Origin of the sequence: Desulfolithobacter dissulfuricans (genome assembly GCF_025998535.1) — a bacterium.
In the GTDB taxonomy this organism is placed as follows: domain Bacteria; phylum Desulfobacterota; class Desulfobulbia; order Desulfobulbales; family Desulfobulbaceae; genus Desulfolithobacter; species Desulfolithobacter dissulfuricans.
On sequence record NZ_AP024233.1, the window covers coordinates 2,918,439 to 3,033,781 of the forward strand.

At 58.1% G+C, this 115,343-nt stretch carries 100 protein-coding genes, 4 tRNA genes, 1 other RNA gene and 2 pseudogenes (2 of these 107 cut by a window edge); 52 read left to right on the plus strand and 55 right to left on the minus strand.

Going from position 1 to position 115,343, the window contains the following annotated elements; translation table 11 throughout:
• Positions 1-1,746 carry the 5' portion of a M48 family metallopeptidase gene (locus tag GF1_RS13035; RefSeq protein ID WP_267926986.1) on the minus strand. The gene continues 69 nt to the left of window position 1, outside the view, so only the first 1,746 of its 1,815 coding nucleotides appear in the window; its start codon is at positions 1,744-1,746; its stop codon lies off the left edge, out of view.
• Positions 1,747-2,055: 309 nt separating this feature from the next.
• Here GF1_RS13035 and GF1_RS13040 point away from each other — a divergent pair.
• From GF1_RS13040 to GF1_RS13070, 7 genes are all read left to right on the plus strand, one after another.
• Positions 2,056-2,132: transfer RNA gene (locus GF1_RS13040), tRNA-Ile, on the plus strand.
• A 197-nt stretch (positions 2,133-2,329) separates the two neighbouring features.
• Entirely contained in the window at positions 2,330-3,142 is an 813-nt protein-coding gene (locus GF1_RS13045) for a Nif3-like dinuclear metal center hexameric protein (protein WP_267926987.1), read from the plus strand.
• Between the two features lie 51 nt (positions 3,143-3,193).
• Positions 3,194-3,922 carry a zinc ribbon domain-containing protein gene (locus GF1_RS13050; RefSeq protein ID WP_267926988.1) on the plus strand — a complete coding sequence of 243 codons (729 nt, stop codon included), beginning with the start codon at positions 3,194-3,196 and terminating at the stop codon, positions 3,920-3,922.
• The gene (locus tag GF1_RS13055) at positions 3,915-4,556 is read left to right on the plus strand and encodes a ribonuclease HI family protein (RefSeq protein ID WP_267926989.1); all 642 of its coding nucleotides are present in this window, start codon (positions 3,915-3,917) and stop codon (positions 4,554-4,556) included. Before GF1_RS13050 ends, GF1_RS13055 begins: the two co-directional genes overlap by 8 nt.
• Before the next feature lie 54 nt (positions 4,557-4,610).
• Positions 4,611-4,986, plus strand: an RNA gene (gene rnpB / locus GF1_RS13060) — RNase P RNA component class A.
• A gap of 265 nt (positions 4,987-5,251) precedes the next feature.
• A complete protein-coding gene (ispD, locus tag GF1_RS13065) occupies positions 5,252-6,499 on the plus strand; it encodes a 2-C-methyl-D-erythritol 4-phosphate cytidylyltransferase (RefSeq protein ID WP_267926990.1) in 1,248 nt (415 codons plus the stop codon).
• 5 nt (positions 6,500-6,504) lie between these two features.
• Positions 6,505-7,647: a M20/M25/M40 family metallo-hydrolase gene (locus GF1_RS13070; protein WP_267926991.1), complete on the plus strand. Its 1,143-nt coding sequence runs from the start codon at positions 6,505-6,507 to the stop codon at positions 7,645-7,647.
• Here the strand turns inward: GF1_RS13070 and GF1_RS13075 are convergent.
• The 3 genes and pseudogenes from GF1_RS13075 to selD form a co-directional block, all read right to left on the minus strand.
• Complete coding sequence (locus GF1_RS13075) at positions 7,634-10,354, minus strand: ATP-binding protein (protein ID WP_267926992.1); 2,721 nt, start codon at positions 10,352-10,354, stop codon at positions 7,634-7,636. The two genes, GF1_RS13070 and GF1_RS13075, sit on opposite strands and share 14 nt — an antisense overlap.
• A gap of 14 nt (positions 10,355-10,368) precedes the next feature.
• A complete protein-coding gene (locus tag GF1_RS13080) occupies positions 10,369-12,393 on the minus strand; it encodes an ABC transporter substrate-binding protein (RefSeq protein WP_267926993.1) in 2,025 nt (674 codons plus the stop codon).
• Positions 12,394-12,581: 188 nt separating this feature from the next.
• Positions 12,582-13,666: pseudogene (selD, locus tag GF1_RS13085) on the minus strand (selenide, water dikinase SelD).
• A 435-nt stretch (positions 13,667-14,101) separates the two neighbouring features.
• On the opposite strand from selD, the gene purF reads away from it, so the two are divergent.
• The 6 genes from purF (at position 14,102) to GF1_RS13115 (ending at position 20,699) form a co-directional block, all read left to right on the plus strand.
• Positions 14,102-15,532 (plus strand): amidophosphoribosyltransferase, encoded by a 1,431-nt coding sequence (gene purF, locus GF1_RS13090; RefSeq protein ID WP_267926994.1) that lies wholly within the window; start codon positions 14,102-14,104, stop codon positions 15,530-15,532.
• A gap of 364 nt (positions 15,533-15,896) precedes the next feature.
• On the plus strand, positions 15,897-16,088 hold the full coding sequence (locus GF1_RS13095) for a ferredoxin (RefSeq protein ID WP_267926995.1): 192 nt from the start codon (positions 15,897-15,899) through the stop codon (positions 16,086-16,088).
• Positions 16,089-16,240: 152 nt separating this feature from the next.
• A complete protein-coding gene (locus GF1_RS13100; protein ID WP_267926996.1) occupies positions 16,241-17,338 on the plus strand; it encodes a hypothetical protein in 1,098 nt (365 codons plus the stop codon).
• The gene (locus GF1_RS13105) at positions 17,335-18,153 is read left to right on the plus strand and encodes a cytochrome ubiquinol oxidase subunit I (RefSeq protein ID WP_267926997.1); all 819 of its coding nucleotides are present in this window, start codon (positions 17,335-17,337) and stop codon (positions 18,151-18,153) included. The genes GF1_RS13100 and GF1_RS13105 overlap by 4 nt, the downstream gene beginning before the upstream one ends.
• A complete protein-coding gene (locus tag GF1_RS13110; RefSeq protein ID WP_267926998.1) occupies positions 18,153-19,991 on the plus strand; it encodes a multiheme c-type cytochrome in 1,839 nt (612 codons plus the stop codon). Before GF1_RS13105 ends, GF1_RS13110 begins: the two co-directional genes overlap by 1 nt.
• A 66-nt stretch (positions 19,992-20,057) precedes the next feature.
• Positions 20,058-20,699 carry a methyltransferase family protein gene (locus GF1_RS13115; protein WP_267926999.1) on the plus strand — a complete coding sequence of 214 codons (642 nt, stop codon included), beginning with the start codon at positions 20,058-20,060 and terminating at the stop codon, positions 20,697-20,699.
• Positions 20,700-20,712: 13 nt separating this feature from the next.
• Here the strand turns inward: GF1_RS13115 and GF1_RS13120 are convergent, their stop codons facing one another.
• The 5 genes from GF1_RS13120 to GF1_RS13140 all read right to left on the minus strand — a co-directional run bounded on the left by GF1_RS13120 (position 20,713) and on the right by GF1_RS13140 (position 25,418).
• A complete protein-coding gene (locus GF1_RS13120) occupies positions 20,713-21,297 on the minus strand; it encodes a hypothetical protein (protein ID WP_267927001.1) in 585 nt (194 codons plus the stop codon).
• Between the two features lies 1 nt (position 21,298).
• Complete coding sequence (locus GF1_RS13125) at positions 21,299-21,940, minus strand: response regulator transcription factor (protein ID WP_267927002.1); 642 nt, start codon at positions 21,938-21,940, stop codon at positions 21,299-21,301.
• The gene (locus GF1_RS13130; protein WP_267927003.1) at positions 21,940-23,460 is read right to left on the minus strand and encodes a sensor histidine kinase; all 1,521 of its coding nucleotides are present in this window, start codon (positions 23,458-23,460) and stop codon (positions 21,940-21,942) included. Before GF1_RS13130 ends, GF1_RS13125 begins: the two co-directional genes overlap by 1 nt.
• The gene (locus GF1_RS13135) at positions 23,424-24,002 is read right to left on the minus strand and encodes a CHASE4 domain-containing protein (RefSeq protein WP_267927004.1); all 579 of its coding nucleotides are present in this window, start codon (positions 24,000-24,002) and stop codon (positions 23,424-23,426) included. The genes GF1_RS13130 and GF1_RS13135 overlap by 37 nt, the downstream gene beginning before the upstream one ends.
• Before the next feature lie 276 nt (positions 24,003-24,278).
• Positions 24,279-25,418 (minus strand): cytochrome c3 family protein, encoded by a 1,140-nt coding sequence (locus GF1_RS13140; protein WP_267927005.1) that lies wholly within the window; start codon positions 25,416-25,418, stop codon positions 24,279-24,281.
• Positions 25,419-26,192: 774 nt separating this feature from the next.
• Between GF1_RS13140 and GF1_RS13145 the strand changes: the two genes are divergently transcribed.
• From GF1_RS13145 to GF1_RS13240, 21 genes and pseudogenes are all read left to right on the plus strand, one after another.
• On the plus strand, positions 26,193-27,275 hold the full coding sequence (locus GF1_RS13145) for a cytochrome c3 family protein (RefSeq protein ID WP_267927006.1): 1,083 nt from the start codon (positions 26,193-26,195) through the stop codon (positions 27,273-27,275).
• 365 nt (positions 27,276-27,640) lie between these two features.
• Positions 27,641-29,710, plus strand: a complete 2,070-nt coding sequence (locus GF1_RS13150; RefSeq protein WP_267927007.1) for a hypothetical protein — start codon at positions 27,641-27,643, stop codon at positions 29,708-29,710.
• Between the two features lie 2 nt (positions 29,711-29,712).
• Positions 29,713-30,294, plus strand: coding sequence for an LpoB-related protein (locus GF1_RS13155; protein ID WP_267927008.1), 582 nt, complete (start codon positions 29,713-29,715; stop codon positions 30,292-30,294).
• Between the two features lie 145 nt (positions 30,295-30,439).
• Complete coding sequence (locus GF1_RS13160; protein ID WP_267927009.1) at positions 30,440-31,930, plus strand: hypothetical protein; 1,491 nt, start codon at positions 30,440-30,442, stop codon at positions 31,928-31,930.
• A 3-nt stretch (positions 31,931-31,933) separates the two neighbouring features.
• On the plus strand, positions 31,934-32,524 hold the full coding sequence (locus GF1_RS13165; RefSeq protein ID WP_267927010.1) for a hypothetical protein: 591 nt from the start codon (positions 31,934-31,936) through the stop codon (positions 32,522-32,524).
• The gene (locus GF1_RS13170) at positions 32,521-34,143 is read left to right on the plus strand and encodes a peptidyl-prolyl cis-trans isomerase (protein ID WP_267927011.1); all 1,623 of its coding nucleotides are present in this window, start codon (positions 32,521-32,523) and stop codon (positions 34,141-34,143) included. Before GF1_RS13165 ends, GF1_RS13170 begins: the two co-directional genes overlap by 4 nt.
• Positions 34,133-36,136: a cytochrome c3 family protein gene (locus tag GF1_RS13175; RefSeq protein WP_267927012.1), complete on the plus strand. Its 2,004-nt coding sequence runs from the start codon at positions 34,133-34,135 to the stop codon at positions 36,134-36,136. The genes GF1_RS13170 and GF1_RS13175 overlap by 11 nt, the downstream gene beginning before the upstream one ends.
• Positions 36,133-36,891 carry a cytochrome c3 family protein gene (locus GF1_RS13180; RefSeq protein ID WP_267927013.1) on the plus strand — a complete coding sequence of 253 codons (759 nt, stop codon included), beginning with the start codon at positions 36,133-36,135 and terminating at the stop codon, positions 36,889-36,891. The genes GF1_RS13175 and GF1_RS13180 overlap by 4 nt, the downstream gene beginning before the upstream one ends.
• Before the next feature lie 2 nt (positions 36,892-36,893).
• Positions 36,894-37,094 (plus strand): annotated as a pseudogene (locus GF1_RS16530) (cytochrome c3 family protein); the annotation flags it as partial.
• Entirely contained in the window at positions 37,095-37,307 is a 213-nt protein-coding gene (locus GF1_RS13190; protein ID WP_267927015.1) for a cytochrome c3 family protein, read from the plus strand. It abuts the pseudogene before it with no gap.
• 239 nt (positions 37,308-37,546) lie between these two features.
• Positions 37,547-38,299 carry an NHL repeat-containing protein gene (locus GF1_RS13195; RefSeq protein ID WP_267927016.1) on the plus strand — a complete coding sequence of 251 codons (753 nt, stop codon included), beginning with the start codon at positions 37,547-37,549 and terminating at the stop codon, positions 38,297-38,299.
• Positions 38,300-38,311: 12 nt separating this feature from the next.
• Entirely contained in the window at positions 38,312-38,992 is a 681-nt protein-coding gene (locus tag GF1_RS13200; protein WP_267927017.1) for a hypothetical protein, read from the plus strand.
• A 50-nt stretch (positions 38,993-39,042) separates the two neighbouring features.
• Entirely contained in the window at positions 39,043-39,378 is a 336-nt protein-coding gene (locus GF1_RS13205) for a cytochrome c3 family protein (RefSeq protein WP_267927018.1), read from the plus strand.
• Positions 39,379-39,383: 5 nt separating this feature from the next.
• A complete protein-coding gene (locus tag GF1_RS13210; protein WP_267927019.1) occupies positions 39,384-40,748 on the plus strand; it encodes a hypothetical protein in 1,365 nt (454 codons plus the stop codon).
• A 6-nt stretch (positions 40,749-40,754) separates the two neighbouring features.
• Positions 40,755-42,008 (plus strand): DUF4382 domain-containing protein, encoded by a 1,254-nt coding sequence (locus GF1_RS13215; protein WP_267927020.1) that lies wholly within the window; start codon positions 40,755-40,757, stop codon positions 42,006-42,008.
• Entirely contained in the window at positions 42,005-42,187 is a 183-nt protein-coding gene (locus tag GF1_RS13220) for a YncE family protein (protein ID WP_267927021.1), read from the plus strand. The genes GF1_RS13215 and GF1_RS13220 overlap by 4 nt, the downstream gene beginning before the upstream one ends.
• Before the next feature lie 56 nt (positions 42,188-42,243).
• On the plus strand, positions 42,244-43,467 hold the full coding sequence (locus GF1_RS13225; RefSeq protein WP_267927022.1) for a cytochrome c3 family protein: 1,224 nt from the start codon (positions 42,244-42,246) through the stop codon (positions 43,465-43,467).
• A 69-nt stretch (positions 43,468-43,536) separates the two neighbouring features.
• A complete protein-coding gene (locus GF1_RS13230; RefSeq protein ID WP_267927023.1) occupies positions 43,537-44,076 on the plus strand; it encodes a methyl-accepting chemotaxis protein in 540 nt (179 codons plus the stop codon).
• A gap of 527 nt (positions 44,077-44,603) precedes the next feature.
• Positions 44,604-45,653, plus strand: coding sequence for a cytochrome c3 family protein (locus GF1_RS13235; RefSeq protein ID WP_267927024.1), 1,050 nt, complete (start codon positions 44,604-44,606; stop codon positions 45,651-45,653).
• Positions 45,635-45,790: a cytochrome c3 family protein gene (locus tag GF1_RS16535; RefSeq protein ID WP_353740414.1), complete on the plus strand. Its 156-nt coding sequence runs from the start codon at positions 45,635-45,637 to the stop codon at positions 45,788-45,790. The genes GF1_RS13235 and GF1_RS16535 overlap by 19 nt, the downstream gene beginning before the upstream one ends.
• Positions 45,765-47,093: an NHL repeat-containing protein gene (locus GF1_RS13240; RefSeq protein WP_267927025.1), complete on the plus strand. Its 1,329-nt coding sequence runs from the start codon at positions 45,765-45,767 to the stop codon at positions 47,091-47,093. The genes GF1_RS16535 and GF1_RS13240 overlap by 26 nt, the downstream gene beginning before the upstream one ends.
• Positions 47,094-47,573: 480 nt before the next feature.
• Here GF1_RS13240 and GF1_RS13245 read toward each other — a convergent pair whose 3' ends face one another.
• From GF1_RS13245 to GF1_RS13300, 12 genes are all read right to left on the minus strand, one after another.
• Positions 47,574-48,626, minus strand: a complete 1,053-nt coding sequence (locus tag GF1_RS13245; RefSeq protein WP_267927026.1) for a tetratricopeptide repeat protein — start codon at positions 48,624-48,626, stop codon at positions 47,574-47,576.
• A gap of 189 nt (positions 48,627-48,815) precedes the next feature.
• Complete coding sequence (locus GF1_RS13250; protein WP_267927027.1) at positions 48,816-50,594, minus strand: cytochrome c3 family protein; 1,779 nt, start codon at positions 50,592-50,594, stop codon at positions 48,816-48,818.
• Positions 50,595-50,974: 380 nt separating this feature from the next.
• Complete coding sequence (locus GF1_RS13255; RefSeq protein WP_267927029.1) at positions 50,975-51,196, minus strand: hypothetical protein; 222 nt, start codon at positions 51,194-51,196, stop codon at positions 50,975-50,977.
• Positions 51,197-51,198: 2 nt separating this feature from the next.
• The gene (locus tag GF1_RS13260; protein WP_267927030.1) at positions 51,199-53,205 is read right to left on the minus strand and encodes a cytochrome c3 family protein; all 2,007 of its coding nucleotides are present in this window, start codon (positions 53,203-53,205) and stop codon (positions 51,199-51,201) included.
• Between the two features lie 28 nt (positions 53,206-53,233).
• Entirely contained in the window at positions 53,234-54,145 is a 912-nt protein-coding gene (locus tag GF1_RS13265; protein ID WP_267927032.1) for an NHL repeat-containing protein, read from the minus strand.
• A gap of 93 nt (positions 54,146-54,238) precedes the next feature.
• Positions 54,239-55,162 carry a hypothetical protein gene (locus tag GF1_RS13270; protein ID WP_267927033.1) on the minus strand — a complete coding sequence of 308 codons (924 nt, stop codon included), beginning with the start codon at positions 55,160-55,162 and terminating at the stop codon, positions 54,239-54,241.
• Positions 55,159-56,064, minus strand: coding sequence for a formate dehydrogenase subunit gamma (locus GF1_RS13275; RefSeq protein WP_267927034.1), 906 nt, complete (start codon positions 56,062-56,064; stop codon positions 55,159-55,161). The genes GF1_RS13270 and GF1_RS13275 overlap by 4 nt, the downstream gene beginning before the upstream one ends.
• A gap of 5 nt (positions 56,065-56,069) precedes the next feature.
• Positions 56,070-57,032 (minus strand): hypothetical protein, encoded by a 963-nt coding sequence (locus tag GF1_RS13280; RefSeq protein WP_267927035.1) that lies wholly within the window; start codon positions 57,030-57,032, stop codon positions 56,070-56,072.
• A 106-nt stretch (positions 57,033-57,138) separates the two neighbouring features.
• Positions 57,139-57,588 carry a hypothetical protein gene (locus GF1_RS13285; RefSeq protein ID WP_267927036.1) on the minus strand — a complete coding sequence of 150 codons (450 nt, stop codon included), beginning with the start codon at positions 57,586-57,588 and terminating at the stop codon, positions 57,139-57,141.
• Between the two features lie 886 nt (positions 57,589-58,474).
• Positions 58,475-58,551 (minus strand) — tRNA-Arg (locus GF1_RS13290).
• A 92-nt stretch (positions 58,552-58,643) separates the two neighbouring features.
• The gene (locus GF1_RS13295; RefSeq protein WP_267927037.1) at positions 58,644-60,830 is read right to left on the minus strand and encodes an Rne/Rng family ribonuclease; all 2,187 of its coding nucleotides are present in this window, start codon (positions 60,828-60,830) and stop codon (positions 58,644-58,646) included.
• A gap of 216 nt (positions 60,831-61,046) precedes the next feature.
• Positions 61,047-62,036, minus strand: coding sequence for a radical SAM protein (locus tag GF1_RS13300; RefSeq protein WP_267927038.1), 990 nt, complete (start codon positions 62,034-62,036; stop codon positions 61,047-61,049).
• 485 nt (positions 62,037-62,521) lie between these two features.
• On the opposite strand from GF1_RS13300, the gene GF1_RS13305 reads away from it, so the two are divergent.
• The 7 genes from GF1_RS13305 (at position 62,522) to GF1_RS13335 (ending at position 71,821) form a co-directional block, all read left to right on the plus strand.
• Positions 62,522-64,822, plus strand: a complete 2,301-nt coding sequence (locus GF1_RS13305) for an LPS-assembly protein LptD (protein WP_267927039.1) — start codon at positions 62,522-62,524, stop codon at positions 64,820-64,822.
• 17 nt (positions 64,823-64,839) lie between these two features.
• Positions 64,840-65,847: an acetyltransferase gene (locus tag GF1_RS13310; protein WP_267927040.1), complete on the plus strand. Its 1,008-nt coding sequence runs from the start codon at positions 64,840-64,842 to the stop codon at positions 65,845-65,847.
• Positions 65,844-66,941, plus strand: a complete 1,098-nt coding sequence (locus GF1_RS13315; protein WP_267927041.1) for a lytic murein transglycosylase — start codon at positions 65,844-65,846, stop codon at positions 66,939-66,941. Before GF1_RS13310 ends, GF1_RS13315 begins: the two co-directional genes overlap by 4 nt.
• A gap of 12 nt (positions 66,942-66,953) precedes the next feature.
• Positions 66,954-68,126 (plus strand): murein transglycosylase A, encoded by a 1,173-nt coding sequence (mltA, locus tag GF1_RS13320; protein WP_267927042.1) that lies wholly within the window; start codon positions 66,954-66,956, stop codon positions 68,124-68,126.
• Positions 68,127-68,190: 64 nt separating this feature from the next.
• Positions 68,191-68,859: a class I SAM-dependent methyltransferase gene (locus GF1_RS13325; protein WP_267927044.1), complete on the plus strand. Its 669-nt coding sequence runs from the start codon at positions 68,191-68,193 to the stop codon at positions 68,857-68,859.
• A gap of 101 nt (positions 68,860-68,960) precedes the next feature.
• Positions 68,961-69,764, plus strand: a complete 804-nt coding sequence (locus GF1_RS13330) for an SAM hydrolase/SAM-dependent halogenase family protein (RefSeq protein ID WP_267927045.1) — start codon at positions 68,961-68,963, stop codon at positions 69,762-69,764.
• A 281-nt stretch (positions 69,765-70,045) separates the two neighbouring features.
• Positions 70,046-71,821, plus strand: a complete 1,776-nt coding sequence (locus GF1_RS13335; protein ID WP_267927046.1) for a DEAD/DEAH box helicase — start codon at positions 70,046-70,048, stop codon at positions 71,819-71,821.
• Between the two features lie 322 nt (positions 71,822-72,143).
• Here the strand turns inward: GF1_RS13335 and GF1_RS13340 are convergent, their stop codons facing one another.
• The 6 genes from GF1_RS13340 to GF1_RS13365 form a co-directional block, all read right to left on the minus strand.
• Positions 72,144-72,725: a LysE family translocator gene (locus GF1_RS13340; protein ID WP_267927047.1), complete on the minus strand. Its 582-nt coding sequence runs from the start codon at positions 72,723-72,725 to the stop codon at positions 72,144-72,146.
• A 99-nt stretch (positions 72,726-72,824) separates the two neighbouring features.
• Entirely contained in the window at positions 72,825-74,126 is a 1,302-nt protein-coding gene (aroA, locus tag GF1_RS13345; protein ID WP_267927048.1) for a 3-phosphoshikimate 1-carboxyvinyltransferase, read from the minus strand.
• Positions 74,119-74,973 carry a shikimate dehydrogenase gene (locus GF1_RS13350; protein ID WP_267927049.1) on the minus strand — a complete coding sequence of 285 codons (855 nt, stop codon included), beginning with the start codon at positions 74,971-74,973 and terminating at the stop codon, positions 74,119-74,121. The genes aroA and GF1_RS13350 overlap by 8 nt, the downstream gene beginning before the upstream one ends.
• Positions 74,963-75,664: a type I 3-dehydroquinate dehydratase gene (gene aroD / locus GF1_RS13355; RefSeq protein WP_267927050.1), complete on the minus strand. Its 702-nt coding sequence runs from the start codon at positions 75,662-75,664 to the stop codon at positions 74,963-74,965. The genes GF1_RS13350 and aroD overlap by 11 nt, the downstream gene beginning before the upstream one ends.
• A complete protein-coding gene (locus GF1_RS13360) occupies positions 75,664-76,608 on the minus strand; it encodes a dihydroorotate dehydrogenase (RefSeq protein WP_267927051.1) in 945 nt (314 codons plus the stop codon). Before GF1_RS13360 ends, aroD begins: the two co-directional genes overlap by 1 nt.
• Entirely contained in the window at positions 76,596-77,378 is a 783-nt protein-coding gene (locus GF1_RS13365; RefSeq protein WP_267927052.1) for a dihydroorotate dehydrogenase electron transfer subunit, read from the minus strand. The genes GF1_RS13360 and GF1_RS13365 overlap by 13 nt, the downstream gene beginning before the upstream one ends.
• Positions 77,379-77,527: 149 nt before the next feature.
• On the opposite strand from GF1_RS13365, the gene GF1_RS13370 reads away from it, so the two are divergent.
• Positions 77,528-78,319 (plus strand): prepilin peptidase, encoded by a 792-nt coding sequence (locus tag GF1_RS13370; protein ID WP_267927053.1) that lies wholly within the window; start codon positions 77,528-77,530, stop codon positions 78,317-78,319.
• 3 nt (positions 78,320-78,322) lie between these two features.
• Here GF1_RS13370 and GF1_RS13375 read toward each other — a convergent pair whose 3' ends face one another.
• The 18 genes from GF1_RS13375 to GF1_RS13460 form a co-directional block, all read right to left on the minus strand.
• Positions 78,323-79,003, minus strand: coding sequence for a flavodoxin family protein (locus GF1_RS13375; RefSeq protein ID WP_267927054.1), 681 nt, complete (start codon positions 79,001-79,003; stop codon positions 78,323-78,325).
• Between the two features lie 175 nt (positions 79,004-79,178).
• A complete protein-coding gene (dsrP, locus tag GF1_RS13380; protein ID WP_267927055.1) occupies positions 79,179-80,351 on the minus strand; it encodes a sulfate reduction electron transfer complex DsrMKJOP subunit DsrP in 1,173 nt (390 codons plus the stop codon).
• A 7-nt stretch (positions 80,352-80,358) separates the two neighbouring features.
• Positions 80,359-81,222: a sulfate reduction electron transfer complex DsrMKJOP subunit DsrO gene (dsrO, locus tag GF1_RS13385; protein WP_267927057.1), complete on the minus strand. Its 864-nt coding sequence runs from the start codon at positions 81,220-81,222 to the stop codon at positions 80,359-80,361.
• 23 nt (positions 81,223-81,245) lie between these two features.
• On the minus strand, positions 81,246-81,620 hold the full coding sequence (dsrJ, locus tag GF1_RS13390) for a sulfate reduction electron transfer complex DsrMKJOP subunit DsrJ (protein WP_267927058.1): 375 nt from the start codon (positions 81,618-81,620) through the stop codon (positions 81,246-81,248).
• 27 nt (positions 81,621-81,647) lie between these two features.
• Entirely contained in the window at positions 81,648-83,222 is a 1,575-nt protein-coding gene (gene dsrK, locus GF1_RS13395; protein ID WP_267927059.1) for a sulfate reduction electron transfer complex DsrMKJOP subunit DsrK, read from the minus strand.
• A 93-nt stretch (positions 83,223-83,315) separates the two neighbouring features.
• Positions 83,316-84,335 (minus strand): sulfate reduction electron transfer complex DsrMKJOP subunit DsrM, encoded by a 1,020-nt coding sequence (gene dsrM, locus GF1_RS13400; RefSeq protein ID WP_267927060.1) that lies wholly within the window; start codon positions 84,333-84,335, stop codon positions 83,316-83,318.
• A 120-nt stretch (positions 84,336-84,455) separates the two neighbouring features.
• Positions 84,456-84,989 carry an RsbRD N-terminal domain-containing protein gene (locus GF1_RS13405; protein ID WP_267927061.1) on the minus strand — a complete coding sequence of 178 codons (534 nt, stop codon included), beginning with the start codon at positions 84,987-84,989 and terminating at the stop codon, positions 84,456-84,458.
• A gap of 99 nt (positions 84,990-85,088) precedes the next feature.
• Complete coding sequence (locus GF1_RS13410) at positions 85,089-87,278, minus strand: carboxy terminal-processing peptidase (RefSeq protein ID WP_267927062.1); 2,190 nt, start codon at positions 87,276-87,278, stop codon at positions 85,089-85,091.
• Positions 87,271-87,924 carry a sulfurtransferase-like selenium metabolism protein YedF gene (yedF, locus tag GF1_RS13415; RefSeq protein ID WP_267927063.1) on the minus strand — a complete coding sequence of 218 codons (654 nt, stop codon included), beginning with the start codon at positions 87,922-87,924 and terminating at the stop codon, positions 87,271-87,273. The genes GF1_RS13410 and yedF overlap by 8 nt, the downstream gene beginning before the upstream one ends.
• A gap of 172 nt (positions 87,925-88,096) precedes the next feature.
• A complete protein-coding gene (locus GF1_RS13420; RefSeq protein ID WP_267927064.1) occupies positions 88,097-89,020 on the minus strand; it encodes an MBL fold metallo-hydrolase in 924 nt (307 codons plus the stop codon).
• 13 nt (positions 89,021-89,033) lie between these two features.
• Complete coding sequence (locus tag GF1_RS13425) at positions 89,034-89,891, minus strand: HDOD domain-containing protein (protein WP_267927065.1); 858 nt, start codon at positions 89,889-89,891, stop codon at positions 89,034-89,036.
• Positions 89,892-90,214: 323 nt separating this feature from the next.
• Positions 90,215-90,418, minus strand: coding sequence for a hypothetical protein (locus GF1_RS13430; RefSeq protein WP_267927066.1), 204 nt, complete (start codon positions 90,416-90,418; stop codon positions 90,215-90,217).
• Positions 90,408-91,190, minus strand: coding sequence for a phosphoribosylformimino-5-aminoimidazole carboxamide ribotide isomerase (hisA, locus tag GF1_RS13435; protein ID WP_267927067.1), 783 nt, complete (start codon positions 91,188-91,190; stop codon positions 90,408-90,410). Before hisA ends, GF1_RS13430 begins: the two co-directional genes overlap by 11 nt.
• 75 nt (positions 91,191-91,265) lie before the next feature.
• Positions 91,266-91,958 (minus strand): hypothetical protein, encoded by a 693-nt coding sequence (locus tag GF1_RS13440; RefSeq protein ID WP_267927068.1) that lies wholly within the window; start codon positions 91,956-91,958, stop codon positions 91,266-91,268.
• 128 nt (positions 91,959-92,086) lie between these two features.
• Positions 92,087-94,174, minus strand: a complete 2,088-nt coding sequence (gene fusA / locus GF1_RS13445) for an elongation factor G (RefSeq protein ID WP_267927069.1) — start codon at positions 94,172-94,174, stop codon at positions 92,087-92,089.
• Between the two features lie 229 nt (positions 94,175-94,403).
• Positions 94,404-94,479, minus strand: a tRNA-Phe gene (locus GF1_RS13450).
• Between the two features lie 58 nt (positions 94,480-94,537).
• On the minus strand, positions 94,538-95,317 hold the full coding sequence (locus GF1_RS13455) for a hypothetical protein (protein ID WP_267927070.1): 780 nt from the start codon (positions 95,315-95,317) through the stop codon (positions 94,538-94,540).
• A 167-nt stretch (positions 95,318-95,484) separates the two neighbouring features.
• Complete coding sequence (locus GF1_RS13460; RefSeq protein ID WP_267927071.1) at positions 95,485-96,381, minus strand: polyprenyl synthetase family protein; 897 nt, start codon at positions 96,379-96,381, stop codon at positions 95,485-95,487.
• Between the two features lie 211 nt (positions 96,382-96,592).
• On the opposite strand from GF1_RS13460, the gene ispH reads away from it, so the two are divergent.
• Complete coding sequence (ispH, locus tag GF1_RS13465; RefSeq protein ID WP_267927072.1) at positions 96,593-97,540, plus strand: 4-hydroxy-3-methylbut-2-enyl diphosphate reductase; 948 nt, start codon at positions 96,593-96,595, stop codon at positions 97,538-97,540.
• Here the strand turns inward: ispH and GF1_RS13470 are convergent.
• The 7 genes from GF1_RS13470 to GF1_RS13500 all read right to left on the minus strand — a co-directional run bounded on the left by GF1_RS13470 (position 97,489) and on the right by GF1_RS13500 (position 103,246).
• On the minus strand, positions 97,489-98,655 hold the full coding sequence (locus tag GF1_RS13470) for a glycerate kinase (protein ID WP_267927073.1): 1,167 nt from the start codon (positions 98,653-98,655) through the stop codon (positions 97,489-97,491). The genes ispH and GF1_RS13470 overlap by 52 nt on opposite strands.
• Positions 98,656-98,903: 248 nt before the next feature.
• Positions 98,904-98,989, minus strand: a tRNA-Leu gene (locus tag GF1_RS13475).
• A gap of 25 nt (positions 98,990-99,014) precedes the next feature.
• Positions 99,015-99,422, minus strand: coding sequence for a preprotein translocase subunit SecG (gene secG / locus GF1_RS13480; RefSeq protein WP_267927074.1), 408 nt, complete (start codon positions 99,420-99,422; stop codon positions 99,015-99,017).
• The gene (tpiA, locus tag GF1_RS13485; protein WP_267927076.1) at positions 99,419-100,174 is read right to left on the minus strand and encodes a triose-phosphate isomerase; all 756 of its coding nucleotides are present in this window, start codon (positions 100,172-100,174) and stop codon (positions 99,419-99,421) included. The genes secG and tpiA overlap by 4 nt, the downstream gene beginning before the upstream one ends.
• Before the next feature lie 10 nt (positions 100,175-100,184).
• A complete protein-coding gene (locus GF1_RS13490; protein ID WP_267927077.1) occupies positions 100,185-101,375 on the minus strand; it encodes a phosphoglycerate kinase in 1,191 nt (396 codons plus the stop codon).
• Between the two features lie 210 nt (positions 101,376-101,585).
• On the minus strand, positions 101,586-102,029 hold the full coding sequence (gene rimI / locus GF1_RS13495; protein WP_267927078.1) for a ribosomal protein S18-alanine N-acetyltransferase: 444 nt from the start codon (positions 102,027-102,029) through the stop codon (positions 101,586-101,588).
• The gene (locus tag GF1_RS13500; protein WP_267927079.1) at positions 102,026-103,246 is read right to left on the minus strand and encodes a type I glyceraldehyde-3-phosphate dehydrogenase; all 1,221 of its coding nucleotides are present in this window, start codon (positions 103,244-103,246) and stop codon (positions 102,026-102,028) included. Before GF1_RS13500 ends, rimI begins: the two co-directional genes overlap by 4 nt.
• A 250-nt stretch (positions 103,247-103,496) precedes the next feature.
• Here GF1_RS13500 and sfsA point away from each other — a divergent pair, with 250 nt between their 5' ends.
• Complete coding sequence (sfsA, locus tag GF1_RS13505; protein ID WP_267927080.1) at positions 103,497-104,216, plus strand: DNA/RNA nuclease SfsA; 720 nt, start codon at positions 103,497-103,499, stop codon at positions 104,214-104,216.
• A 37-nt stretch (positions 104,217-104,253) separates the two neighbouring features.
• Here sfsA and GF1_RS13510 read toward each other — a convergent pair whose 3' ends face one another.
• From GF1_RS13510 to lepB, 3 genes are all read right to left on the minus strand, one after another.
• Entirely contained in the window at positions 104,254-105,537 is a 1,284-nt protein-coding gene (locus GF1_RS13510; protein WP_267927081.1) for a dihydroorotase, read from the minus strand.
• 276 nt (positions 105,538-105,813) lie between these two features.
• On the minus strand, positions 105,814-106,746 hold the full coding sequence (locus tag GF1_RS13515; protein ID WP_267927082.1) for an aspartate carbamoyltransferase catalytic subunit: 933 nt from the start codon (positions 106,744-106,746) through the stop codon (positions 105,814-105,816).
• Between the two features lie 24 nt (positions 106,747-106,770).
• Complete coding sequence (lepB, locus tag GF1_RS13520) at positions 106,771-107,412, minus strand: signal peptidase I (protein ID WP_267929150.1); 642 nt, start codon at positions 107,410-107,412, stop codon at positions 106,771-106,773.
• Between the two features lie 369 nt (positions 107,413-107,781).
• Here lepB and pilM point away from each other — a divergent pair, with 369 nt between their 5' ends.
• From pilM to GF1_RS13560, 8 genes are all read left to right on the plus strand, one after another.
• Complete coding sequence (pilM, locus tag GF1_RS13525; protein ID WP_267927083.1) at positions 107,782-108,828, plus strand: type IV pilus assembly protein PilM; 1,047 nt, start codon at positions 107,782-107,784, stop codon at positions 108,826-108,828.
• A gap of 11 nt (positions 108,829-108,839) precedes the next feature.
• Positions 108,840-109,421 (plus strand): PilN domain-containing protein, encoded by a 582-nt coding sequence (locus tag GF1_RS13530; protein WP_267927084.1) that lies wholly within the window; start codon positions 108,840-108,842, stop codon positions 109,419-109,421.
• A 13-nt stretch (positions 109,422-109,434) separates the two neighbouring features.
• On the plus strand, positions 109,435-110,082 hold the full coding sequence (locus GF1_RS13535; RefSeq protein ID WP_267927085.1) for a type IV pilus inner membrane component PilO: 648 nt from the start codon (positions 109,435-109,437) through the stop codon (positions 110,080-110,082).
• Between the two features lie 171 nt (positions 110,083-110,253).
• Positions 110,254-110,751: a pilus assembly protein PilP gene (locus GF1_RS13540; RefSeq protein WP_267927086.1), complete on the plus strand. Its 498-nt coding sequence runs from the start codon at positions 110,254-110,256 to the stop codon at positions 110,749-110,751.
• 3 nt (positions 110,752-110,754) lie between these two features.
• Positions 110,755-112,632 (plus strand): type IV pilus secretin family protein, encoded by a 1,878-nt coding sequence (locus GF1_RS13545; RefSeq protein WP_267927087.1) that lies wholly within the window; start codon positions 110,755-110,757, stop codon positions 112,630-112,632.
• Between the two features lie 34 nt (positions 112,633-112,666).
• Entirely contained in the window at positions 112,667-114,316 is a 1,650-nt protein-coding gene (gene mshL / locus GF1_RS13550; RefSeq protein ID WP_267927088.1) for a pilus (MSHA type) biogenesis protein MshL, read from the plus strand.
• Between the two features lie 20 nt (positions 114,317-114,336).
• Complete coding sequence (locus GF1_RS13555) at positions 114,337-115,122, plus strand: hypothetical protein (protein ID WP_267927089.1); 786 nt, start codon at positions 114,337-114,339, stop codon at positions 115,120-115,122.
• Positions 115,119-115,343, plus strand: the 5' portion of a protein-coding gene (locus GF1_RS13560) for a hypothetical protein (RefSeq protein ID WP_267927090.1). 18 nt of this gene lie beyond the right edge of the window; the window shows 225 of its 243 coding nt (coding positions 1-225); it begins with the start codon at positions 115,119-115,121; its stop codon lies off the right edge, out of view. Before GF1_RS13555 ends, GF1_RS13560 begins: the two co-directional genes overlap by 4 nt.

Sequence of the window (115,343 nt, forward strand, 5' to 3'; positions counted from 1 at the left end):
TTCCGGATCCAGTTTCAGGGCCTTGAGTTCGGTCAGGATGGCCTCTTCCTTCAGGTTGTTGGCCCAGTAGGCCGTAGCCAGGGTGTCTAAAATGTACCCCTGCTGCTTGAGAGTGGCGGCGGTCCGGGCCAGGGTCAGGGCGCGGATTGGATCGCGGAGTGCGGGATCACTGGCCGTGAGCAGCAGCCAGGCCAGGTTGTTGGCCACGTCACCATTGAGCGGATCGAGTTTCAGGGCCCGCTCATAGGCGTTGATGGCCTTGCGTTCCATCTTCTTTTCCTGCATCAGATCGCCAAGGAGCAGGAGCCAGACCGAGTTTTTCGGTTCCTGCCGAAGTTTCTGCTCCAGCACGGCCTCCATGTACCTTGTCTCGTTACCGGCGGCCAGTTTGTCCAGATCCACCTGCCGCACAGCCACCACGCAGCTGAGCACGATCAGGGTATAGGCCGCCATCCCAAGCCAGACCTTGCGGTCATGGCGATGGATGAGAGAGCGGTCCTGTTCGCAGCGCTGGAGAAAATCGATCCGTTCGCCGATGCCGAAATGGTGCCACGATTTTTCATCGCGGATATTGCCCGACAGGGTGGCTATCTTTTCAAAGGAACGGATAAGAGGCCAACTGGTACCCTGGGCCCGGAACACGTACAGATCGGCCTGCCGTTCAAAGTTGCGGATAAAAAAGCCAAAGATGAAACGGAAATAGACGATCATCAGCAGAAGGATCAGCCCGCCGCTGAACAGGGCCAGCAGGGTGTCGGGCGAGACATGCAGCCGCTCCACCGTCAAGTAGAAAAAGTCCCAACCCAGGACCAGGTAGGGCAGCACCCGGGCAAGGGCGCCGGCCAGGAGGCTGAACCCGAGGAAAAGATAGATATAGAGCACCAGGTGCATCCGCTTGACATGACCTATCTCGTGGGCCAGCACCGATTCCAGCTCTTCCGGATCCAGGGCGGCCAGCAGAGCCGGGGTTACCAGTAGATAGCGGAAACGGGGAACGATACCCATGATCCCGGCGGTCAGGACCTGGCCTTCGAACAGCGGCCAGTAGAGGATTTCCGCCTTGAAATCCTGCTGCCGACAGAACCGTTCTATCTCCCGGCGCAGGGGGGAATCCGGCATGGGCCGGCAGTTCCACAGCCAGCGGACCAGAGGCGGAAAGAAGACGGCCAGGAAAACGACAAAGGCCGTAAAAAGAATCAGGTCGCCCCAGGGTGAGGTCAGGACCTGCTGAAAACGGGGCAGGGGCAGGGACGAGAGCAGATCAAAGACCAGAGACAGAACCAGCCAGGGCAGAACAATGGGCAGATTGGCCTTGATATTGGATACCACGAACCCGGCCGGGGTATAGCGTCGCTGAAATACGGCCTCGTAAGCGGGTCGGGCCTTAAGCCACATCAGGGACAGGAAAACGAAGAAAACCGCCAGCCCGCCCAGGTTCTCCAGGACCGGCAGCCGGCCGCCCAGGGAAAGAAAACGGAGGTAATACTTAAGATCAACCACATAGACGGCGACCAGGAAGAACAGAACCGCCAGGATGGAAAGCCGCCTTTCGGCGGAAAAATAGGCCGAGGCCGAGCCGAAACGGGCCCGCCGATACAGCCGGCCTGCTATCTGCGAAAAGAGGACCAGCAGGCCACCCAGGACCATGGTTCCGTAGGCGGGCGCCAGCAGAGGCTCCTTGGGAGCGGTGTCGGTGGAAAAGACAAAGATGACCACCAGAAAATAGATAAGATTATTATAGATCATCCCGGAACCACTGCTGACAAGGAGTTATATACGATAGGGACCAGATGTCCCGCTCTCTTAACCCGCATATTTCACAAAGATCGTCGCGAAAGGACGGAAAACGCCATCCCTGCAGGCGGGGAGCACCCCACCGTGGCAGCCGGAGCGTCCGGGGGCCGGACTCGGCACGCGGCCTGGAGAGCTGGAAATTCAAAGACCAAGACTACCACAGGACCAGGACAACAGAAAATATTTTTTTCTGCACACCTGAAAAAAGATATTGACCCCTGCCCGGATCCTGGTAATATTATCTGTTTCTCTATCAGAGATGGGCCTATAGCTCAGCTGGCTAGAGCCACCGGCTCATAACCGGTCGGTCCCTGGTTCGAGTCCAGGTAGGCCCACCACGGACAATACGGCATGGCGGGGTACCCACCATGCATAACACTACGCAGGATCTTGAACAAAATCATCAGCTTTCGACAATCTGTTTTTTCAGAAACAGACTACAGCAACACCAAGCTCGAGATGAAGAGGTACATCCCCGGAGGATGTGCCTCTTTTTCTTTGGCATCATTCCTGCGCCACAGCCACAATCGCTACCATGACGGCAACCGTCCAGCATATTCTTGACATTCTAGAGCGTATAGCCCCGGCAGAGCTGGCCCAGTCATGGGACAATGTCGGTCTCCTGATCGGTGATCCCGGACAACCGGTGCATGGTATCATGCTGGCCCTCGATCCCACCTCCCAGGTGCTGGACCAAGCCACGCGACTCCATGCCGACCTGCTCATCACCCACCACCCCCTGATCTTCCACCCGACCAAATCCATTCGTACCGAACAGCCAGGCGGCCGGCTCATCAGCACAGCCATCCGTCACAACATATGCGTCATAGGCTGTCACACCAATCTCGATGCCGCCAGCGGCGGAGTCAGCGATATCCTGGCCCGAAGACTTGGTCTTGAAAAAACACGACCCCTTGACCCCACGTCCAGTGAAAGCGCGGCCGATTCCTGTGGCCTCGGTCGGATCGGGGAATACCCGGTCCCCCTGACTCCCGATGATTTCATCGGCCGCCTCAGGGAGGCCATTGAGCCACCCTGGTTGCTCGAGGCCGGCCCGCGACCCGAGACTATCCGCAGGGTGGCGGTCTGCGGCGGCTCATGCTTTGACTATGCCGGAAAAACTCTGGACCTGGGGGCCGATGTCTTTGTCAGCTCGGAGCTCAAGCACGCCACGGCCCGCTGGGCCGAGGAGGCCGGACTCTGGCTGGTGGACGGCGGACATTTTGCAACAGAACAGATCGTCATCGCATCGCTCCACCAGGCGCTTACAAAGGAACTTGAGGCGGCCGGCCTGGAACTGCCCCTGCATACGGCAGCCCAGCGCAGTCCGCTTGCACGAATATTTTAACTGCCGGCGGTTTTTGCCGGCCTGAAACCGTGTTGCATAAGGAGTACACCATTGAACGAAGAAATCAGCAAACTCATTGCCCTGCAGGAAATTGACACTGAAATCGCCGGATTTGACAAGCAGATCAGCGAAAAACAGCAGGAAATCACCGACCGGCAGCAGAGTATTGCCGACAAGCAGGAGCAGATAAACCAGTGCCGGGAAAAGGTCAGTGCCCTGGAGCAGCGGCAGCGGGAAGTCAAGGCGGAACACGAGGATGCCGCCGCCAGGATCAAGGACCGGCAGAACAAGATGATGCAGGTCCAGACCAGCCGCGAACACCAGGCCCTGCTCAAGGAAATCGAGGACGCCAAGCGGCTGATCAAGGAAAGCCAGGAACAGCTGACCTTGATCATGGAACAGGCCGAACAGCTGGAAAACCAGGCCGCCGAACTGGAAAATCTGTGCAAGGGTGAAGAGGAACTGCTGGCCGAGGAAACCACCAAGGTCAACAATGCGGTCAAGAAAATCACCACCCGCAAGAAAAGCGTGGCCAAAAAACGGGAAAAACTGGCCGCCGAGCTGAGCCCTTCTCTGCTCAAGCGCTACAACCTGCTGCTCAGCAAACGGCACGGCATGGCTGTGGTCGCCACCCGGGATGGCGTCTGTCAGGGATGCTTCATGGCCATTCCACCCCAGCAGTTCAACGAGGTCCGCAAGGGCGACAAGATGAGCATCTGCCCCACCTGCCACCGGATCCTCTACTTCCAGGAAGAAGAGAGCGAGACCGCGGATGCGTAACCGACCGGGAAACGAAGAACTGCTGCAGACTCTGGCCGCCAGGCTATCTGACACCACCCTTTCCGCCCTCTTTCCCGACTACCGGGCCGAGGCGGTCCGGGCGGCGTTGATTGGCCTGGCAGAAGAACAGAAGAAGCGGTCCGCGGATGCGGTGCAGCCTTCCAACTCCTTTCCGGCTCTGGAAACAGAGCCTCCCCCGGAACGCCACCGCACCCCGGGCACCTGCCGGCTCTATACCGACGGTGCCTCCCGGGGCAATCCCGGCCGGGCCGGGGCCGGCATTGTCCTGCTTGACGACAGCGACCGTGAGCTGACCACCAGGGCAGTGTACCTGGGCACCTGCACCAACAACGTGGCCGAGTACCGGGCCCTGCTCATAGGTCTGCAGGCAGCCAGGGACGAGGGATGTTGCAGGGTGGAGATCTTTATGGACTCCGAACTCATTGTCCGCCAGCTCCAGGGGCGCTACCAGGTCAAGAGCGCGGCCCTCAAACCGCTCTTTACAGAAGTTCGCCAGCTGCTCCGCTCCTTTGAGGGCTGGAAGGTGCACCATGTGCCAAGGGCGCAGAACCGGAGGGCCGACGAGTTGGCCAACCAGGGCATCGACAACCACCGGCAGCTTCAAGGCGCCTGACCCGGCCTTGACAATATTCCGGACCAGCACCATAATAAATACGGCTATACAGTTTGGGACGGGCGCATGATCGCTCTGGATTTCACCTGAGATCCAGAGAGGAAAGTCCGAACACCACAGGGCACGGTGGTTCGTAACGCGAACTTCGGGTAACCGGAGGAAAGTGCCACAGAAAACACACCGCCGATGGCCCGCCACCGCGGGCACAGGTAAGGTTGAAATGGCGAGGTAAGAGCTCACCGCTTTCGTGGCGACACGGAAGGCAGGGTAAACCCCACCGGGTGCAAGACCAAATAGGGAAGCGTTTGAGGGCGGCCCGTCCAAGGCTTCCGGGTAGGTTGCACGAGATGCCGGGCGACCGGTATCCCAGAGAAATGATCATGCTCCGCCTCGGCGGAGACAGAATTCGGCTTACAGCCCGTCCCGATTTTTTTTTCTGATTACCATCAATCTTCAGCATTGAAACCGGTGTCGGTCTCACTTGTTTCACGGGACGCCATGAACCCGTCCCTGGGGGCTTGACTGTGGCCATCCAGGCCACAGACACCCGTGCAACAAGTGAGGCCGACACCTTCATCCATCGAAGGCTGAATTTCAGTGGTAATCACATTTTTTTGAGTGCAGGATAAATGAGGTCTGCGCGGCCGAGCTTGTCCTGCACTCTTTTTTTCACCTCTTTTTTATTCGCCATCGCCATGAGTACCGCAGGTACCGGAAAGAGAGAAACATCGGCCCGGGCCGGGGCCATCATTCCGGCCGCCGGGTTCGGCACCCGGATGGGAGCGGACCGGCCCAAGCAGTTTCTTGAGCTGGCCGGGGCGCCGGTCCTGATCCGCACCATCAGAATTTTCCTGGATCACCCGGCCATCTCCGCCGTGGTGGTCGCCCTTCCCCCTTCCCATTACCAGCAGAGCCTGGAACTGTTCACCAGATATCTTGCCAGTCCGCTGCCGGCAAAGCTCATACTGACCAGGGGCGGGGCCTCCAGGCAGAAATCGGTCTCCCACGGCCTTGCCGCCCTGCCACCACAAATCGACACCGTCCTCGTTCACGACGGGGCCAGGCCACTGGTCAGCGACCGGGTCATCGGCCGCTGCCTGACCGGAGTTGCCAGCCACGGGGCAGTGATCGCCGCAGTTCCGGCCAAGGATACCCTCAAGGAGGTTGATCCGGAGAGTGGCCGGATCATCACAACCATTGACCGGAGCCGGGTCTGGCTGGCCCAGACCCCCCAGGCCATGCGCCGGGAACTGCTCGAACAGGCCTTCCGGCAGGCCGCGGAGGACGGCTTCACCGGCACCGACGAGGCCTCGTTACTTGAACATGGCAACATACCGGTTTATGTTGTGGCCGGAGACGAACAGAATATCAAACTGACCCGGCCCGGCGACCTGACCCTGGCCTCCTCTCTGCTTGGAGAGAGTGGGAAGCAAAAAAACCGGCGAGCTGACCGGGACCAGGAGAAAACAATGCGTATCGGCAGCGGATTTGACGCCCACCGGCTGGTGGAAGGAAGAAAACTTATCCTTGGCGGAGTGGATATACCCCATCCGCTGGGCCTCCTGGGCCATTCCGATGCCGATGTCCTGATCCACGCCCTGATGGATGCCCTCCTCGGGGCCCTGGGAGAGGGCGATATAGGCCGCCATTTTCCCGACAGTGACAAGCGGTTCCGGAACATCAGCAGCCTCAAACTCCTGGAGCAGGTCATGAGCCTGCTCGAGGCGCGGCAGATGGTCCTGGTCAATGCTGATCTCACCATCATCTGCCAGCAGCCCAGGCTGGCCCCTTTTCTTGACCAAATGCTCAACAACCTGCAGACGGCCTGTCACTGCGATGCCATCAACATCAAAGCCACCACCACGGAAAAAATGGGCTTCACCGGCCGGAGGGAAGGCATCGCCGCCCAGGCCGTGGTCCTGCTCAGCCATAAGGATACCTGATTACCATGCCTGCCAGCATCAACCGCCAGCGACTGGCCAACACCTTTGTAACCCTCTGTGAAACCGACAGTCCCTCCCGCCGGGAAGGCCGGATGGCCGCCCTGCTCCGCGACATATTCACCCGCCTCGGAGCCGATGAAATCTTTGAAGACGACTCTGGAGCCGTTACCGGTTCGGAGTGCGGCAACCTGTTTGTCCGCTTCAGGGGAGAGACGGACCAGGAACCGATTTTTTTCAACTGCCACATGGATACGGTCGAACCCGGCACCGGGGTCAAGGTCGTGCGTCAGGGGAATATCTTCAGGAGCGAGGGGAAAACCATTCTCGGCAGCGACGACAAATCGGGCATCGCGGCCCTGATCGAGGCCGTGGAAACCGTCCGCGAGCACAACCTGCCCGTTGGCCCGCTGGAGCTGGTCTTCACCACCTGCGAGGAGATCGGCCTTCTGGGAGCCAAGGCCCTGAACCCGGACAATATCAGAGCCAGGATGGGATATGCCCTGGATTCCAGCGGTTTTGGCCGGGTTATCATCGGCGCTCCGGCCGCGAACCGTCTCCGGATCAGGCTTCGGGGAGTGGCCGCCCATGCCGGGCTGCACCCGGAAATGGGAATCAACGCCATCATCCTGGCGGCCAATGCTCTGGCCAAGGCTCCCTGCGGCCGGATTGACCGGGAGTCAACGGTCAATTTCGGCACCATCCGTGGCGGAACCGCCTCCAACATTGTCCCGGAGGAGGTCTGCATAGAAGGGGAAGTCCGCAGCCATGCCCAGGACAAGCTGGACCGGCTGACCACGGAAGTGGAAAAAGCGTTTTACGAGGTGATCGGTTCCTGGCAGGACCCGGAGGGGTACGCCACCGGCAAACCGCAGGTGGATATCAGCACCACCCTGGATTTCCCGGTCATGCGGCTTGACAGGGACGACCCGGTCATCAGAAGGATCTCCCGGGCAGCGGACATCATCGGCCTCAAGCTGGAATTCAGGACCGCCGGCGGCGGCAGCGACGCCAATATCTTCAACGGCTACGGCCTGCAGACCGCCATTGTCGCCACCGGCATGACCCATGTCCACTCCACCGACGAACAGGTGGACCTGGAGGACATGGTCGAGCTGACCCGGCTGGTGCTGGCGCTCATGCGCGGCTGAGCACCTCCCGCAGAACCCGGCCCAGCTCACCCATCTGATACGGCTTGACCACCACCCCGGCAAAACCGTAGGTCTTGTACCTGGACATGATCGGGTGACTGGAGTAGCCACTGGAAACGATGCCCTTTACCTCCGGATCTATCTGCCGCAGGATGCGGATGGTCTCTTCCCCACCCATACCTCCCGGAATGGTCAGATCCACCAGCAGAGCATCGAACCGGTTGCCACTCTCCATGGCCTCCCGGTACACCCGCACCGCCTCCTCTCCATCTGCCACGCATTCCACACTGTAGCCCAGGGCCGTGAGGATGGAGCGCACCACGGAACGGACCATATCCTCATCATCCATGACCAGGATCCGGCCACTGCCCTCCGCCGGACTACCCTGCCTGTCCCCATCGCTGCAAATCCGGTCCTCTTCCAGGCGGGCGGGCAGGTACACATAGAAGATGGTACCGCTGCCCTGGACGGAATCCACCAGGATATAGCCGCCATGCTTATTGACAATGGCGTACGAGATGGCAAGCCCCAGGCCGTTGCCTGCCTCCTTGGTGGTGAAGTAGGGATCAAAGATCCGGTCCAGGTGCTCGGGCGGGATGCCCATGCCTTGGTCTTCAACGGTGATCTGCACATACCGTCCCGCCCGCAGGGGCAGGGAGGTCTCCTCCGCCACCGTGTAATTACAGGCCGAAATACGAATCGTGCCGCCGTCGGGCATGGCCTGCATGGAGTTGATCAGCAGATTGGACAGCACCTGGTTGATCTGGCCGCCGTCGGCATGGACAGGCCAGAGATTGTCGGCCAGGTGCAGATCCGGCTGCACCGGCGAGCCGCGCAGAATAAAACCGGCCACCTCCTCGATCAGTTTGCCCAGGTGCAGTTTGCATTTCACCGGTGCGCCGCCGCGGGAGAACGTCAGGAGCTGCTGCGTCAGGTCCCTGGCCCGCAGGCTGGCCAGCTCGGCATCTTCCAGGTTGCGGTACTGCTGCTCGCCTGGATCGACCTCCAGTTTGGCCAGGGAAATATTGCCAAGGATCGCCGTCAACAGGTTGTTGAAGTCATGGGCAATACCACCGGCAAGCACCCCGATGGATTCCAGTTTCTGGGCCTTGGTCAGCTCCTCTTCCATCCTCCGACGCTGGGTAACGTCACGAAAAACCAGCACCGCGCCGACAATGTTACCCTCCCTGTCTTTCAGCGGCGCGCAGCTTTCGGTAATCAGGAACTCTTCACCGGAGCTTGCGCGCAGGACAAGATCACCGCTGGTCAGAGCCTGCTGGCCGGTCTCCATGATACGGGCCACCGGGTTACCCAGAACATGGCCGGTCAGTTCATCGACCACGGGACAGACCTCGTTCACCGGCCGACCCGAGGCCTCCTCCCGGCCCCAGCCGGTCAGCTGTTCCGCCACCCGGTTCATGATGACCACCCTGCCCTCGGTGTCGGTGGCGATGACCCCGTCGGCTATGGATTCCAGGGTGACCCGCAGCCGTTCCGATTCCGCTGCCAGCTCTTTTTCCGCCTCCTTCCGGCAGAGAACCTCGTGGTGCAGATCCTGGATCCGCTGTTCAAGACGTCCGGCCATGCGGTTGAAACCCGATATCAAATCACCGATCTCATCATCGCGGCGCACGGGAACCGGCTCGAAGACTCCGCCCTTACGTACGTTGCGCATGGCGGTGGTCAGCCGATGGAGCGGCGTGGCAATGAAACGGGACATAACCAGAGTCAGGACCAGGGCCAGAACCAGAGCGGCGAAGAAGATGGATATCATCAGGCGCCACATCCTGGTGAGCAGGGGCTGAAAATGGGACACATCGCGGAAACAGACCAGGGCGGCCAGGGACTCTTCCGGCATCTCCAGCGGATGATAGGCATAGATCTGTTCTTCCATGTCCAGGGGAGAGAAAATCCGGGTCCCGAACACCGCGTCGCTCGCCACCTCATAGTCAAGGCGCTCGGGAAAACGGAATCCCCACCTTCCCGCGCGGCCGTCGGGGTCCAGGCTTGATCCGGCCACCCGGTTGCCGGCGATCAGCTCCACCCGGTCACAGCCGGCCACGGTGCGGACCTGCTCCAGGAACGACTCGTTACCACTCACCATCCGGCCGCCGAAGACAATGCCGACAAACTTGTCCCGCACCACGATGGGACTGGCCGCTTCCATTACCAGGACCGGCATGTTGTCGACATTTCTGCCCTTGAGTTCCAGGAAATGAAGCAGAGTGGCATTTTCCTCCAGCATGGTGGCCGAATAGTCGCTCATGAAAGCGGCCTCGGCGATGACCGGATGCTCGTAGAAATCATGTCCCATTTCCCGGCCGGGATAGGGGGAGACCGCCAACCGGCCAAGGGGGGTGACGATGAGGAGAAAATCCAGATTGTACTGGGCGCCCAGGGTTTCGAGATGTTTCTTGAGCTGCCCCTTGATTCCGAGATAAAAGGTTGTCTTGACGGTGTTGTCCAGAGATATGGAATGAACGGCATCCTGTACCCGGCCCAGCTCCTTCTGGTAAAACAGGCTAGCGGCGGAGACGTCGGAATAGAGCTGCCGGGCTATGTCTTCGTCCAGGTGCTGCTTGAGAACATGGACCACGGCAACGGTCACCACCACCATGGGCAGCAGCACCACCACCAGGGTCATCACCTGGAGCTTTGTCCGCAGGGAATAGAGAAAGCGGTGTCGTCTGGCCGGAGTATCAGTCATTAAGAATAATCCGCCTACCTGGCAAGGCCTGGAGTCATGGTTACAAACACCTTCCTGGCGGCCTCGAGAAATTCCAGTGGAATCTGCAGGCCCAGTTGCCGGGCCCGGGCCTGGTTGACAGCCAGATAGTATTCTTCCGGCGTCTCGATACTGATTTCACCGGGATCACTACCGGAAAGTACCCGGATCAGCTGGCGCCCCAGCTGCCGACCACAACCCTTCAGATCCATACCAACAGCCATGAGATAGCCATAGGCCACCCAGTCCACGGCAAAGGTGAAGCCGGGTTTGTGCTGGTTGGCAAAGAGCCAGCTCAGGGTATCGGCCAGGGGGTTGACCGTGCCGTCCTCGCGCAGCAGCCCAACCGGGGTGGGCACGGCCAGGAGATCCACCGACGGATCGGCGGAATACTTCAGGACCAGGCGCTGGAACTCCTGCAGGGAGGATACCTGCTCCAGCTGAAAGGAGCCCGGAAATTCGCACTGGCTGTCGCAGGACTCGGCGTGCCGCTGCATCCGCTCACCCAGATCACGCAGCCACGGCTCGGTATCGGGCATGATGGCCACCATCTTTCTGGCCTCGGGCAGCATCACATGGACCATCTCCATGATCTTGTCGAAAAACACCTCACTGGTTACCCCGGTGACGTTGAAACCGGGTTCCTGGAGCGTGTTCATGAAATGTTTTCGACTGTTGTAACGCTGGATATCCATATTCATGCCGCCAAACAGAACCGGATAATCCGTGCCGACCAGCGGCAGCATCACCTCGGCGATGGCATTGTCCCCCAGGACCACGACGACATCCGGATCCGTGGCCTTGATCTCCTGCAGGGCCGCCTGGCCGCGGGCATGAACGAGGTCCGGGGTGGTATGGCTGTAGCGGGTATCCATGAAAAAACGTTTGACGGTCACATCCCTGTCCACATGCATCCCCGCCAAGGCCAAGGCCTCCACCAGTCCCCGCTCAAGGACAGCACCGCACCCTGTGCCCTTCTCATAGCTCTGAATGATAAAGATGGTCGGATTCTCCAGTTCCGTCCGGAGCCCCAGGGAGTCATAGACCGCATCGGCGGCACTGAGCACCTCCACCGGAATGGTGATGCCCAGCTGCCGGGCCCGGGCCACATTGAAGACAATGGCATACTCGCTGGAGTCCTCAATCGGCAGCATCCCGGCCGGGGTCCCATCCAGGATCTGGGCCACTTTCCGGGCCGTATGGCGGCCCATGGCCAGAAAATCCACTGACACCCCGCCGAAATACCCCTGCTGGGCCATGAAATAACTGAACGCCATGGCAGGTTTGCGGCACTTGCGCAGGGTCCAGCGGGTGACCTCCGGCAGGGGAACCACACTGCCGTCGGCCCGGACCAGCCGGGTGACCAGCGGATAATAGGCCTGGATTTCCGGATCGTTGTTGATTTTATGGATGAACTGCCGGTATCTGGCCAGGTTGTCCGCCTTCCAGATGGAGTAGAGGAGTCCGCCATTATCGGTCCCGAGGGCAAGCTCCACCTGTTTCTGCAGGGCCTCGCCGGTGGGCGTGTTGTCGACGATGAACACTATCTTGCCAAGCTCGGGCAGGACCTCCTTCATCACCCGGACCGACTTGGAGATGTAGAGTTTTTCCAGCACCCCGGTCACATTATGGCCCGGCCGGGCCCGGGAGTTCATGAAATGACGTATCTTGTCATAGTCCTCGACCTGACCGTTCATGCCGGCAAACACCACCGGGATATCACTGTCCACCAGGGGGAGCATCACGGTCCGGGCGGCGTTGTCATCAATGGTCAGAACCAGGTCCGGCTTGAGATCATGGATCAGGGCCAGGGCCTCGCGGCCGCGCTCCTCAATCTGCTCGGGAGAGATAAAGACCTTCTTGGTCTGCATGTAGAAGTGCTGGATATCAATGGATTCACCCTCCAGATACCCCTGCCGGGCAAGCCCGGAGAGCAATCCCCTTGTCTGCTCCAGATCGGTCATCTGGTCCGGCTCATAACTGTGCACCACCAGCAGCCTGGGCATGGCTGCGACAGCCACGGAGGTCCCCGCACAACCAAGAGCCAGCACCAGGACCAAAAGACAGAGAATCCAGGAGCAAATTTTCCCTGTGCTTCCGGAGAGCCACGCAACACGACGCTCTGGCGCCGACGACAACCGGGTCGGGCGCAAGCCTGCCCGAAGGGCCTGGAGGGTAATACAGGGTGAAAACAGGGTGGGCAGCGTCATCAACCTCCTCTCTGCTCAAGAATAATCCGCCCGGCGGGTTCCGGGTGCACGTTGCCGATGATCCCGCAGGCAAGGGGATAGCCCTCCTCTTCCAGGTGGGTGAGCAGAGCCCGGGCCCCGGCCTCCGGCAAAGCGATGAGCAGCCCCCCGAGGTCTGGGGATCGCAGCAGATGAGTTCCAGGGAGGAGGCAGGCTCGCAGGCGCCATTCACCTGGGACAGGTAAAACTTCCGGTTGGTATGGGCCCCCTCCGGGATAATGCCCATATCGGCAAAGGCCAGGGTCTCCGGCAGGATCGGCAGGGTCTCGGTATGGATATGGATGGAAACCCGGGAGGCCTGGGCCATCTCATGCAGATGGCCGATGAGGCCAAAACCGGTGATATCGGTGCAGGCATGGGGCCGCAGAGATGGATCATCTATAAATTCAGGACGTTGAAGAATCTCCGCCGGCAGCCGGTTCAGGGTGGCCATCACCTCTATGATCCGCTTCTCCAGCCCGGATTCACCAAGCCCGCCCTTGATAGCCGTTGAGAGAATACCTGTTCCCAGAGGCTTGGTCAGGACCAGGACATCGTCCGGCCGGGCTCCGCTGTTCTTCAGCACCCGGTCCGGATGGACCAGTCCGGTGACCGAAAGGCCGTATTTCAGCTCCGTATCCTCGATGGAGTGCCCACCCACCAGCAAGGCACCCGCCTCCCTGATCTTTTCCAGGCCACCCTCTACCACCTGACGAAAGACGGTCTCGGGCATGGTCTTCACCGGACAGGCAAGGATGTTCATACAGAGCAGAGGCCGACCGCCCATTGCATAGACATCGGACAGGGCATTGGCCGCCGTGATCTGCCCGAAGGCATAGGGATCGTCGACAATGGGCGTGAAAAAGTCCACGGTCTGTATCAGGGCCGTGGTATCGTTTAAACGGTACACCCCGGCATCGTCGCAGGTCTCCGATCCCACGATCAGGTTGGGGTCACGTGGCAGGTCAAGTCCGCAGAGAATCCGGCCCAGGTCCCCCGGGCCCAGCTTGGCAGCTCAGCCTGCGGCCTTGACGGTCTGTGTCAGACGGGGAGAGGAACTCTTCATCAAGTAATCCAGTTGTTGTCTTGCAGTATCTTTTCGGAAATGATGCCGTCAGCCGGATATGGACTGAACAAATCAGGAAAACGAAGCATCCATACCGACCATTCTATCAAATATCAGCATATATTTGTTGAAAAAAATAGTGTAATCTGGTTTGAAGGAAATATTCGTAAGTATATATGGATGACACTGCCGGGCACAAAGAGATCATTCTTTGTGCCTTTCAAGTTTATCGGATTCATAATGCACGGGCACGCAGGGCCGGACACCTCACATTTTTCTTACTATTTTGTCTCTTGAATAAAAGTTCTGTCCCTCCCTGGACCGTCAGCAGACCTTCACGAAGTTAACCTGAAACAACCCTGAGCCTATCCCGCTCCACCACGAGGTATCTCTCCTGATGGGGCGGCATATTTCTGACAGCAATGGAACGTAGACATGCAACAGTATATTCCTGATTTCAACAGCTGGGGCAAGCCCAAGCACGAATGTGGTATCTGCGGTATTTTCGGCCACGAGGACGCGGCCAAGCTGACATATTTCGGCCTCTATGCTCTCCAGCACCGCGGCCAGGAAAGCGCCGGTATTGTCGCCGGCAATGGCGAGCGGATCGCCATCCACAAGGATATGGGACTGGTGCCCGAAGTCTTCAGTGAACGGATACTGCAGCGGTTGTCCGGTCACCTGGCGGTTGGCCATGTCCGCTACTCCACCACCGGCGAATCCAACATCATCAACACCCAGCCTTTCATGGTCACCCACAAGGGCGAGCCCCTGGTGGTGGCCCATAACGGCAACCTGGTCAACTCCATTGACCTGCGCCGGCATCTCGAGGCCAAGGGATCTATTTTTCAGACCACCATGGACTCGGAAATCGTCCTTCACCTCCTGGCCCGGACCATGGAAATGGGGATCGAACGGGCCATCAAGGAGTCGTTTGCCTGCATCAGAGGCGCCTACTCGCTGCTGCTCATGACCAGGGACACCATGATCGCGGTCCGCGATCCCAACGGCTTCCGGCCCCTGTGCCTGGGGCGGCTGGACAACGGCGGCTGGGTGGTGGCCTCGGAGACCTGCGCCCTGGACCTGATCGAGGCACGCTACGAACGGGATATCGAACCGGGCGAGGTGGTCGTTATCGATAAGGACGGCCCGCGGTCCATCTTCCCCTGGCCGCCGCATCGCAAGAGTTTCTGCATCTTTGAACATGTCTACTTTGCCCGGCCAGACTCGGACGTGTTTGGTATCAATGTCTATCAAACCCGGAAACGAATGGGTGAAATCCTGGCCAGGGAGGCGAAAATCGAGGCCGACTTCGTCATGCCCTTTCCGGACTCCGGCAACTACGCAGCCATCGGCTACTCCCAGGCATCAGGCATTCCGCTGGAAATGGGCATGATCCGCAACCATTACGTCGGCCGGACCTTTATCCAGCCCACCCAGTCCATGCGGGACTTCTCGGTCCGGGTCAAACTCAACCCGGTCCGTCATCTGCTCAAGGACAAACGGGTCATCATCGTCGAGGACTCGATCATCCGTGGCACCACCGGCCGCAGCCGGATCCGTTCCCTGCGCAACGTTGGAGCCCGGGAAATCCACATGCTGGTCTCCTGCCCGCCCACAGCGCACGCCTGCTATTACGGCATCGACTTCCCCTCCAGCTCCGAGCTCATTGCCGCCACCCATTCCATTGAGGGTATCCGGGATTACCTTGGCCTGGACTCGCTGAGCTACCTCAGCCTGGATGGCATGGTGGAGGCCACTGGCTTGGACCGGAACTCCTTCTGCCTGGCCTGCTTTGATGGAAAATACCCCATCAGCCCGGACAAAAGTTTCAACAAGGACGCGCTTGGCGGTTGTGGCTGCTGATTTTTTTCATCATATCACCTCCCCGATTTCCCCTGGCGGGCAAGACAAAAGAGATATTTTATCCAATAAATCTGCCCGGATGTCTTGCCCGCGGTCAGACTGAGCCCTTCTTTTCTTTTGGTTACCGCCCGGTTGTATGATACCATTACTCTATCAGACAGCTTGCGGAGCTTTTATTTCCCCATACCAATACTCCCTGTAGGGTGCTTTGAAAAATTAGAATTTTTGCCCGAGAACAAGGAGCGTCAAAATTAAAAAGCGCAGCATATTAAGTATATGTGAGCATTTTTCATTTTGCCAGTGACGCAGTTATCGGGCAAAAAGGCAACTTTTCAAGGTGCCCTGTAATCACACTCTTTCTTTTATGGCTGAAATACTCATCGATACCTATTTCTGCAGCAACTGCATGACCTGCGTGGAACTCTGCCCCGAGGTCTTTTACTTCAACGAGGACACGGAAAAGATCGAGCTGACCTCCATCAACCCGGAAATAACCGAAGATGTGCGTCAGGCCGTGGCCTATTGTCCGGAAAAATGCATCGAGATCAAGAACTGAAAGTCCGGGTTCAGATTTCCCGACTGCAGCATGAAAAATATTTCTGAGCCTGAAGTCTGCGAAAAGGAGACCTGGCGTAACAACGGCAGCATCCCTGCCCGCCGCGTCCCCCAGAACCCTGTATCCTCTTGCCATGTCAACAAGGAGGTACCATGGATCCTGCCACCCTGATCCCCACCCCTGACCCCCTGCAGGTTCCCTGGGGCTGGTTCCAGCTGTTGCTGACCATCACCATTTTCCTGCATATCCTGCTCATGAACATGATGCTGGGCGGTGCCTTCATTGCCTTTGCCCGCCATCTCACCCATCCCGAAGACCCTGGTCCCCTGACCAGGATGATCTCCAGGCGGCTGCCCTTCACCATTGCCTTTACGGTCAATTTCGGCGTCGCGCCCCTTCTCTTTGTCCAGGTCCTCTACGGGCACTTCATGTACACCAGCTCCATCCTCATGGCCAGTTTCTGGCTCCTGATCATCGCCCTGCTCATCGCGGCCTACTACCTGGCCTATATCTACAGCTACCGCTACGAGAGCATGCAGATGGGCCGTACCGTCACCGTGGGCCTGAGCCTTCTACTGCTGCTGCTCATCGGTTTTTTCATCACCAGCAACTTTGTCATGATGATGCTGCCGGACTCCTGGGTTCGCTATTTTGACCAGCCCGGTGGCACCCTCCTGATTTTCAGCGACCCCACCATCGTGCCGCGTTATCTCCATTTCGTCATCTCGTCCGTGGCCGTGGGCGGCCTGGCCATCGCCTTTTACTATACCCTGCGTCCCGGAAAGGACAGGGAGCAGGCCTCGACCTGGATCCGTTATGGTTGCACCTGGTTCGGCGGGGCCTCCATCCTGAACTTCGGCATCGGCTTCTGGTTCTTCGGCAGCCTGCCACCGGGAACCGTTGATCTCTCGAGCACAACAGGTATCCTGATCACGGTGTGCCTCCTGGCCGGCATGGTGCTGGCAGGTCTGGCCATCATCCAGGCCTTCCGGATCAAGGTCCTGCCGGCGACCTGGCTGATACTGGGATCGATTTTTACCATGCTCCTGGCCCGGGACCTGCTCCGCGCCGCCTACCTCAAGCCCTGGTTCTCGGTCGGTGATCTTCCGGTGACACCCCAGTATTCACCCATGATCGTTTTTCTGCTCTTCTTCGTCGCCGGGCTGGCCCTGCTGGCCTGGATGGCCCATCTGGCCTGCCGGGGATCTGGACAAGTGGTTGCAACCGGAGATAAGGAGGAACGCTCATGAACTATCCTGTGTGGGAACTCGATGTTTTCGGCGGTGGCCTGTTCATTGCCCTGATCGCGGTCTTTCACGTCTATATCTCCCATTTCGCCGTGGGCGGCGGGCTCTTTCTGGTCCTGACGGAGATCAAGGGGCTGCGAGCCCGGGACGAGGGTATTCTGGAATATGTACGCCGGCACACCAGGTTCTTTCTTCTGCTCACCATGGTGGCCGGCGGCATCACCGGGGTCGGCATATGGTTCACCATCGCCCTCCTGAACCCGGCCGCCACCTCCTCCCTGATCCATACCTATGTCTTTGGCTGGGCCACGGAATGGGTCTTCTTCACCATCGAGATCCTGTCGCTCTTCATCTACTATTACACCTTTGACCGGTTGAACAGCCGGGACCACCTGATCATCGGCTGGATCTATTTCGGGGCAGCCTGGATGTCGCTGTTCATCATCAACGGCATTATCGATTTCATGCTCACCCCCGGCAGCTGGCTGGAAAACAACAACTTCTGGGCCGGGTTCTTCAACCCGACCTTCTGGCCGGCCCTCTTTTTCCGTTCCTTCCTGGCCTTCATGATCGCCGGCATGTTCGGCCTGCTGACCTCCACCTGGATCCGGGAAGAAAAACTGCGGACCACCATGGTCCGTTACTGCGCCCTGTGGCTCCTGCTGCCCTTTGGCGGCTTTCTGGCCTCGGCCTGGTGGTACCGCAGAGCCCTGCCCCCGGAACTGGAGCAGCTGATTTTCCAGGCCATGCCGGAGATGCGCCCGTTCATCACCGGCTTTGTCCTGTTCTCCCCGCTTCTGATCCTGGGGGACTGCTGATGGCCGCCCGGATTCCCACTCTACTCTCCAGGCCCCTGGCCGCCATGATCCTGATCATCGGCCTCATGTACATGGGCACCTTTGAATTCCTGCGTGAAGGCGGACGGCGACCCTATATCATTCGCGACTACATGTATTCCACCTCTATCCTCAAGCGCGACCTGGACATGGTGAAGCAGAAAGGAGTGCTCCAGGAGGCGAAATGGGTGAGCCACAGGAACATCACCGAGGAAAACCGGCTGGAAGCGGGCCGGCAGCTCTACAACATTCTCTGCCTGCCATGCCACGCCATCGGTGGTCCCTTAAACGACATCAAGCCTCTGGCCGCGCCGTTTTCCCCCTCTGGCCTGCAGTCCATGATTCTTAGCATGGACAAAATACACCCCTACATGCCCCCTTTTGCCGGTACCCGGGAGGAGGCCGGAGCGCTGGCCTGGTATATCGCCCATGGCCTCAATGGCCGCACCGACCGGACCCGGCCGGTTGAGCTGCCTGCAGCCGCTGCCCGAGTCCCGGAGTTTGACCGGGAGAACGCAGGCTACGTGCTGCTTGCCTGGAGCGATTTCGGCATGCGCTCGCTCACCGATGCCAGCGCGACCTGGTTCATGCTGCCACCGGGAGTCAACCTGGAGGCCCAGCTGATCCGCCGCGGCGAGACCCCGGAAGTGGTCACGGAAGGCGTGACCCTGCACTATGAGGTAGACCGTCCCTTCAGCCACCCCTCGACCCAGATCGATTTCTGGGACAGCCTTGAAAAACTTCCCGGGATGGAGACTATCCCGCCGCCGGACACCGGCCTGGCCGGGAAAGGGCTGGAGGGAACCATGACAGCGGAGGGTATCGTCTTTCGCGCCGACCTGCTGCCCGTGGTACCCTATACCGACAGCGGATACATGCCCTATCCCCAGGTCACGGTCCGGGCCGTGGACGAACAGGGCCGGGTCCTGGCCCGGACCCGGGCCGTACTGCCGGTGGCAACGGAGATGAATTGCCGAACCTGCCATGGCGGTCCCTGGAAAAAAGAGGACCGGGCCGGAATTTCCACCGCCACGGCCATGTCCGTTCTTGCCGCCCATGATCGACTCTCCGGCACCCGGCTGCAGGAACAGGCCGCCTCGGGTCAGCCGGTGCTGTGCCAGCAATGCCACCATGATCCGCTACTGGCGGGCAAAGGCCTGCCCCAGGCCGGTCCGGACAGTGGCCAGCTCAACCTGTCCGCCGCCATCCACGGCTTCCATGCCATCTTCCTGGCCGACCTGGGCGCCAAAGCCTGCACCCAGTGCCATCCGGCCGGGAATGAGGGCGCCACCCGGGCGTTACGCGGTATCCATCACAATCTGGAGATGGACTGCACCAACTGCCACGGCTCCCTCTCCGACCATGCACTGGCCCTGCTCAGGGGAGAACAGGAGCAGGGCAAAGCCCATGCTGACGAGCTTATGCACTACCTTGCACCCGAAGCCGTGGCAGGGATCGACGAGATCAGACCCAGACAGCCGTGGATCAATGAACCCGACTGCCTGAACTGCCACCAGGACTTTCAGCCGCCGGAAACCGAAGAAACCTTTAACACCTGGACCGCCGACCGGGACGCTCTCTTTCGCAACCGGACCGATGAATCGGGCCAGCTGCGCTGCATCGGCTGCCACAACAGCGCCCATGCCCTCTACCCGGCCCAAAATCCCTACAACGACCAACTTGACGTGCTCCAGCCCCTGCAGTACCAGTCCACTCCATTTCCCATCGGCTCCGACGGCAGCTGCGATGTCTGTCACACCGTGGAGATGGAAGACGAGATGCATCACCCCAACATGCTCCGGCCCTTCCGCAACCAGTAACCGGCAGGCCACCCGGACCGGAACCATGCTCCGGCCGGGTGACCACCATTCCTGAGGATGCTGGCCATGCCCGCCAATCTGTCACTCTGCCTGGTCTGGATAGCCTGGTGCACCCTGCACAGCTTCCTGGTCAGCCGGCGGATCACCGCGTATCTTAGCCGGCGCGGGGGCATCTGGCGGGGAGGAGCCCGCCTGTTCTATATCTCTTTCTCCCTGCTCTCCCTCCTGCCGGTCATCTGGTATCAATACCAGCTCCCCAAGCAGGTTCTTTTCCGCTACCACGGCCCCTGGCGCCTTCTTCAGGCCCTCCTGCTGCTGTATGCGCTCATCATGTTCCATGGCGGCAAAAAAGTATATGATATGGAGTACTTCCTCGGCCTCAAGCAGTGGCGGGAGTACCGGGCCGGGTCCCAGCACAGCCGGGAGATACCCTTTCGCTGCAGCGGTATTCTGCGCCATGTCCGTCACCCCTGGTATTCGGGCGGCCTGGCTCTGCTCTGGGCAGCGGGGCCGGTAACCGATGTCAACCTGATCAGCCGGATGGTCCTCAGCCTGTATCTGGGCATCGGCACCATGCTGGAAGAACGGAAGTTGAAAGAGGAACTCGGCCACCGGTATATCGAGTACTGCCGACAGGTACCCATGCTGGTACCGTGGAAGACAGGGCCCGGCGGCGACGCCACGGACACAGAGAACCAGAAAAAATAACGGAGAGCAAAAATCAGAGGAAGCGTTCTGGTGCGTTTCTGAAAAACCGGGCAGGGTCGATCAGGAGGGAGACACCTGGATCGCCCAGCAGCTTCCAGGAGAGTTTTTTCGGCGCAAAGGATTGCCTGATCCAGGCCAGGGAGACGTGCAGGTGCAGGGGAACGGCCGACCCGGGTACCGGTTCGGGCAGCGAGGCCACGGGAGTGGTGGGGAAGACCGGTTGCCCGGCCTCTGGATCCATCTCCGGGCAGACGTGGCCATACACCGTGTAGAGCACCCGATCGTCCCACCGTATGTCCGGATGCATGATATAGAGAGAATGGGCCAGAAAATCCGGATGGGTATGAACAACGAACCCGGCGGCCGGCGCAGTGACAAGCCAGCCCGGCTCAACGAACTTCAGGTCCCCGGTTACGGTCCGGTAGCAGTGGAGATCGACCCCCTCGTGCCGTCCAGGACGCCGAGCGGGTGGCTGGTCCCCCTGCGGAGCCGGCAGCCTGGACCACCAGAAATCCCGGGCCCCGAACTCCATGCCCGGCCACAGGTGCCAGCAGACAAAACCGGCCAGATCACCAAAGGGCTCCAGCAGCATGGCCACGTTACAGCTCGGTCAATCCCTCGCGGATGGCGTACTTCACCAGACCGGCCACCGACGAGATACCCAGCTTGTCCATGATATTGCGGCGCCGGGCCTCAATGGTTTTGACACTGACATTGAGCTTGGAGGCAATCTCCCTGGTGGAATATCCCTCGGCCAGGAGCTGGAGCACCGCCCGTTCACGGGTGGTCAGTTTTTCTTCCTTATTGGCACTGAGCAGGTGCTGGCGGTAATCATTGATCACCGTATGCGCGACCTGGGGGCTCAGATAAGTCTGGTTGTTACAGACCGCCTGGACCGCATTATTGAGTTCCTTGAAGGCGCACTCCTTGAGCAGGAAACCGGAAACGCCGGCCTGCAGGGCGCCGTTGACAAACCGCTTGTCGGCGTGCATGGAGAGAATGATCACCTTGCAGCGGGGATTTTCCTCCACAATCTCGCTGGCCGCGTCTATGCCGTTCATCTCCGGCATAGACAGGTCCATGATCACCACATCCGGCTGCTTTTCCCGCACCAGTTCCACAGCCTTGCGGCCGTTCTCCGCCTGCCCGACCAGCTCCAGGCCATGCTGTCTCTCGATGAGCAGCGACAGGCCGTCACGAACGATCTTGTGATCATCGGCAATGACTATTCTGATTGGCATCACTCTTCCTCTTTGTCTTGTTGGTCCGAACCTGGAAGCGGGACAATCAAGGTGATTGTCGTGCCACTCCCCTCGGACGAGTCGATACGCATGCTGCCCCCGATATTCTTGATCCGCTCCTGAATGGAAAAAAGGCCAAAACCACCCGGCCCCTCATCGTCCTGGGCCTCCTTGGCCGCCGGATCAAAGCCCACCCCGCGGTCCCTGACCTCCACCTGCAGGGAAGTACCCACCCGGTACACCTTGACCCAGGCCCGATCGGTAAGGGCATGTTTGACCACGTTCATCAGCAGCTCGCGGATGGCCCGGAAGGTCAGGGTGAGGACCGGAGAATCGGTGTATTCGGTCAAGGGATCGCACTCCGACTCCACCTGGAGTCCATACCGTTCCTCCATGATCTCCACCAGCCATTCCATGGCCGCGCCCATGCCCAGTTCATGCAGAACGGGCGGACAGAGTTCAAAGGTCAGGGTCCGGGTATCTTCCAGGGTCTGGCGCAGGATCTCGGAAACCTGAAGCAGCTGATCCTGGATCTCGTCGATATTCTCAAGCTCCATGATCGAATCGAGAAACATCCGCGAGACCGACAGGGACTGGCCGATCCGGTCATGGAGATCAACAGCGATCTGCCGCCGCTGCCGCTCTTCCACGGCCAGCAGTTCCGACGACAGCGAGCGCAGCCGCTGCTGATACTTTTCCAGTTTTTTCTCGTACTGGCGGCGCTCACTGATCTCTTCCTGGAGAAGCGAGTTGATTTCCAGCAGCTCCATGGTCCGGTTACGGACCAGTTTCTCCAGCCGGGTGGTGATCTTGCGCAGGGAGGCCTCGGCCTTGCCCCGCTGTTTGACTTCCTCGGCCAGCCAGACGCTGACCTCCCAGAGATCCGAGGTGTTCTCCTTATCCAGCGAGGCGCCCTTGAGCAGCCCCTTGCGCTTGTTCTTCTCCATCGCCACCAGCAAACTGTCCTCACGGCTCCGGTCGACCCAGCGGCCCAGGGATCCTCCATTTTCCGACTTGCGGCTGTCCGACTTGGCCATCAGGGTGGCAAGATGAAACACCCGGGATATGGAGCGAACCATCCGTTTATGAAACAGGAGGATCAGAAACAGGGCCAGGGTGCCAGTGGCGATGTTTGAGAAGAGAACGTAGTTGAAGAGCATCTTGGTCTGGGGCGAGATAAGGCGATTGACCCTGGCCTCCAGAACCACAGCCGGCCGCCCCAGGTAATCGGGAAACACGGTATAAATCTCAAAGTGACCATTCTGCTCATGAAAGGCATAGGGAACACCATGCAGCAGCGCGGCGACAATCTCGCTCATGTAGGGCCGTTCCCGGAGCTTTGAGAGCAGCTTTATGTGCAGATCCACCTTGGTCTGGTCTCTAAGCCGCCGCTCGGTCTTCCGGTCAATAAATCGACCAAATATCAAGGTCCCGACAATGGCTCCCTGCTGGTTGCTGGTGATCACCGGACGCGAAGCCACTATCATCGGCCCCCGCTCGACCACCATGATACCGGCCACGGAACTGGATACATCCTGATGGAGGAGCAGAGGATGGTTCGGCGGAAGCCCTTTCGGGGAAATTCGGGCAGCTGAAGTTCTTCCATGGTATCCAGGTCGACAATCCGCGACCAGACCACATTACCCCGGATATCGTAGAAGATAATCAAATTGAGCTGGTTGTCCCTGAAGGTGTAATCGCCGAGGTTCGATTCGATATACTCCTGATTGCGATCAGTGATGAAACGGTAGGTGTCATCCCAGGCCGCCCAGTCAAAGGCAAAGGAATCAAGGAACTCAATCTCGCGCTGCAGAGTGGAGACCACCCGTTCCATATCCTTGCGGGCGATTTCCTGCTCAAGACGCTCGTTGTTGGGGACCACCACATCCTGAACAATAAAGAAATTGGCCAGGGAGAAACAGATCACCAGGAGCAGCAGCCCGATAATGAACTGGATGCGCAGTTTCCTGACCTGTTCATTGATCTTGCGATGGACAAAGGCAAAGGAAGAATGGTTGCGGTGTCGGCCTGGAACTGCCTGTTTTTTTTCAAGCGAAAGCATCACCGGCGCTGGATCAGGGTATACGGGGGGATTGATGCCCGGAGAGTGTTCCGGAATCCGATATCATGAGTGTATCATGAATGGTATCTCCTTGACCAGTGGTATCTGCGCTCTTCAAGGAGATGGAAAAGAGTGGACAGACTGCCCCGGTGATAATCAGGAAGAGACGCTGACGCCATGGTACTGGTGGAGGCTCATCCGGACCAGAAAGCGACCGGCCCCGGGGCCAGCCGGGCAGAAGGCCGGGGAACAGAGAACCCCGGCCCGAGGCTGTTGTTAATCCTTGGTGGTATGGCAGGCGAAACACCCCGCCGTGGCGGTCTGCCCGCCGCCGGCGACCATCTGGCTGTAATCCCAGCGCAGCATGGAGCTGTAATTACTGGCATGGGCCACATGGCAGGAGAGACACATGACCGCGTCACTGCCGGGTGACACGGTCCCGCTGGGGGCCGCGGGCACCGAGCCGGTCCGGGCAACCGGCGAGGCGGGATCGTAGACCGTGTACTGGGCATACTCACCGGTCGCAGGCAGGGCCAGGTCGGTGGGATGGCGGATAAAAGGTGACATGGTGTCGGTGCCGATGCCGTCGGAGGAGTCTGTGGCCACGGTGTGAAAATTACCGTGACAGGTGGCGCAGAACTGGCTCATGGTCCCGTCCGGCGGCGCCACCCCGGCACCGTCACTGGTATGACAGGATGTGGCATTGCTGCAGCCCAGGGCCACCGGTGCGGTGAGTCCGAAATACTCATTATGGCTGGACGAAGAGACCGTCTCTTCCCAGTCACCACTCTCGTATCCCTTGACCCCCATGAGAAACCGGTAACTGTCGGCAGGCTCGGTGGGGTTGGCTATCTGTCCATCCACATTCCTGTGGTGGGAACCGCCAATCCCCTCACCCCTGCTGGAATACCGGTAGCCGTGGCAACCGTTGGTGCCGGCACAGCTCAGATTGTTCGTATTGACATTGAGCCCGTCATCGTGGCCAAACTGGACGATACCGCCCGGAGGGGCGTAAAGCACGGCGTCGGTTCCGGTCAGCGGACCGATGTTGTGCCCCTTGCGATCCGAGGCCCCACTGCCCTTGAGACCGGTGATGTAGGCGAAATTACCGCCGGCCAGGTCAACCCCGCCGGTATGCATGACCTGGGGCATGTTGTCGGTGCCCAGGTTCACGGTGGCCGAAGAGCCGCCCTGGGCATGACATCCCAGGCAGGTCCCCCGAAGCAGGTTATTATTCGGCGCAGCGTCCGTATCGAAAGTCATGGGACTGCCACCCTGGCTGTTATGCATGGTATGGCAGTCGCCGCAGTTACCCTGAATCCGCGCTGATGCCGGTCCGTTCCAGAAAACCCCGGCCAGCATCACCGAGGCCATGGCCACGACCATGCGGTACCGGCTTTGTCCACTCCCCAACATAACCTTCCTCCTCACACACTCTGGTGCGTGACCCATGGCGCCCTCCCTCACCGGATCGAATCCGGAGCAGGGAAAGCCATGCGCCACAAAGATTTGGTGTAAATCTTCTGTCTCCTCTCCCTGGTATTGTTACGGTATTGTACCAGATTTCAATGAAAAAACAATCTGCTCGACCCGGCAACCAGACACCCTCTACCAGGGGGCAACCGGGGAACTCCTGCCCGGGTAACGGTGATCCCGCTCCACTGACCAGCCACCCGTCGGTCCCTGGACTCCGGACGTTCTTTACCGGGCACCATGTTGTTAACCATCTAAAATTACGCTAATTTGACAAAAAACTCTGTCAGGCGTCGGCAAACATGCAGGGATTCCAGGCTCCATCGCCGACAACCAGGTGGATGGCAAAACAACGGTCTGCAGGGAACAGAACCACGAAAATGAGCTTTTGCATACAGGGTTCCCCCAGGCCAGATTCAGGGATTTCGAATAGTAAAATTAGGGTAAAAGAAAGCCCTTTTTTTCCTTTTGCTTACCATTCCGGAAAAAACCACATCGTGATAGCAAAAGTGTTGTTTTTTTTCTTGTCAAACAGCCACGAGATTCCTAAGATGAAAGTAAGGAAGAGGAGCGAGGTAGTTACAGCACGACAGTCATCTGCCCCTGACCTTTAATTCAGCGCACCGGTTGCGCACCTTGGTTTTCAGGCAACAGAACAAAGGTTGTAATTAAGTAATGGGGAAGAAACTGAGTATCTGTTAAACAAGGAGGAACATCATGAAAGGTATCGCACAGAATGGCAGGATCCATCTACTGGTGCTGGCAGGAGCAGGGCTTCTCTGCCTGCCAACACTTTCCATGGCCAAGGTAACAGGGCAGTGTGCCCAGTGCCACACCATGCATAACAGCCAGGGTGGCAGCCCCATGGCCGTTGATGCGAGCGGCGCGGCGCAGTCAGCACCCAACAACGTCCTGCTGGTCAAAGGCTGCGTAGCCTGCCATACCGGCACCAACGACGGCACCAACAATATCCCGTTTGTCAACTCCACCACCGCACCGACCTATGGTACGGACGGCACCACGGGTAACACCCTGGCCGGTGGTAACTTCTACTGGGTCGCATCGAGCGGCGGCGCTACCGACGCCGCTGGCCATAACGTGGCCACCGACAGCCTGGCCGGAGCCGATGCTGCGCTGGGCAACACCCCGCCCGGCGGCACCGCGCTTACCAGCCAGCTGACCTGCGCCGGCGTCACCGGCTGTCACGGTGACCGGACGGCAACCAGCGACTTCGCCGCTATCTCCGGAGCCCATCACGGAAACGACGGCACCCTCGACGGCACCAGTGTTGCCACCAGCTTCCGCTTCCTGGACGGCATCGTCGGCCTGGAAGACAGTGACTGGGAATACCAGCCCACCACAACGGCCCATAACCAGTACTACGGCGTGGACCGGACCGACGAAACCGATCCCACCGGCACCATCAGCAGTCTCTGCGCCGAGTGCCACAACGATTTCCATAACGGCACCGGCAACGTGGCCGGATCCACCTGGGGCAGCCCCTGGGTCCGCCATCCCACCGACTTTGACATGGGCAACACCGCAGCCGGCTCCGAGTACCGTAATTACGGTGGCGCCGGCGTCAACGCCTACGTGGTTTCCGCCCCTGTGGCCAGCACCGACTACAGTGCTGTAAAATCCTCGGTCACCTTTGCCGACGACACCATCGTCACCTGCATATCCTGTCACCGGGCCCATGGTACTCCCAATGCGGACCTGCTCCGCTGGGATTACAGCCTTGTCGATGCCGGCAGCGGCAACACAGGCGGCTGTTTCGAGTGCCACACCACCAAGAACTAAGCGTGTAGTGTAATACGCTGCAAAGAACTCCGGCAAAAACAAGCCACCTCTTCCTGCTGTCATGCTGGAGGGGGTGGCTTTTTTAGGATACGATTCCCGAGATTCTCTGCCCATAAACCTGGTCTGCAGCATCTGGCGGACACCAGCTACTGTCCGCCTGGCACCTTCGGGCGGCAAACGATACGGGGCGACATGGGCACCAGACTTTGCCTGCCGGAGAAACCCTCCCACGCTCTGCAACCGTGACCAGGATACCGACTGATATCCATGCTGGACGCCCCTGTTCAGGAGGCGACAGGACAGGTGCCTGCGCGCCTGTTTCGCATCTTCGGATATTTCCGGCCCACTTCTTCCACCCGGTCCTGGTGTTTCTCGCTCTCCAGTGCGGTCTGCTCTCCCAGCCGCTGCCGGTCCTGGCCAGCCTCGTCGGCCTGGATGCTTCCTGGAGAATCAGTGAGACCGGCCAGGATAGCGGTCTGGACAACATCAGCTCGTTTGGCCAGCGTTACCATGCCCAGTGGAATCCCCGGGTCACCCAGGCCATTTCCCTGGACACCAACATGAACTACTCCCGGACCTGGACCAGTGGTACCGGTGTTCACGAGACCCTTTCCCCCACGGCCAACTTCCTGGTCCGCAACGACCTCTTTCAGGCCGAGCTGAGCGGCCTGGTCAATCAGACAACCAACACTGAGTCCCAGAAACAGACCGACCAGACCTGGGAGGCCTCACTGAGCTCCACCTGGCAGTATGACTGGTGGCCGACCCTGTCCATAACCTTTGGCCAGAACTGGCTCAGTGACGATGAGACCGTACACCTTGTCGACAACGATCGAGTCTGGACCGAACTGACCGCCGGCTGGGGCCGTAACGGCTTTGACTCCTACTATAGCTATTATCAGCAGGAGCGAAACGACTCGGTCGAGCACTCGACCTATAACGAAAAAAAGCATTTCGGTCGCCTGGAATATCAGCGCATGCTCTTTAACGATCGGGGCCAGTTCGCCATTTCTCAACAGATAACCCAGTCGACCACCGACTTCTCCGCCGCAGTGTCCGCCGGGCAGACCGTCAACATCTCGCTGACCCTGTCCCAGGGACTGGCCGGGGTGGACGACACTCCCGGTGACGGCAGTCTGCCGGCAAACCCCGGCCTGATCGACGGCAACATCAACACGACCTCCTTTACCATTCTCCCCGGCGAAGTGGCCAACCTGGGACTTGGAACCGATTACCAGAGGGTGGATCTGCTCCATGTCTACACCACGGAGCTGGATGCCACGACAGTGGCCCAGGCATCCGACCTGCGCTGGGACCTTTACACCAGCGATGACGGCACGACCTGGCAACGGGTCCTGATCAATCCGACGACCAGCTATAATCAGACCGAAAACCGCTACGAGGTGGAAACAGGCGGTGTCCAGGCCATCTATATCAAGCTGGTGGTCACGGCCTGGCCGGCCTTCGCCAATATTCCGATCACCGAAATCCATGCTTTCAGGACCGTGACCTCCACCGGCAACGAAGTTGTAGACTCCCAGCGCCAGACCAAGTACCTGACCGATCTGAACTTCCGCTTTGACCCGACCAGTGATACCCGGCTCACCTACTCCCTGGTCTGGGACAACTCTGATTTCAATATCGGTAATGACCGGACCCGGCTCTTTCAGTCGGCCAGTTTCAGCTGGCAGTACAGTAAATATTTCACCCCCACTCTGACCATCAACAACACCGACACCATCAATTCGGAGACCATCGATACCACTACCCGGTCCTACGGGCTCAACATTCGTTCCGCGCCCCTGGAAACCCTGGACACAAGCCTCAGCATCACACGCAATGAAAACTACCAGGAAGGCTCCCGGCTCTCCAGCAATCACACCATCACCCTGCTGACCTCGGCCATCCTCTATCCCGACCTGGAATCCACACTGGATATCAACCTCTCCTTCAACAAGAACGAAGAGGCCGGGACCAGCACCGAGGAAAATTTCAGTGTCCGCTGGAGCCTGACTGCCAGGCTGCGGTCGACCCTGACCGCGGACCTGGTCGCCGATTACAGCGGAGACTCCCTTTCCTGGACTGACGTGACGGATAACACCGCCTCCGGAGGCAAGGCCACTCTCAACATCAACTGGCGTCCCTCTGATCTGGTCTCCTTTCAGATCAACGGGGCCCAGGGCTACGGCAACCAGGAGACCGACAGCCAGAGCCTGCTCTTTGACTCCAAGTTCTCCCTTGTCCGGACCAGGAAGACCCAGGTCACCGTGGGCTACCGGACCAGCTGGAACCAGGAGGACACGCAGCACAGTTTCAACTCCAATCTCAGCTGGAATATAAGCCGTTACCTGACCCTGCAATCCATTGCCTACTACAGGCTTACAGACGAAGAAAACAGCTGGGCCGTCAACGCCCGCCTTACAGCCAGGTTTTAGCCATGAAAAAGACCATTTTCTACGCCGTGATATCAGCTCTGTTCCTTCTTCTCCACGGATGTGCCACCATGGAGACAAAGAGTACCTCGACCTTTGTCCGTGAAGGGGTTGACCTGGGATATGTCACCAGGGTCGCTGTTCTGCCCTTTGAAAACAACACCCAGGATGACTTCGCCGCTCAGCGAATCCGTGATATAACCGCCACCCAGATCCTGGCCATGGGCATCTTCGACGTGGTGGACAAGGGCATCGTCGACAGTGCGCTGCGGGAAATGGCCATCGACCAGGATACCCCGATGGACGCGCCCCTGGTGAAACGGCTTGGTCAGCGTCTGGGGGTCCAGGGCTTTATCCTCGGTACGGTCAACGGTCTCGGTGAACGGCGCCAGGGATCGTTCAGCTATCCGGAGATATCCCTGACCCTGGAACTGCTCGACGCCCAGTCGGCCCTGGTACTCTGGCGGACCAGCGATACCATGAGCGGCTACTCGCTGTCCGACCGGCTCTTCGGCTTAAGTCCGCTGGACAGTTTTCAGCTCACCGTCAACCTGCTGCAGAACATGCTGGCCACCATACCCAAGTAAAGACGAGGTTACCGGGTGCAAAAAGCTGAGGGACACATGGAGATACCATCACCGGCAATCCCGGTGCAGCGGTACGGGGGCCGAACGCCAGGACTCAACTCAGGTTCACGGGCAGGAATAATGCAAGGCAAGCGGCTTTAACATCATGCACAACCACCGAGCACTCATACTGGCCCTGCTGCTCTGGATATCATGGCCTCTTGCAGCCCAGGGCCAGACCATTGCCCTGTTCCCGCTGCTGGACCTGACCATCGGCGCCAACGGAGTCAACCTGGAACTGACCTCGCAGCTGCGCAGGCAGCTGGAGGAGCGGAATTTTGAACTGGTCGATGAAGATACGATAATGCGTTTTCTCGTCCGCCACCGGATCCGTACCCTGGGCCGGCTGACCAGTTACGAAATCTCCATGGTCAAAAAGGAACTGGACGCCGAGTTCACCATGGTGGGGACGGTCTGCGAACTGAAAGACAAGCCCGGACCTGCCATCAGCCTCAGCCTCCAGCTGATCCGTACCACGGACAGGGTCATCATCTGGTCCAATGCCTGGGAACTTTATTTCGCCGACAGGATTACCCTGCTGGGACTGCATGATCCCCGGGTCCTCGACGACATGTATCAGGACTTTTTCTCCCGGCTGCTCGATTCAATGCCCAGGGAAACCCTGCCGGTGGCCGAGGCAAAAAAGGAGCTCAATATCGACTCGGTGGTCCTGACCCCACAGTATGCCCGGCCTGGAGAAGAGATTTCCTGCAAGGTCAAGCTGTACCGCCAGCAGCTGGAAAACCCGATTCAGCCGGACCTAGTCGCCAGGATCGGTAACCAGGAGTACCCCCTGAGCCTGGACCGGGAGGGATACTATTTCATCGCTACCTGGCCGGCCCAGGAGGCCGCCGGTCGATATACCGTCACCCTGCACGCCAGGTGGCCCGACAACTCCGAACAGGAACTGGTGATCGGCTCGTACGGGGTGGACACCGAACCTCCGGAGGTTACGCTCAACCTGGTGGCCAGAGAAATCGATGGTGAACTCTATTTCAGCGATAAACTGATCATTATCCCCAAGCTGCTTAATCCCGAACCGGTGGTCCGCTGGGAGGTCATGGTCCTGGATGACCAGGATGAAACTATCGTCCTCCAGAGCGCGGCCCAGCATGTGCCCAGACGGCTGACCTGGCGTGGCAAGACCAGCCTGGGAGCCACGGCACCCGATGGCGACTACCGGATTGTTTTCAAGGTCTGGGACCGGGCCGGACGGGAGTCCTCGGCCGAGGCCTGGGTCGTGTACAGACACCAGCCGCCGGACATTGTCCTGGAAGTCACGGAAGAGACGGGACAGCTGCTGGTGGATGTGGATAACCTGGAGTTGACGCCCATCTCGTACTGGTGGATGAAGTTCTTTGCCCCGGACGGCCATCTGCTCAAACTGGCTGAAGGGGAAGAGCTTCCGGCCACCGTGACCCTGGAGCTGACCAGGAAAGAAGAGCGCACAGGCCCCATTGAATGTATCCTGGTGGCCCAGGACGAGCTTGGCAACAAGACTTGGCGTCGGATTCGCAACCTGCTCCAGCTGCGCCGGATGGAAGAACCCGAGGATGAAGATATCGAAGTGGAAACCGAATGGGTGGAGGAATTCTGAACCGTGACCCTGCACCATCGCCTGCTCATACTCTGTGGTGTGGTTCTTCTTGCCGGTTGCGCCCGTTCCGGGCCAACGCTCGATGTGTTCGGGCCGCTGCCGGAAAACGCGTCCTGCCGGGTGGCCCTGCTGCCGCTGGCCGACAGGAGCAACTATCCCCAGGGCGGGGCGATCTTCTACAAGATCTTTCTTTCCGAGCTGGTTGCTTCGGGCCGATACCAGGTTGTCCCGGAAGGGGACATCCTGGAAATCTACCAGCAGCTGATGATCTATCCCAGTCAGCTGCCCAGCCAGGAACAACTGGAAATCATCGGTGGCCGACTCGGGGTGTCGCTGTTTATCAGCGGCGAGATTCTCTCCATGCGCGAACCCCGAAGCGGGGTCTACATGCAGCCGGAACTGACCCTGATCCTGCGGTTGCATGACGGCCGGACCGGCGCCGTTCTCTGGTCCACCTATCACCGGCGCCTGGGCACGGATTACCATGAAGTACTGCATTTTGGCCGAATCAACACCATTGCCGGGCTTGCCAGGCGCATGACCCGGGAAATAATAACCCTATGGCACCAGAAAGGACTTGCACCATGCCCATGACGTTGACCCGAACCATCCTTTTCAGTCTCATCATCCTGCTGGCACCGATCTCTCCCGGCCAGGCAGGCTGGTTCTGGGACGACGACACGCTCGTTACCATTGACGGGCAGAAATACACCACCGAGGACTTTCGCACCTGGTGGGAGAACTGGCGGGAAAAGGACCAGCCCCTCCCGGAGACCCCGGACCCCTTTATCGACTGGACCCTGCTCTACCGGGAAGCGGAACGGATGAAGCTCTACGAGGATCCGACCTACCGCAAAAAGGTGCTCACCTTTCTCAAGGCCAGGACCCTGATGATGCTCAAGGCCGAAGAGGTCGACCGGAAAATCGATATCAGCGACGAGGCGATGTGGCAGCGTTACCAGGAGCAGTACGCGCCCATGTACCAGCTTAACATCCTCTTCTTCCACACCAGGGAAGCGGCCGAAAAGACGGTGGAGAGATTTGGAGACCGCCGGGCCGATGATGAGCAGTTTTCGACCCTGCAAATCGGCAAGGATGGCTTGGTGTCCCTGCAGACCAGGTGGTATCGGCCGGTGGGGGTCAATCCGGAATGGCTTGATATTATCCGCGGTCTCAAGCCGGGCGACTTCACCGAGCCCATCCCGTGGCAGAAGGGTTTTGTCGTCCTGCGGCTGCAAAATATCCAGGAGGGCGACAGGGAGGATTTCGCCACGGTCCGCAAATCGATCCGGGATGCCCTCTGGAAGGAACAGGAAACGGTTCGCACCCGGGAGCTTCTCGAGAAGCTGCGGGAAAAATACAAAGTGGTCGTAGACGAAAAGCGGTTGGCGGCCCTGGATATCGAGGCCCCGGATGACTCATTTGGCGACGAGCCGGTCATCACCACGGACCGGGGTTCGGTAACCGAAAAACAATTCATGGCCCAGGTTCGCAGGCTGCAGCGGTTCAGACAGCAGAACGGCTTCAACCAGGACAGTGATTATGATTTCAAGAAACAGGTCTTAAGCGGCATTATCGACCAGACCCTGACCACCTGGGAAGGGTTGGCCCGGGGCTATGAGAAAAAGGCTCCCCTCAAGGGGGTCTATACCTTTTACTGCCAGCACCGGTTGATCAGGAACCTGGAAGAACGGCTCTTCATCCCCGAGGCCCAGGTCACGGACGAGGAAATTGAGAAGTACTATCGGGAACACATCGACGAATTCACCCAGCCGGAAATCATCCGAATGGCCATTGTCGAAGGTACCCGGGAGTCCCTCGATGCCCTGTGGACCGAGGTGGCCATGGGCGGCAACTTCATGGACGTGGCCAGGGAGCGGCTTGGCCACCCGGTGCCGGTGCGGGAGATCCCGTACAATCACCTGGAAGCGGAGGTCAAGGCTGTGGTGGACAAGCTGACCAACGGCGAAATAAGCCCGGTCTTCACGGTCAAGGAGCATGTGACCATGCTCCAGCTGGTGGAGAGAAAACCGGCCAAGGCCATGGAGCTTGACCGGGTCAGGAAACATATCCACGACAAACTCTACCAGGAAAAGGTCAAGGCAGCCAGGGAGGCCTTTCTCGCGCGACTGCGGGCGCAGTCCACCATAGAGATCAATGACAAGGTCTGGCAGAAACTAAGAGATGAGATGGAACCAACAGATGAAAAATAAAATATCCGGCAAAGAGTTGTGGTTGCTGCTGGGAGTGGCAGTGGGTATCCTGCTGATCTCCTGTGTACAGACCAGCAAACAGCCCACCAAGGCCCAGGCCAAGACCTGCCTGGACTGCCACCCGGAAATGGGAGAAAAGTTCAAGCAGGGGTACGTCCATAAACCGGTGGCGGAAAACCAGTGCAACTCCTGCCACCTGCCGCACGGACTCATCGGCGGGCTCTTTCTGCGCGAAAAAGAGCCATCCCTCTGTTATTCCTGCCACGACAACCTGAGGCTGGCTCCCGATCAGAAATCCGCCCATGACCCTGCCGGGCCGGGAAAATGTTCCAACTGCCATAAGCCCCATAACAGCCAGAATCCGGCCCTGCTCAAGACTCCGGCGCCGGAGAACTGTTATTCCTGCCACGAGCAGAAGAACTTTGAGAAAAAAGTGGTCCACGCACCTCTGGCCAAAGGATGCCAGACCTGCCACAATCCGCATAAATCGGATAACATCGCCCTGCTCAACCAGGAGCCCGATGCCCAGTGCATGAGCTGTCATGAGGTGGACAGGAAATCGTTCATCACGGCCCACAGCAACTATCCCGTTACCACCGGCTGCCTGCGTTGTCATACGCCCCACTCCGCGGACCAGCCTTTCCTGCTGCGGAAAAATATCCACCAGCCGGTGAAAAAGGGGGAATGCAGCAGTTGTCACCAGGTTCAGAAGAACAAAATCCTGACCAGGGATACACCGAACAATCTCTGTCTGAAATGCCATACCTCCCCAGACCCGGGCAGTACGGGCAGCAGCCATAAACCCCATGTGGACCGGAAGTGCACCTCCTGCCACGCGATCCATGCCAGCGATGCCCCTCTACTGCTGAAAGAGGCACCGGAAAAGATATGTCTCACCTGTCACCGGGTAGAAGACATTCCCATGGCCGAGTCCGGGGAAACCGATAACACCGGGGCAAAAAAAGTAAAAATCATCAAGAGTGTGCATGAACCGGTGGCCGGCGGCAACTGCCTGGACTGTCATAATGGCCATGCCTCGGCCCAGAAGAACCTGCTCAAAACGGACAAAAAGGGTCTGTGCCTCTCCTGCCATGACGCCCGGCAATATGAAGAGAGCCCGGGTTCGCACCCGCCGGAGAACGGTAAGGCGTGCAACACCTGTCATCAGCCCCACAAGTCCTACAATCCCTCTCTGCTTGTGCAGAGCCAGAAGAAGCTCTGTTTTTCCTGTCACCGGAAAGAGTCGGACGAACAGGGACGGTTCAGTCTCCATCGGCCCTTTGCCACCGGAAACTGTGTGGGCTGTCACAGTCTGCATGGCGCAAAAGAAGAGAAATATCTCAAGGCATCCCGAGAAAACGGCGCTCTCTGCCTTTCCTGCCATGAAAACATCCAGCAACCCGGCGAATCGATCCGGCCCCATGAACCGGTGGCCAAAGGCCGGTGCGAGCAGTGTCATGCCCCGCACGCCGCCGACTACGCCAACGTCATTCGGCAAAAACCAGGCAGGATATGCCTCACCTGTCACGAAGACGTAAAAAGCACCATTAACAACGCCGCGGTGGTGCATCAGCCGGCCGTGGACGAAAACTGCATCAGCTGTCATGCGGCCCATGGCTCTCCCCACGAACATATCCTCAAAAAGGGCCAGCCTATGCTTTGTCTCACCTGTCATACCGAAGTGGCCAGGGACTGGCGCAAGGGCGTGATTCACAAGCCGGCCATGCAGAACTGCATGGAGTGTCACCGGGCCCATGGCTCGGATGAACCGGCTATGATCAACTCCAGACCCGAAGCGCTCTGCGTCCGATGTCATGAAAGCGGAACCACCGACTTTCTTGCGGCCCACTCCAATATCAGACCAGGAGCGGATTCCTGCATCAGCTGCCATGATGCCCACGGCAGTCCGGACAAGGGGTTGCTTTACCCGGTCGGCCATGCACCGTTTCTCGAGGGAACCTGCAAACCCTGTCATGACGGGAGGGCCAAATGATAGTACGCCAACTCTTTTTCAGTCTGGTTCTTGTCCTTGGCTTTTCGGGGCTGGCTCCGGTTCCGGCCCTGAGCGCCGAGGTCTGTTTCCAGTGTCACGATGCCAAACAGTTCCAGGCCCGCTATGTGCACGAACCGGTGACCGCCTCCCAGTGTGCCACCTGCCATAACCCCCATGTGGCCCGCTACCCTGGCCTGCTGCGCAGCCGGGAAGATATCCTCTGCTACAGCTGTCATAAGAAACAGAAAACCGACTTCAAGCAGGGAATTATCCATGAACCGGTGTCGAGGGGCCAGTGCAGCGTCTGCCATGCCCCCCATGCCTCGAATCGCCAGGCTCTGGTGCGTGACAATCTGGCAGAGGACTGCTTTAGCTGTCACAAGACCCTGCCCAGGGAATTCAAAAACACCCATAAACCCTTTGCCGAGGGTCAGTGTATCTCCTGCCACCGGCCGCACCGGGCCGACAACCTGGAGTTGCTGAACCGGGAACCAGACGGTCTGTGTCGTTCCTGTCACGAAGCGCCACAGCTGGCCGAGAGCCACAAGAACTATCCCGGCAAAATCACCAACTGTCTTTCCTGCCACAACCCCCATGGCAGCGAACGGCCGGCCCTGGTGCGCGATGTTCTGCACAAGCCTTACGAGGAAGGCTGCGCCTCCTGCCACAACACCCCGGGCGGCAACACCATGGCGGCCTGTCTGACCTGTCATGAACATGTCAAGAGCCAGATGTATGCCCCCACAACCACCTGACCCTGCACGAAGGCAACTCCTGCCTCAACTGTCATTCACCCCATGCCGGCAATGACAAGGCCCTGCTCAAGGGTCCGGAACGGCTGCTCTGTGCGGCCTGCCATGAGGAGACCCTGGCCGGTTACAAGAAGAGCAAATCCAAGCATCCGCCGGTCAAGAAATGCAGCCAGTGTCACCAGTCCCACGGGGCCACGAACCTGGCCATGCTCAGGGGCAATGGCAACGATGTCTGTGTCCAGTGCCATGAGGACCAGGGCAAGTTCACCCATCCGGTCGGACCCGAGGTTCTGGACTCACATACCGGCCAGATGGTGACCTGTGTTTCCTGCCATAATCCCATGGGCACGGAGTACAAGTATCACCTGATAGAGGAAGGGAAGAAGGCGCTGTGCGTACTTTGCCACAAGACCTACTAAGCCAGACCCGGGGCGGAACGTGCAGGCCTGTCGGCTGCCCCGCTACCCTGCCGGCCGTGGACTCCGCAGCTGCGGAACAACGATGAGGTAATCGTGCGATGAAGATCAGAGTGTCAGCCTGGCTGACAGGGTCATTTTTGACTCTGTCGCTGCTTTTGACGTATAATACAGTAACGGTAACAGCCGGTTCGCCCTGGCGCTGGAGCCTTGTTCTCAAACAAAATGTACCAAAAGATGCCATGATCATGCCCACTGCCATGTATGTCGATGCAGAAAAGGGGCATTACTACGTGGTGGACTCCGGCCGCAACCGGCTGCTCTCCTTTGACCGTCGGGGCGAACTTCTGCACATCTTCAATGCCGGCAAGGCCCTTGATATCCCCTACGACATCATCCGTACCGGCCGGGGCGGTATCTGGGTGGTGGAAAAGGGCAAGAACTCGCTCAGCTACATCGACCTCAAGGCCCGAAAAGTTGTTCCCCATACCCTGAGATATCAGGGCAGGCTCATCTATCCTGACCGGATAGAACCCCTGGAGGACAATATCCTTGTTCTCGACAAGGCCACCGGAAACATCATCGAGTATTCCGCCGACCTGATCCCCCGTAGACTCTTTTCCTGCGACAACTGCCCCTGGGGCTTTGTCGACTTCAAGATCCATGATGGAAAACTGTGGGCCCTGGACCAGCGCAACAAGTCCATCCAGCGCTTTAACCTGGACGGACAGGTGGAACAGGTGCTGGAGCTTGGCAATGATGTCAACTTTCCCGTCTCCCTGGCCGTGGGACCGTCCGGGTATATCTATGTCCTGGACCGACACCGGCGCGATATCGCCGTGTATGACAGGGACGGTTCATTCAAATATCGTTTTCTGCGCGGTGGTATTGCCCAGGGACAGCTCTATTATCCCATAGAACTCCGGTTTGACCCGTGGGGCGGGCTCTGTGTGGTGGACGAGGGAAATGCCAGGGTCGAGGTTTTCCGCAGATAGGGAGGGGGCCAAATGATGCGCCATACGATATGCTGTACTGTTTTAGTGCTGCTGGCCATACCGGTCGCGGGCAGCGCCAGGGTAACGGGCCCCTGTGTCAACTGCCATACCATGCATAACTCCCAGAACAATTTTCCGGTCACCGACAGTGGTAGCCCCAACAATGCCCTGCTGGTCTCTGACTGCGTCGGCTGTCATACCGGGACCAACAACGGGGTTAATGACACCCCATATGTCTTTGACACCAGTCCGCCCATGTACGGCGACACCGGCACCGAAACCACCGCCAATACCCTGGCCGGGGGCAACTTCTACTGGGTCGCCGCCGGCGGCACCCTGATCGACGATCGGTTCGGCCATAATGTGGCCGGCATCGCCGCCCCGGACGCCTCCCTTTCCCTGCCGCCCGGCGGTGACGGCACCTTCAATACCCAGCTCCGTTGCGCCGGCACCTCGGGCTGCCATGGCCGCCAGGGTGTCAGTGAACAGATATCTGCCATGAAAGGGACCCATCACTACAAGGACCACACCATCTGGCAGGATGGAACCACCCTGGCAAAGAGCTACCGTTTCCTCGATACCATCCAGGGGCTCGGGATCCGGCGTATGAATTCCACCCGGATTATCTGCAGCACAACAAGTACTACGGCCGGGACCGGACCTCCGAAACCGACCAGGCACCAGGCACCATAAGCTCTCAATGCGCCCGCTGCCACCAGAACTTCCACGACGGCTCCGGCTCCGTGGCCTCGTCAACCACCTTCGGCACCGGGGTCTGGCTCCGGCATCCCACGGACTTCGACATGTCGGGCGCCCTGTCCTCCTCTGAATATCGTCAGTATAACGGCGGTTCGGGGACAAACAACACCTACAGCGTCATCTCGCCGGTGGCCACCGAGGACACCTCCACCACCCTCAACACCACGGTCTTCACGGTGCAGAACGACGCAGTGGTGATGTGCCTCTCCTGTCACCGGGCCCATGGCACGCCCTATGCCGGTATACTCCGCTGGAACTACAAGGCATGGCCCGCCGCAGGTTTCAACGGCTGCGCCGTCTGCCATACAGCCAAGGATTGAAAAAAATGGATCGCATGGACACACTCTTTACAGGATCAGCCTGCCGACAGCGCCCGCCGGGCCGTCCGGCCGGGAGCCCATGGTCGCGTCTGCGGACCGGGCTGCTCGTCACCACCCTGTGCAGCCTCGGCTTCTTCATTCCCTGGTCAACCCAGGCCGGCCCCTACATGGATTCAGCCCACGGTTCAGCCACCGACGGGGTATACCGGGCCACCATAGGCGATCCGCCTCCGGCGGGGGCCGGCTACTCCCGGGGCAACTGCGCCCACTGCCATGAACAGCATGCCAGCATCGAGGGAGCCGAACCCTTCCCGGCCAATGGTCCGGCCGCCTTTGAAATCTTTACCCCCAATTTCAACACCGCGGCCCAGACCACACCTTACAGTGAAGCAGACAACTTCTGTTTCTCCTGCCACAACTCCACAGCCTCGGTCCAGCAGGTGCTGAACCGGGATTACAGCGAGACCTTTGGCTGCGACAGCGCGGGTAGTGGTCCCACCTCCATCATGGATGCCATGAACCAGATATCCTATCACAATCTCTATGATATCTGGTCGTTTTCCCGGAGCCAGTTCAGCTGGTTCCGCGATGATTCCAATCCCTGCGGCGCCTGCCACAATCCGCACCTGGCCCGGAGGAACCTGGCCAACACCAGGGACCCGGCGTTCTCCGCCATTTCCAAACCAACGGACCATTTTTCCCTCTGGGGCCCGACCCAGACCATGGGGAGTGCGTATAACACCAGCTATGAACCGCCCTTCTGCAACGACACCGCCACCAACCGGGAGCCGGATGGCAGCGCCGATGCAATAAGCGGCCGGGCCAACACTCCGGATTATGTCGGATTCTGTACCGACTGCCACAACACCTCCACCACCATCAGTTCCACCCTGCTGGGTACGGTCATCCAGATCGACTGGTCCTCAAGCGGAGACAAACACGGCACGGCCGGTGACAGTCCCGGCGACACCATCAAAGGACCTTACAATGCAACAGGCACCTATGTTCTCTCCTGTGCAGACTGCCATGAACCCCATGGTGCCCCCAATATCAGACTGCTGCGCAGACGGGTCAACAGCAGTACTCTTTCCGACGCCAGCGACCAACCTGCCAACATCACCAATCCTGACTCGGTTCAATGGGGTTATCTGTGCAGAAAATGTCACATGGATGATTACGACGCCGTGCAGGCAGGACTGAATAACTCCAGCTACAGTACAGGAGAAAAAAATAAATGGGAATATGTGCACCATCTCGCCAGTGATCGCCCCTACGTCCAGAAACAGTGTGGCTGGTGCCATCCTGGAGGCGGATCTAATCCCCCTCCCATCAACTGCAACCAATGCCACCTTCACGGCAAGACGTTCTGAGCCGTCATGAAGCATCAAGCCAGGTCAGCATATCAGCTCCTTGCCCTTTTCCGGATCCCACTGGCACTGCTCCTCCTGCTGGTATCCTGTGGTCCACCGGAAGCAGGCTATGACAGCAATCACCCGGCCCGGTTTCAGAGCGGCGGCCAGCTCTCGCTCTTTCTCAACCTCCGGCAGAGCGAAGGGCCGGCGGTGGAGCTGACCATCCAGGCCATGGAGGTGCTGGCGGATAACGGGAGCTGGAACCTGGTCAGCGACCGGCCTGTCACCATATCCACCCGCAAGCTGAGAGGCGGCCAACGCTTTCTGGCCAGAAATTACCTGCCCCAGGGACGCTATTCCCGTCTCAGACTGACCCTGGACCAGGCCCGGCTCGGCAGTACCACCCTTTCCCTGGCCTCGCCCTCCATGGAACTGCCCCTGCGCGGGCCGCTCTACGTGGGCCCCGGTGATTCGCGATCCCTGTTTCTGACCTGGGACGTGAGACGTTCCATCCAGAACGACACCACCTTCCAGCCGATTCTGCAGGTGGCACCCAGACTCAAACATCTCATGGCCGACGTGGCCTACGTGGCCTGTCCGGATATCGACACCGTGTTCATGATCCGCACCGACAAGAACTGGGTCTACGATTCCCTCGGCGTACGGGGCGAGCCGACCTATCTGGCTCCGGCACCCCTTACTCCCCGGGAGAACCTCTATGTCCTGACCCAACGGGATCAGGACATAAAAAAGGTGGCCCCCTCGGCCAACCGGGTGGTGGAGACCTACTCCCTGCCCATGACCGGAGATCCGGTGCACATGGCGCTCAGTCCCGACGGCAGGTGGGGCTATATCGTCGACCGGCAGCGGGGTAATATTCTGCGGATGGACATGCTCTCCGGCCATATCGATCAGCGGGTCCGGCTCGGCTACGGCCCCTGTTTCGTCCTCTACCTGGAGAAAACAAACCTGGTTGCCGTGAGCCTTGGCATGGCCCAGACCGTGGTTTTGCTCGATCCGGAAACCCTGTCCACAGTCCGGACCATCTCCACCGGCAGCCGACCCGAGGGTTGGCCCTGTGGAACGACACCCTGCTCTACATTGCCGAATCCGGAGCCAATTCAGTGCTCATCTATGACCTGGAAAACAACAGGGAACGCAGTCGCATTCCGGTGGGATTTTCACCCCGCCGCCTTATTGCCACCAGCGGCTTTATCTACGTTGCCAACCATGGTTCCAGATCCCTGTCACTGCTCAGCCCGGGACAGCTGGGAGTGACACGCTCCATCTCCCTGTCCGGTCGGCCGCTGGAACTGGCGGAGGTGGTACGCAGCCGTTGGATCTACGTGGGAAACGAGGACCGAAAGGAGCTGACCATCATCGATCCGGTAACCAGCAGGGTAGCGGGACACATCGAGCTCGGTGGTCGTCCCCGGGGTATTGCCATCATCGACTGAGAACCTGATATTTCAGACAGGAGACCAACCAGGCTCCCTCGAAAGCACAGAGAACCATGCATATTTCATCAGCAAAGAAAAAACTCCTTATCCTGCTGCTGGCCATGCTGCCGGCAGCAGCTCTTTTCGTCCAGGGCAATGGATATGCCGAGGAAGTGGATCCGCAGGACTGCCTGCACTGCCACGCCGAGAGCATCAGCCGGGCCATGGGTCTGTCCCATATCCATGCCCCGGTGCTTGAACAGAACTGTACAGTCTGCCATGTGACCGCCGCAGCGCCGGCCACCGCCACCCCGCTGTCCGCGAAAGACGACAGCCGGAACACCGGCAACCGGGCCCCCAAGACCAGAAAAATCCGCTGGCTGAAACGTCATGACCATCCGGCCCGGGACCACTGGTTCCTCATTCCGGCCAAAAACGTCGACGACACCATCTTTGTCCGGAAAATCGGCCCGGAAGGGCGCCCCGAGGTAATCACCCTTTCCCTGCCTCCTCTGGAGACCCTGCCCAGCTGGGAAAATGACAGACAGCCGCCGGCCATCAGCGACATCCGGTTTCTCGGGGTAGAGCGCGGGGTACTCCACAGCGCCGTGGTAACCTGGAAGACAGACAAACCTGCCGGCTCAAAGATCATGTATGGTATCCGCCGCGTGGATGAACACTCCACTTCCTACGAGGCCGTGCTTGCCACCGAACACACGATGGCCATTTCCCCGGTCAAACGGAACAAAACCTATCAATATGTGATCACGGCCAGAGACATGTTCGGTAACGTGGCAAAAACCACTGTCCTCCAGTTTTCCACCGGAACCGTCAGCGCCACCCCCCTGCTTGCTGAGGATCCCCTCCCCACCCGGTCTGTTCGCCTTGACCATCGTTTTTTTGCCCTAGGCAGGAAGTACCTGCTCCAGTTCACCGCCGATCAGCCAACCTATCTCGCCGTGGGCACCCATCGCCAGTTGCAGAAAAGGCCGGTGGTGATGAGAGCGGACGAAAGCGGGGCAACATCGTCTTTCCAGCATGTACCGCTCAAAAGCCGCTACGAAACCAGCGTGACGGTCTGCCGGACATGTCACGAAGACTACTGGCAGGGAACTTCCCATCCGGTCAACATCAGACCCTCGAAGAGGGTGCAGATTCCAGACAGCTATCCCGTACTCTCCGATGGCCGGATTACCTGTATAAGCTGTCACGAACCCCATGCATCGAACAATGATGCCAGGATACGTCAGGCCAGCAAGCGGGATCTGTGTATTGACTGTCATCGCAATTATGGCTAAACCGACATGAAGGGGACACAGACCATGAGCATGAATACAAAAGTACAACAGATACGCTCTGAACAACCGATGACAAGAATAAAAAGAAAGAAACTCAACCTGGCGGTCAAAAAAGAACTGCAGAAGTGGCTGCTTATCCGCATAACCGGTATAGTATTGCTCTGTTCCCTGGTGGCTGCGCTCATACTCTATTTTTATGCCAGGAGCGAAATCACCTCATCGTTCTTCGATGCCCATCTCAAGATCCGCCGGGTCAGTGATCTCCTGCTGCCGGTGCTGCTCACCGGTTCGGCTGTGAGCATGGTGGCAGGGCTTTTGCTGGCCATGTTCCTGCCCCAGAAGATCGCCGGTCCGGTCTACAGGATAGAAAAAGACCTGGAGCAGGTACAGGAGGGAGAACTGACCAAGGAGATCCGTCTGCGCAAAGGCGACCTGCTCATGGACCTTGCCGATGAGGTCAACAAGGCCACGGCCAGTGTCCGCCAGCGGATTCAGGAGATCAAGGACAATTACCGGGCAGCGGAAAAAGCCGTGCGCGCTGGAAACGATTCCCAGGTGGAGGAGGCCCTGCACCGGCTGGAAGAAAGTCTTTCCCGGCTCAAGACCTGACCCGGGAATATTTTATGTGATTACCACTGAAATTCAACCGATACCTGAAGGTGTCGGCCTCACCTGTTTCACGGGTGTCTGTGGCCTGGATGGCCACAGTCAAGCCCCCAGGGACGGGTTTATGGCGTCCCGTGAAACGGGTGAGGACGACACCGGTTTCAATGCCAAAGATTGATGGTAATCAGAATATTTTAACTGAAGTGAGTGCCTTGAAAAATAAGGAGTTTCGTTCATGATCAGATAAGCGAGTGAGCGAGACTCCGAAATACAATTTTGCAAGGTAGTGTCTGTCCAGAAATGAGGATTTTCGTTCGAGATCAAGGAATGCGAAAAAAATAAGCGCAGGCATATGCGTAATATTCCGAGCATTATTTTTTGAGCATGACGCAGAGATCGGGCGAAAATACCATTTCTGGACAGGCACAAGGTAACCTCAAGACCTGTTTACTGAGTATTGTTGACCGGCTGGCGCTTCCAGCCATGTTCATTGCCCCAGGGATCCAACCACACAAGGTAAAATAACTGTCATGTCCTGTCTGAAAAAACTCTGTCACCTTCAACTGGTCCGGCTCTGCGGCCTGCTCTTCCTTCTCATGCCCATGCTGCCGTATCCGGCCCACGCCTACACCATCCTGACACCCCAAACCGGCAATGGCAAGCTGATGATCCAGGCCAGAAGATCGACCACCTCGCTGGTACTCAAGGTCACCAACCAGCAGGACCTGGCCTATCTTCGGGTGGAACAGGTCATCAACCGCAAGGGAGACACCCAGGTCATCGATGCCCTGGGACACTGGAAGGATGACGGGGTGGATTATGTCCACTACACCCTGCCCATGAAAAGAGGGTCCAACACCTACATCATCTACCCGGATGAACGGGAACTGAAGATTCGGTACCGACCTGTACGGACCCTGCTCAATGTGGATTTCGAAGACCCGGCCGCCCATCTCTTTCATCGCAACGCCGTGGTACCCAGGGACTGCGCCAAATGCCACACGGAGAAGCTGCCAAAAGATGCCAACTTGGACGTCAAGCGACTGCGGAAAAATGAGGATTTTTCTCCAGTCTGCTTCTCCTGTCACCGGCAGCTGATCAGCCAGTCCATGTGGCTCCACAGTCCCTCGGCCAATGTCTACTGCATGAGCTGTCACCGCAAGGGCAAGGGGAACACCAAAATCACCGTGCTGACGGGACGGGTGGATGAAATCTGTTTCGAGTGTCATGTCAATAAACAGAAATTCCGCGATCAGCAACACGTCCACGGCCCGGTGGGCACCGGAGACTGTACGGTGTGCCATGATCCCCATGGTGACAAGTACAAGTTTCAACTCTGGGCCGACGGTCTGAGCGACCTCTGTGTGGGCTGCCATGCCGACAAGAAGGACGCGGCGAAAAAAAGCATCGGATTCTACTCGCACGGCATTATCCAGGGTGGAGGCTGCGTGGCCTGCCACAGCCCCCATGCCAGCGCTGTTCGCTTTCAGCTCCATAAGCCCATAAACGAACTCTGTACCAGCTGTCACATCGAACTGCAGGGGTTGAGCAGGGCCATCCGGTGGGCAACCATCCCCTGAAAAGCAAACCGGATCCGCGCCGGAAAGGACGCGAACTTTCCTGCTCCAGCTGTCATAATCCCCATGGTTCCAGTTACCGGTATATGCTCATAGGTGATCTGCTTGGTGGACATGTCTGCAGTAAATGTCATCGTTGACCGGTATGGCCGCTTGCTGCGGCCTTTCCTGCTGGCTCTGACCCTTCTTGTCCTGTTTTTGCCGGCAAGGGCGCAGAGCGCCGAAGGAGAGGAGAACAGCGTTGCCGTCCAGGTAATTGCCCTGCTGAGCTTTGACGAGCTCGGTGAACCGCTGCGCTATCCCTCCTTTGTCACCTACGACCACGACATGGATGAGATCTACGTGGTCGGCGGGGGCAAGAGCAAGATCGTTGTCTACGGCTCCAACTTCTTTCCCATCGTCTCACTTGGCCCCGGCCGCGGGGTGGATGCCCCCCGGGGCGTGTACATCCACCGGGATGGCACCATCTATGTCTGCCAGGGAAAAACATCGGACAAACCGGGGCGGATCACCCTGTTCAACCCGGCCTTTTTCAAGGAAGACGAAATTGCCCTGGACCAGATTCCCGAAGCCGAGGACTTCTCCCCGCGCAACATGGTTATCGGCCTGACTGGAAAGATGTATGTTGCCGGGCAGAACACCAGGGGCCTGCTCGTCCTGGACAGCGAGGGCAACTTCTCCCACTGGCTCCGGCCCATGGACCGTATCTACGATCCAGAGGCCTTCAAAGAGGCAACGCTTGCGAACATGTTCGCCGACGAGACAGGTGGTGCCGGGACTGACGAGGCAACGGCCGAGGATTTAGAGGAAGAGGAAGACACCCTGGACATGACAGAGTTGCTGCCGCCCGGTCTCCTGCCCGGCAAGGCCCAGGATTACAAGAAAGAGCGTAAAGCCGGGCACGGACCGGTCAAGGTCACCGATGTGGCCACCGACAGGGAAGGCCACATCTATATTCTCAGCGAGGAGACCAGCAAGGTCTATGTCTATTCCCACAGCGAGGAATTCCTGTTCTCCTTTGGCCAGAAAGGTGGCTCCACCGGCAAAATGAGCCGTCCCAGGGGACTGGTGGTCGATGAGGAGAAAAAGGCGGTCTACGTGGTGGACTACATGCGCCACACAGTGCTTATCTTCGACATGGGCGGCACCTTCATGCATGAATTCGGCGGTATGGGCGGCGCAGCCGGCTGGTTCCAGTACCCCTCCTCCCTGGCCCTGACCAGGGATGGATATCTCCTGGTTGCCGACCTCTTCAACCAGCGCGTCCAGGTGCTGGATATTGCCTTTGAATACAAGTTCCCGCTCTTCCAGAACCCGCAAAACGGCCAGCAGCGGCCAGAGGTGAAAACTCCGGAAGAGGTGGAAGAGGAGCTGAAAAAGGAACGGGAGCAACCGGGGGAACAGGGACCAGACATCCTCCAGCCTGCCCCTCTTGGACAGTGAATCCTGCATAGCCTATATCCTTTTGCCTGCCGGGGCAGGGCGGCCTCCGGCCAAGGTTTTGCCTGTCCCATTTTCCGTCGCACCACTCAATGCCCGCCCCTCGTCTGGCAACCGCCCGGCCAGGATAACCTTCCCTCCGCATCCCACCCCATTCGCCACTCCCGGCGGCGTGCCGCATGGCGGAGCAAGGCAGGTTCGGGAAATTTGCGCCGGCTCCGCAACGTCCCCTCAGCCTGTGGCCATGCCCCGGGAGTCATCCGGACGGATCTATTGTCGCACCGCAAACCAGTTCCGGGCGCATGAAAAAAACATATCTGTCCAGGGTTAACAGGTCCGGTGAGGGTGGAGATTCCTGGCCAAGCCGTTCATCCCTGATGAAGGGCCATGGGAAGAGAATTTTCCGGTAACAACAAAAAAGGCCCGGGGACAAATGAAAAGCCCCCGGGCCGGTTCGACGCAAGCCATGGCGTATGAAAATAACTACTCGTGCAGCATCATCTTGCGCTGCAGCAGTTCATAGGCCTTTTTATACTCCCTGGCAGCTTCTTCGGGCGCGCCCAGTTTCTCCTGGAGGGTGCCGATCAGGAAATGGAGATCCGGATCACGGCCGTGGCGAAACAGCAGCGCCTGCATGTCGGCCAGCGCTTCCTCAAGTTCACCCATCTTCATGCTGACCCTGGCCAGGCATATCTCCGCCTTGAGGGAATCGGGCTCCTGGTCAAGTCCGGCTTCCAGTTCCTTGATCGCCTCGTCGAGCTTGTCCTGGTCCACGTAAAGACAACCCAGTTCGACCCGGGCCTCGGTAAGCTGCGGATCCAGTTCCAGAGCTTTCTTCATTTCCCGGACAGCGGCTTCCAGCATGCCCTTGTGCTTCATGGTCATGCCCATGTGCATGTGGCGCCGGGCCAGTTTCTGCTCCTTGGGCATTTCCTTCATCTCGGGATTCAACTCCGCCTCGAGCTGTTCCCGGGTCTTCTCACCGAGCATGACATCGACCTCACCCCGGAGACGCTCGGCGATATCCTTGGAATATCCCACCCCTCCGGCAACATTGCCTTTGGCATCGATGAGCAGCACCGAGGGCAGGACATAGAGGCCGAACTTTCCGTACGCGGTCCGATTGGGATCCACATAGAGCGGAACGGACAGCCCGGTCTTTTCCATGACCTCATTGACCACACCATCACCATCGTTCTGGACATTGACCACCAGCAGCGTCACCCCTTTTTCCTTGAGATAGGGCTGCAGGTCCTTGACCACCTTGAGTACTTTGATGGACCGTTTCTTCTTCGCTTCAAGATCACCGCCCCAGAACACAAGCAGGATGGGTTTCCCGGCATGGGCATGAATGGAGGTACCGGGTTCGGTCCTAAAGCCGGCAAACTCCACATCCGGAGCCGGCTTGCCGATCTTCAGGGAGCGAAAGGGAAAGGATTCTGCCCGGCCGGTTCCATTGATGACAAAAAAACCGGCGATAAACAACGAGAGCAGAAAAAAATTGATTCTTCGATAGGTACTGATTGTTCTCACCATCTTATGAGCACTCCGTCAGACTATGACTTAGATTTTCCACTCCGCTAAACCAGCCTGCGGATCCCGGTTCAGCTATCAGGGGCAAGGGTGTCCCGAAACGGAGCGGCCCTGTTGCTGCCACTCCGCTCAAGGATCCACCTTTTGTGCGGTCCTGCGCTTTCCCGGGCTTACGAGAGTGAATAATGGATGTTATTTGCCATGCTTTTCCACAGGTTTGTTCCTGTCATATTTCTTCGGAGCATGACAGCCGACCACACAGCCACCACCGGTCTTGGTCGAAGTGAACTCGATGGGATACGACCAGCGGCCAAAGGGTACCTCGTAGCGGATATGCTTGGCCTGGCTACTGGCATGGGGGTTATGACAGGCGATACAGCTCCGTCCCTTTTTCCGGTTGACATGGAAAAAGTGGAGATTGTAGCTGCCATCGCGGAAGTTGGTCAACTTGGTGGTGTTTTTCTTCTTGGCAACGTCCTTGTTATGGCAGCCAAAACAGAGATCATACTTCTGCGGCTGGTATTCGGTGTAGAATTCCTCGGGAAAATAGCGCACCAGAAGGCGGCTGAACTCGGAGCCATGGATGTTATGGCACTCGTTACAGCTGCCTGTCTTGACCGGGCCATGGAGATTCTTGCTCTCGGCAATCTCGTCGCCAAGATCCTCATGGCAGGTACCGCACAGTTTGATGCCCTTGCCCTTGAGCAGAGAGCTCACATCGGAACCGTGCGGCATATGGCACTTGGTGCATTCGCCCTTGGAGACCGGCTCATGCTTATACTTGGCCGTATCGATGGCCTCGTAGATTTCCGGGGACACATCCCGATGGCAGCTGGCACAGAGATCTTTGGGTGGAGCCACCAGCTGGTAGCGGGTATCCGAGCTATGCGGATCGTGGCAGGTGCTGCAGTCCTCTTCCACGGGCTCGTGGGTATTTTTTCTGGTAAGCTGCTCCCGTACATTTTCATGACATTCAAAGCAGAGCTGGCCCTTGTCCGGCGGGGCGATCAGCAGCTTTTCATTGGCAGAACTGTGCGGGTAATGACAGGCGATACAGTCACCGGTGCCCACGGGACCGTGCTGGTGCTTCCTGGAAAACATCTCCTTTTCGTGGCAGTTGAAGCAGAGGCTTGCGACCATCTTGCCATCACCACGGAGCTGGAAACGCATGGGGGACTGATGCGGATCATGGCAGTCCACACACCCTTCTTCCACCGGCGGATGCACAACATTGGCCTCGAGATCCTTTCTCTTGCCCTCATGGCAGACGAGACAGAGATCCTGGCCGGTCCGCTCAAGCTGCAGCGGCTCGAACGATCCATGGGGATTATGACAGGAGATACAGACCCCGGCGCCTACAGGACCATGGACATGGGCTGCCTTGCCCATGGTCGAATGACACTTGCCGGTGGTACAGTTGGAACGGGCCGGCACAAGACGGGTGAAATTATACTTGCCGCGCCGCTTGCGATGGCATTCCTTGCAGCTCAGCTCTCCGGCCTTGGCGTGAACGTAGAATCTTTTGAAGCCCTTGGGCGGTTTGGCGCCCTTTTTCACGCTCTCCTTGGGGGCATAGTAGACCTTGATCTGTTTTTTGGCCCCGGCCCCGGAAACTGTGATGATATTCTGTCCCTTCTTGAAGGTAATCAGGGTCCCGAAGGTCCCGTCCGTGACCGGAACAATTCCCTTGGCCACCTTGGTGGCCACTCCGGTTATGGCAACCTTGTCAGTCTTGGCCCCTTTGATATGTCCGGCAAGGAACACCGTCTTCTCCGTAATAAAGGCGCCATCGGGTGGCGAGACAACGACAATCTTCGCCTTGCCGCCCTTATCGTTCTTTGCGGCCAGTGCCTGCGTGGACAGGATCATGACAAACAAAACCATCGTCAGAACCGCCAGCAGATACACCGGCCATCTCGTACCGACCTTGATATGGCACGATCTGTGCCGTCTCTGGTGCACTCTAACCATTACTTCCTCCTCCTTTTGAACTGTTCTTTCCTTTTTTGTTGCCTACCTCTATTTTCTCACAATGTCCTGCGCCTCCAATTTCACAGAACAAATCCAATATAACAGGGTCGATGGGATAGATCAGGCAATTTTATGCCCGAAGGGGGAATTTGTTGTGCGGACACAGTGTAGGATCACCATGACACCCATCCCACCGTCATCACGGTCATGGCGTCAAGGCTGGATGCACAAACTCAGTACAGCATATTACGGCGTCCAGGACAAAGAAAAAAGAGGGTTTTCCTAATTGTGGGGCTCTAAAACCCTACATCAGGCAGAGGATTTTCCTGATTTTCCAGCCGGGCGGGAGCAGCCCGCGCCCAGCCGGAGAGGGCGGAGACCTATCGGTAGAGATCCGGACCGCGCTGTTTGGAGTTATGGTAGTACTTGAAACGGAACAGGGCATCCAGACCATGGCAGTCGATGCACATGAGCGAATAGGTCTGTTTGCGCAGGAAACTGTTGGTGGCCCGGCCTTCCACGTTGACACCGGCGCCGATCCGGTCATATCTCGGATCCCACTGGTGCACCTCGTGGCAGGAAGCGCAGGAGATGTCGCCCACCGTCACCTTTTTCCCGGTCCGGTTGTCAAACAGGGGAAGTAATTGGGTTTGCCCTCGATGTTGCGACCGACATTGGTGATCAGCATTCCCTCCGGATGGGAATCCACCCGTGGCACCTTGGCCTCGGCCAGATCACCGCGCCGGTGGCAGGACTTGCACATCCGGTCCATGACCCCGGCCCCCCGGCCGAATTTCCTGGCCCACAGCCGCACCTTGTTCCTGGAGTTGTGGACAACATGACAGGCCCCGCAGGTCCCCGACTCCAAGGGCCGCTGGCCTTTCATATTGGTGGAGGCCGGCGCCATGACGATCATATCGTGCTCGGTCATCTCCACAAACCGCTTTCGCCGGTGACAGTCACCGCAGAGTATGGGTGATGGTGAGGCAGGCAGACGCAAAAAACTGTTGCGGGCATCGCCCTCCATGCCGGCGGTCAAGCGGACCTTTTTTTCCCGATGATCCCACCTGTGGGGATTATGGCAGGTCAGGCAGGTCATAAGGCCCTTTTTGCCCTTGCGTGTATCCTTGCGGGTATAGAGGGGCAGAGTTGTGCGGATCTTTCTCCTGGTCGGATTGATATTGACCGGATGGGAATACCTGCGAATCACCTTTTTTGCCGCAACACCGCGCCGATTATGGCAGCTCAGGCAAACTGCTTCTGATGGAGGCGACTTTCGGGTAGCTGACAGGGGCATGGCCCACAGCTCTTTGCTTTTGGCGTTATGAATCAGGTGACAGACCCCGCAGGGGCCGCTTTGCCGGGGTGGTGCCCCCTGGATATTGGTCAGATCCTTCCCGGATGCCAGCAGATCGTGGTCTGTCCTTTCCACCAGCGCCTCTTCCGGATGACATTGACGGCAGAGTTCAGGCGAAGGAGTCACGGCCTGACGGAGAAAATGCTCCCTGCCCTCGGTACCGGTTTTCTGCGTCGTCCCACGATGGGGATCATGGCAGGTGGAACAGGTCAGCATCCCCCGATCCAGGGAGACCGCCTGGCCCCGGAGATCATAGACCGGCAGCTCCGGCTGCATCCCCTTATCAAAAAGAGACACTTCCAGGGGATGGGAAAAGCCACTGAGTAACTTTTTCGGAGCAACACCCTGTTCCCGGTGGCAGCCGAGACAAAAGTCCTGAGAGGTCGAGCCGCTGCTCTTCTCCGGCATCTCCCGCCCCCACAGGACCACCCTGCTGCCGCCATGCACCAGATGACAGGCGCCGCAGATCCCTGATTCCTCGGGGATCTTTCCCTTGAGGTTTACAGACTGTGGCGCTGTTTTGCGCAGATCATGACTGGAACCCACCAGGTCGGCCTTGTCGGCGTGGCAGTCCAGGCAGAGGTGGGCGCCGCCGGAGGCGGTGTCGACCAGAAACTTGTCATTGGCCGCCCCGTGGACCGAATGGCAGGTCTCGCAGATCACCCGGTTTTTCTCGGTCCCGATCACCCCACCCATGCGAACCAGTTCCGGCGAGATATCGAGCCGGGTCGTATCCACGGGATGGTTGCCCCGGTCCGGGCCACCGGTCTTGTCGCGGTGACACATCCGGCACATGGCGGAGTTTTCGTTGGAGGCGCGGATGAAGATGGTCTTTTCAATCCCCATCTCGCTGGGCACACCATGGGCGGTGTGACAGGTGGCACACTGCATGAACCCGTTTTCATCCAGGGGAAATATTGACGGGATCTCCATATCCGGAGGTGGCGGTTTGTTGATGGGGTGACGGCGGTCGTTGTAGACCCGGTCTCTGGAATCCACTACACTGCCATCATGACAGGAAAAACAGATCTCGGCGCTGGCAACCACCTTTACTGCCTGATACGGCACCAGATCCGAGCCACGACCATCAATGAAAAAGGTATCTATCCAGCGATAATGGCAGAGCGCACACTCCTTGGCCGAACTGGGGTTGCGCGGCGCTTCCACAGACGTATCTTCCGCCTGGGCAAGCCCGGTCAGTACCTGCAAAATGAACAGCATGAGCAGGATGCCACGTGGGGTATGTCGCCTCACTCCTGATACCACCATAAAACAAGAGACCCTAATTTTTCACAAGATCAAACACGCTGACCCGTTCGCCAAACATCTCCACCACGTACAACCGATCATCCCGGTCCACGTAGATTCCCACCGGGGTCTTGAAACGCTTGACCGTGCCGGTTTCAGGATCGCCGATCACCGACTCGAAATGCCCTTCACTGGTAAAAACCTGAATAACCCCCATGTATGAATCACTGACATACACCAGGCCATCGCGGTCAACCGCCACACCCTTGGGCCGGAAGAACTGTCCCTTTTCGACTCCCCAATCACCAATAAAGGTCACAAATTTTCCCGTATCGGTCAGGACCTGCACCCTTGTATTTATCACGTCAACGATATGGAGGTATTTGTCCTTATACAGCGAGACAAGAAATGGATACCGGAACTCCTTGCGCTCGATACCCGGCTTGCCGAACCGGGCAAGCAACCGGCCGGAAACAAGATCATACTTGAGGATGTGGTGATTATCGTTATCAGAGACAAATCCGACTGTTCCATCCCGGGTGACACCAATATCCACGGGATCTGCCGGTTTCTCACCCGTGGACTCCACCGGAACAAGGGACAGGAACCTGCCCCTGGCTGTAAAAATCTGGATGCGCCGGTTGCCGGTATCAGCGATATAGACCCTCCCCTGCTGGTCAATATCTATGCCGAGCGGATAGGAAAATTCCCCACGTCCCGCTCCACGTGTACCGAAACGAAACAGAAAACGGCCATCACCCCCGAACACCTTGACGCAGTGATTGACACCGTCCACCACATAGATATCGCCTTCGCCATTGACAGCCACATCACTGGGTTGTCTGAATTCCTTGACAATATCGAAACGGTGCCGCACCATGGTCAGATTGACCGCCAAAGCCGACGTCCCGTTCACAAGAACGAGCAGCCATGCAAAAAAAACCATCACAGCCAGACGTCGCCCTGTTCTCCAACCGGGATGCAGCACCATTATCGCCTCCAGGATTTTCAGGTAATCCACCTGTTTTCCAAAGCCGAGCTACTCCACAGCATGTTCGCCGGACTCTGCCGGCGCAGTGGGCTGCACCGTCTGATCCTCGGCGGGTGACGATTTGCTCTCACCCGGATGCAGCATCTTTGGCATGTAGAACTTGGTGTAGTTCTTGATCATGCCGACAACTTCGGTACTGGTGATGGAGTCAATGCGCTCCTTGGGATAGCCCAGGGCGGCAAGGGGCAGCAGCGGATTGTCCTTACGGTGACACTCCTCACACATAATCGGCTTCTTGCTGATATCCTTATGAATAATCTTTTTAGCCTTGGACTTCTGCCCCTCACTGAGGCTTCTTTCCATTTTCCGATACTCGTTGACAAAATCGATCTTGTCCTGGGAATCGATCCGGACAAGGACCCCGTCCTCACGGACAAAGGGGATGATCTTGGCTCCGTAGGTGCCGGGATGGGCGCCGGTGACCGGGCTGTCGACGATCTCGCCGGTCACCCGGTCGTACCATTTGTAGATTCCGGTGGCCTGCTCGGGCGAGGGCTTGACATGACAGGTCTGGCAGCCGACGAAAAATGCGTGCATGTTCAGAAAGGCCCGGATGTCCTTGACCGCGTCATGGGGCATGTCGCCATGGCAGGAACTGCAGTAGGAGTACCTGTCCGGGGCGATATCCAGCCCGATGTGGTGAAAATGGCCCTCGATGTACTGCTGCTCCAGGACCCGGTATCCCAGGTAGTTCTTGACCCGTTTCTCGCTTTTCAGAATTATCTGCTCAAAGGTGTTCTTATCCTTCTTTTTCTCTCCCTTATGGGTCTGGGCCTCCTCGCCGCTCTTGCGCGAGTGGTATTCATGGATGAGATGGGCAAAGGTCAGGTTCCATATCAGGACCATGAAGAAAACCACCAGTCCCATGAAGGCGATGATGTAGAGCTTGGTGAGAAAACATTTCAGTTTCATGCCGCAGTCCCTCCCTGCTGGATCTTGTTTTCTGCCTGTGGACCATCTTCGGCGGAGGCCTGGAGGCCGCCATCTCCGTCATCCGAATCACAGGGCGAGCTGTGTCCGCCATGGGGGGGTAGAATCTCGTCCTCCAGCCCCATTTCCTTCATGACCCGGACATAATGCTCGTAATGCTCCTCCCGCATCAGTTCCTCCGGCAGGTACCCGGTGATGAACACCGTGCCCATGGGAAAGACAGAAGTGGAAAAATGCACGTTGTACCAATGCCATATGAAAAGGAACAGCGCTGCGAGCAGGGCCTCGTCGCTGTGGGCGATGAAACAGAGGTTAATGGCGTCACCAGGGATCACCTGGGTGAAAAACTCCTTGTTCCAGATGATGATTCCGGTGATGCCGATGACGAAAATACCCCAGAACGGTGCCCAGTAATCGAACTTTTCCTTCCAGGTGTATTCGTCTCCGGCCGGGCGCTCGTTGGTGAAAAACAGCAGGTACTTGATCAGCCCCGCTATATCCCTGGCATCCTTCATGTTGGGCACCATGGGCAGCCTGAGCAGGACCCGGACCACGTTGCCAAACGTCAGCTTGCCCTCCCGCTTGAGCGGCAACAGATGGTTATGGTAGATGGTGGTTATCAGCCAGTACACGTGGTAGACAAAGAGAACCAGCATGATGGCGCCGGTAATTTTATGGACCATGGGAGCGACATCGATTCCGCCGAACATGGCGTACAGGTACGGAGCCCAGGGCTTGCCGCTGAACTTGAGAGGCATGCCGGTGAGCACCAGAATGATGACCGTTGCCGCCAGGATGATGTGCTGGATGCGCTGGTTGAGGTTGAAGCGGTAAAAGTACTTCTTGCCGTTGACTATCTTGATCGGTGGATACTTTTCAGACATGATCGTTATTTCCTCCTACGCATGATGGTGGCATTGGGGAACAGTCTGCGCAACAGGTCGAGGAACATGATTCCCATCAGGGGCAGCAGAGTGCCGCCGGTGAGAATGATGAAGAAGGTGGTGAACCAGTAGATCACCGGACTCTGTTCCTTGCTGTACTCGGCATGGACCTTGTAGTTGGCAAACTTCACCGATGCGCCGGGATGACAGTCCACGGAATTGCAGATATTGCCACGGTTTGCCGGATAGGTGGAGGACCTGGGATCATCGTTGCCATACATCTGGTGGACCGACTTGCCCTTGACCACGTGGCAGTCGAGACAGTCGGGCACACTTTCATCGAGCAGGTTGGCCGCCTTGCCGTGAAAAGTTTCACTGTAGGAATAGCCGGCCTTGGTCTTGAGGTTGTGACGGGCGACCAGTTCCGGATCGTCATGACATTTTCCGCAGGCCTGGGCGATGTTGAGCGGACTGCGGCTCTTGTGCATCCTGGTTGTTATGTGATTGTAGAACCGGAATATGAAATCTTCTTTTTTGTGACATACCCGGCAGCGGCCCATGGCGTCTTCGGCGATTCCGGGCCGTACCTTCTTGACAAAGGCCAGCGGCCGAAACAGCGGGTTGTCATGACAGTCTTTGCATGAGGGCATGTCTTCACTGAATTGTTTCGGCCTGCCCTTTTCGTCAATCTTGGAGTGGACACTGTTATTGAGAAATTTTTCCACCTCCTTATGGGAAAATTTCTGCTCACTGGTGGGTTCGACGATGTGGCATTCGGTCAGACAGTCCACCGGCTTGGCCGGATCGTGTGGAATCTTGGTTATATCTGTGTGACACCCCTCACACTTGACCTTGGAGTGCACGCTCTTGTTGAAGATATCCTCGTTGACGAACATCAGCTTCATGCGACCGGCTTCGTCAACCCGGCTCAAGCCTGGATACTTGTGACACAAGAGACAGTTGCCCATATCCGCTGCCTGTACCTCCCAATCCAGACAGCATGAGACAACCAGTGCTACCACCGCAGCCAGTAATGACCGGGAAATAGTTGTAAATGTCATAGCCTCCCCTTCCTTAGTTGTTACTGTGACATGCCAAACATATCTTGTCGGCCACCCTCGGCAGCCTGAGCCTGGCGCGTTCTCCCGCCCCTGCGGAAGCCGTTCTCTGTGACGGTATCACCCCCTTTTCATGTGGATTATGACAGGTTATGCAGGTTACCTTGCCGGAACTGTCCAGCGGCATGACGATGCCGAACTTCCGTTCGGCCCAGCGCATGGACCGCATAATTTTCCTGGTGGGTTTCTTGAGATGATTGGCGTTGATGGGGTGCTGCCTGGTCTGCTTGTAATGGCACCGGTAACAGACCACGTCAAGGTTGCCGATCAGGGAGACAACCTCATCGTCGGGCCGCCGTTTCTTCAGGGTTGCATGCTGGACGTCGGGCACGCTCTGATGGCAGTAGAGACATTTTTCCTCCTTGATCCGTCCCTGTTCGTCGAGCTGGTTGTGAGGATCGAGCATCCGGTATTTGCGTTCGTCGTGGCACTGGTAGCAGATGGCCGTCCGGGACAGATAAGGATTGATGCGGAGGAAGGCCCGGTTGGTGCGGGCCAGGGTTTCATCGTCGCGACACTGAAGCCGCAGGTCATGGCAGGTCTTGCAGGTGATTCTGCCGTCCGTGAGGGGGTACTGGGGGGGATCTTGGCTTTCTTTTCCGGGCTCAGGGTGACACCCACCGGATGGGTGTAGGTGTCGGGCGTATAGCCGTGACAGCGGCAGGTCTGGGTAAAGTCGGCAAACCTTAACAACGGTTTCTTCCCTTTATCTTGAATGTCCAGATGACATTCAGTGCAGTAATACCGGTTAAAGTGGATGTTGGTCGACGTGGTTACCTGAGGGTTGACAAAGTGCAGATCTACGGCGGGTTTCTTTCCCGCCTGAACGGAAGAGTTAAGAAATGGAACAACTGAGAATATGCAGATAACAACCAGAATACGCGTCACGTATACCTTCAAGGCAATAGTTTAACTGAAATTTGTGGTACATCTGCTTACTGTTAATATACGTTTTTCTCAGATTCAAAAAAGAGCCTTTTCCCTAAAATGACCGTTCAAAAAGCCTGATTCTTTTATGGGATATCCCTATTCAAATCTCAACAGTTACTTGCATATACACAAATTGCTGCAAAACATGCTATTCTCACTTAAGATATATGAATTACATACTGAAGAGCAGTACCACAACAATAGATAATCCATTGGACCAGAGAGAAGCCGGGCGCAGGGAGATACAAATGCAGCAGAAGAGAAAAACAAGAAACCCGGTGGAGTGGAGAAATGGGGAGAGAAACAGGGAGTATACAACGAAAACAGCCCCTTGACCTGAACGATCAAGGGGCTGATATTTCTGGCGCGCCAGGGAGGATTCGAACCCCCGACCTACGGATTCGTAGTCCGGCACTCTATCCAGCTGAGCTACTGGCGCATGTAACGCGGGCGACTATACCCTAACTTGAGACGGAGTACAAGATATTTTTGTCGGGCTTCTATCCCGGTACCTTCCAACGCCTGCAGAGATCAGACCGAGAGAAACTCCAGCTGGTTGTCACCGGGCTTCATCTCCGGCCTGGGGATGATATCGATGGTGGCCTGGTGACGGTTCTCAAGCTCGGCCAGTTCGGTCCGTTTCTTGTTAAGCAGATACTGGGCCACTTCCAGAGGGAGCCTGGCCTCCACCCGGTTCACCTTTTTGCGGCTGATGCCGGTCTGGATGCGACGCAGGTAGTAGAGGGCCAGGGTTTCCACCGAGCGGATGACCCCGCGACCCTGGCAGTACTCACAGCGCCGATAACTGCCTTTCTCGATGGGCGCGCCCATTTTCTGGCGGGATATCTGCATCAGGCCAAAGCGGGAGATGCGGCTGACATCCACTTTGGCCTTGTCCCGTTTCATGGCCGCCTTGACCTGTTTCTCCACCTCGCGAATATGCTTTTTGTTGCGCATATCGATGAAGTCCACCACGATCAGGCCGCCCAGGTCGCGCAGCCGCAGCTGGCGGGCCAGCTCATCGGCCGCCTCCATGTTGGCCAGGAAGATGGTCTCGTCAAAATCACCATTTTTCGAGGTCCGGCCGGAGTTGACGTCAATGGCCACCAGTGCTTCGGTGGGATTGATGACAATGGAACCTCCCGAGGGAAGCGGCACCTGCGGCTGGTAGATGGACTCGATCTGCTCTTCGACGTTGTGCTGGTTGAAGATGGGCTTGGCCCCCCGGTGCAGCCGTATCCTGACCTGGCGCTGCTTGGCCGGAAGCAGCTCGACGAACTTCTGGACCTGGTCGAAGGAGTCCTGGGTATCGACCAGGATCTCCTGGATCTCGGGCACGAAGTGGTCGCGCAGGAAGCGAACCACTATATCCTGGTCTTCGTAGATCAGGGCCGGGGCCTCCATGGTCTGGCCCCTTCTCTTGATTTCCTTCCACAGACGAAGCAGGTAGCGCAGGTCCTGCTGGAGAGCGGTCTTGGTGATATCGGCACTGGCGGTACGAACTATGAACCCGATCCCTTCGGGAATGTTGAAGGACGACATCATGTCCCGCAGCTGGGCCCGCCTCTCTTCCCCGGCGATCTTCCGGGAGATGCCCGAGGAGTCGCTTCCCGGCATGAGAACGAGATAGCGACCGGGCAGGGAGAGATAGGTGGTCATGTTGGCCCCCTTATTGCCGGTGACCTCTTTCACCACCTGGACCAGGACCTCCTGGCCCCGCTTGACCACGTTTTCGATCTTGAGCTTTTTCCACTGCTTCTTGGCGATCAGTTCCCGGCTGCGTTCGTCCACATCCTCCTTGTAGTATTCAGGATGGATATCGGAGAAGGGCAGGAAGCCGTTGCGGCCGGTGCCGATGTCGACAAAGGCGGCCTGGAGGTTGGCTTCCACCGAGACGATTCGCCCCTTATAGATATTATTCTTGGTCCGTTCCCGGACCACGGTGTTGACGTGGAAGGACTGCAGGCGGCCGTTTTCCACCAGGGCGATACGGCACTCTTCCGGTTCTTCGGCGTTGATGAGCAGCTTGGTGACGATCTTCTCCTCATCTTTACCCGAAGCGGTTTCCCGGGCCGGCTCCTGGCTGCGCTGCTGTTTCTGCCGCGAACCTGCGCTGGACGATTTGCGCCCGCCACGTTTTTTCTCGCTTCCGCTTTCTCCGCCACCGCTCTCTTCCGAGTCGGCCTGGGCCGGCTGTTCTTCCGCTGGCTTTGCCTCTTCGTTCTTTTTCCGCGAGCGGCCCCGGCGACCGGAGCTCCTGGAGCGGGTGCGACCTTTCCTGGCGGTCGGTTCCTCCTCGACGGCACCGTCCCGGGCCGCTGACTCCACCGGCTCGGCGGAGGGCGTGTCGCCGGTCACAGCTGCCTCGTCCGCCTCGTCTAGCTTGTCCCTGGCTGACTCGCCGCTTTTGCGCGACTCTGATTTACGAGCAGAACGGCTACGGCCGCGGCCCTTTTTTCTGCTCCCGCCGCCAGCAGTCCCGGTGGCCGGGGTCTCGGCTCCAGCCTGTTCCTCCTGGCCATCGCTCGTTTCAGGCTGTTCTTTCGCTTCGCTGGCCTCTTTCACTTCTGCAGCTTCACTCTCGCCACTCTGCTGCTCTTCCTCTGCCTGTTTCTTGCCGGCCAGCAGGTCTTTTGCACTCTTCCACCAGGCACCGGTGGTCACTTTGCGAATCTTCGGTTCCCTGGAACCTGTGGTCTTCTTTTTTTCCTCTGTCATACAGTTTTCCCTGATAAAATCTCTCGGGTCTCCCGGCGGCTGCCATGAAAAACAAGAAACCGTCCCTCCGCGATCATCGACGGGCAAAAAACCATGCACCTGACAGCTTCAGCCGGGTCGGCCTGGAAACACAACACATGGGCCGGCGGTGAAGCTCCTTGCCCGATGACAGCGGACAGACATCTGTTTTTCTGCAGTGAGCCTGGGAAACACCCTTTATAAACGAGCAGCCGTACTGGAGCCGGATCCCTGATAATAAAGCCTGTCACCATAGGGACGCAGCTGCAGCCGCCCCGACCGGACAAGCGGCTCCAGAAGATGCTCAACCTTTTTCGGACCTCCAATATTGAAGTTCGAATCTATATCGTCGGCCGTGCAAGGCCGACGGTGTACCATCTGCACGATTTCCTCGACCACATCTTCGGTCGGGGAACCATGACTTTGTTTCCGTACTTTTTTTGCCCGTCCCTGCCGGGCCAGCAGCTCGACTTCGGGATTGCCGGGTTCGGCACCAAAACGCGCCGCGATCTCCTGCAACCGCTCCGGGGCAACCGGGCGGGCAAAGAACTCCAGGGGCGGCCTGGCAACGGTGTTGAGCTGGATGCGCTCCAGGCGCATGCGCCTGGTTACCCGGCACAGGGCCTCTATGTCCTCATCCGAATCATTGATTCCCCGGACCAGCAGAATTTCCAGCCACAGACGACCGTGGAATTCATGGGAGAATGTGACCAGTCCCTCGATGATCTTCTCCAGATCAAGACAGCTGGCCGGCCGGTTTATACGGCGGAAGCTGGCGGGACGGGCCGCATCCAGCGACGGAATAACTATATCGGCCAGGGCCATCTCGCGGCGGACCTGCGGATCATGGAGGGTGGAACCATTGGTCAGCACGGCAACCGGTTTCTCTGCAACCTCCTTGAGATGGGCAACAATTCTGCCAAACCCGGAGTGCAGAGTAGGCTCGCCGCTGGCGGTCACTGTCATCACATCAATTGCCGCCAGCTCCTCCGGGTTACGGCAATAACTGTCGATCTCGGCCAGGATTTTCTCTGTGGGTACATACTCGGCCCGCTCGCAGGTCAACTTGCGGGTCGGACCTACTTCACAGTATATGCAGTCGTAATTGCATACTTTTTCTGAAAGAAGATCTATCCCGAGGGACATGCCCAGACGTCTGGAATTCACCGGGCCAAAGATGTGATCCATAGGAGAAATGCTGAAATTAGTACCGGCGGCAGACCGTTTTTCGGAGACGGCCTGACAAGAATTGAAAAATCAAGACATTAAGAAATATATAATCGTTCTGTTTCATAAACTAAAACCGACCGGGCCGCAAGTCAAATCTAAGACCCGGACCGGGCGATTCTCATTCCATCCCCGGGCCGGGGAGCCGGTTGTTTTCCTGCAGTTCTACCCAGATGACACGGTCGTGCCCCGGGATAACATCGGACAGACAGGGCACAGGTCGGCCGGGACCGCCCCACGGGGCCTGCCCCATCTGATGGAGATACATAGCAAAACCATTCCCGGACAGCTCGCCTGGAGCCCTTTGCCCGGGTGCGTCAGCCCCCCTTAAGCGATGAGTTTTACCTTGACACAAACTGGCTCTACGCGTACATTCCAACCATCTGAGCTGTCAGGCATTTCCTTTCTATTTCCGCTACTTCAGCCCACTCAAGGAGCAGGTCGAGGTGAACCCGGACAAATCACCGCTGGTGATCAGCGCGCTGGTATTGGCGCTTATATCTTCTGTATTGTTGCCGAGTTCCATCAGGGCCGCCGATGTTATCTCGGCCGAAGAATGGCAGATCACCGCGGACCGGATCATCCGCTACGCCGCCCCGCCCTGTGTCATTGCCGAAGGCAACGTTATCCTGGAAAAAGTCCAGACCATAACCAGGCAGGGAAAAACACCGGGAAAAACCGACTGGAGCAGCCTGCTTGGCGAGTCGCCCCCCGCCACCCTGACCGGATCGGCCCTGCCCCGGACCGAAAAGGCCACGGTGACCACCATCAGGGCCGACTGGCTGGCTTATGACATGGATCTCGGCACGGTCAAGGCCCGGGGAGATCTGCTGATCCGCATCGGCCCGGATCAGCTCACCGCCAACCAGGGAGTAATCAACCTGAAGCGGGAAACCGGTATCTTCAACAACGCCACCATCATCCGCCAGGACAAGGAACTGCACCTGGCCGGCAGGGTGATCGAGAAGACCGGCGCCCTCACCTACCACATCGAGGACGGCTGGATAATCACCTGCCGCCTCAAGGATGGCCAGACACCACCCTGGAGCTTCGCGGCTGTCGACGCCACCATCGAGGACAACGGCTACGCGGTCCTCAAGCACGCCACCTTCCGCATCAAGGGCGTACCCGTACTCTACACCCCCTACATGGTGCTGCCGGCCAAGCGCCGCCGACAGACCGGCTTCCTCTTTCCCCGGGCCTCCCAGTCGAGCCGGGACGGTTTCGGGCTCGAACTGCCCTTTTTCGTCAACCTCTCGCCCTCCAGCGACCTGACCTTTTACCCCTACTACATGGCCGAGCGGGGCCTGATGAACGGACTGGAGTTCCGCTATGTTCTCAACCAGGAGTCCAAGGGCGAGTTCATGGCCAACTTTCTCGACGACGCCCGCAGCGATCCGAACGATCCGGACAATGCGGAGTATTACCGGGACGGCAACTATACCCACACCAACGAAAACCGCTACTGGCTGCGCGGCAAACTCGACCAGGATCTCGCCCAATGGACCACCCGGCTGGACCTGGACCTGGTCTCGGACCGCGACTACCTCACCGAGTTCACCTCCGGGATCACGGGATTCAACTCCACCAACGACCGGTTCCTGGAGGTCTTTGGCCGGGGATTCCAGAACAGGAGCGACGATCAGCGGAAAAACACCTTCCGGGTGCTGCGATCCTGGGACAACGGTATCTCCTTCCAGGGTGAGCTGCTGGGCATAAACGATGTCCGGGAGGACACCCCGGCCCCCACCCCTCTGTGGAAACTGCCGGCCTTCAGCCTCACCGGCTTGACCCCGGTCAGGGACACCTCCATCAACCTGACCTGGAACGCCGATTATGTCAACTACTGGCGCGAAGAGGGCGTCGGAGCCCAGCGTATAGACCTCTTCCCCCGCCTCTCCATGCCGGTGCCGCTCAACCGCTACCTGGAAACCACCGTGGAACTCGGCCTGCGCAACACCTCCTATCTGATCCGCGAGTATGGTGGTATCACCTGGGTCCGGGACGACTTCCAGAATCGTTTTCTCTTCGAGTTCTCCGCTGGAACCGGCACCACCATGGTTCGTGATTTCCCGGTGCGTATCGGCGGGATCCACACCCTGAGCCACACTGTCCGGCCCTACGTCTCCTATGGCTACATCCCGGATGTGGACCAGGAGAATCTGCCCCAGTTCGATACCGTGGATTCCATCGGCGAAAAGAACCTGATAACCTATGGCTTGGACAACTACGTTCGCATCGCCGGTACCAGCGATGGCCGCAGCTACCAGCGCCAGTACGGTTACCTCAAGCTCAGCCAGGGATACGATCTGCGCAGCAGTGAAAGCGACACCCCGCTGACGCCCCTTGGCCTCAAGCTGGGCTACCGGCCTCTGGGCGACCTGAACCTGCTCTACAAATCCGACCTGGACATGTACGGGGACGGCTTTATCATGCACGGCCTGGAAGGATCGTATCGTGACAGCCGCGGAGACACGGTCGCGGTCGACTACCGCTATAAAAAACTGGAAAACATCAACTCCATCACCTTCAAGACCCGGCTCAACCTGTTCAACCATGTATCGGCCGGCTACTCCATCGAGCGCTCCCTGGAAGACAGCAAAACCGTGGAGGAAAACGCCATGCTGATCTACCAGCCTGCCTGCTGGTCGGTGGAACTGGCCTCCAACTACACCCCTGGAAACCAGAAATTCACCCTCATGTTCCGGCTGGCCAATATCGGCAGTCCGCTGGGACTTGGCTGGTGAGACCAGAAGCGTCTATCATGCACCATATCGATGTGTTCAACGGCGATGCAGACGGAATCTGCGCCCTGCATCAGCTTCGCCTCGCAAACCCGGTCACAGACAGCCGCCCGTCTGTCTGTGACACACCGTCTGTCTGTGACACACTGGTCACGGGTGTCAAGCGCGACATCAACCTCCTGGCACGCCTGCATGACCTGCATGGCCAGTCCGTGACAGTGCTCGACATCTCGCTGGACAAAAACAGGGATTCCCTGGTCCGGCTGCTCGACCAGGACAACCGGGTCCTGTACGTGGATCACCATTTCAGCGGCGATATCCCGGATCATCCCAACCTGGAAGTCCATATCGACCCGGATCCCCTGGTCTGCACCTCCATCATCATCGATCGGCTGCTGGAGGGACACCACAGGCCATGGGCTGTGGTCGGGGCCTTTGGCGACAACCTGGACGAATCGGCCGAAAAACTGGGCCAGAGTTGCGGACTCAGCGGAGAGGACCTGACAATACTCAGGGAAACAGGAATTCTGCTCAACTACAATGGCTATGGCGCCTCGCTGGAGGATCTGTTTTTTCACCCCGCCGAGCTCTACCGCCTGGTGCACGAATATGACGATCCCCTGGAGTTTCATGCCACCAGCCCTGCCATCCAGACCCTGCGCCAGGGGTACCGCGACGACATGGAGCGGGCCGCGGCCTGTAAACCCTTTTACCAGTCTCCCTCAGGTCGGCTCTACGAACTGCCCTCCGAGCCCTGGGCCCGGCGGGTGGCCGGCGTGTTTTCCAATACCCTGGCCCGGGAGCAAGTAGACCTGGCCCACGGCATCCTGACCCGAAACAGTGACCAGACCTACCGGGTCAGCATCAGGGCCCCGCTGGCCAGGCGGAGCGGCGCTGATACGCTCTGCCGACGCTTTCCCACCGGCGGGGGCCGGGCCGCGGCCGCCGGAATCAACCAACTGGACGAATCCCTGCTTGACCGGTTCATCCAGGCCTTTGACCAGCAGTTCAGCCCGCAGGAGCCATGACAATTCAAATCAGACGACAAAAGATGCCTGTGAATATTTCCGCCATGAAACCAGGTCGGCCCCGCCCGGGCCTCTACCTGCTGATCGGCCTGCTTGTGGGGCTGGTTCTCGTCCTGCCTCCTGCTGCCCTGGCCAAGCCCAAGGCCGCCGACCTGGTGACCGATGGCCAGCCCATTGACCTGAACCAGGCAAAATACCAGAAGCTCTTTGGCGAGCTGGAAAAGGAGTACCAGTTCACCCCGGCGGAACTGGAGGAGATATTCTCCGGCCAGACCATATCCCGCCGCGTGCTCGAGCTGATGGACAAACAGTGGGAGGCCAGGCCGTATTACAAATACGCCCCGCTTTTTCTGACTCCGGGAAAAATCAGAAAGGGCAAGGAAAAACTACGACAGTACCGGGAGCTCCTCGACCAGATAGAGGAGCGCTTCGGGGTGGACAGAGAAATCGTCATCGCCATCTGGGGTATTGAGACCAGATATGGCGAACACCAGGGCGGCTTCAATGTCCTGCGGACCCTGAACACCCTCTTTGCCGCCTATCCCCGGCGTTCCGCCTTTTTCCGCAAGCAGCTGGTACATTTTCTTCTTCTGTGCCGGGAAAACGGGGTCGATCCACGGACGGTCAAGGGTTCCTATGCCGGAGCCTTCGGCCAGACCCAGTTTATCCCCTCGTCGTTTCGGGCCTATGCGGTAAGCTTTGACGGCGATACCCGGCGCGATGTCTGGAACTCGGTGCCAGATGTACTGGCGTCCATTGCCAACTACCTGAAAACGTTTGGCTGGAAGCTGGACGCACCGATTTATGCCGAGCTGGGCCCTGAGCTCAAAAGCCAGAAACTGCTCTCTGCCTACCTCAAGGGCAGAAAGGCCAAACTGCCCCTGGAAGAGGTGGAAAAACTCCAACAGCTTGACCTGCCGCCCTGTCCGGGCCCGTGCAAGGTCACCATTGTCGGCCTGGAACTCCCGCCGGGCAGTAAAAACACCATGCGCTACATCGCTGGATACCCAAATTTCCAGGCCATTACCGCCTGGAACCACTCCAACCGCTATGCCATGGCTGTGACAGAACTTGCCGAGGCGTTCAAAAAATAAAAAACAAGGCCCGTGATCCGCCCTGCACATCTTCAGGCAATCAACCACAGGACAGGCACCAGAGAGCAATTTCCACGGAAACTCTTCTGGGTTGCAGCGCTTATCCTGATTGCGGTCAGTTTTGCCGGCTGCACTGTCAAACCCCTCGTCCATCTTTCAGAAAAAGAATCGCCCGATTTCATAGACGATCTGGACAGGGCTTCCCTGAGCCGGTCGGTTGACAAAAGCCTTGCCTATCTACGCCGGCTCCCCCGCGACCGGCAGCTCAACCTGGGAGAGCACACAGTCTCTGCCGGACGCCTTGTCGACTCCCTGCTGGTCTTTCGCCGCCTGCTTGCCACGGTGAAGAATAATCGGGCGCTCGGTCTCCATATCAGCAGATACTTTGATGTCTACCAGGCAGGAGGCACCGGCCAGTACAATCCGGGCCGCACCATGCTGGTCACCGGCTATTACCAACCGCTCTTCGAGGGCAGCCTGACCCGAAAACCCGGCTACACCTACCCGCTCTACGAAATCCCCTCCAACCTGGTGGTCCGCCATGTGCCAGGCGGCAAACAACAGGTCGGCCGCCTGGAAAACGGTACCTTCAAGCCATACTGGTCCCGAGGGGAGATCGAAAAACAGGCCATCGCCAGCGGACACGAGCTTGTCTGGCTGCGGGATCCCCTGGATGTCTTTATCCTGCACATTCAGGGTTCAGGCCTCATCAGGCTGGAGGACGGAACCATCCGGGGAATCCATTTTGCCCTGAAAAACGGGCACCCCTATCGGAGCATCGGAAAATACATGGTGGAAACCGGCAAACTGAAACTGGAAGAGGCAAGTCTCGATACAATCCGCGGGTATCTCACAGCCCACCCCGAGGAACGCGACGAAATTCTCCACCACAATCCATCCTACATCTTTTTTGCGTGGACAGATACCCATGGTGCCATCGGCAGCCTGGGAGAAGAGCTGACAGCGGGCCGCTCCATTGCCGTGGATCAGTCCATCTTTCCGGCCGGAGCCCTTGCCTTTCTCCGATCCCGGCAACCGGTTATCAAGGATGGCAGGGTCGTGAACTGGAAACCGCTGCACCGTTTTGTTCTTGTCCAGGACAAGGGCTCTGCCATCAAGGGACCGGGCCGGGTCGACCTGTTCTGGGGGATGGCAGGGAGGCAGGCCTGGCAGCCGGGAGGATGAAACAGGGCGGCAGTCTCTATTTCCTCCTCCTGAAAGACAATATTGTAATTCCAGCCACATTCAAATGACCACAAAACGCAATCCTGCAGCCACAGTCTTTCATGAACGGGCGCGGGAATATGACTCCTGGTTCGAGGACTCTTTGCTTTTTGATATCGAACTGGCCGCCATCAGACAGGCTCTGGATGGTTGCCGGGCGCCGCGGCTGGAAATCGGCTGCGGACCAGGCCGGTTTGCCCGGGCCCTGGGAGTACAGTTCGGGATCGACCCGGCCGAGGCCGCCCTGCAGCTTGCCTCCAGGCGCGGAATCCTGACTGCGGCCGGTACCGGCGAACAGCTGCCGATCCGCTCGGGCAGCATGGCCACGGTACTTGTGCTCTTCACCCTCTGCTTTGTCCAGGACCGGGAACAGGTACTCAGGGAGTGCCACCGCGTCCTGCGTCCCGACGGCCGGCTGGTGCTGGGCATCATTCCGGCCAGCTCGCCGTGGGGCAAATTGCTGGCCGACAAAGGGGCCCGGGACCACCCCTATTACCGATACGCCCGCTTCCTGGAGCTTGACGAGGTGGACACACTGCTCAGGAAGACCGATTTTACCCCTGCAGGCACGATCTCCACCCTGTTCCAGAGCCCGGAAAACCTTGAAGAGCTGGAAAAACCGCGCTCCGGAGCCGACAGACGGGCTGGTTTCTGCGCTATCACCGCCTGCCGTACCGGTCGTCAACCCTCCTGAAAAGGCATGGAAAATGCATGGTTATCCACGGCCGCGCTCCGGTACGGCGCCGGGCCGGCGGGAAAACCTTGTTGGAGACTACCCGGGAGGAAGCAAACATCATGATACAGGACAGTCTCATCACCCTCACCACCGACTTCGGCCTCCAGGATCCCTATGTCGGCCAGATGAAAGGGGCTATTCTGAAGCAGAACATACACGCCCGCATCATCGACCTGACCCACGCCATCCCGGCCCATGATATTCTCGCCGCAGCGATCACCATCCGCTCCAGCTACCGGTATTTCCCGGCCGGCACCACCCATCTGGTGGTGGTCGATCCCGGGGTGGGCAGCCAGCGCCGTATCCTTGCCGCCTCGGGTGAAGGCCACCGGTTCATTGCCCCGGATAACGGCATTCTCACCCTTCTCCTCCGGGACAGTATCATCGATACCATCCACCGGGTGGAAAACAGCTCCCTGTTTCCCCGGGAAATCAGCGCTACCTTCCATGGCCGGGACATCATGGCCCCCGTCGCCGCAGCGCTCACCGCCGGCATGGAGCTGGACCGTGTCGGACCGGTCACCGATCCGTCTCACTGTGTGCTACTCGACCTGCCGGAACCGGTCATCAACGACAGTGGTATCCTCGGCCAGGTCCTGCACATCGATCGATTCGGCAATGTCCGCACCACCATAACCACGGCCAGCCTGAGCCGTTTCCAGCCAGGTGGCTTTGCCGGTATCGAGGTGCAGGGACGCAGGATCAACACCATCTCGTCCACCTACTGCGACGTGCCCGAGGGCGAGCTGCTGGCCCTCATCGACTCCTCGGGGTATCTGGAGGTCGCTGTCAACAGGGGCCATGCCGCCCGGGAGCTGGACTGCCAGCCCGGCGACCCGGTTATCGTCTATTTCCACAAATGACCGATTTATCCTTTCGAGGGATAACATCGCTGGTAATGACGACGCGGGGACGCTGCACATGTAACTGTATCGGTATACGGATGCCGAATAGTGTGTTGTAAACAGACGACTGCAGGGTTCAGATGTAAATAAAGCAAGCAATTTGCCCCATAAGTCGGTATACTGTCGAGCCCTTTACCTTTAAGCACAATAATACCGTCACAGGACAGCCACGGACACCAAAGCCCCCGGGTTCCCTCCCACTGACACACCACCCCTTTTTTCTTTTCCAGGAACCATACATGACCGTCGAGACCGTAAGCACGTTTCATCAGCTGGCGCTGAATGCATCCCTATTGAAAACCCTGGAAGATGTGGGCTACGAAACGCCCACCCCCATCCAGATCCAGACTATTCCCCTGCTCCTTGAAGGCCGAGACGTCCTCGGCCAGGCCCAGACCGGCACCGGCAAGACCGCTGCTTTTGCCCTGCCCATCCTTTCCAGGTTGAACCTCAGGCCAAAAGATCCCCAGGTGCTGGTCCTGACCCCCACCCGGGAGCTGGCCATCCAGGTGGCGGAGGCCTTTCAAAAATACGCCAGGAACCTGAAAGGATTCCGGGTGGTACCGATTTACGGTGGCCAGGACTACCGGGGCCAGATCCGTGCCCTGCAACGCGGCGTGCATGTGGTGGTGGGCACACCCGGCCGGGTGATGGATCATATGCGTCGTGGCACGTTAAAGCTGGGGAACCTCGGTGCATTGGTACTGGACGAAGCCGACGAGATGCTGCGCATGGGTTTTATCGACGACGTGGAGTGGATCCTGGACCAGACCCCGGCGGACAGGCAGATTGCCCTGTTTTCAGCCACCATGCCCCAGCAGATCCGTCGGATTGCCAAGAAACACCTGACCGACCACGCCGAGATCACCATCAAAGTCAAAACCTCGACCGCCGATACCATCCGCCAGCGGTACTGGCCGGTCAAGGGCATGGGCAAGATCGACGCCCTGACCAGGATCCTGGAAGCCGAACCTTTTGACGGGGTGCTCATCTTTGTCCGTACCAGAACAGCCACCGTGGAACTGGCAGAAAAACTGGAAGCGCGCGGCTACGCCGCCGCCCCGCTGAGCGGTGATATCGCCCAGAACCAGCGCGAACGCACGGTGAACATGCTGAAAAAAGGCACCCTGGATATTCTCGTGGCCACCGATGTGGCGGCCCGGGGCCTGGACGTGGAGCGGATCAGCCACGTGATCAACTTCGATATTCCCTACGATACCGAATCCTATGTCCACCGCATCGGCCGGACCGGGAGGGCCGGACGCCAGGGTGACGCCATCCTCTTTGTCACCTCGAGGGAGCGGAGGATGCTGCACGCCATCGAAAAGGCCACCCGCAAAAAAATTCAGGTCATGGAACTGCCGACAACCAAAATGGTAAACGACCAGCGAATCCTGCGCTTCAAACAGCGGATCAGCGAAACCCTGGCCAGCGAAGACCTGAGTTTCTTTTCACAACTGGTGGAAGAGTATCAAAAGGAACATGATGTCCCGTCCCGGAAAATCGCCGCGGCCCTGGCTCACCTGGTGCAGGGCGACACCCCCTTTCTCCTGCAGAGCAAACCGCGGCACAAGGCAAAAACCAGCCGGAATAAAGAAGAAGGGAGAACTCCCAGAAGCCGTGAGCCCATTACAAAGGATGAGGCCCCGCCCGAAAAGGGCATGGAACGGTACCGCATCGAAGTAGGCCATGCCCATCAGGTGCAGCCTGGCAACATTGTCGGCGCCATTGCCAACGAGGCCGGTCTCGACAGTCAGCACATCGGCCGGATCAATATCCAGGAAACCTTCACCCTGGTCGACCTGCCCGAAGGCATGCCCAGGGATATCTTCAGGATCTTGAAAAAAGTCTGGGTCTCGGGCCAGCAGTTAAAGATTTCCCGCCTGGGACAGAAGAAAAATACCGGAAAAGCGAATCATGTGAAAACGAGAGGAAAAGCGCGCCGAAGAGACAACACCATACCTAAAAGAAGCAACAGGAAAAAAATGGCAGAAAGTGAACTTTCTCCTTCATAACAGGAGGCCGCTGCAGATCCTCGGGATACCTGATGCTCCCAAACAACCGGATCTTCCATCAGTGATTCCTGCCTATGGCCGGGCCTGCCCATTGGCACACAGCTGAGCACCACAGAAGATGCCGAAAAAGGAGTTTGAAATGTTTGAGCGAAGCGAGTTTTCAAACTCCCGGCAGATTTGAGGAGCGCAAACCAGTCCGAAGGACCAAGGGACAAGGATGCCCTTTCTTTTGGTTCGTTTTCTTTGGGCAAGCAAAGAAAACGAACAGGGACAGGAGGTCAGATCAGCTTTTGACTTCTGCGTGAAAGCTCCGAGACGATATTTATCCCTTGGCTGCAATCGTGACTCCTGTTGCCATCATCACGCCTCCGGCAGAGCGATTCAGTCTTTTTACCGCCTTCTGGCTGGAAAATAATTGCCGGGCGCGACTGGCCATGTACGCATAGGTCATCAGCACAGCGCTCAACACGATGGTGACAACAGATCCGATCAGGAAGATATCAGGAAGTTCCAGAACAGAGAGGTCGATAAATGTTGGCAGGAAACCACAGTAAAACAAAACGACTTTTGGGTTGGACAGGGTGATCACAAGGCCGCTCAGGATGTTTCCTGGTCGTGAAGGCGAAGCGAGCAGTTGTTGCGATACTTTCTCCGGCGGCTTTGAAAACCAGATTTTCAGCCCGAGCCAGAAAAGATAGATACCGCCAGCGATTCGCACAAAAATGAAGAGCTGTTCCAGAGACCTGGCAACAATGGATAGCCCAAAGATCGCGAACAGCAGATAGATAATATCCCCGACAACGATCCCGAGAATCACCGCCAGGGCGGGTCGGAATCCAGAGGCAAGAGACCTGGCCACGGTGGCAAAAACACCGGGACCGGGACTGGCGGCAAGCACCATCATGGCGGCCGCAAAGCTCAGCAGGGAAAGGAAGGTCATTGTCCTGTCCTCGATACCTGGTGCTCAGCCAGCTATCCGGTATAATTCAGGAAACAGATCAGTTCAGGTTCTGACCACGACGGGACGGTCTGTCAGCTGGTCGAAGCGCTGCCAGAAATCCGGAAATGATTTTTTCACACAATCTTCGCCGGTTATCCGCACGCCGGGCACCCGCAGGCCGGCCACACCAAAGCACATGGCGATACGGTGGTCATGGTAGGTTTCTATTTCCGCCCCGTGCAGATCGCGGCCGCCATGGCCATGGATGATCATCCGGTCCGGCTCTTCCTCCACCTCGGCCCCCATCTTGCGCAGTTCGGTGACCATGGCACTGAGCCGGTCGCATTCCTTGATCCGCAGATGAGCAACGTTGTTGATCACCGTGGTGCCCTCGGCAAAGGCGGCCACCACGGCCAGAGTCGGGGCCACGTCAGGCATGTTGCCCATGTCCACCTCGATGCCTGACAGCTTCTGTTTTTCAGGGCCTTCCACGGTTATGCCGTCGCCGGACTTCGTCACCTCACACCCCATGCGGGCCAGGAGCGGGACCAGATGGGCATCACCCTGGAGGGAAGGCACCGGCACATTGGCCACCGTGACCCGGCCACCAGTCACAGCCGCAGCGGCCCAGAAGTAGGAGGCCCCGGAAGCATCCCCTTCAATCCGGTATTCCATGCCCTGATAACAGCCCTGCGGAATGCGGAAAAAGGTGAGTGAAGGTGCGGCCTCTACCCGGATACCAAAATCAGCCATCACCGCCAGAGTCATTTCCACATAGGGCCGGGACAGGACTTCTCCCTGTACCTCCAGCTCGGCCTGCTGCCGGGCATAAGGGGCGACGAGCAGCAGGGAAGAGAGATACTGGCTCGATCTTCCCTCGGGCAGCACGGTCCGGCCTCCGGCCAGCCCGGAACCATTGATGCTCAGTGGCGGGCAGCCGTTGTCCGCATCGCTTTCAATGTCCACATCCCAGCCCCGCAACGCCTCCATGAGCGGGGCAATGGGACGCTCGGCCATCCGTTCATCCCCGGTAATCCGAAAACGTCCCTGACCAAGCGCGGCAACCGAGGTGAGAAAACGGGTGGCTGTGCCATTATTGCCAAGAAAAATATCCTGCTCCGGTGCCTTGATGACGCCGCCACTCCCCTTTACGATCCATGTCCGGGGATCGGAGTCATCACAGGCTATGCCCATGGCCCGCAGGGCCGCCATGGTATAGGCGGTATCCTCGCTGGCCAGCGGCCCGACCAGTCTGGAGGTTCCCCTGGCCAGTGCCGCGGCAATCAGGGCCCGCTGGGTCAGGCTCTTGGAGCCCGGAACTTCAACAGTAGCATCAATGACATCAACAGGCTGTATTTCAATCATGTTTTCTTTTTTTCCTTAAGCATAACTCTTCTTCCAGGGCCCGGCGCATGACATCAAGGGGTGGCTGGATCCCGGTCCAGATACGAAACTGGGCCGCGCCCTGGTACAGCAGCATGGCCAGGCCATCGATGGTCTGGCAGCCGACTGCTGCCGCTTCCCGCAACAACCGGGTCTGCAATGGCGCATAGACAATATCCATCACCACCTTAAAGTGACCAAGCAGTCCCGGATCAAGGGGAATGGCCTCAACATCCGGCTCCATCCCGACAGAGGTGGTATTGACCAGGGCATCGGCCCGGACCGCATCAACTTCGGCAAAAGGCACAAAAGAAGCATCAAGCCAGCTGGCCAGCTCCCGGCCGCGCTGCTCGGTTCTATTGGTAATGATGACCGCAGCCCCGGCCTCTCGCAAACCAAATCCCACGGCCTTGGCTGCTCCCCCGGCTCCGATGACGAGGACTTTGGAGCCAGCCAGGCGCATCTTTTCGGCAAGAGCCATGTTGGACCCCACCCAGTCCGTGTTGAATCCCCGGACAATAATTTCTTCTGTCTCTTCTTTCTTCCTCAGCAGCAGGGTATTGACCGCGCCGATCCGGCTGGCCACGGGATCGATCTCATCAAGGGCCGCAAGGATAGTCTCCTTGTGGGGCACGGTGACCGAGACCCCGATAAAACCAAGCGTCCGCAGAGCGGCCACACCCTCACGGGGATCGGCAACCTCCATGGGAACGTAGACCCGGTTCATCTCCAGGGCTGCAAACGCCGCATTATGCATGGCCGGGCTGAGTGAATGGCGCACCGGATTACCGATGATCCCGTGCAGGAGTGTCTTGCCGTCAATCTGCATTGGTATCCTCAAAAAGTTGCGTCATGGCGTGGAGCTGCCGCACGGTAAGCTGTCCCGGAGCTGTGGCCTGGGCTGCATCGAGCGCCCCGTAGGTCATGTACCCACCGAGATAGAGAGTAGCGAAGCGGCTTATGCGGCCGGGCGCGCCCATACAGAAACAGGATAGCGGAAAACCATCAGCCATGGCTTGTTCCTGAAGCGCCAGGACCCGCAGCACATCCGCTTCGCTTTTCGCCGTGGTCACGATCTTGCCTACATGGCAGCCACTTTCCATCATTTGCGCGAGCAGTGCATCCAGGCTCTCCCGGGATGGGGTTCCGGTAAAATCATGCCAGGAAATAATAACCTTTGTCCCGGACTCCACGGCAGCCGACAGCAGTGACCGGCGCAGCGCCCCGTCGGCCCGCAGTTCCAGATCCACCCAGGCGGCCCGGGCACGGATTGCGGTCAGCAGGGGCGCGACCCGTTCCTCCTCCGTACCGCCAAACTGCCCGCCTTCCCAGATGGGTCTGTTGGTAAAAAGCAGTGGTTTTCGGATCAGGGCGCAGCATTTTTCCACTTCAGGATTGGTCATGGCGTCCAGCCGGACCTCGACAACGTCCACCAGGTCCAGCACGGGCTGCACAGCGCTGGCAATCGCCGCCGCATCTGCCCCGGCCAGGGAAACACAGATCTTACCCCGCTTTTCCATCACTCCTTCCCTGTCTGCAGACCGCCGATGATTTCCCGTACCGAAAGATGACCGTGCCTTGCGAGATACTCTGTGATCCCATCAATAATCTCTTCGGCAGCAGAGGGCTGATAAAAATTGGCTGTACCCACCTGCACAGCAGTGGCCCCGGCGAGCAGAAACTCGATGGCGTCGTCCGCCGTGGTGATACCGCCGATGCCGATGACAGGTATCCGTACGCTGGAAGCAACCTGGTAGACCATGCGCAGAGCCACCGGCTTGATCGCCGGTCCGGAGAGACCACCGATCACATTGGCCAGCGCCGGCCGGCGGGACTCGATATCAATGGCCATGCCGATCAGGGTGTTTATAAGCGACACCGCGTCCGCCCCGGCCTCTTCCACGGCCCGGGCCATCTGCACGATGTCGGTCACGTTGGGGGACAGCTTGACGATCACCATCACGTCCGATTCGGCCTTGACCGCCTCGGTAACCGACGCGGCCATTTCCGGGACCGTGCCAAAGGCCACCCCACCCCTTTTCACATTGGGGCACGAGATGTTGACCTCCAGTCCACTGATACCTTCGACTCCGGCCAGCCGGCCAGCCAGCCGGGCATATTCATCCACGCTGTCACCCAGGATATTGACGATGATCCTGGCCCCGGTCTCGCGCAGCCAGGGAAGCTTTTCGCCAACAAAGCGTTCCACCCCGACATTTTCCAGGCCAATGGCATTGAGCATGCCGCAAGCTGTCTCGACGATCCGGGGGGGCGGATTGCCGGGACGTGGTTCCAGGGAAATGCCCTTGACCACAATGCCGCCAAGCCGGTGCAGATCCACCAGATGAGCGAATTCCCGGCCATAACCAAAGGTACCAGAGGCCGTGAGTACAGGATTTGGCAACCTCAAGTCGCCGATCCGCACCCGCAGATCCATATCATTTTTCGCGCTTACAGGGTCCATGCCACCTTTTCCGCCGGGAACACCGGTCCATCCTTGCACACATGCATATACGCGCCATCACCGCCCATCATCGTACAGCCCAGACAGGCCCCGAGACCACAGGCCATGTGGGTCTCCAGCGACACCTCACAGGCCACGCCCCTTTCCAGACATTTCATGGCCGCAATCCGCATCATGGGAAACGGGCCACAGACATACACCCTTCTGACCCTGGCCAGGAGATCATCGAGCAGTTCGGTGACAAAACCGTGATGGCCGTAACTGCCATCATCGGTGGCACTGTGTACCGGACATCCCAGGCGGAGAAACTCCTGTTCCAGGGGGAGCAGTTCCGAACCGGTCCGGGCGCCGAGCAGCACGGTGGACTCGGGATGCCGGCTGATCTGCAGAAGTCGCTTGGCGAGGAAATAGAGCGGGGCAATGCCCATACCACCGCCGACGAGACAGAACGGCTCATCCCGCTCGAGGGTAAAACCGCGGCCCAGCGGCCCGACCATGTCCAGATAATCGCCGGTCCGCATCCCGGCCAGCAACCGTGTACCCTGGCCCACCACCTTGAAAAGGAGCTGCACGGTCCCGTCCGAGGACACCTGATGGATGGAAAGCGGCCGCCGGAGCAGGGGATCAAAGGTCGGGCTGACGCGGACCATGACAAACTGACCGGGAAAGGCCTGGCCGGCAATCCGGGGGGCATGCAGGGTCAGCCGGTGGATAACCGGTGTCAGCGATTCAATGCGGACAATACGGGATTTTTCCTGGAACTCAGACATAAAGCGGGCTACAAAGTAGAGAGTATCGGTACGACAGAGTTGAGCTCTTCACCCATCTCTCCCGCCGGGTTGTATCATCCTCTTGCGCAGGGCCGGAAAGTGCAGGGCTGAACACTCCAGACATAATCCCATTTCATGGACATGCACCTATGACAGACACCCTGTTGCTCTTTTTCGTCTTCCTCTTCGGCAGCGTGGTGGGGTCATTTTTAAACGTCGTCATCCTCAGACTTCCGGAGGACGACGCCTCCATCGCCTTTCCACCCTCCCACTGCCCACGGTGCAAGACCCCTATCTGCTGGTACGATAATATACCCGTTGTCAGCTACCTTGTCCTGCGGGGAAAATGCAGGCGCTGCGGTCAGCGGATCTCCCTGCAGTATCCCCTGGTGGAACTGTGCATGGGGCTGCTCTCCATGGCGCTTTTCCACAGGTTTGGGCCGGGCTTTGATTTCGCCTATTATTTCGTTTTTCTGGCTGCCCTGCTGGTGATCATCTTCATCGACATCCACCACCAGATCATACCGGACGTGATCAGCCTGCCCGGCATCATCCTTGGTTTCTGCGGCTCCTTTTTCGCCGATAACGTGAGCTGGACCCAATCCGGGCTCGGCATTCTCCTCGGCGGCGGCCTGCTGTACGGGGTGGCCCTTGGCTACTACCTGCTGACCCGGAGAGAGGGCATGGGCGGCGGCGACATAAAGCTCCTGGCCATGATCGGCGCCTTCCTGGGCTGGCAGAGTCTCTTAAGTGTGGTCTTTATCAGCTCGTTCACCGGCTCCATAATCGGCATCGCAGCCATGGTAAGGCAGGGCAAGGGAGGACAGACCAGGATTCCTTTCGGGCCCTTTCTGGCCGTGGCCGCCATGACCTACCTCTTTTTCAACCAGGAGATTCTCCTGCTCTGGAAGCGCTACCTGGGTGCGGTCTCCGGCAGCTGACGATCAGTCGACCTCAAAATGCAGGGCCGAGAGATCTTCATTGTTCTCGAGGGCAGCACCAAGACGGTCGCCACAGGAGCGGGCCTGGGCCAGCTGATCGCGGGTATGGCCGTATTTTCGATAATATCTCGACATCCAGGAGTTGCGTTCCGGGGTCCGGCCGGCAAGCTTGAGAAACACGCCCAGCGTCCGCCAGGGTTCGGGGTTGGGGTGGGTGAAGACGATCCGGTTGACCACGTTGGCACGGCATTTTTTCAGAAGCGCCTTCAGCCCCCACCAGTGCATGCGCCAGTATCCCCGGCAGGAAATCAGCGGCAGCACCTTTTTGTTGGAGAATAGTTTCTTCCCATCCCGGTCAAACAGGGCCAGCACCGGTCCTGATGGATTATAGGACCAGGTAGGCCCTGCGAGGATAATCAGGTCATAGTCAGCAAAGGCCTGCTCACTTAAGGGGTGAATGGGTACCCGCTTGCGGAAAAAGGTGAGCAGCATGAGCCAAATGGTCCGGGGAATCGTGCCGATGGGAAAACGCAGCTTGGTAACCGGACGAAGTCGTTCCCTGGCAATCAAAACATTATGGTCTTCCAGTCCGTCGCTCAGCGCCTGAAGAAGATTCTTGGTCTGGCTGGAAAAGGAAAAGTAGAGTAGCAGGACTTTTTTTGCCTGTCCCTGCGAAGTATCCATATGCTCGAACGCCTGTATCTGGAAAATTGAGTACCTGGTCCGAAACAGGGTCAGACACCCTGCACGAAAAACAGTCTGTTGCACACAGCGGTTTATAGCATAACCTGAGGACAAAAAAAAGCCCCTGATCCAGTAACGGGATCAGGGGCCTGAGGTCTGTATGAAGCAGCGCCGGTCAGGCTTCGATTTCGTGCTCGACCCCTACGGCAATTTTGTAGAGAATGGTGAGGACAAAGAAGCCCATGGCCCACACGCCGATGGTGATGAAGATCTCATTGGCAGTGGGATAGTACTCGGTGATCTCCTCCAGCGGAGTCGGCACAAAGCCACCGAGGACAAAGCCGATACCCTTATCCAGCCAAAGGGAGACAAAGAGCATCACGCAACCGAGCCCGAGGAGGAATTCGTTTTTCTTCCGGGAATAGGGGATCGCCAGCAAGGCAACACCTGCTATGCCAAGGGCCACAAATGCCCACATGAACGGTACCAGGTTGTTGTACACATGGCCATTATGTTCCAGGCCAAAGAACAGGTACTGCAGCGTATGCTTGTGGCCGGGGATGTTGGAGTAGTAGCCGACAAAGAACTCCAGGATAACAAAGAAGGCATTGGTCAGTGCGGCATAGATGATGATGGTCACCATCTTGTCAATGGCCTTCTTGCCGGCATCGAAATTGGCCACCCTTTTGAGAATCAGGGCCGCGACGACGATCAGGGCCGGACCAGCGGCGAAGGCCGAGGCCAGGAACCGCGGGGCGATGATGGCGGAGAGCCAGAAATGCCGTCCAGGCAGACCGCAGTAGAGCATGGCCGTGACCGTATGGATCGAGATGGCGAACGGAATCGAGATGTAGACAAAGATGTAGATCCATTTCGGCGGCGGTACCTGTTTCCGCTCAGCGGTGAGGATCACCCAGCCGCAGAGGATGTTGAGGAACAGATAGCCGTTCAGAACGATCATATCATAGAACAGCATGGATCGGGGCTGGGCATGCAGGATGACGTTGAGCATCCGCATGGGCTGACCAAGGTCCGCAACAATGAAGGTCAGACACATGAGCAGAGCGGCAATGGCAAGGAATTCACCAAGGATGGTGATCCGGCCAAAAGCCTTGAAGTTATGCACGTAGTAGGGCAGCACCAGCATCACACCTCCGGCTGCCACACCGACCAGAAAGGTAAACTGGGAGATATAGAGTCCCCAGGATACATCCCTGCTCATACCGGTCAGACCAAGACCGTAGTTGAACTGGCGTACGTAGCAGAACGCACCGATGGCCATCAGGGATCCCAGAAAGGCCAGCCAGATCCAGTAGTAGTTGTTTCCTTTTAGCGCTTTTTCAAACATGGCGACCTCATACAATATAAAAGACTGATGGATGTGTGCCCAGTGAAGGCTTACGCTGAATGGTATAGTTGGCTTTCAAAACCTGCCTGATCTCGGAATCGGGATCGTTGAGGTTCCCGAAAATCATGGCCTTGGTGTCTCCGCAGGCCTCGACACAGGCCGGCTGTTTACCAAGGGCAACCCGTTCAGCGCAAAGATTGCATTTCTCTACAACACCGCGCATCCGGGAAGGAAATTCCCGGTTGTAGTTTTCAATATAATCCCGGGGATTGCGCCAGTTGAAGCTCCGGGCGCCGTAGGGGCAGGCTGCCATGCAGAACCGGCAGCCGATACAGCGATGGTAGTCCATGGCCACGATGCCATCCTTGTTTTTGAAGGTGGCCCTGGTCGGACAGGCCTTTACGCAAGGCGGATTGTCACAGTGGTTGCACATGACCAGAACCTCGTGATCAAGGAGCTCCTTGTTCTTGAAATAGTGGCTGTGCTCTGGAAATACGTTCTCGTATTCCATCAGCCAGATCCACTTGATCTCATCTTTCTTGTCAGGAAAGTTGGGAACGTTGTGGATGGAATGACAGGTATGGACGACCTTTTCGGCCAGCCCGGGATGCTCCCGGAACTTGCGCATGTCAATGACCATACCCCAACGATTACCGGACTTTGCAACCTCCCCGGTTGCACCGTGGCCACCGGCTTCAGCCTTGGGCGCCCCATGACCGGCCTCCTGCGCTGCAGAATCGACCACATGAGCTGCCCGGGCCTGAACAGGGCTTGAACCGGATACCAGCCGGCCGGCGACCGTTGCCCCTCCCAGTCCCGCCAGGGTGGAAACTCCGGCGATCTTGAGGAAATCTCTTCTTTTCTTATCCATCAGTATATATCCTCCTTCGCTGCTCACTCAACAGGAGCTAAATGGCAATCCCAGCAATATGGAGTTACAGACGCATAGGTATGACAGGTGTCACAGAACTTCTTCTTGCTCGTATGACACTGCATACAGGTATTCATCAGACTCTTTTGATACTGCCTGTCACCGATCTTGACATTGAACGAACGATCGCCGGTCCGCAACACTTCGTCACGCCACTCGTTGAGGAGCTGCATATGCTCAGCTCGCATAAAGTCTGCCGGACGAACACATTCCTTGGCATCCTTGGGCAACTCCGGCTTCGGTACCGCCCCGGCATCGCCGTGGTTGTACCAGATGGGAAACGTGATAAACAGGACGAAGATAATCAGTCCCGGAATTATTTTACCACTGTCGTACATCGTCTCTCCTCCACTCAGGCCAGGGAATTAAACCAAAGTCCGAAGACCCTCGGTCAGTTCTTGTCTGTTTTCGCCTTCTATTACCAGGGCGTTACCTACCAGCTCGCTGACACCGCAGACTTCGACCTCGGGATTCCAGTATCCCATCAGGGTGGTCAGGGTGGCGCGATCGATGGCGCATACACAGGCCAGCATGTTCACGTCATGCTTCTCGCGGACATATTTCACCGCGTTGGCCCGCGGCAGTCCAGCCCGCATGCGAAGCTCCATGATCTCATCGGTATTGAGACCGGTACCGGAGCCGCAGCAGAAGGTCTTTTCGCGGATACAGTTCTCCGGCATCTCATAGAACTTGTTGACCACGTTTTTGAGCACATAGCGCGGCTCTTCCAGAAGTCCCATGGCCCGGGCCGGGTTGCAGGAATCGTGGAAAGTGCAGGTCAGGTGGTCATTCCGGCTCGGATCAAGCTTGATCTTGTTGTGATAAATCAGGTCCGCGGTAAATTCGCTGATGTGGACCATCTTTGTGGACCGGGCATTCTCAAAGACCGTTCCGGTTATCGGAGATTTCGGCACTTCAAGAAAATCTGCCGGCCCGTTCATGGTGTCCATGTACTGGTGAACCACCCGCCACATGTGACCGCACTCACCGCCGAGAATCCACTTGACACCGAGCCGCTTGGCCTCGGCGTACATCTTTGCGTTGAGCTTTTTCATGGTCTCGTTGTTGGTGAAGAGACCGAAGTTACCGCCTTCCGAGGCATAGGTGGACCAGGTATAGTCCAACCCGATGGCCTCGAAGAGCAGGAGATAGCCCATGCAGGTAAAGAGTCCCGGCTCGGCGAACACGTCGGCTGACGGGGTAATGAACAGGACTTCGGCGCCCTTGCGGTTGAAGGTGGGATTCACCTTGACGCCGGTGAGGTTTTCGATGTCCTCGCAGAGGAACTCGACGTTACCGACAAAAGCCTGGGGTGTAAGTCCCATGTGGTTACCGGTCCGGTTGGAGTTGGAGACCGGCTCCAGGATCCAGTTGATGCCCACCCCAACCAGATGCAGCAGTTCCCTGAGCATCATGGTGATCTCGGCGGTGTCGATGCCGTAAGGGCAGAAGACTGAACAGCGGCGGCACTCGGTGCACTGGTAGGCGTACATGAACCATTCCTTGAGCACCCCGAAGGTCATCTCCCGTCCGCCGGCCATCTTGCCAAGAATCTTACCGGCCAGGGTGAAGTCGTTGCGGTAGACCGACCGGAGCAGCTCGGCCCGCAGGACCGGCATGTTTTTGGGATCTCCGGTTCCGAGGAAGAAATGACACTTGTCGGCACAGGCACCGCAGCGTACACAGCAGTCCATGAAAATCTTCAGACTGCGGAACTTGTCGAGCCGTTCCTTCAATCCTTCCAGGATGATCTCCTGCCAGTTATCGGGCAGTTTCCAGTCGTCATCTTCCGGGTTCCACTCGCGGGCATTCGGGAAGTAGAGCCCCTGCTGGGAGTTCAGATACTCGACCTTCTCCTTCTTGGCCACATAGGCATAATTACCCGGTTTGAAGACCGCCTCTATCTCCCACCACGGTTTCCGGGGGACGGAGCCTGTCATGAGAGAGGGCCCCTCTACCACGCTCCTTGCTAACTTATCTACACTTACAACTGCCATTGCTCTATCCTTATCTTTAATGAAGTTTTTGCAATACTAGTCGTCAGCCTTCGGCGGCAACTCTTTCTCAACCGGGATACCCATGCTGACCATATCCTCACGGAACTCGTCCTCATACGCGTCGTAAGAATGCGGTTTGATATCCGGGTTCCACGGATTGATATGGCGCCGCATACGGGTATCGTTGGCCATGTTTCTGGTCGGACTGAGAAAGACCCCGCCCATGTGCATGAGCTTGGAGAAGGGGAAATAGGCCAGCAGGGCGCTGACCAGGAAAACATGAACATAGAAGATCGCCCCGATCTCGGAGGTGATTGCCGGCTGGAAAGTGACCAGGCCGACAGCCAGCCGCTTGATGGCCGTGATGTCGATATCGGTCCGGAGGAAGAAACGCATCAGGATACCGGTGATGACGATAGCGAAGATCAGAAACAGCGGGAACATATCATTGGCCAGAGAGATATAGCGCACCTGGCGGTTGATCAGCCGGCGGCCGAAGAGCAGCAGCAGACCGAGCAAGATGGTGGCATCGGTGATGTACATCTGCGGAGCGCCGATCTGGAGAAAGCCGTCACTGGCCCCGAGGAAACTGACCCAGCCGGGTACCGGTTCCAGGAACAGCCGCATATGCCGCAGGACGATGACCAGAAAGCTGTAATGAAACATCAGGGCAAACAACCAGAGCCATTTGGACGACTCGTAGGTGAGCTTAGGGCCGCTGTGCACCTCGGCCTTGGTGTTGCGCCAAAGGGAGCGGAAAATCGTGATTTCCAGGAACATCCGGGCCACGACCTCGGAGGTTTTCACCGGAGCCTCAAGGCGGTCATACTTGATCCAGGGCAGAGAAAAGCCCTGACCACAGGTGGTTGGAATCTTGAAGGGGACAGGCGACCTGGCCCACTGGACCACCCGGTAGCAAAATCCCCCAAGGAAGAGCGCCATGGCCAGGTATGGAACTGCAATACCGAAAAAGTATTGCATACCCGGGATCTGCGACCCTATCCACGCAATCAACACCAAGGCAATGACTGCCGCCAACGGGAAGGTGTACTTCATCGATCACTCCCTCGCTTTCGAGTTTAACAGGTTTCTATGGATATGCGGTTAAAGCCGTGACGCAGTTCCGCTCGTTGCGGGACCTCGCCGGCTGGTGCACTGATGAACTGTTGGCCGAAATCAGGTAGCGTCCGGGACTTCCTGTACTTTACGCTTCAACAACGCCGAGGCACAGGGGGTGTCCGTCAGGACATAACTGCCGCTTTTCAACTCACGGATCCGCTGCTGGTACAACCGCTCGCGGCAATCCGTATAAATATCAAAGGCAGCAAGAGCTGCCCGGTCAACATCACAGTCAAAAGAATCAAGGTCGGCCAGCAGAGGACGGGTGTCTTTATCTCCCGCCAGGATCTGCCGCACGACCCATTTGAGTTCGAGGATTGGCGCAACCGCCTGCGCCGGGGTAAATTCCTGAACAGCCCGGATCCGGATGACCTGATCCAGGGAACTTGCATATTCATCCTGCGAGGCACCGGCTGTGAGCAGCTCAAAGAGTCTGGTGAGACCCTCGCGGATGTTTACTCCCACAGGGTTGGCAAAGGCATCCTGTGAGCTTTTGAAGAAACCGGGCGAAGCATAACTGTCCAGCACCCTGTCAATCCAGGTGGAAAGGATCTTATCCTTCTTGATTTTAAGTGCTTCGGCCAGCTGCATTCTGTTCAGTTCAATAGAGGTGATAATTCAAGAAAAATGAATGATGATTCACAGGGGCAAGCTCTATCATGATTGGCCCTTGATTTCAAGTGAAAAATGTTATCTCGCTGTTGAAGCTGTTTGTTCCTCAGTAACTTTTCCCTCCATCAGGTAGAGCGCCACCTGGACGAACGGATCCTCCTCCAGCTTGGCAGCCATGGATTTTTCTTCCTTATTTTCCGTAAATTCCTGCTCATGGTCCTCGGCCAGCAGCCCGGCGGCCCTTGCCTCCTCCCGGGCCTGTTCCAGTTCCCGGCGTTCTTTTTTCATTCCGGCAAGAAAAACAGCCACCCTGGTCTGCTCACTGCGGACCCGGGCCTTCTCTGTTTCTTCTCGGATAGCCTGGAACTTTTCACTTTTTTCCACCCAGACCGCCCCGAGGCTGCGGGCCCGCCCGATGTCGAAACGGGCACCCCGCCACTTGTGATAGCCAACGTTTTCCACCTGATCCGAGGGCAAGGCGTAGTCCATATACTTCTCGCCGCTTTTCAGGTAGTCAAGCCCCGAAGGTACCACCACGTCCGGAGTCACCCCCTGGAGTTGGGTGGACTTGCCGTTGACCCGGTAGAACTTCTGGATGGTCACCTTGAGCGCCCCCAGGTCGTCATACTTCTTCAGGTGAAGCAGGGGCAGGTTGCGGTTCAGGTCCATGATGGCCTGGACCACCCCCTTGCCATGGGTATGGGCTCCGCCGATGATCAGGGCCCGGCCATAATCCTGCAGGGCGGCGGCCAGGATCTCCGAGGCCGAAGCCGAGAACTGGTTGACCAGGACAATCATGGGGCCATCCCAGGCCACGTTGGTGTCCTCGTCCTCCAGGATCCGGATCATGCCCTGGGAGTTGCGGACCTGGACCACCGGTCCGCCGGGCAGGAAAAGACCGGATATTTCCACCGCGTCGGTGAGTGCCCCGCCGCCGTTGTTGCGCAGGTCAAGGATCAGGCCGCTGATCCCCTGTTCTTTGAGTTTGTACAGTTCCCGGCGCAGATCATCGGTGACATTGCGGCCTTTGCCGCCGTTACGGGTGGCGGAGAAGTCGCGGTAGAAACTGGGCACCCGGATATACCCGATTGGATCCTGTTTCGAATCCTTCAGGAGCGTCGACTTGACATAGGTCTCCTCGATCTGGACCACGTCCCGGACAATGGGGATGACCACCTTTCTCCCGTCCGGTTTCTGAACCGTGAGCCTGACCTCGGTCCCCTTGGGGCCGCGGATGTAACTGACCGCGTCGCGGATACGCATGTCGGTGATATCCACCGGGTCGCCATCCTTTTCGGCCACGCTCAGGATGATATCCTCAGCCTGGAGCTGTCCCTGGCGCTCTGCGGCGCTGCCCGGAATGATCCGCACCACCTTGATATGACCGTCATCCTCACGCAACAGAGCCCCGATCCCTTCCAGGGAGCCACTCATGTGGATATCGAAATCTTCCCTTGAGGTGGGTGCCATGTACGTTGTATGGGGATCAAAGGCCCGGGCCACTGCATCGAAATACCGGTTGTAATGCTCCTGCCTGGTCTCCTGCAGCAACCGGTGCAGGTAGGTATGATTCCGTTTTTTCACCTTGGCCATGGCCTGCTCCCAGAGCTCGGAATCGATAGCCCTGGATTCAGCGCTCTCGCTCTCCTGGAGTGCCGGTGTGCCATCTTCTCTGGTTTCCGCGGACCCTGCTTTCTTTACCTGCTCCTCCATCAGGTCGAGATAGGTCGAGAGCACCTGCATCTTGAGGATGCGACGCCAGCGGTCATAGAGAGCGTCGCGGTCAGCGGCCCACTGCCTCTTCTTGGGATCAACCTCCAGGTACTCTTCGCGGTTGGGGTCGAAGCCCTTGTCCATGATTTCGTCAATCCATTTATCCACCTGCTTGATCCGCTCGTTCAGAAGCTGCATGCCGGCATCGGGCAGGACCATGCGCCCACGGCGCAGTTCATCATCGATGTGATCGGCAAAGGCATCAAGCTGCTCCACGTCCGTCTTCAGGAGAAACCGCTTGCGCGGATCCAGCTGACGCAGGTAGAGATCATAAGCGTTGCGGGACAGGGTATCGTCGAGCGGTTTATGGCTGAAATGCTGGGCCGGCAGCTGCTGGCTGAGCATGTAGGCGATCAGGCGATTGCGGCCGGCATCGAATTCCAGCGGCAGTACCTTGGCAGCAACCGAGGTTGCCAGAAGGAAAAACAGCAGGCAGGTGATCCATGCCCGGTGGGCAGGAGACAGCGGCCGCCTTGAACGTAGTGCGTTATTCATGGTGTGTGGTTCCAGATGATTGCTTTTCAGTAGGGGCTGACGACCTTGGACGCGCTGGCCATGGACTGCATGATATCGTACATGTTGGATATGGCCCCGACCTTGATGGCGGCCTTGAGCTCGTAAAAGTCCAGGCAGGTGCCGCAGGCAAGTATCTCCACCCCCGCTCCTGCAGTTCCTGCAGGGCTTCCAGGGCGCCGGACTCACTGGTTACCAGCTTGACGCCAGCGTTGTAGAAGATAATCTTGGACGGCAGTGGATCGACGTTCTTTATGGTCTGGATATAGGTCTGCAGCAGGGCCCAGCCCAACTCCTCACTGCCGCGCCCCATGGTATCGGAGGCAATGACATAGACCAGACCGGAGCTGGTTTCCACCGGGCAGGTATAGTCCCGGGGATCGAACTCCCGGGTCCCGGCTCCATCCCCGCCTTTCAGGGTCAGCCTGAAACAGCCATCGCCACTCTCTACCACCTCCACCTCGCAGCCCTGGCTGGCGGCGAAGCGGGAAACATTGTTTTTCGAGGCCTCATTATCAACGATAACCTCCAGAAGATCGGCCCCCTGTTCCAGAGCCTCTTTGGTCTTCAGTACCGGTTGTGGGCAGGAAAGGCCCCTACAGTCAAGGGTTTTGACGGTAGCACTCATAACAACACCTTGTGGTTGAAGTAGATTGGATTTCTGCCTGGCAACAAACAGACCGGTCCGCTCGAGGTACCGGGGAGATCAGACGAAAAGATTTCCGCCTTCCCTGGGCCGCGGCCGGAGGCAGGGATGGGTAATCCATCATCCAGAGGGAGGAATGACCGCTGGCCAGTGATCATATCTCAAGCACCATGCCTTCCCGGGCAAAGAAGATCTCCATGTCCCCGCAGGACGGATTCTGGCAGTAGATTTCGGCCATCCCGTCGAGCTGGGTATCGGTCCGCTCGGGATCGTGGTGAAACAGGGCCAACCGCTTGACCCCGGCCCGGCTGGCGGCACCGATTGCATGTTCGATGGAGCTGTGCCCCCATCCCACTTTCCCGTTTTCATACTCTTCCTGGGTGTACTGGGCGTCATGGACCAGGAGATCGGCCCCGGCGAAAAAATTCTCCATCACCCTGTTCTGTTCCCTGGCCGCCTCCTCTCCTTCATGGGCCATCAGTTCATCGTAGGATGGATCATCGGGATCGGTGACAAAGAGATTGCGGAACGGTTCCGTGTCATAGGCGGTGCAGAACACCGAACCGCGGAAGGAAAACCGGTAGCCCAGGGCAGTGATGGGATGGTTGATAATGGTGGTCGCCAGGATGATGCCGTCCCCGAGATCGATGTGCGGATCTTCCTTGAGCCGGGTATAACTGATATCGGCGGCCAGCTCGCCCATGTTCACCGGGAAATAGCGATACTTCATCTGCCCGCCCACCACCTCTTCCAGGGGATCGTCTTCATAGGTTACCGGCCCGAATACTTTGATCCTGGTGCCGGGGATATAGTTGGGAATGAAAAAGGGAAAACCCATGATGTGGTCCCAGTGGGTGTGGGAGAGGTAGATTTCAGTGGATATGGGTCCCTTTGGCAGGTCGTGGGCCAGCATGTGATTTGCCAGCTCGCGGATACCGGAGCCGGCATCGATGATAATGTGCCGGCCGACCTCGGGAAAACGGAGCTCGATACAGGCCGTATTGCCACCATATTTCATGGTTGTCGGGCCGGGACAGGGGATGGAACCACGAACTCCCCAAAAACGTACCTGGATCATACTCACTCTCCTGTCATACCTGCAGAAAGATCTCTGCCTTCAGCAGTTCCTCTTCAATGGCCTCGGACAGGCCGGTGACGGTCGACCACGACAGCCCGGTGATTTCCAGGGCCGTGATCAGCTGGTTCTCGTCCGGATACATGTTGCCGGCATAGCCGATATCGAAAAGACAGACATAGGCGTCGGCCAGAGCGACCGTGGCCACCAGACGTTGAAACGGCTCGCTGGCCTGCTCCGGGGTGTGGTGATAGATGATAGACTCGGTAATGGCCTGGTTCAGGGTCCATTTTTCGGCGATCAGCTGGCCGGTTTCCTGGTGATCCACCTCCAGCATCTCCCGTTCCACCGCCAGCAGGTCGCATCCCTCGCTCCTGGCCCGGCGCAGGACGTCGGCGTACTCATCGCCAAAGGGAATCTTGCCGAGATCATGGAGCAGCCCGGCGACAAAATATTCCTCTCGCTCACCCAGGGGGATATCCTGCTCCTGGGCCAGCAGCTTGGCCAGCACCCCGACCCCGATGGAGTGTTCCCAGAACTTGCGGATGGGGAGGATTCTCGACTTTTTGGTCTGACCGACGCAGCGGATGATGGCCGTGGACAGGGCCAGGTTCTTGACCGTGTTGAGACCGAGCATGATAATCGCCCGGGTCAGGGAGGTAACCTTGTTGACCAGCGAGTAATAGGCCGAGTTGATCAGCTTGAGGACCTGTCCGGTGAGAACGGGATCAAGGGAGATAACCTTGTTGAGATCATTGGGGGCGGTATCAGGCCGGCTGCAGATCTCCAGGACCTTGCTGACCGTGGTGGACAGGCTCGGCATCCTGTCGACAAAGTTCCGGATCTTACGCAGTCGCTTTTCCCGATCACTCATGGCAGCAAAGAAAAATCATTTCCGTGTGGTGTACCTGTCCTGGAGCCTGCTTCGAACAGGGCAGACCATGCTGCCCGCTTTTATTCGAAAATCGCCACAAACTCAAGCAATTGCAAGGTGCTTTTCATGGTCTGTTGTGGCTGGACAGTGCCGAAATCCGGAGTCTCCCTTCGGTCGCTTACCTGGTCCAGCCATGCTGGTTGATCCGGAAACAGTGGAGAGCGGAGATCCCCTGCCCGAACACTGGCTTGAACCCATAAGGCATAGTATCCAAAGGTGGAATACAGGTCAAGCGATGTACCGACTCAGGCGGGAAATACTGGTCAGCAGCCGTGTTTTACCAGGAAATCATGTACCACCTCGTGCATGATCTCCACCTGGCTGCGACCGGTTTCGTTGACCAGGATCCACACGCAGCGGTGGAAGGCCCGGTAGAGATCCTCGGAGACAAAGAGCTTGATCTCTGCCAGGTCCTGGCCGGCCGGACATCCCTTTGTCCGGAGATCCCTGTCCGACTTATCCTTCATGGCACTGGGCTGTTTTATGGCAGAAGGCGACCACCTCGGTGTAGCGAAGCCCGGTGCCACCGAAGATATCCAGGGCCGAGCCCACGGTGACATCCAGCCTGCCCCGCCCGGCCTGGTGGATGAGTTCCAGATCGCTTAGCGAGGTCACGCCGCCGGCGTAGGTGGTGGGGATGGAGACATGGTCGGCCAGCAGACCGATCAACCGCTCGTCCACTCCCATGCACTTGCCCTCCACGTCCACGGCATGGACGAGAAACTCGTCGCAGAACCGGGCCAGCCAGTCCAGCACCCGGCCATCGAGTCGCAGATCGGTGAATTTCTGCCACCGGTCGGTGACCACGTAATACCCGTCTTCGCGCCAGCGGCAGCTCAGGTCCAGAACCAGGTGCTCCCTGCCCACCTGGCGAACCAGGGCGGTCAAACGCTCCTCGTCCAGGAGTCCGTCATGAAAGACATGGGAGGTGACGATAACATGGGAGGCTCCGCGATCCAGCCACAGGGAAGCGTTGTCGGCCGTGATGCCGCCGCCAAGCTGCAAACCGCCGGGCCAGGCCGAAAGAGCATCAACGGCGGCCTCTTCGTTACCCGGACCAAGCATGATCACATGGCCGCCGGTCAGGTTATCGTCCCGGTACATCCGGGCGTAATGGGAGGGGGGAAATTCAGAGGAAAAATTGGTCTGCAGGTCCGCAGATGCAGTGTCGCTCAGGGTCGAGCCGACAATCTGCTTGACCCTGCCATCATGAAGGTCGATGCAGGGACGAAATCGCATGGCAAATATCTGATAATCATGGTGTCACCGGGTGGCCGGAGGCCGACCCGGTGACGGGAAATCGGCTACGGGATGTCAGCCCTCTTTGACCATCATGGTGGTCGGGTCCAGCTTGAGGGCCGAGGTCGTGGTATCCGGCTCACCCTGGTTACGGATGATATCGAGTTCGATCACTCCGTCTTCAGGCTTGAGGAGAACCACGGTATCGAAAAGATCATCCACCTCGTGGCACGGGGCCGGGACACCGGCCGGCGACATCCGCTGATCATCACGGTGACAGGTGGCGGAAAACCAGGCCTGGAGGCTCATGCTCTCCATCAGATCCTTGATGTCTTCCAGGTCCTCGCGACCGGAATTCTCGAAATCAAAGCCATCGATCACCACGCAGTTGGGCTTGAAGATGTCCTGGAGTACCAGATCATTGAGCCGCTCTTCCAGCCGGGCCCGGGAAAAGGCCGACTCTTTGAAGGTCATGATCATCCGATGACGCTTGACCATCTCGATCAACTCGTGGGGCCGGTTGACAGCATGCTCCTCGAGAATACCCTGGAGAATATCATCGTACCAGGCGCGGGTCTTGTCGATGGACTCACCGATGGCCACGTGGATGACCTGGTTGCCACGCAGGATGGCGTCCAGAGCGATCTGGACAAGCAGGGCGGTCTTTCCCAGACCAGCCCGGGCCATGACCAGCCCAAGCTGCTTGTTATCTCTGCCAAGTTTCAGTACCCTGAGGGGATTCTGGGTTACCAGAGGCTCATATCCCATTGCTTCACTCCGTATATCTAACGTTTCTGTCCGAATACTGCCGCGGCGAACACCCGTGCAGGATGACGAATCAGCCAGGCGAACCATGAACACCCTCCCCTGATAACAGGAGAGGATCACGCATAACTTTAATTATTTTTCCGTTCTTCTTCGTATTTCTTGACCAACTCGTCGGCCACGCTCTTGGGCACCTGCTTGTAGGAATCGAACTCCATGGTGAACTCGGCCTTGCCCTGGGTAAGCGACCGCAGGGTGGTAGAGTAGCCAAACATCTCCGAGAGCGGCACCTCAGCCTCGACCACGGTATAGTTGCCTTCCTCGAAGGTTCCGACAATCACGCCGCGGCGCTGGTTCAGGCTGCCCATGACCGCGCCCTGGAACTCGGAGGGACCCTCGACGGCAACCTTCATGATCGGCTCCATGATAATGGGGCCGGCTTTCTGGAAGCCCTGCTTGAAGGCGCCTTTGGCCGCCTGCTGGAAGGCCATGTCCGAGGAGTCCACCGAATGGAAGCTACCATCATTGATGACCACCCGGATACCTGTGATGGGCGAGCCGGTGAGCGGACCTTTTTCCATGGATGCCTGAAAACCCTTGTCACAGGAGGGAATGTATTCCCTGGGGATGACACCACCGACGATCTCATCGACAAACTCGTACTCGCCCTCTTCCAGCGGTTCCATGTAGCCTGCCACCCGGCCGAACTGACCTGAACCACCGGTCTGCTTCTTGTGAGTGTAGTCGAAATCCGCCCGCTGGGTAATGGCCTCGCGATAGGCGACCCGGGGGGCTCCGACCTCGACCTCGGCCTTATATTCGCGCTTCATCCGTTCGATATACACTTCCAGGTGCAGCTCGCCCATGCCGGAGATGATCGTCTCACCGGTCTCATGGTCGACAAAGGAACGGAAGGTGGGATCTTCCTTGCAGAAGCGATTGAGCGCCTTGGACAGGTTGGCCTGAGCCTTGTTGTCCACCGGGGTGATGGCCAGGGAGATAACCGGATTGGGTACATGCATGGAGCTCATGGACCAGTTGATATCTTCGCTGCAGAAGGTATCACCGGAGGCACAGTCGACGCCAAAGAGGGCAACGATATCACCGGCGCTGGTCCCTTCGATTTCCTCCATCTGATCCGCGTGCATACGAACAAGCCGGCCGACCTTGGTCTTCTTGCCGGTCCGGGTGTTGATGATGGTATCACCCTTGTTGATTGTACCCTGGTAGGTTCGGATATAGGTCAGCTGCCCATACCTGCCGTCTTCAAGCTTGAAGGCCAGGGCCACCAGCGGATCATGGGGATCATTGGAGACCGTGACTTCGGCCTCGTCCCTGTCCAGGTCCAGGGCCGTGTTCTCGACTTCGGTAGGACACGGCAGATAGGCGTTGACCGCGTCCAGCAGCGGCTGTACACCCTTGTTCTTGTAGGCCGAACCGATCATCACCGGGGTCAGCTCGAGGCTGAGCACACCCTTGCGGATAGCGTCATGGATCATCTCTTCGGTGGGTTCCCTCTCTTCCAGAATGGCTTCCATGAGTTCATCGGAAAACATGGAGACATTGTCGAGAAGTTCCTCCCGCTTCTCAGCGGCCTCTTCCTTGAGATGATCCGGGATCTCTTCGTAGCGGACATCGTCACCCTGCTCGCCATCGAAATAGACTGCCTTCATGGAGACCAGGTCGACCACACCTTCGAGCTCACTCTCCAGGCCGATGGGCAGCTGGATCATGATGGCGTTGAGGTCGAGTTTGTCACGCAGCTGCTGGGTGACGCGGTAGGGGTTGGCGCCGGTGCGGTCGCACTTGTTGATAAAGGCGATCCGCGGAACCTTGTACCGGGTCATCTGCCGGTTGACGGTAATGGACTGGGACTGCACACCGCCGACGGAACAGAGTATGAGAATGGCACCGTCGAGAACCCGCAGGGCCCGTTCCACCTCGATGGTGAAGTCCACGTGACCGGGAGTGTCGATGATATTGATGTGGTGATCCTTCCAACTGCAGAAGGTGGCCGCGGACTGGATGGTGATGCCGCGCTCCTTCTCGAGCTCCATGGAATCCATGGTGGCGCCGACGCCGTCCTTGCCACGTACCTCGTGGATGGCATGGATACGACGGGTATAATACAGAATCCGCTCTGTAAGCGTCGTCTTACCCGAGTCGATATGGGCACTGATTCCAATATTTCGTACTTTTGACAGATCCTTTATCTTCATTACCAGTTCCTCAATTACTGTCAGCCTCAAACAGCCTAACACCATGCGGGACAACAATCCCGCACAACAAACCAAGAAAACCAGGACTCCCTGAAATCCAGGCCCGACCCACCTGAAGCGACCGGCCCGACAATACCGGGTTCCTGATTTTTGATTTCCTGATAAACCGTGAGCAGATAAATAAAAAAGGAGTTACAGTGAGCTCTGCAACTCCTTTTATGCGTTAAGATGGTGCCGAGACCAGGATTCGAACCAGGGACACACGGATTTTCAGTCCGTTGCTCTACCTACTGAGCTATCTCGGCGCCTGAGCTTAAATCGGAATTGTATACCAAACTACAGCATACTTTGTCAATATTTTTTTCACGTTTTTTTCTTCGTGAGAAGCTCGCCCAGGTCGATATCAAAATCATCCAGGGCAGTGCCGGTTTTCACCGCCGGCCCGGAAAACATGCCTCCGGCCTGGTCGGCGGGCGGCGGTGGCGGCGCGCCCAGCTCCAGGTCATCGACCTGCAGATCCTCGAGATTTCCACCACCCCCGGTCCCGGGAGCAATGGTCTCTCCGGCCTCTGTTCCGACCGTGTCGTCCAGGACCAGAGCTTCACCGGTCAGGGCTTCTTCCCCTTCTTCCCCGGCCGGAGGCGCCAGGTCGGAGAGATCAAGCCCACTGAAATCCAGCGACGGTGCTTCATCGGCATCCTCGACCGAAACCTCCTCGTCCAGGGAGAGCTCCATTTCCGCACCATGTTCTACCGTAAATTCTTCCTCAAGATCAAGGGAAATTTCACCAAAAAGCCCCTCGCCGATCTCGCCGTCCGGCTGCAGATCCTCTTCGCTCTCTTCCATGGAGAAGACGATCTCCGTATCTTCGTCGTTGCCCGCCCCCAGCTCCTCCTCCGCGTCGTCCAGGACAAAATCAATATCCTCGGCCGAGTCGCCAAAAAGCAGCTCGTCCTGCCCGGCAACTTCTACCTCCCCGGGAGTCTCCATCGACTCCTCGAAATCGGTCCGTAAAAAGAGAGGGGCTTCCACCTGATAGATGGTCCCATCGAGCTCAGCAGACACCTCGCTGATGTCCCGCCCGCACTTGACGCATGTTTCCAGATGGTCAAAGGAGATAAAGCCGCATTTCGGACAACGCATAATCCTGCCTGTCTGTTCAAGTTACTATTTCCCCGAGCCGGAGGGCAAGGCGCTTTACAAACTGTTGTATTATCGCACAGAGCCACTGCAAAAATCAAGGCGGATTTAAGACGGTCAAGATCCGGGCGGACAACCGCTACCGGGCAGCAACAGGGCCGGCCGGCGACCTACCGGTTTCGCTCGACAATATAGCGGGCAAGGGCTCTGAGTGGCTCGGCCGGCTCCCCCATACCATCCAGGGCGCCCAGGGCCCGCTCTACGGCCTCCCGGGCCAGCTGCCGGGTCTTCTCCACCCCGAAAAAGGCGGGATAGGTGGCCTTGCCGCGCTCGGCATCGCTACCGGCCGCCTTGCCGAGCTGTTCGGTGGTGGAGAGCACGTTGAGCAAATCGTCGACAATCTGAAAGGCCAAGCCGATGTTGTTGCCGTAACTACCGAGGGCCTGCAGCTGATCTTCCGTCGCTCCCGCCACCAGGGCGCCGGCCTGTACCGAGGCGGTTATCAGGGCACCGGTCTTGCTGCGATGAATGGTCTTAAGATCATCAAATTCGATATTCCTGCCCTCAAAGGCGATATCCAGGGCCTGGCCACCCACCATGCCAAGCGGACCCGCTGCCCGGGCAATAGTGTGGATAACCTGGATTCTGGCCTCCGGATCCAGACCGCCTGCCGACGGACGGCTCAGCAGCTCGAAGGCAAAGGTCAGGAGTCCGTCTCCGGCAAGGATGGCCTGCGCCTCGCCAAAGACCATGTGATTGGTGGGTTTACCCCGGCGCAGGGCATCGTCATCCATGGCCGGCAGGTCGTCGTGGATCAAGGAATAGGTGTGGATACACTCCAGGGCACAGGCCACCGGCAAAAGCTGATCATCCAGGGAATCATCACCGCAGATGGTCCGGCCGGCGGCAAGACAGAGAATGGGACGGACGCGCTTGCCCCCGACGAACAGACTGTAGCGCATGGCCGCCACATGATCCTTGAAATCGCCCTCGGCCCGAAGCATGAACTCTTCCAGAGCCTGCTCAACCAGCCTGCGCTGGGACTGAAGATACTTCTTGATATCCACCGCTCACCTCATGAAAAAATGGAAAAGGTCCTCTTCAGGGTCGCAAGGATACTCTTTTCTCTTTTCCTTTTCAAAAGCAAATATTATCATTTGAGGTCTTCATCATACAGGACCCTGCCCACAACCCTGACAAAAGGGGCGAGCCTGCCCCGAAGGGCCGAACAGGGAAGAAAAGCCTGCCCCCTGACACCGTAACCCATCGGGAGTTCCCATGAACGTACTTCTTGCCAAGCCACGCGGATTCTGCGCCGGAGTCAAACGGGCCATAGCCATAGTCGAAAAGGCACTGGAGATCTATGGCGCGCCGATTTATGTGCTCCACGAAATCGTCCACAACACCACGGTGGTCAACACCCTGCGGGAAAAGGGCGTCGTCTTCGTGGAACAGCTCGAGGAGGCACCCGGAAACTCGGTACTCATCTTCAGCGCCCATGGGGTGGCCAGATCCGTGGAGGAAAGGGCCAGAAAGCTTGGCCTGCGGACCATCAACGCCACCTGTCCGCTGGTGACCAAGGTGCATCGCCGCGTGGCCCTGCTCAACAAAATCGGCTACGACGTCCTGGTGATCGGCCACCGGGGACATCCCGAAGTAGAGGGGACCTGCGGCCGGGCAAGCGGAGCCGTGCACGTGGTCTCCCGACCCGAAGACGTGGCCGCCCTCACCGTTGCCGATGACAACCGGGTCGGGTATGTCACCCAGACCACCCTGTCCATGGACGATGCCAGCGAGGTTCTGGCCGCCATCAGGGCCCGGTTTCCGAAGATCGACCAGCCCGAGCGAACCGACATCTGTTACGCCACCCAGAATCGACAGAACGCGGTCCGGGAGCTGTGCGAGGAGGTCGACCTGTTGCTGGTTGTGGGCTCGAAGAACTCCTCCAACTCCAACCGGCTCCGCGAAGTGGGCGAGCACCGCAACATCACTTCCCACCTGATAGACAATGCCTCGGAGATAGATCCAGCCTGGCTGCAGGGGGTGACAACCATCGGGGTGACCGCCGGCGCCTCGGCCCCGGAATCACTGGTCAATGAGGTCCTTGACCGTCTTCGCGACCTGGGCGCCATCTCCATCCGGGAGATGGAGGGCGAGGACGAGACCATCCAGTTTCAACTGGGCTGTCCGGAGCTGGACGAACTGGAGCCCGGCCCGGCCACATAGCAGCGCACCACCTGTTCCGCGGTTCGTGCCAGGTACTCCCGGGCCCTGGCCATGGCCTGCGCCAGGGTCACCGGCCCGGGACAGATGGAAAACACCGCGCTGATCCCCAACTCATATAACCCGTCAAGTTCCTCACCCACGGATCCGGCAAGGGCAACGCAGGGAATACCCTGCCTCCCTGCCGCCCGGGCCACTCCGGCCGGCGCCTTGCCAAAAGCGGTCTGAAAATCTATCTGTCCCTCGCCGGTCAGCACCAGGTCTGCCCCCTGGAGATGATCCTCCAGCTCCACGAGCTCCAGAACCAGCTCGATACCCCGCCGCAGCCTGGCCCCGAGGAAGGCGTACAAGCCGGCCCCCAGGCCACCGGCGGCCCCGGCTCCGGGCAGATTGCAGACATCGACGCCCAGGTCTGCCAGGATCACGCGGGCCAGGTTGGCCAGCCCCTCATCAAGCAACTCAACCTGTTCGGGCGTCGCCCCTTTCTGGGGTGCGTATACCCGGGCGGCTCCATTGTCTCCGCAGAGCGGATTGTCCACATCACAGACCGCCTCGATTTTTACATCCCGCAGCCTGGGATCCATGCCCGAGACATCGATGTGACGGATCGATCCCAGGGCCCCGCCGACGGGTTCAACCTCCTGCCCCTGCCAGTCGAGAAACCGAATCCCCAGAGCCTTGGCCATGCCGATGCCACCGTCATTGGTGGCGCTGCCGCCGATACCGACCACAATCCGCGACACGCCAAGATCCAGAGCGGCGCGAATCAGCTCACCGGTACCAAGCGTCGTGGTCCGACAGGGATCACGGTGCTCCGGAGGAACCAGTGCCAGACCGCTGGCCAGAGCCATCTCGATAACCGCCACCCCTTTGTCCGTCACATGGCAGAAATGGGCCTCCACCGGGGCAAAAAGGGGACCGGTTACCGTCCTGCGGATCAGTTGCCCACCCAGGGAACCGTGCACCACCTCAACCAGACCGTCACCACCATCGGCCACCGGGACCTCCACGACCAGGGCCCCGGGAAGTGCCCGACGCACGCCGGCGGCTATGGCCGCGGCCACCCCGGGGGCCGACAGACATTCCTTAAACTCATTGGGCGCAATGACGATTTTCATCTCCCACCTGCAGGTCAGCAAAAACAAATGTGATTACCACTGAAATTCAGCCACTGATACCTGAAGATGTCGGCCTCATCCGTTTCACGGGTGTCTGTGGCCTGGATGGCCACAGACAAGCCCCCAGGGACGGGTTTATGGCGTCCCGTGAAACGGATGAGGCCGACACCGGTTTCAATGTCAAAGATTGATGGTAATCAGAAAAAAAAGGGCCGGTATCCCTGACGAGATACCGGCCCTTGAAAATCTGGTGCCGAAGGCCGGAGTCGAACCGGCACGGACGAGGTCCACTGCCCCCTCAAGACAGCGTGTCTACCAATTCCACCACTTCGGCAACCTGAATCTATTTTCACCCTTTTCTATTTTTCGGTCGGCGCGTTCTCCGATGCAGACTTATCGGCCGCCGGCATGGTCGCCGGCGCTTCCCTGTCTTTCTGCTGCCCGGTGGTCGGCATGGGTATGGTGGCCGGCTCACTGGGTACCGTTGCCTGCGGCACCGGCGCAGGTGCCTGCACTTCTTTCATCACCGTACCGGTGCTCTTGTTGGCAGAAATGTAGGCCAGCGAAATCGAGGTACCCATGAACACGATAGCCGCAAAGGTGGTTATCTTGTTCAACAGCGGCACCGGCCCTTCGGTACCGAAAAGGCTCTGGCTCGACCCACCGAAAGTGGCCCCCACATCTGCCCCCTTGCCGTGCTGCAGCAGCACAATCACGATCAGGAACAGCGAGACCAGAACATGAATGATAATTAAAAGTGTTGTCATATAAAATGAATAATCCGAGCAAACGATTCGGATTTGAGTGCTGCGCCGCCCACCAGCGCGCCATCTATATCGGGCTCGGCCATGAGACTGTCCACGTTCTCAGGCTTAACCGAGCCACCATACAATATTCTCACTTGCTGAGCAAGCTTTTTCTCATATAGATTCCCAACAACACTCCTGATGAACCGATGGGCTTCCTGGGCCTGCTCCTTGCTCGCGGTCTTGCCGGTGCCGATGGCCCAGACAGGCTCGTAGGCAATGACCACCCGGGCCATATCTCCGGCCTCCACGCCGGCAAGCCCGGACCGGACCTGCTGCTCCAGGATCTGCATGGTGATCCCGTCTTCCCGATCTTCCAGGGTCTCCCCCACACAGAGGATCGGAACCAGCCCGAACCTGAGCGCCCCGCACAACCGCCTGTTGATCAGGTCATCGGTTTCCCCGAAGATATGACGCCGCTCAGAATGACCGACGATAACCAGGCTGACACCGAACTCCCTGAGCATCACCGGTGAAACCTCGCCGGTGAAGGCGCCCTGCTCCTCCCAGGCCACGTTCTGGGCCCCCAGCAGCACCGGGGAATCGGCCAGGACTTCCGCCACCGCAGGCAGAGAGGTAAAGGCCGGGGCAATCATCACGTCCCGGTCAGCCACGTCGGAGGCTGCGTCGGCAATGGTCCGGGCCAGGGCAACGGCCTGGTCCGAGGTCAGGTGCATCTTCCAGTTACCGGCAATCAAGGGTCTCCTTTCCATTTCGTCCTCCTCAGTTTTCCTGCCCCTCTTCCAGGGCAGCAACTCCGGGCAGCTCCTTACCCTCCATCAGCATGAGAAATGCACCGCCTCCGGTGGACATATAGGAGATGTTTTCAGCCTCGCCGAACTTATTCACCGCCGCGTTGGAGTCGCCGCCACCGGTGATGCTCAGGGCATGGGAAGAACCAACGGTATGGGCCAGGGCCATGGTACCGCGGGCAAAGGCATCCATCTCGAAAGCGCCCATGGGGCCGTTCCAGACAATGGTCTTCGCGTCTGCCAGGGCCTCGCCAAAACAGATCACCGAAGCAGGACCGATATCAAGGGCCATCCAGCCAGACGGAATGTCCTGGATGGTAACCTGTTTTGTCACGGCATCGGGGGCAAAGCCATCGGCGGCAATGACATCCACCGGCAGGTACACCTTGACCCCTTTCTCCCGGGCCCGGGCAAGCAGTTTGCCGGCCTCATCCAGGAGCTCATCCTCCACCCTGGAAGCACCCACATCGTACCCCTGGCTTTTGAGAAAGGTATTGGCCATGGCTCCACCGATCAGCATCCGATCCACTTTGGCCAGCATGTTGGTCAGAGCACCGAGTTTGCTCGACACCTTGGCGCCGCCAACAATGGCCACCAAGGGGCGGATCGGCTCATCCATGGAGCGATGGAAATAATCGAGCTCCTTTTTGAGCAGAAAGCCTGCTCCCTTGCTGGCGCATAACCTGGGCACCCCGACCACCGAGGCATGGGCCCGGTGGGAGACCGCAAAGGCATCGTTGACATAGACCTCGGCCAGGGCGGCCAACTGGCGGGCAAAGTCCGGATCATTCTCCTGCTCGCCTGGATGATAGCGCAGGTTTTCCAGCAGAGCCAGCTCACCATCCGCCATGGCACGGACCACCGCCTCGGCCTCGGGCCCGACGCAGTTCGGAGCGAAGGCGACATCGCGCCCGACAAGACGGCCAAGATGGGCGGCCACCGGGGCCAGAGAGTACTCGTCCACCCGCTGGCCTTTTGGCCGGCCGAGATGGGAACAGAGGATCACCCGGGCCCCCTGCTCCAGGGCGTACTCAATGGTGGGCAGGGCCATACGGATCCTGGTATCATCGGTAATTCCGCCCTGCCTGTCCATGGGCACATTGAAATCCACCCGGACAAGTACCCGTTTTCCCGCAATGTCCAGATCCCGAATTGTCTTCACACCCCCCTCCTTGCTCTGCAAAATAAAATCTGATTACCACTGAAATTCAGCCTTCGATGGATGAAGGTGTCGGCCTCGCTTGTTGCACGGGTGTCTGTGGCCTGGATGGCCACAGTCAAGTCCCCAGGGACGGGTTTATGGCGTCCCGTGAAACAAGCGAGGCCGACACCGGTTTCAATGACAAAGATTGATGGTAATCACAAAATAAAATCATCCGTCCCTGAGCTCCAAGCCCAGAATCAGGGCATCATCGGTGGGCTGACGGTAATAGTCCGGACGCCGGCCGACCTCGACAAAACCCTCTTTGGCGTAGAACCGCAAGGCAGTACTGTTCGCGCTCCGCACCTCCAGCAGACAGGAGGTGACACCGTGGCGCCGCAACGCAGCGACCCCGGCCCGCAACAGGGTACTGCCTATGCCCAGGCGCCGGCTCCGGTCGCGGACCCCGATACGCAGGAGTTCAGCCTCGAGCCCGCAAAACCGGAAAAAGCCATACCCCGCCACCTGACCATGCATTTCGAACACCAGCCGGATCCCGTGCTCGCCCTGCAGCTCGGCCTCGACAAGACTGCGGGACCAGGGCGTGTCCATCACCGCCTCTTCGATGGCGACAACCGATGCCACATCTCCGGCCCGCATGGGCCGGACACTCACACCATGCTCTGGGCTACAGATACGGTCAGCTCCCCGAGCATGTTGGTATAACTGCCAAGCTCGTTATCGTACCAGCCGTAGATCACAGCCTGGGTCACCGGCACCTCGAGCACCGGCGGCACCTGACCCGGCTCGAAATTGCATGACTTGACATGCTCCAGATTGACGGAAATGGACGCGGTCCGGGTGTGGGTCTCGGTGGCCTCGATAACCGCCGCTGCCTCGGGAATGCCGATGATATCCGACGATACGTTCTGCTCCTCGGAATACTCGAGATAGGGAGAACTGGCAGCAAAATCCCTGTAGATGGAATTGATCAACTCCCGGTTGATGGGTTTTTCCAGCTCATCCTGGAGGTTCAGCACCAGGACGATCAGGGAGCCGGTGGTGGTGGGTACCCGCACCGACTCGGCAATGAAACCGATGGATTTCATCTCCGGGATAACCAGGGCCAGGGCCTTGGCCGCGCCGGTGGTGGTCAGGATGATATTATTGAGAATCGAGCGGTTCTTGCGCAGATCCGTGGCTCCGGTGGCAGCCAACCGGTCCAGGACCTGCTGGCTGCCGGTGGCGGCATGCACGGTAACCATAGAGGCAGACAGCATCCGGTCGGCACCGAACTGGTCCATGAGCGGCTTGATCATATAGGAAAGACAGGTGGTGGTACAGGAGGCGGCGGAGATAACAGAGTGCCTGGCCGGATCATAGTCGTCGTCATTGATACCCATGACCGTGGTGACCGCATCATCAGGCATGTCGATCCCCTTGGATTTGATCTTGAACGGCGCGGAAACCAGCACCTTTTCGGCCCCGGCCTGCAGGTGACCCCGGACCGAACCGCGGGGATCGTCGGGATCGGCAGTGGGATCCTTGAACACCCCGGTGGTATCCACCACCAACCGGACGCCGTTCTCCTGCCACTTGATATCCCGGGGATTACGTGCCTCGCGCAGCACGGTGACCGGAACCCCGTTCACGGTCATGGTGCCGGCGGATTCATCGAGATTTTCAATAACCCGGCCGCCCCGGTGGCCGTGCAGATACATGGACAGCCGACCGTAGGTGGAATCGCGCTCGATGGCCGCGGCGATATCCTGCATGCCCTGGCCCACATCCCGGCCCAGATTGACCACGATTTCCGAAAAAAACTTGCGAGAAACATGGTGCCAAAGCGAAAGCTTACCGATTCTGCCAAGGCCATTGATTCCGAGTTTCATAGTGTCCATTCTCCTTTACTGGTATAATGTTCTCCTGAGCGGGCCGCCCCGGCTCAGAAAATTTCAGAAAAACAAAAAACAGCTCCCGTCCCCTGAAAAGGCAGTTTGGCCCCTCACTCACCGTGGTACCGGTGCCGGATAGCCCAGTTGCCAGTGAACATACCGCACAGCCTGGTATACGGTCAAGCCGTTCCATGGGCCAAACAGGCAATTTTTCACGGTATTTGTTGCACCCCAAAGGAAATTATCAATGCAGCTTCCCAAAATCAGACAATCCGCCACCCTGATCAAACGCTATAAACGCTTCCTGGCCGACGTGCTCCTGGAAGACGGCAGCGAACTCACCGTTCACTGTCCCAACTCCGGGTCCATGCGCGGCTGCTCCACCCCGGGCAGCCCGGTGATCATTTCAGACTCCGGCAATCCCGAGAGAAAATACCGCTGGACCCTGGAGATGGTCCGGGAAAAAGGGGTCTGGATCGGTGTCAACACCAACCTGACCAACAAGCTGGTCTACGAGGCATTGCGCACCGGGGTGATCGATGATTTCGGTCAGATCCACACCATCCGTCCCGAGGTCAGGGTATCGGACCGGAGCCGCCTGGATTTCGTCCTCGAGAGCGATGCAGGCCAGGTATATATTGAGGTCAAGAACTGCTCCCTGGTGGAAAACGGCAGAGCTCTCTTTCCCGACGCGGTCACGGCCAGAGGCACGAAACACCTGGAAGAACTGGCTCTTCTACGCAAAAACGGCGCCCAGGCCGCTGTTCTCTTCTGCGTCCAGCGGGCGGACGGGGCCTGGTTCGCCCCGGCCGACGAGATAGATCCCCTCTATGCCGACACGCTGCGCAAGGTAAGCGATCAGGGCGTCCGGATCCTGGCTTACCGGGCTGAAGTACAGCCGAACCAAGTCACGATCACCGAAAAAATTCCCTGCCGGATCTACCCCGAAGAGATGCCTTCCCGGTGAACGGGGGAACAGCCAGCCCTGAATCGCGGGGAAGGCGTCAGTCAGTGGCCCTCAGCTCAAAGGTGACCCGGCCTCCCACCATGGTGAGCACGGCCCGGCCCTGCAGCCGCCAGTCGAGAAATGGCGAGTTGCTGCTCTTTGAGACCACCATATCCTCGGTATAATCAAAGGAAAGTTCGGGATCGATCACCGTGATATCGGCCGGCTCTCCGGGAGAGAGTGAGCCGCCGGGCACGCCGAGGATGGCGGCGGGACGGACAGACATGCACTGTACCAGACCGACGGGATCCAGGACCCCGTCCCGCACCAGGGCAAGGGACAGAGGAAGAGAGGTCTCCAGGCCGATGATGCCGTTGGCGGCCAGATCGAATTCCACCTCTTTTTCCAGTCTGGAATGGGGCGCATGGTCGGTTGCAATGGCATCGAGCGTGCCATCAGCCAGCCCGGCACAGATGGACTGCCGGTCCTCTTCGGTGCGCAGAGGCGGATTCATCTTGGCGTTGGTGTTGTATCCCTCCACCGCCTCTTCGGTCAGGGTGAAGTAATGAGGCGTGGTCTCCGCGGTCACAGGCACCCCGCGCTCCTTGGCCCGCCGGATCAGGTCCACGCTCATGGCCGCGGAGACATGGGCGATATGGACCGGCCGGCCGGTGTATTCGGCCAGGGCGATCTCCCGGTAGACCATGATAGACTCGGCCGCGGTGGGAATACCGCGCAGGCCCAGACGGGTGGCGACCTTGCCCTCGTTCATGACCCCGTGCCGACTGAGGGAGGGTTCCTCGCTGTGGGAAATGACCGCCAGCCCGAAATCACCGGCATATTCCAGGGCCCGCCGCATGAGCTGGCTGTTCCAGACCGGCAGCCCGTCGTCCGAAACAGCGACCACGCCGGCATCCCGCATCTCGCCGAAATCAGCCAGGGTCTCGCCCCCACTCTGCCTGGAGATAGTGCCCACCGGATAGACCCGGGCAAAGCCCTCCCGGGCCCGCTCCAGGATAAGAGCGGTCACTGACCGACAGTCGTTCACCGGCCGGGTGTTGGGCATGCAGGCCACAGCAGTAAAACCACCGGCCGCCGCGGCCCGGGTACCGGAAACGATATCTTCCTTGTACTCCTCACCCGGTTCCCGGAGATGGACATGCATGTCGATAAGACCCGGCACCACCCAGCAGCCCGAGGCATCGACTTCTCGGGTACTGTCCGGCAGATCCCGGGGTGATTCCACCAGTACGCCATCTCGGACAAACAGGTCACCGACCCGGTCAATACCGTTTACCGGGTCGATGATCCGGCCATTCCTGATGCGCCAATCGTTGGCCATAATTATTCTTCTCTGTTGTTCCGTGGTTGCAGAATTTGTCACCTAAATCCTGCAGTTATCCGGCATTCGAAGTCGATACAGGCACATCTACGGCGTCGGCTTCACCGGTTTCGTGCTCGACGTACCAACAGTACGCCTGCGCCGAAACCGGCTCGCCTCCTTGTAGCTGCACCTGTTTCGACGTTCTCGGTGCACGAACAGTGATGCGGCCTGACCGCATGACGGCTGCAGGATTTAGGTGACAGGACAAAACAGGGAGCCGCGCCCCCGGCCGGCTCAGCTGTTTCCCATGACCAGGTACAAAAGAGCCATCCGCACCGCAACGCCGTTGGTAACCTGTTCCAGAATCACCGATCGCGGCCCATCGGCCACGTCGGGCATCAGTTCAATTCCGCGGTTGATCGGGCCTGGATGCATTATCAGGGCATCGGGTCGGGCCAGATCAGCCACCTCGCGTGTCACGCCATACTGCTGCGCATATTCCCGGAAAGAGGGGATCAGGGGATCGCTCTGCCGTTCCTTCTGGATACGCAGGGTCATCACCACATCGGCATCCCGGACCGCCTCTTCAAGGGACGGCGCCACGGTGGCGCCCAGATGTTCGAGATCCGGAGGCAGCAGGGTCGCCGGACCATAAACATGGACCTCCGAACCCATCTTGGTAAAACCGAGGATATCGGAATGGGCCACCCGGCTGTGAAGGATATCACCGATGATGGCAATTTTCAGCCCATGGAGCTTGCCCTTGTGTTCCCGGACGGTCATCAGGTCGAGCAGCCCTTGGGAGGGGTGTTCATGGGTGCCGTCCCCGGCATTGATCACGGCCGCATCCACATGCCTGCTCAGCATGTGCGGCGCCCCGGAAAAACTGTGACGGATGATGATGATGTCCGGATGCATGGCGTCGATATTTCGTGCCGTATCGATCAGGGTTTCACCCTTGACCGCGCTGGAAGTGGAGGCGGAGATGTTGAAGGTATCGGCGCTCATGCGCTTGGCCGCCACCTCGAAGGAGAGCCGGGTCCGGGTGGAGGGCTCGAAAAAGAGGTTGATGATGGTGTTGCCGCGCAGGGTGGGAACTTTCTTGATGGGACGGGCCGAGATTTCCTTGAACGATTCGGCGGTATCTAAAATGTATTGAATATCATCGGAAGAGAGATGATCGATGCCAAGGACATGACGATGTGAAAAAAAATATCCGGTGCTCATGTTTTTGCCGGAGCCATAATATGCTTAATGTACGATATCTCCCAATCGGTCCCAGCGGATGGAAGTGAATCTGTCCACGGAAAGCAGCGGTTTTTGTACGTCCCAGGACCAGTAAATGATAAAGGCCTTGCCCCGGACCGCGGACAGGTCCACATAGCCCCAGAATCGACTGTCAAAGGAGTTGTCCCGGTTGTCACCCATGACAAAGAGCTTGCCCTGGGGCACGGTGACCGGACCGAAATTATCGCGCGGGCTCACCGATCCCGGCAGAACCTTGGGATCGGTATGGATGGCGTACTTGTCCGGAGAGAGCCTGTTGTTGACATAAACCTTCTTGTTGCGGACCTGGACCGTGTCACCGCCCACGGCAACGACCCGCTTGATGTAGTCCAGTTTGGGATCGCGGGGGAACTTGAAGACAATGATATCGCCGCGCCGGGGTTTCTTGACGGGGACGATAATCTTGTCGATTACCGGCACTTTGATACCGTAGATGAACTTGTTGACCAGGATATGGTCCCCGATCTGCAGGGTCGGCAACATGGAGCCGGAAGGAATTTTGAAGGCCTGAACAACGAAGGTCCGGATAAAGAGCGCCAGGAGCAGGGCAATGATGATCGCCTCGGCGTACTCGCGGAAGACGGACTTCTTCTTGGTATTTTGCAGATATGCCACAGAAATTTCCGGAAAAAAGAAAAAGTAAAACAGCAGGTGTCAAAAAACTACCCGAATCCACAGGAAGTTTCAAGGAGGTTTTCTTCCTCCCCACCCGGTCCTGGAGCCCCTGACAACACAAGATAAGATCTCAGCCCATAAAAAAACACAACATGTGGTATGAAACAGGGGTTACGTGCCATATCCGTTTGTTTTTCCATGGTTAAAAAGTTCAATTTTTTTTACTCATTACTTGACAAAGGTTTTCATTTATGACCAGAATACAAGCAGACGAATAATTTTATAGTCTTATCTCTGTTTTTCCCCTTCGCTTCCAGCCAGCTTTTTTTTTCGCCAGGTGACGCAAAGGAACAATACTGAATGGCAAAAAAAGAAAAACTCATTACCGGCGTCGACATAGGGTCCCACGCGGTCAAGGTGTGTCAACTCGAACGGGCCGGGGACTCCTACCGGCTGGTTGCCCTTGGCTGTGGCGCGCTGCCTCCCGGAGCCGTGGAGGATGGCACCCTGCAGGATCCAGAAGAGGTGGGCAGGGTCGTCCGTGCCCTCTTCAACAACCTGAAGATAAAAAGCAACAAGGTGGGCATCTCCATTTCCGGCTATTCGGTGATCGTCAAAAAAATCCAGCTGGAGGTTATGGACGAAGAGGAACTGGCCGAATACATCATGAGCGAGGCCGAGCAGTATATCCCCTTTGACATCGAGGACGTCTATCTGGATTTCCAGGATCTTCGCACGGCCTCCGAGGAAAACGAGCGCACCGATGTCATGCTGGTGGCAGCAAAGAAAGAGGTCATCGACGATTACCTGACCATGCTTCAGGAGCAGAAACTCCAACCCATGCTGGTGGACGTGGATGGCTTTGCCCTGGAAAACATCTGGCACATCGCCTCGGCCAGCGAGGAGAATGTGGCCCTGGTGGATATCGGGGCCGCCAAGATGAACATCAACATCATCGCTGACGGGGCCTCTGTTCTGGCCCGGGACATCGCGGTGGGCAGCGAGCAGCTGACCGACCAGATAGCCCATGCCCTGGGCATCGACTACGACGAGGCGGAAAAAATCAAGCTGGGGCTCGTCCCGGCCGGGGATCGGGAGCGGGAGATAAGCGATATCTTCACCCAGACCTGCACCCAGTGGGTTCTGGAGATCAAAAAGGCCATTGACCTTTACCTGTCCAACAATCCGGACAAGCCGCTTTCCCGCCTGGTTCTCAGCGGTGGCGGCTCCAAAGTTTCCGGACTCAAAAAATTCATCGGCCGGGAAACCGGGCTCGAAACCGTCCAGTTCAATCCCTTTGCCAATATGAAAGTAAACAAGAAGAAGATCGACCAGGAATATCTTGACAAGGTTGCACCGGAAATGGCCATTGCCGCCGGCCTGGCAATACGCCCGGCTCAGTTCTGAGTGGTACGCACATGGTCTATATCAACCTTTTACCAGTACGGGAGATTAAACAGCGGGTCCGGGCCAAACGGCAGCTGTTGGGTATCGCCACCGGGTTCATCTGTCTTCTGGTCATCCTCGGGATCGCAGGATACATGCAGGCCGGCAAAGTGGAGCGGCTGCGGCAGGAGATCAGCTCGCTGAAAAAAGAAAAGCAGCGCTACAAAAAAATAGGGCGTCAGATAAAGCAGCTTGAAAAAGACCGGCAGCTCATTGAAAAACAGATCGAGATCATCAGGCAACTCAAGAGAAGCTCGTCCCTGACGGTCCATATCCTCGACGAAATAGCCAATATCACGCCCACCGACCGCATGTGGCTGATGTCGCTGTCCCAGACGGGCAACAATCTCCAGCTCTCGGGAATGGCTCTTGATAACCGCACCATTGCCAAATACATGGAAGACCTGAAGAGGTCCCCCTATATCAAGTCGGTCAACCTGGTCAGCAGCTCCCTGAAAACCTACGCGGGGCGCAACCTGAAATCCTTTTCTCTTTCCTGCAGCATAGGGGTTCCCGAAGAGGCCAAGGGGAAAAAGCTGCCCGAAAAAAAATAACCTCTGTTTGTTTATGACCTCCATCAGCGCCACGTCGAAACTGGATACCTTTATCGACGAAAAATATCTGCCCCTGGACAAAAAGGTCAAACTCGGCATTACCGCGGCCCTGTTTCTCCTGCCGGTGCTCCTGTTCTACTTTCTCATCTACATGCCCGGCCAAGACAGGATAAAAAAACTCAACCGCGAGAAAACCGCCCTGCAGACTGAGATTCGCAAGGCAAAGAAGGCGGCTGCCAATCTGCCCCGCTACAAGAAGGAAATGGAGGAGCTCAAAAGGCAGTTCGAGGAAATAGCCGTGGTCCTGCCCAAGAAAAAGGAAATACCCGAACTGCTCAGAAACATCTCTGATCTCGGCAAATCAGCCGGGCTGGACTTTCTCTCCTTCAAACCGGGCAAGGAGATCCCCCGGGATTTTTACGCCGAGATCCCCATCAATATCTCTATCCGGGGTCCTTACCATAACATGGGTTATTTCCTGGACCGGGTGAGCAAGCTGGACCGGCTGGTCACGGTCAACAACATCAAGATGGGCTCTCCCAAGCGCGAAGGGGGCGAGATGCTGCTCAACTCCACCTGCCGTCTTCTGACCTATCGCTTTACCGGTCAGCAGGTACAGAAAGACAAAAAAAAGAACAAGAAGAAAAGAAGGAAACGGTAGCAGCGCATGACTTGTGAATGGACAAAATATTTGTGTCCCAGAGCCGAAGACAGTGGGACGTCCGGCGTACCCGGTGAGCAGCCACCGCGTTTCCGTGTCCACGGATCCCGGCGCCATCCCGCCCAACGGGTTCCAGGGTGCTGCAGACCGTCTTTCACAGTTGCGGCCATCATGGCGCTGTGGTTCGGTCTGGCCGGAGCCGGTGTCCAGCCCGCCCTGGCGCTGGCAACCGGCCCACAAACCGATGGCCGGAAATCTGCCTCCACCACCGGCTCCCCCGTCATGGACGGCGATACCGGTTTTGAATATAAGCTGGAGGGCCGCCCCGACCCCTTTGTGCCTTTTCTTTCAGAAAAAGCGACCACAACCCAGGTCAATCCCGACGAAATAGTCGAGGAAGAAATTGAACTCAGCGGCATGCGCCAGTTCGAACCCGGTCAGCTGAAACTTGTGGCCGTTCTCATCTCTCAAGGGGAGAAGGTCGCCATGGTGGAAGATGTCACCGGCAGGGGCTATATCCTCAAGACCGGCACCCCCATTGGTCGACGCGGCGTTGTCAGTGATATCCAGGAGGACCAGGTGATCATCACAGAGACCGCCCGCACCCGATCCGGCAAAGAGATAAAAAATACCGTTGTCATGCGTTTGAATAAAGAGGGAGATAACTAAATCATGTTGTATCTTTTCCCGCGCCCAAGCAGATGTCGAGCCTGGCGGCTCACGGTCTTCCTTCTTGCCCTCCTGCTGATATCAGGGCTGGCGGAACAGAACATGGCCCTGGCCGAGACCGGCAAGGCCAACCGTATCTCAGCCATCAAGGCCAGCCGGGATGACACAGGCCTGGTCCTGCGGATTCAGGGGACACAGCAACCGACCTATACGGTCTACGAACTCTTCAACCCGCCAAGGATCGTGATCGATATTGCCGGGGCAGAATTCGAGAAAGATCGACTCCAGCTACCTGAAAACATGGGAATCCGACTGAAGACAAAAGAAGTGAACGGTTCCGAGGTCCCCCTGTCGCGGCTTGAATTCACTCTCCCGGCCACCAGATCCTTCACCGCCAGAAGCGAAGGCAATGATATCATCCTCTTCATAGCGGAGAAAAACGCCCGGCTGCAGGCGACAGCGCAGGACGGTTCCGGAGTGGCCACAGCCGTGGAAGATGTCCTGGTGGAGACCGCCGGAGATCAGACCAGGGTGATTCTCAAGACCAACGGTAAACTGAGCGGCTACCGGAGCGGCGTGCTCGACAAAACAGGCTCGGCCCCGCCCAGACTCTATCTGGACCTGGACAATGTCCGGGGCGACACCCTGCTAAAGGAACAGGAAATAGGCACGGCCCTGGCCCGGATCCGGGTTGCCAGAAGGGGCAGCGGGTTGCGAGTGGTGCTGGATGCCAGCGGTGACAGCCTGTTCCCCTACGAAATTAAGGAGCGGGACGACGGGTTGGAAATCCTCATCCGGGAAGAAAAGGGGTCGGATCAGATCTCAAGCCTCATCGATCAGAAACAGATGATCGAACAGGAACTACCGCAGGTGGATCCGCTCAAGGATGCCAGCGTCTCCGGGGCGGAAAAAAAGAAGGCCTCCCGAACCATGCAGGACAACTTCTCCTTTGCCGGCTACAAAAAAGAACGGATCACGGTGGACTTCTACAAGATCGACCTGCACAATGTTTTCCGGCTTCTGCGTGAGGTCAGCAAGAAAAACATCGTGGTCGACGAATCGGTTTCCGGCTCCCTCACCCTGTCCCTCAACGACGTGCCCTGGGACTTCGCCCTGGACATCATCCTCCAGCTCAAGAACCTGCAGAAGGTGGAACGGTTCAATACCATTGTCATTTTACCCAAGGAAAAGGCCTTTTCCTGGCCGGAACGGGCCGAGGACAACCTGAGTTTCGAGGCCGATGAGAAGTTGACCGCCCAGGAGGCCATTGTCATCCAGCAGCGGGAGAACATTCCCAAACGGATCATCGAGGCCCGCCAGCTCATTGCCAGGGCGCGCCAGGCAGAGACAAAGGAAAATTATGAAACCGCAGTCCAGGCCTACACCGAGGCCCTCGGGAAATGGCCTGAAAATGGTCGGCTGGCCAATAAAATAGCCTCGCTTTTCCTGGTCCAGCTGCACCAGAACGCCAAGGCGGCCTACTATGCCAAAAAAGCCCTGGCCGCCGACCCGACCTACACCGCCGCGGCCCTGAACGCCGCCATAGCCCTGGCCAACATGCAGATGAACCACGAGGCCCAGCAGTATTTTGACCAGAGTGTCAGCGTGGCCAGACCATCGGCCGAGGCCCTGCTGAGTTATGCCGTCTTCAGCGAAGAGCAGCAGAAATACGAGGCCGCTCTGAAGCTGCTTGGCAAACATGACCGACTGTATGGAGAAACCCTGAATTCCATGATTGCCGAGGCCAGGATCCTTGACAAGATGGGACAACGGGAGGCGGCCACGAAAAAATATCGCGCCATTCTGCTGTCTGGCTACCGGGTGCCACCGGATCTGAAGAAATACATTGCCGGTCGAGTGGCTCTCGACCAGCCCATGTGATATGGGACCAAGACACCTGACCGAGGATTACCCCATGAAAGTGCATACCAGAAACACCCTCTATACATGGCTGTGCTGCATTGCCCTGCTCTCTCTTGTGAGCGGCTGCACCACGGTGAACACCGGCCAGACATCGACTCCGGACGAAACCCCGGCGCCGAAGGTCGCCAAAAAAGAGGTGGCTCCGCCACCGGCCCAGCTGCCGGTCCGCTTCCAGCGCCCGTCGTTCATCGTCGAGCAGGAGACCTCCGATATGCTGGCCGAGGACTCGGCCGATTACGCCATCAAGGTGGGGGCCAACATCAACTCCACCCGGGGCCCGCAGCCGCTGTGGGACATCCTCAAACGGCTGGCCAACCTCAAGGGCATGAGTGTTTCCTGGGCCAGTGACGTGGACCAGAACGTCAAGGTTGATGTCAACATCAGTGCCGATGACGACTACTTCAAGGCCATAGACAACCTGCTGCGCCAGGTGGATTATTTTCATGAGGTTCATGGCAACACCATTGTCGTCAAGTACAAGGAGACCAAGCGGTTTCATCTCTCCATCCCCTATATGAAGGGCAGCTACACCACCACGGTGGGCGGTAATTTTCTCACCAACCGCAACGCGGCCACCGGCACCGAGGGTACGGTCAAAATCACCAGCGACGACAACACCTTTGACGTCTGGGAAAATATCCAGGCCAACCTGGATACCATCATGCAGCAGTGGCAGATCCGCCAGGTGACGCCGGCGGCCACCGATGCCGGCGAGCCACCGCCCGAGGGCGAGCAGCAGCCTGAAAGCGAGGTACCCATGGACCTGGCCACCCGCAGCGTGACCTCCGGCGATGCCTATTACACCGTTGACAGAAATGTCGGTCTGATCACGGTAACCGCACCTCGCACGGTACTGGAAAAAGTGGAAAACTACCTGAGCTCGCTGAAAAAGGAATTGTACCGCCAGGTCATCATCGAAGCCAAGATCATCGAGGTCTATCTTCAGGATAACTCCAAGGTCGGAATCGACTGGACCCAGGTACTGAAGGATTTCTCGGTCACCGGCCAGGTTACCTTTGGTGACGATACCGGCCAGATCTATCCTTCCAGCGCCCGTTTTGTCAGCAAGGTGGCCCTGTCGCCGGTCAACTTCACGGTCATGCTCAACGCCTTGAACGAACAGGGTGATGCGCACGTGCTTTCCAATCCCAAAATCACCGTCCTCAACGGCCAGCCGGCCCTGATCAGTGTAGGCAAGGATATCACCTACCTCAAAAGCGTCAGCAAGGACATAGATAACGATGCCGGCACCATCACCTATACGGCCGAAACCGATAACATCGTCGAAGGCATCTCGCTGGGCGTTGTCGCCACCATCCTCGACGACGACTCCGTAATCCTCCATCTGACCCCGATCACCACGGATCTGATCGACGATACGATCCAGTACGAGGTCTTCGGCAACGAGGGACTCAAGGTGGGAGTTCCCAAGGTGGGGGTCCGGCAGATGTCGACCATGGTCCAGGTCGACAACGGCGAAATGCTGATCATTGGCGGGCTCATCGACAAGGTGAAGCGAAACAGCGAGGAATTCGCCCCGGTTGTCGGAGATATTCCGATCTTGAAATACCTTTTTGGATATGAAGAAAAAGTTCTCGAAAGAAGAGAGCTTGTTATTCTGCTTATGCCAAAGATCATATGAGTTTTCACAGGAGAATAGGAATGAATATCTTCCGCTGTCTTTTTATCGGTGTCCTGGTCCTAGCCCTTGGTGGCTGCGGCCAGACGGTACAGCAGTCACTCAAGCAGCCTCTGGTCAAAAAGAGTCTGGCCGGGGCGGAGAAAAAGGTCGTTATCCTGCCCTTTGCCGACTACTCCCGGTCCGACAACCTGGAAACCAGCTACCGCCGCAACCTGCTGATTACCGAGAACCTCACCGACGAGCTGGTGAGCAACTCCTTCAGCCTGCCGATCCAGGAGGATGTCTTTCGCTACCTGGCTGAACACAGGATCATCAACGTGATCGACTACGGGACCAGCAAGACCTCACTGCTTGAAGAGGAACTCAAGGGCGACTGGAGCGAGGCCATGAAAGGTGAGTTCCGCCACATTATCAAGATGACCCGGGAACGCGGCCGGCAGGGCGAAGCGCTGACCAGCCCTGGGACCCACGGGTTGACCCAGCAGGAAATCGTCAAGATAGGCCGTCATTTCGGTGCCGATTACATTATCCGTGGTCGGATCCTCGAGTACAAGGATCGTCAGGATCCCTCCTGGGAGCCCTGGAAAAAAGGCGTACTCACCTTTGTCACCGGGGTAACCAACAAAATCGCCTTTGGCCAGGCCAGCACCGAGGCCTACGACCGGGTGGGCTCCATGTCGGCGGGCGCGCTCTACGGTTCCCTGATTGGCAACAACCTCAACACGCCCTGGGACACCGACAAACCGGACCAGACCATTTTCGGTATCACCGGCGGCACGGATGCCAACTCCATCTTCTGGGTGTGATCGGAGCGGGCGCCGGGACGCTCACCCACAACAGCGGCCGGGTTCCCCAGGCCGTGGTTCAGCTGAGGATCTGGGTCCAGGATGCCTATACCGGCGATGTGGTCTGGACCAACCGGGTGGATGTCAAGGTCTCGCCGGAAAGCGTGCTGGCAGATTACCAGTATGACGCCCTGTTCGAGCAGGCCACGGAGCGAGCCATCGCCACCCTGATCGATAACTTT

What these genes read in the sequence shown, in the direction of transcription:
- GF1_RS13045 (WP_267926987.1), top strand. Translation starts at nt 2,330, where the DNA reads ATGACGGCAACCGTCCAGCATATTCTTGACATTCTAGAGCGTATAGCC.
- GF1_RS13055 (WP_267926989.1), top strand. Translation starts at nt 3,915, where the DNA reads ATGCGTAACCGACCGGGAAACGAAGAACTGCTGCAGACTCTGGCCGCC.
- ispD (WP_267926990.1), top strand. Translation starts at nt 5,252, where the DNA reads ATGAGTACCGCAGGTACCGGAAAGAGAGAAACATCGGCCCGGGCCGGG.
- GF1_RS13070 (WP_267926991.1), top strand. Translation starts at nt 6,505, where the DNA reads ATGCCTGCCAGCATCAACCGCCAGCGACTGGCCAACACCTTTGTAACC.
- GF1_RS13075 (WP_267926992.1), bottom strand. Translation starts at nt 10,354, where the DNA reads ATGACTGATACTCCGGCCAGACGACACCGCTTTCTCTATTCCCTGCGG.
- purF (WP_267926994.1), top strand. Translation starts at nt 14,102, where the DNA reads ATGCAACAGTATATTCCTGATTTCAACAGCTGGGGCAAGCCCAAGCAC.
- GF1_RS13095 (WP_267926995.1), top strand. Translation starts at nt 15,897, where the DNA reads ATGGCTGAAATACTCATCGATACCTATTTCTGCAGCAACTGCATGACC.
- GF1_RS13100 (WP_267926996.1), top strand. Translation starts at nt 16,241, where the DNA reads ATGGATCCTGCCACCCTGATCCCCACCCCTGACCCCCTGCAGGTTCCC.
- GF1_RS13105 (WP_267926997.1), top strand. Translation starts at nt 17,335, where the DNA reads ATGAACTATCCTGTGTGGGAACTCGATGTTTTCGGCGGTGGCCTGTTC.
- GF1_RS13110 (WP_267926998.1), top strand. Translation starts at nt 18,153, where the DNA reads ATGGCCGCCCGGATTCCCACTCTACTCTCCAGGCCCCTGGCCGCCATG.
- GF1_RS13115 (WP_267926999.1), top strand. Translation starts at nt 20,058, where the DNA reads ATGCCCGCCAATCTGTCACTCTGCCTGGTCTGGATAGCCTGGTGCACC.
- GF1_RS13125 (WP_267927002.1), bottom strand. Translation starts at nt 21,940, where the DNA reads ATGCCAATCAGAATAGTCATTGCCGATGATCACAAGATCGTTCGTGAC.
- GF1_RS13135 (WP_267927004.1), bottom strand. Translation starts at nt 24,002, where the DNA reads ATGCTTTCGCTTGAAAAAAAACAGGCAGTTCCAGGCCGACACCGCAAC.
- GF1_RS13140 (WP_267927005.1), bottom strand. Translation starts at nt 25,418, where the DNA reads ATGTTGGGGAGTGGACAAAGCCGGTACCGCATGGTCGTGGCCATGGCC.
- GF1_RS13145 (WP_267927006.1), top strand. Translation starts at nt 26,193, where the DNA reads ATGAAAGGTATCGCACAGAATGGCAGGATCCATCTACTGGTGCTGGCA.
- GF1_RS13155 (WP_267927008.1), top strand. Translation starts at nt 29,713, where the DNA reads ATGAAAAAGACCATTTTCTACGCCGTGATATCAGCTCTGTTCCTTCTT.
- GF1_RS13160 (WP_267927009.1), top strand. Translation starts at nt 30,440, where the DNA reads ATGCACAACCACCGAGCACTCATACTGGCCCTGCTGCTCTGGATATCA.
- GF1_RS13170 (WP_267927011.1), top strand. Translation starts at nt 32,521, where the DNA reads ATGACGTTGACCCGAACCATCCTTTTCAGTCTCATCATCCTGCTGGCA.
- GF1_RS13175 (WP_267927012.1), top strand. Translation starts at nt 34,133, where the DNA reads ATGAAAAATAAAATATCCGGCAAAGAGTTGTGGTTGCTGCTGGGAGTG.
- GF1_RS13180 (WP_267927013.1), top strand. Translation starts at nt 36,133, where the DNA reads ATGATAGTACGCCAACTCTTTTTCAGTCTGGTTCTTGTCCTTGGCTTT.
- GF1_RS13190 (WP_267927015.1), top strand. Translation starts at nt 37,095, where the DNA reads ATGCTCAGGGGCAATGGCAACGATGTCTGTGTCCAGTGCCATGAGGAC.
- GF1_RS13195 (WP_267927016.1), top strand. Translation starts at nt 37,547, where the DNA reads ATGATCATGCCCACTGCCATGTATGTCGATGCAGAAAAGGGGCATTAC.
- GF1_RS13200 (WP_267927017.1), top strand. Translation starts at nt 38,312, where the DNA reads ATGATGCGCCATACGATATGCTGTACTGTTTTAGTGCTGCTGGCCATA.
- GF1_RS13210 (WP_267927019.1), top strand. Translation starts at nt 39,384, where the DNA reads ATGGATCGCATGGACACACTCTTTACAGGATCAGCCTGCCGACAGCGC.
- GF1_RS13215 (WP_267927020.1), top strand. Translation starts at nt 40,755, where the DNA reads ATGAAGCATCAAGCCAGGTCAGCATATCAGCTCCTTGCCCTTTTCCGG.
- GF1_RS13225 (WP_267927022.1), top strand. Translation starts at nt 42,244, where the DNA reads ATGCATATTTCATCAGCAAAGAAAAAACTCCTTATCCTGCTGCTGGCC.
- GF1_RS13230 (WP_267927023.1), top strand. Translation starts at nt 43,537, where the DNA reads ATGACAAGAATAAAAAGAAAGAAACTCAACCTGGCGGTCAAAAAAGAA.
- GF1_RS13235 (WP_267927024.1), top strand. Translation starts at nt 44,604, where the DNA reads ATGTCCTGTCTGAAAAAACTCTGTCACCTTCAACTGGTCCGGCTCTGC.
- GF1_RS13240 (WP_267927025.1), top strand. Translation starts at nt 45,765, where the DNA reads ATGTCTGCAGTAAATGTCATCGTTGACCGGTATGGCCGCTTGCTGCGG.
- GF1_RS13245 (WP_267927026.1), bottom strand. Translation starts at nt 48,626, where the DNA reads ATGGTGAGAACAATCAGTACCTATCGAAGAATCAATTTTTTTCTGCTC.
- GF1_RS13250 (WP_267927027.1), bottom strand. Translation starts at nt 50,594, where the DNA reads ATGGTTAGAGTGCACCAGAGACGGCACAGATCGTGCCATATCAAGGTC.
- GF1_RS13265 (WP_267927032.1), bottom strand. Translation starts at nt 54,145, where the DNA reads ATGGTTTTTTTTGCATGGCTGCTCGTTCTTGTGAACGGGACGTCGGCT.
- GF1_RS13270 (WP_267927033.1), bottom strand. Translation starts at nt 55,162, where the DNA reads ATGAAACTGAAATGTTTTCTCACCAAGCTCTACATCATCGCCTTCATG.
- GF1_RS13275 (WP_267927034.1), bottom strand. Translation starts at nt 56,064, where the DNA reads ATGTCTGAAAAGTATCCACCGATCAAGATAGTCAACGGCAAGAAGTAC.
- GF1_RS13280 (WP_267927035.1), bottom strand. Translation starts at nt 57,032, where the DNA reads ATGGGCAACTGTCTCTTGTGTCACAAGTATCCAGGCTTGAGCCGGGTT.
- GF1_RS13285 (WP_267927036.1), bottom strand. Translation starts at nt 57,588, where the DNA reads ATGCTCGATCCTCACAACCAGCTCGACGAACAGGGACGGATCAAGGAG.
- GF1_RS13295 (WP_267927037.1), bottom strand. Translation starts at nt 60,830, where the DNA reads ATGACAGAGGAAAAAAAGAAGACCACAGGTTCCAGGGAACCGAAGATT.
- GF1_RS13300 (WP_267927038.1), bottom strand. Translation starts at nt 62,036, where the DNA reads ATGGATCACATCTTTGGCCCGGTGAATTCCAGACGTCTGGGCATGTCC.
- GF1_RS13310 (WP_267927040.1), top strand. Translation starts at nt 64,840, where the DNA reads ATGCACCATATCGATGTGTTCAACGGCGATGCAGACGGAATCTGCGCC.
- GF1_RS13315 (WP_267927041.1), top strand. Translation starts at nt 65,844, where the DNA reads ATGACAATTCAAATCAGACGACAAAAGATGCCTGTGAATATTTCCGCC.
- GF1_RS13325 (WP_267927044.1), top strand. Translation starts at nt 68,191, where the DNA reads ATGACCACAAAACGCAATCCTGCAGCCACAGTCTTTCATGAACGGGCG.
- GF1_RS13330 (WP_267927045.1), top strand. Translation starts at nt 68,961, where the DNA reads ATGATACAGGACAGTCTCATCACCCTCACCACCGACTTCGGCCTCCAG.
- GF1_RS13335 (WP_267927046.1), top strand. Translation starts at nt 70,046, where the DNA reads ATGACCGTCGAGACCGTAAGCACGTTTCATCAGCTGGCGCTGAATGCA.
- GF1_RS13340 (WP_267927047.1), bottom strand. Translation starts at nt 72,725, where the DNA reads ATGATGGTGCTTGCCGCCAGTCCCGGTCCCGGTGTTTTTGCCACCGTG.
- aroA (WP_267927048.1), bottom strand. Translation starts at nt 74,126, where the DNA reads ATGATTGAAATACAGCCTGTTGATGTCATTGATGCTACTGTTGAAGTT.
- GF1_RS13350 (WP_267927049.1), bottom strand. Translation starts at nt 74,973, where the DNA reads ATGCAGATTGACGGCAAGACACTCCTGCACGGGATCATCGGTAATCCG.
- aroD (WP_267927050.1), bottom strand. Translation starts at nt 75,664, where the DNA reads ATGGAAAAGCGGGGTAAGATCTGTGTTTCCCTGGCCGGGGCAGATGCG.
- GF1_RS13360 (WP_267927051.1), bottom strand. Translation starts at nt 76,608, where the DNA reads ATGGACCCTGTAAGCGCGAAAAATGATATGGATCTGCGGGTGCGGATC.
- GF1_RS13365 (WP_267927052.1), bottom strand. Translation starts at nt 77,378, where the DNA reads ATGTCTGAGTTCCAGGAAAAATCCCGTATTGTCCGCATTGAATCGCTG.
- GF1_RS13370 (WP_267927053.1), top strand. Translation starts at nt 77,528, where the DNA reads ATGACAGACACCCTGTTGCTCTTTTTCGTCTTCCTCTTCGGCAGCGTG.
- GF1_RS13375 (WP_267927054.1), bottom strand. Translation starts at nt 79,003, where the DNA reads ATGGATACTTCGCAGGGACAGGCAAAAAAAGTCCTGCTACTCTACTTT.
- dsrP (WP_267927055.1), bottom strand. Translation starts at nt 80,351, where the DNA reads ATGTTTGAAAAAGCGCTAAAAGGAAACAACTACTACTGGATCTGGCTG.
- dsrO (WP_267927057.1), bottom strand. Translation starts at nt 81,222, where the DNA reads ATGGATAAGAAAAGAAGAGATTTCCTCAAGATCGCCGGAGTTTCCACC.
- dsrJ (WP_267927058.1), bottom strand. Translation starts at nt 81,620, where the DNA reads ATGTACGACAGTGGTAAAATAATTCCGGGACTGATTATCTTCGTCCTG.
- dsrK (WP_267927059.1), bottom strand. Translation starts at nt 83,222, where the DNA reads ATGACAGGCTCCGTCCCCCGGAAACCGTGGTGGGAGATAGAGGCGGTC.
- dsrM (WP_267927060.1), bottom strand. Translation starts at nt 84,335, where the DNA reads ATGAAGTACACCTTCCCGTTGGCGGCAGTCATTGCCTTGGTGTTGATT.
- GF1_RS13405 (WP_267927061.1), bottom strand. Translation starts at nt 84,989, where the DNA reads ATGCAGCTGGCCGAAGCACTTAAAATCAAGAAGGATAAGATCCTTTCC.
- GF1_RS13410 (WP_267927062.1), bottom strand. Translation starts at nt 87,278, where the DNA reads ATGAATAACGCACTACGTTCAAGGCGGCCGCTGTCTCCTGCCCACCGG.
- yedF (WP_267927063.1), bottom strand. Translation starts at nt 87,924, where the DNA reads ATGAGTGCTACCGTCAAAACCCTTGACTGTAGGGGCCTTTCCTGCCCA.
- GF1_RS13420 (WP_267927064.1), bottom strand. Translation starts at nt 89,020, where the DNA reads ATGATCCAGGTACGTTTTTGGGGAGTTCGTGGTTCCATCCCCTGTCCC.
- GF1_RS13425 (WP_267927065.1), bottom strand. Translation starts at nt 89,891, where the DNA reads ATGAGTGATCGGGAAAAGCGACTGCGTAAGATCCGGAACTTTGTCGAC.
- GF1_RS13430 (WP_267927066.1), bottom strand. Translation starts at nt 90,418, where the DNA reads ATGAAGGATAAGTCGGACAGGGATCTCCGGACAAAGGGATGTCCGGCC.
- hisA (WP_267927067.1), bottom strand. Translation starts at nt 91,190, where the DNA reads ATGCGATTTCGTCCCTGCATCGACCTTCATGATGGCAGGGTCAAGCAG.
- GF1_RS13440 (WP_267927068.1), bottom strand. Translation starts at nt 91,958, where the DNA reads ATGGGATATGAGCCTCTGGTAACCCAGAATCCCCTCAGGGTACTGAAA.
- fusA (WP_267927069.1), bottom strand. Translation starts at nt 94,174, where the DNA reads ATGAAGATAAAGGATCTGTCAAAAGTACGAAATATTGGAATCAGTGCC.
- GF1_RS13455 (WP_267927070.1), bottom strand. Translation starts at nt 95,317, where the DNA reads ATGCGTTGTCCGAAATGCGGCTTTATCTCCTTTGACCATCTGGAAACA.
- ispH (WP_267927072.1), top strand. Translation starts at nt 96,593, where the DNA reads ATGAACGTACTTCTTGCCAAGCCACGCGGATTCTGCGCCGGAGTCAAA.
- GF1_RS13470 (WP_267927073.1), bottom strand. Translation starts at nt 98,655, where the DNA reads ATGAAAATCGTCATTGCGCCCAATGAGTTTAAGGAATGTCTGTCGGCC.
- secG (WP_267927074.1), bottom strand. Translation starts at nt 99,422, where the DNA reads ATGACAACACTTTTAATTATCATTCATGTTCTGGTCTCGCTGTTCCTG.
- tpiA (WP_267927076.1), bottom strand. Translation starts at nt 100,174, where the DNA reads ATGGAAAGGAGACCCTTGATTGCCGGTAACTGGAAGATGCACCTGACC.
- GF1_RS13500 (WP_267927079.1), bottom strand. Translation starts at nt 103,246, where the DNA reads ATGAAACTCGGAATCAATGGCCTTGGCAGAATCGGTAAGCTTTCGCTT.
- sfsA (WP_267927080.1), top strand. Translation starts at nt 103,497, where the DNA reads ATGCAGCTTCCCAAAATCAGACAATCCGCCACCCTGATCAAACGCTAT.
- GF1_RS13510 (WP_267927081.1), bottom strand. Translation starts at nt 105,537, where the DNA reads ATGGCCAACGATTGGCGCATCAGGAATGGCCGGATCATCGACCCGGTA.
- GF1_RS13515 (WP_267927082.1), bottom strand. Translation starts at nt 106,746, where the DNA reads ATGAGCACCGGATATTTTTTTTCACATCGTCATGTCCTTGGCATCGAT.
- pilM (WP_267927083.1), top strand. Translation starts at nt 107,782, where the DNA reads ATGGCAAAAAAAGAAAAACTCATTACCGGCGTCGACATAGGGTCCCAC.
- GF1_RS13530 (WP_267927084.1), top strand. Translation starts at nt 108,840, where the DNA reads ATGGTCTATATCAACCTTTTACCAGTACGGGAGATTAAACAGCGGGTC.
- GF1_RS13535 (WP_267927085.1), top strand. Translation starts at nt 109,435, where the DNA reads ATGACCTCCATCAGCGCCACGTCGAAACTGGATACCTTTATCGACGAA.
- GF1_RS13540 (WP_267927086.1), top strand. Translation starts at nt 110,254, where the DNA reads ATGGCGCTGTGGTTCGGTCTGGCCGGAGCCGGTGTCCAGCCCGCCCTG.
- GF1_RS13545 (WP_267927087.1), top strand. Translation starts at nt 110,755, where the DNA reads ATGTTGTATCTTTTCCCGCGCCCAAGCAGATGTCGAGCCTGGCGGCTC.
- mshL (WP_267927088.1), top strand. Translation starts at nt 112,667, where the DNA reads ATGAAAGTGCATACCAGAAACACCCTCTATACATGGCTGTGCTGCATT.
- GF1_RS13555 (WP_267927089.1), top strand. Translation starts at nt 114,337, where the DNA reads ATGAATATCTTCCGCTGTCTTTTTATCGGTGTCCTGGTCCTAGCCCTT.